110 protein-coding genes and 4 pseudogenes (2 of these 114 running past the window's edge) are annotated in these 115,343 nt (G+C 38.4%); 42 read left to right on the forward strand and 72 right to left on the reverse strand.

The window, feature by feature from the left end; genetic code table 11:
• Positions 1–573, forward strand: the 3' portion of a protein-coding gene (gene gpmA / locus AA0X95_RS26160; RefSeq protein ID WP_413303445.1) for a 2,3-diphosphoglycerate-dependent phosphoglycerate mutase. Its footprint begins 195 nt before the window's first position; only the last 573 of its 768 coding nucleotides appear in the window; its start codon lies off the left edge, out of view; it ends in the stop codon at positions 571–573.
• 31 nt (positions 574–604) lie between these two features.
• On the opposite strand, the gene AA0X95_RS26165 is transcribed toward gpmA, so the two are convergent.
• Positions 605–1,126 (reverse strand): YfiT family bacillithiol transferase, encoded by a 522-nt coding sequence (locus AA0X95_RS26165; RefSeq protein ID WP_413303447.1) that lies wholly within the window; start codon positions 1,124–1,126, stop codon positions 605–607.
• A 163-nt stretch (positions 1,127–1,289) separates the two neighbouring features.
• On the opposite strand from AA0X95_RS26165, the gene AA0X95_RS26170 reads away from it, so the two are divergent.
• Positions 1,290–1,931: an aspartyl-phosphate phosphatase Spo0E family protein gene (locus AA0X95_RS26170; protein ID WP_413303449.1), complete on the forward strand. Its 642-nt coding sequence runs from the start codon at positions 1,290–1,292 to the stop codon at positions 1,929–1,931.
• Positions 1,932–1,997: 66 nt separating this feature from the next.
• On the opposite strand, the gene AA0X95_RS26175 is transcribed toward AA0X95_RS26170, so the two are convergent.
• From AA0X95_RS26175 to AA0X95_RS26200, 6 genes are all read right to left on the reverse strand, one after another.
• Entirely contained in the window at positions 1,998–2,492 is a 495-nt protein-coding gene (locus AA0X95_RS26175; protein ID WP_413303452.1) for an N-acetyltransferase family protein, read from the reverse strand.
• A gap of 67 nt (positions 2,493–2,559) precedes the next feature.
• The gene (locus AA0X95_RS26180; protein WP_413303455.1) at positions 2,560–3,099 is read right to left on the reverse strand and encodes an HD domain-containing protein; all 540 of its coding nucleotides are present in this window, start codon (positions 3,097–3,099) and stop codon (positions 2,560–2,562) included.
• A gap of 15 nt (positions 3,100–3,114) precedes the next feature.
• Positions 3,115–3,426: a DUF3221 domain-containing protein gene (locus AA0X95_RS26185; protein ID WP_413303457.1), complete on the reverse strand. Its 312-nt coding sequence runs from the start codon at positions 3,424–3,426 to the stop codon at positions 3,115–3,117.
• A 110-nt stretch (positions 3,427–3,536) separates the two neighbouring features.
• Entirely contained in the window at positions 3,537–4,022 is a 486-nt protein-coding gene (locus tag AA0X95_RS26190; RefSeq protein WP_413303460.1) for an HIT family protein, read from the reverse strand.
• Between the two features lie 144 nt (positions 4,023–4,166).
• Positions 4,167–4,670 carry a GNAT family N-acetyltransferase gene (locus AA0X95_RS26195; RefSeq protein ID WP_413303462.1) on the reverse strand — a complete coding sequence of 168 codons (504 nt, stop codon included), beginning with the start codon at positions 4,668–4,670 and terminating at the stop codon, positions 4,167–4,169.
• A gap of 30 nt (positions 4,671–4,700) precedes the next feature.
• Positions 4,701–5,699: a glutathione S-transferase family protein gene (locus AA0X95_RS26200; protein ID WP_413303465.1), complete on the reverse strand. Its 999-nt coding sequence runs from the start codon at positions 5,697–5,699 to the stop codon at positions 4,701–4,703.
• Positions 5,700–5,919: 220 nt separating this feature from the next.
• Between AA0X95_RS26200 and AA0X95_RS26205 the strand changes: the two genes are divergently transcribed.
• Positions 5,920–6,783, forward strand: a complete 864-nt coding sequence (locus tag AA0X95_RS26205) for an AraC family transcriptional regulator (RefSeq protein ID WP_413303468.1) — start codon at positions 5,920–5,922, stop codon at positions 6,781–6,783.
• Positions 6,784–6,888: 105 nt separating this feature from the next.
• On the opposite strand, the gene AA0X95_RS26210 is transcribed toward AA0X95_RS26205, so the two are convergent.
• A complete protein-coding gene (locus AA0X95_RS26210; RefSeq protein WP_413303471.1) occupies positions 6,889–12,669 on the reverse strand; it encodes a lamin tail domain-containing protein in 5,781 nt (1,926 codons plus the stop codon).
• 197 nt (positions 12,670–12,866) lie between these two features.
• On the opposite strand from AA0X95_RS26210, the gene AA0X95_RS26215 reads away from it, so the two are divergent.
• Positions 12,867–13,994, forward strand: a complete 1,128-nt coding sequence (locus AA0X95_RS26215; protein WP_413303473.1) for a HupE/UreJ family protein — start codon at positions 12,867–12,869, stop codon at positions 13,992–13,994.
• Positions 13,995–14,055: 61 nt separating this feature from the next.
• Here AA0X95_RS26215 and AA0X95_RS26220 read toward each other — a convergent pair whose 3' ends face one another.
• Positions 14,056–15,363 carry an alkaline phosphatase gene (locus tag AA0X95_RS26220; protein WP_413303475.1) on the reverse strand — a complete coding sequence of 436 codons (1,308 nt, stop codon included), beginning with the start codon at positions 15,361–15,363 and terminating at the stop codon, positions 14,056–14,058.
• Between the two features lie 333 nt (positions 15,364–15,696).
• Between AA0X95_RS26220 and AA0X95_RS26225 the strand changes: the two genes are divergently transcribed.
• Entirely contained in the window at positions 15,697–16,839 is a 1,143-nt protein-coding gene (locus tag AA0X95_RS26225) for a glycosyltransferase family 4 protein (RefSeq protein WP_413303476.1), read from the forward strand.
• A 50-nt stretch (positions 16,840–16,889) separates the two neighbouring features.
• On the forward strand, positions 16,890–17,879 hold the full coding sequence (locus tag AA0X95_RS26230; RefSeq protein ID WP_413303479.1) for a metal-dependent hydrolase: 990 nt from the start codon (positions 16,890–16,892) through the stop codon (positions 17,877–17,879).
• A gap of 72 nt (positions 17,880–17,951) precedes the next feature.
• Here the strand turns inward: AA0X95_RS26230 and AA0X95_RS26235 are convergent, their stop codons facing one another.
• Positions 17,952–19,700, reverse strand: coding sequence for an alkaline phosphatase D family protein (locus AA0X95_RS26235; RefSeq protein WP_413303481.1), 1,749 nt, complete (start codon positions 19,698–19,700; stop codon positions 17,952–17,954).
• Between the two features lie 137 nt (positions 19,701–19,837).
• Complete coding sequence (locus AA0X95_RS26240) at positions 19,838–19,981, reverse strand: hypothetical protein (RefSeq protein WP_413303484.1); 144 nt, start codon at positions 19,979–19,981, stop codon at positions 19,838–19,840.
• Positions 19,982–20,097: 116 nt separating this feature from the next.
• Between AA0X95_RS26240 and AA0X95_RS26245 the strand changes: the two genes are divergently transcribed.
• The 4 genes from AA0X95_RS26245 (at position 20,098) to AA0X95_RS26260 (ending at position 24,497) form a co-directional block, all read left to right on the forward strand.
• The gene (locus AA0X95_RS26245; RefSeq protein WP_413303486.1) at positions 20,098–20,832 is read left to right on the forward strand and encodes an EAL domain-containing protein; all 735 of its coding nucleotides are present in this window, start codon (positions 20,098–20,100) and stop codon (positions 20,830–20,832) included.
• 27 nt (positions 20,833–20,859) lie between these two features.
• Entirely contained in the window at positions 20,860–21,834 is a 975-nt protein-coding gene (locus AA0X95_RS26250) for a GGDEF domain-containing protein (RefSeq protein WP_413303489.1), read from the forward strand.
• A gap of 155 nt (positions 21,835–21,989) precedes the next feature.
• Positions 21,990–23,303, forward strand: a complete 1,314-nt coding sequence (locus tag AA0X95_RS26255) for a UDP-glucose dehydrogenase family protein (RefSeq protein ID WP_413303492.1) — start codon at positions 21,990–21,992, stop codon at positions 23,301–23,303.
• Between the two features lie 51 nt (positions 23,304–23,354).
• The gene (locus AA0X95_RS26260) at positions 23,355–24,497 is read left to right on the forward strand and encodes a glycosyltransferase family 4 protein (protein ID WP_413303495.1); all 1,143 of its coding nucleotides are present in this window, start codon (positions 23,355–23,357) and stop codon (positions 24,495–24,497) included.
• A 38-nt stretch (positions 24,498–24,535) separates the two neighbouring features.
• Here the strand turns inward: AA0X95_RS26260 and AA0X95_RS26265 are convergent, their stop codons facing one another.
• On the reverse strand, positions 24,536–26,188 hold the full coding sequence (locus tag AA0X95_RS26265) for a glycerol-3-phosphate dehydrogenase/oxidase (protein WP_413303497.1): 1,653 nt from the start codon (positions 26,186–26,188) through the stop codon (positions 24,536–24,538).
• Positions 26,189–26,345: 157 nt separating this feature from the next.
• On the opposite strand from AA0X95_RS26265, the gene AA0X95_RS26270 reads away from it, so the two are divergent.
• Positions 26,346–26,816, forward strand: a complete 471-nt coding sequence (locus AA0X95_RS26270) for a divergent PAP2 family protein (protein ID WP_413303500.1) — start codon at positions 26,346–26,348, stop codon at positions 26,814–26,816.
• Positions 26,817–26,959: 143 nt separating this feature from the next.
• On the opposite strand, the gene AA0X95_RS26275 is transcribed toward AA0X95_RS26270, so the two are convergent.
• From AA0X95_RS26275 to AA0X95_RS26310, 8 genes and pseudogenes are all read right to left on the reverse strand, one after another.
• Complete coding sequence (locus tag AA0X95_RS26275; protein ID WP_413303502.1) at positions 26,960–27,658, reverse strand: hypothetical protein; 699 nt, start codon at positions 27,656–27,658, stop codon at positions 26,960–26,962.
• A 56-nt stretch (positions 27,659–27,714) separates the two neighbouring features.
• Positions 27,715–27,903 (reverse strand): hypothetical protein, encoded by a 189-nt coding sequence (locus AA0X95_RS26280; RefSeq protein WP_413303505.1) that lies wholly within the window; start codon positions 27,901–27,903, stop codon positions 27,715–27,717.
• A gap of 60 nt (positions 27,904–27,963) precedes the next feature.
• Positions 27,964–28,524 carry a nucleotidyltransferase family protein gene (locus AA0X95_RS26285; protein WP_413303508.1) on the reverse strand — a complete coding sequence of 187 codons (561 nt, stop codon included), beginning with the start codon at positions 28,522–28,524 and terminating at the stop codon, positions 27,964–27,966.
• 22 nt (positions 28,525–28,546) lie between these two features.
• The gene (locus AA0X95_RS26290; protein WP_413303511.1) at positions 28,547–29,380 is read right to left on the reverse strand and encodes a DUF4362 domain-containing protein; all 834 of its coding nucleotides are present in this window, start codon (positions 29,378–29,380) and stop codon (positions 28,547–28,549) included.
• Positions 29,381–29,398: 18 nt separating this feature from the next.
• A complete protein-coding gene (locus AA0X95_RS26295) occupies positions 29,399–30,034 on the reverse strand; it encodes a hypothetical protein (RefSeq protein WP_413303514.1) in 636 nt (211 codons plus the stop codon).
• Positions 30,027–30,698: a Type 1 glutamine amidotransferase-like domain-containing protein gene (locus tag AA0X95_RS26300; RefSeq protein WP_413303517.1), complete on the reverse strand. Its 672-nt coding sequence runs from the start codon at positions 30,696–30,698 to the stop codon at positions 30,027–30,029. The genes AA0X95_RS26295 and AA0X95_RS26300 overlap by 8 nt, the downstream gene beginning before the upstream one ends.
• Before the next feature lie 843 nt (positions 30,699–31,541).
• On the reverse strand, positions 31,542–32,747 hold the full coding sequence (locus tag AA0X95_RS26305) for an IS256 family transposase (RefSeq protein ID WP_413299614.1): 1,206 nt from the start codon (positions 32,745–32,747) through the stop codon (positions 31,542–31,544).
• A gap of 366 nt (positions 32,748–33,113) precedes the next feature.
• Positions 33,114–35,024: pseudogene (locus AA0X95_RS26310) on the reverse strand (bifunctional 2',3'-cyclic-nucleotide 2'-phosphodiesterase/3'-nucleotidase); the annotation flags it as partial.
• Positions 35,025–35,426: 402 nt separating this feature from the next.
• Here AA0X95_RS26310 and AA0X95_RS26315 point away from each other — a divergent pair.
• Together AA0X95_RS26315 and AA0X95_RS26320 are read left to right on the forward strand one after the other, a co-directional pair.
• Positions 35,427–35,699 (forward strand): CD3324 family protein, encoded by a 273-nt coding sequence (locus AA0X95_RS26315; RefSeq protein ID WP_413303520.1) that lies wholly within the window; start codon positions 35,427–35,429, stop codon positions 35,697–35,699.
• A gap of 104 nt (positions 35,700–35,803) precedes the next feature.
• The gene (locus AA0X95_RS26320) at positions 35,804–36,466 is read left to right on the forward strand and encodes a FusB/FusC family EF-G-binding protein (protein ID WP_413303523.1); all 663 of its coding nucleotides are present in this window, start codon (positions 35,804–35,806) and stop codon (positions 36,464–36,466) included.
• 148 nt (positions 36,467–36,614) lie between these two features.
• Here the strand turns inward: AA0X95_RS26320 and nagB are convergent, their stop codons facing one another.
• From nagB to AA0X95_RS26405, 17 genes are all read right to left on the reverse strand, one after another.
• Positions 36,615–37,376 carry a glucosamine-6-phosphate deaminase gene (gene nagB / locus AA0X95_RS26325; protein WP_413303525.1) on the reverse strand — a complete coding sequence of 254 codons (762 nt, stop codon included), beginning with the start codon at positions 37,374–37,376 and terminating at the stop codon, positions 36,615–36,617.
• Positions 37,373–38,029 carry a bifunctional 2-keto-4-hydroxyglutarate aldolase/2-keto-3-deoxy-6-phosphogluconate aldolase gene (locus AA0X95_RS26330; RefSeq protein WP_413303528.1) on the reverse strand — a complete coding sequence of 219 codons (657 nt, stop codon included), beginning with the start codon at positions 38,027–38,029 and terminating at the stop codon, positions 37,373–37,375. The genes nagB and AA0X95_RS26330 overlap by 4 nt, the downstream gene beginning before the upstream one ends.
• 21 nt (positions 38,030–38,050) lie before the next feature.
• A complete protein-coding gene (locus AA0X95_RS26335; protein ID WP_413303531.1) occupies positions 38,051–38,989 on the reverse strand; it encodes a shikimate dehydrogenase in 939 nt (312 codons plus the stop codon).
• Between the two features lie 16 nt (positions 38,990–39,005).
• Positions 39,006–39,968: a phosphotriesterase gene (locus AA0X95_RS26340; protein WP_413303534.1), complete on the reverse strand. Its 963-nt coding sequence runs from the start codon at positions 39,966–39,968 to the stop codon at positions 39,006–39,008.
• Between the two features lie 39 nt (positions 39,969–40,007).
• A complete protein-coding gene (locus AA0X95_RS26345; protein ID WP_413303537.1) occupies positions 40,008–40,841 on the reverse strand; it encodes an aldo/keto reductase in 834 nt (277 codons plus the stop codon).
• A 112-nt stretch (positions 40,842–40,953) separates the two neighbouring features.
• Positions 40,954–41,940 (reverse strand): ABC transporter permease, encoded by a 987-nt coding sequence (locus tag AA0X95_RS26350; protein WP_413303540.1) that lies wholly within the window; start codon positions 41,938–41,940, stop codon positions 40,954–40,956.
• Between the two features lie 17 nt (positions 41,941–41,957).
• Positions 41,958–43,448 carry a sugar ABC transporter ATP-binding protein gene (locus AA0X95_RS26355; RefSeq protein WP_413303543.1) on the reverse strand — a complete coding sequence of 497 codons (1,491 nt, stop codon included), beginning with the start codon at positions 43,446–43,448 and terminating at the stop codon, positions 41,958–41,960.
• A gap of 59 nt (positions 43,449–43,507) precedes the next feature.
• Positions 43,508–44,527, reverse strand: a complete 1,020-nt coding sequence (locus tag AA0X95_RS26360; RefSeq protein WP_413303546.1) for an ABC transporter substrate-binding protein — start codon at positions 44,525–44,527, stop codon at positions 43,508–43,510.
• Positions 44,528–44,637: 110 nt separating this feature from the next.
• Positions 44,638–45,033 (reverse strand): D-ribose pyranase, encoded by a 396-nt coding sequence (rbsD, locus tag AA0X95_RS26365; protein ID WP_413303548.1) that lies wholly within the window; start codon positions 45,031–45,033, stop codon positions 44,638–44,640.
• Positions 45,034–45,093: 60 nt separating this feature from the next.
• Positions 45,094–45,744 (reverse strand): fructose-6-phosphate aldolase, encoded by a 651-nt coding sequence (gene fsa, locus AA0X95_RS26370; protein WP_413303551.1) that lies wholly within the window; start codon positions 45,742–45,744, stop codon positions 45,094–45,096.
• A complete protein-coding gene (locus tag AA0X95_RS26375) occupies positions 45,728–46,678 on the reverse strand; it encodes a phosphoglycerate dehydrogenase (protein ID WP_413303553.1) in 951 nt (316 codons plus the stop codon). Before AA0X95_RS26375 ends, fsa begins: the two co-directional genes overlap by 17 nt.
• A 77-nt stretch (positions 46,679–46,755) precedes the next feature.
• Positions 46,756–47,334, reverse strand: a complete 579-nt coding sequence (locus AA0X95_RS26380) for a glucose-6-phosphate isomerase family protein (protein WP_413303556.1) — start codon at positions 47,332–47,334, stop codon at positions 46,756–46,758.
• Between the two features lie 61 nt (positions 47,335–47,395).
• Positions 47,396–48,925, reverse strand: a complete 1,530-nt coding sequence (gene xylB, locus AA0X95_RS26385) for a xylulokinase (protein ID WP_413303558.1) — start codon at positions 48,923–48,925, stop codon at positions 47,396–47,398.
• Between the two features lie 24 nt (positions 48,926–48,949).
• Positions 48,950–49,693: a GntR family transcriptional regulator gene (locus AA0X95_RS26390; RefSeq protein ID WP_413303561.1), complete on the reverse strand. Its 744-nt coding sequence runs from the start codon at positions 49,691–49,693 to the stop codon at positions 48,950–48,952.
• Between the two features lie 240 nt (positions 49,694–49,933).
• Positions 49,934–53,119: an SNF2 helicase associated domain-containing protein gene (locus tag AA0X95_RS26395; protein WP_413303563.1), complete on the reverse strand. Its 3,186-nt coding sequence runs from the start codon at positions 53,117–53,119 to the stop codon at positions 49,934–49,936.
• A 109-nt stretch (positions 53,120–53,228) separates the two neighbouring features.
• On the reverse strand, positions 53,229–53,921 hold the full coding sequence (locus AA0X95_RS26400) for a hypothetical protein (RefSeq protein WP_413303564.1): 693 nt from the start codon (positions 53,919–53,921) through the stop codon (positions 53,229–53,231).
• Entirely contained in the window at positions 53,905–54,474 is a 570-nt protein-coding gene (locus tag AA0X95_RS26405) for a sigma-70 family RNA polymerase sigma factor (protein WP_413303567.1), read from the reverse strand. Before AA0X95_RS26405 ends, AA0X95_RS26400 begins: the two co-directional genes overlap by 17 nt.
• A 209-nt stretch (positions 54,475–54,683) precedes the next feature.
• On the opposite strand from AA0X95_RS26405, the gene AA0X95_RS26410 reads away from it, so the two are divergent.
• Both AA0X95_RS26410 and AA0X95_RS26415 read left to right on the forward strand, forming a co-directional pair.
• Positions 54,684–55,010: a hypothetical protein gene (locus AA0X95_RS26410; protein ID WP_413303570.1), complete on the forward strand. Its 327-nt coding sequence runs from the start codon at positions 54,684–54,686 to the stop codon at positions 55,008–55,010.
• A 257-nt stretch (positions 55,011–55,267) separates the two neighbouring features.
• Positions 55,268–55,792: an NUDIX hydrolase gene (locus AA0X95_RS26415; RefSeq protein ID WP_413303572.1), complete on the forward strand. Its 525-nt coding sequence runs from the start codon at positions 55,268–55,270 to the stop codon at positions 55,790–55,792.
• A gap of 44 nt (positions 55,793–55,836) precedes the next feature.
• On the opposite strand, the gene AA0X95_RS26420 is transcribed toward AA0X95_RS26415, so the two are convergent.
• From AA0X95_RS26420 to AA0X95_RS26440, 5 genes are all read right to left on the reverse strand, one after another.
• On the reverse strand, positions 55,837–56,868 hold the full coding sequence (locus AA0X95_RS26420; RefSeq protein ID WP_413303575.1) for a DUF4179 domain-containing protein: 1,032 nt from the start codon (positions 56,866–56,868) through the stop codon (positions 55,837–55,839).
• Positions 56,865–57,419 (reverse strand): RNA polymerase sigma factor, encoded by a 555-nt coding sequence (locus AA0X95_RS26425; protein WP_413303577.1) that lies wholly within the window; start codon positions 57,417–57,419, stop codon positions 56,865–56,867. Before AA0X95_RS26425 ends, AA0X95_RS26420 begins: the two co-directional genes overlap by 4 nt.
• 424 nt (positions 57,420–57,843) lie before the next feature.
• Positions 57,844–58,089, reverse strand: coding sequence for a DUF2164 domain-containing protein (locus AA0X95_RS26430; protein WP_413310273.1), 246 nt, complete (start codon positions 58,087–58,089; stop codon positions 57,844–57,846).
• 97 nt (positions 58,090–58,186) lie between these two features.
• Positions 58,187–59,023, reverse strand: coding sequence for an alpha/beta hydrolase (locus AA0X95_RS26435; RefSeq protein ID WP_413303580.1), 837 nt, complete (start codon positions 59,021–59,023; stop codon positions 58,187–58,189).
• 27 nt (positions 59,024–59,050) lie between these two features.
• Complete coding sequence (locus AA0X95_RS26440) at positions 59,051–60,151, reverse strand: DUF1835 domain-containing protein (protein ID WP_413303583.1); 1,101 nt, start codon at positions 60,149–60,151, stop codon at positions 59,051–59,053.
• Positions 60,152–60,331: 180 nt separating this feature from the next.
• On the opposite strand from AA0X95_RS26440, the gene AA0X95_RS26445 reads away from it, so the two are divergent.
• Positions 60,332–60,916: an HAD hydrolase-like protein gene (locus AA0X95_RS26445; protein WP_413303586.1), complete on the forward strand. Its 585-nt coding sequence runs from the start codon at positions 60,332–60,334 to the stop codon at positions 60,914–60,916.
• Positions 60,917–61,015: 99 nt separating this feature from the next.
• Here the strand turns inward: AA0X95_RS26445 and AA0X95_RS26450 are convergent, their stop codons facing one another.
• A complete protein-coding gene (locus tag AA0X95_RS26450; RefSeq protein ID WP_413303588.1) occupies positions 61,016–61,342 on the reverse strand; it encodes a hypothetical protein in 327 nt (108 codons plus the stop codon).
• Positions 61,343–61,541: 199 nt separating this feature from the next.
• On the opposite strand from AA0X95_RS26450, the gene AA0X95_RS26455 reads away from it, so the two are divergent.
• Positions 61,542–63,734: an EAL domain-containing protein gene (locus AA0X95_RS26455; RefSeq protein ID WP_413303590.1), complete on the forward strand. Its 2,193-nt coding sequence runs from the start codon at positions 61,542–61,544 to the stop codon at positions 63,732–63,734.
• A 230-nt stretch (positions 63,735–63,964) separates the two neighbouring features.
• Here AA0X95_RS26455 and AA0X95_RS26460 read toward each other — a convergent pair.
• The 6 genes and pseudogenes from AA0X95_RS26460 to AA0X95_RS26485 all read right to left on the reverse strand — a co-directional run.
• Positions 63,965–64,072, reverse strand: a pseudogene (locus AA0X95_RS26460) (AsnC family transcriptional regulator); the annotation flags it as partial.
• Between the two features lie 20 nt (positions 64,073–64,092).
• Entirely contained in the window at positions 64,093–64,275 is a 183-nt protein-coding gene (locus AA0X95_RS26465) for a hypothetical protein (RefSeq protein ID WP_413303593.1), read from the reverse strand.
• A gap of 712 nt (positions 64,276–64,987) precedes the next feature.
• Positions 64,988–66,049, reverse strand: coding sequence for an autoinducer 2 ABC transporter substrate-binding protein LsrB (gene lsrB / locus AA0X95_RS26470; RefSeq protein WP_413303596.1), 1,062 nt, complete (start codon positions 66,047–66,049; stop codon positions 64,988–64,990).
• Positions 66,050–66,053: 4 nt separating this feature from the next.
• Entirely contained in the window at positions 66,054–67,076 is a 1,023-nt protein-coding gene (locus tag AA0X95_RS26475) for an ABC transporter permease (protein WP_413303598.1), read from the reverse strand.
• Positions 67,077–67,131: 55 nt separating this feature from the next.
• Positions 67,132–68,088: pseudogene (locus AA0X95_RS26480) on the reverse strand (ABC transporter permease subunit); the annotation flags it as partial.
• Positions 68,085–69,620: a sugar ABC transporter ATP-binding protein gene (locus AA0X95_RS26485; RefSeq protein WP_413303601.1), complete on the reverse strand. Its 1,536-nt coding sequence runs from the start codon at positions 69,618–69,620 to the stop codon at positions 68,085–68,087. The pseudogene AA0X95_RS26480 and the gene AA0X95_RS26485, both read right to left, overlap by 4 nt.
• A gap of 274 nt (positions 69,621–69,894) precedes the next feature.
• On the opposite strand from AA0X95_RS26485, the gene AA0X95_RS26490 reads away from it, so the two are divergent.
• The 4 genes from AA0X95_RS26490 to lsrF are packed head-to-tail and all read left to right on the forward strand — an operon-like array spanning position 69,895 to position 73,607.
• Positions 69,895–70,848, forward strand: coding sequence for a sugar-binding transcriptional regulator (locus AA0X95_RS26490; RefSeq protein ID WP_413303604.1), 954 nt, complete (start codon positions 69,895–69,897; stop codon positions 70,846–70,848).
• Between the two features lie 15 nt (positions 70,849–70,863).
• Positions 70,864–72,429 (forward strand): autoinducer-2 kinase, encoded by a 1,566-nt coding sequence (gene lsrK / locus AA0X95_RS26495; RefSeq protein WP_413303607.1) that lies wholly within the window; start codon positions 70,864–70,866, stop codon positions 72,427–72,429.
• Positions 72,430–72,448: 19 nt separating this feature from the next.
• Entirely contained in the window at positions 72,449–72,808 is a 360-nt protein-coding gene (locus AA0X95_RS26500) for a cupin domain-containing protein (protein ID WP_413303610.1), read from the forward strand.
• Between the two features lie 7 nt (positions 72,809–72,815).
• Positions 72,816–73,607 carry a 3-hydroxy-5-phosphonooxypentane-2,4-dione thiolase gene (lsrF, locus tag AA0X95_RS26505; protein ID WP_413303613.1) on the forward strand — a complete coding sequence of 264 codons (792 nt, stop codon included), beginning with the start codon at positions 72,816–72,818 and terminating at the stop codon, positions 73,605–73,607.
• A gap of 120 nt (positions 73,608–73,727) precedes the next feature.
• On the opposite strand, the gene AA0X95_RS26510 is transcribed toward lsrF, so the two are convergent.
• The 6 genes and pseudogenes from AA0X95_RS26510 to AA0X95_RS26535 form a co-directional block, all read right to left on the reverse strand.
• A complete protein-coding gene (locus AA0X95_RS26510) occupies positions 73,728–73,910 on the reverse strand; it encodes a hypothetical protein (RefSeq protein ID WP_413303615.1) in 183 nt (60 codons plus the stop codon).
• Between the two features lie 73 nt (positions 73,911–73,983).
• Positions 73,984–74,550: pseudogene (locus AA0X95_RS26515) on the reverse strand (cupin domain-containing protein); the annotation flags it as partial.
• Positions 74,551–74,615: 65 nt separating this feature from the next.
• The gene (locus tag AA0X95_RS26520; protein WP_413303617.1) at positions 74,616–75,104 is read right to left on the reverse strand and encodes a DMT family transporter; all 489 of its coding nucleotides are present in this window, start codon (positions 75,102–75,104) and stop codon (positions 74,616–74,618) included.
• A 32-nt stretch (positions 75,105–75,136) separates the two neighbouring features.
• Positions 75,137–75,832, reverse strand: a complete 696-nt coding sequence (locus AA0X95_RS26525) for a Crp/Fnr family transcriptional regulator (protein ID WP_413303620.1) — start codon at positions 75,830–75,832, stop codon at positions 75,137–75,139.
• A 31-nt stretch (positions 75,833–75,863) separates the two neighbouring features.
• Positions 75,864–76,289 carry a DMT family transporter gene (locus AA0X95_RS26530; protein WP_413303623.1) on the reverse strand — a complete coding sequence of 142 codons (426 nt, stop codon included), beginning with the start codon at positions 76,287–76,289 and terminating at the stop codon, positions 75,864–75,866.
• 472 nt (positions 76,290–76,761) lie between these two features.
• Entirely contained in the window at positions 76,762–77,286 is a 525-nt protein-coding gene (locus tag AA0X95_RS26535) for a dihydrofolate reductase family protein (protein ID WP_413303625.1), read from the reverse strand.
• Positions 77,287–77,391: 105 nt separating this feature from the next.
• Between AA0X95_RS26535 and AA0X95_RS26540 the strand changes: the two genes are divergently transcribed.
• The 4 genes from AA0X95_RS26540 (at position 77,392) to AA0X95_RS26555 (ending at position 80,724) form a co-directional block, all read left to right on the forward strand.
• A complete protein-coding gene (locus AA0X95_RS26540) occupies positions 77,392–77,532 on the forward strand; it encodes a hypothetical protein (protein ID WP_413303628.1) in 141 nt (46 codons plus the stop codon).
• A 124-nt stretch (positions 77,533–77,656) separates the two neighbouring features.
• The gene (locus tag AA0X95_RS26545) at positions 77,657–77,806 is read left to right on the forward strand and encodes a hypothetical protein (protein WP_413303631.1); all 150 of its coding nucleotides are present in this window, start codon (positions 77,657–77,659) and stop codon (positions 77,804–77,806) included.
• A gap of 44 nt (positions 77,807–77,850) precedes the next feature.
• A complete protein-coding gene (gene hpaB / locus AA0X95_RS26550; RefSeq protein WP_413303633.1) occupies positions 77,851–79,296 on the forward strand; it encodes a 4-hydroxyphenylacetate 3-monooxygenase, oxygenase component in 1,446 nt (481 codons plus the stop codon).
• A gap of 312 nt (positions 79,297–79,608) precedes the next feature.
• Positions 79,609–80,724 (forward strand): hypothetical protein, encoded by a 1,116-nt coding sequence (locus tag AA0X95_RS26555; RefSeq protein ID WP_413303636.1) that lies wholly within the window; start codon positions 79,609–79,611, stop codon positions 80,722–80,724.
• 82 nt (positions 80,725–80,806) lie between these two features.
• On the opposite strand, the gene AA0X95_RS26560 is transcribed toward AA0X95_RS26555, so the two are convergent.
• The 3 genes from AA0X95_RS26560 to AA0X95_RS26570 form a co-directional block, all read right to left on the reverse strand.
• Entirely contained in the window at positions 80,807–81,820 is a 1,014-nt protein-coding gene (locus tag AA0X95_RS26560; RefSeq protein WP_413303639.1) for a hypothetical protein, read from the reverse strand.
• A 108-nt stretch (positions 81,821–81,928) separates the two neighbouring features.
• Complete coding sequence (locus tag AA0X95_RS26565; protein WP_413303642.1) at positions 81,929–82,297, reverse strand: Gp49 family protein; 369 nt, start codon at positions 82,295–82,297, stop codon at positions 81,929–81,931.
• Positions 82,298–82,444: 147 nt separating this feature from the next.
• Positions 82,445–83,053: a sterol desaturase family protein gene (locus AA0X95_RS26570; RefSeq protein WP_413303645.1), complete on the reverse strand. Its 609-nt coding sequence runs from the start codon at positions 83,051–83,053 to the stop codon at positions 82,445–82,447.
• 153 nt (positions 83,054–83,206) lie between these two features.
• Here AA0X95_RS26570 and AA0X95_RS26575 point away from each other — a divergent pair, with 153 nt between their 5' ends.
• On the forward strand, positions 83,207–84,112 hold the full coding sequence (locus AA0X95_RS26575) for a DMT family transporter (protein ID WP_413303648.1): 906 nt from the start codon (positions 83,207–83,209) through the stop codon (positions 84,110–84,112).
• A 276-nt stretch (positions 84,113–84,388) separates the two neighbouring features.
• Here AA0X95_RS26575 and AA0X95_RS26580 read toward each other — a convergent pair whose 3' ends face one another.
• On the reverse strand, positions 84,389–85,411 hold the full coding sequence (locus AA0X95_RS26580) for an acyltransferase (RefSeq protein ID WP_413303650.1): 1,023 nt from the start codon (positions 85,409–85,411) through the stop codon (positions 84,389–84,391).
• A gap of 144 nt (positions 85,412–85,555) precedes the next feature.
• Here AA0X95_RS26580 and AA0X95_RS26585 point away from each other — a divergent pair, with 144 nt between their 5' ends.
• Positions 85,556–86,131: a YitT family protein gene (locus AA0X95_RS26585; RefSeq protein ID WP_413303653.1), complete on the forward strand. Its 576-nt coding sequence runs from the start codon at positions 85,556–85,558 to the stop codon at positions 86,129–86,131.
• Between the two features lie 156 nt (positions 86,132–86,287).
• Positions 86,288–87,040 carry a hypothetical protein gene (locus AA0X95_RS26590; RefSeq protein ID WP_413303656.1) on the forward strand — a complete coding sequence of 251 codons (753 nt, stop codon included), beginning with the start codon at positions 86,288–86,290 and terminating at the stop codon, positions 87,038–87,040.
• Between the two features lie 68 nt (positions 87,041–87,108).
• On the opposite strand, the gene AA0X95_RS26595 is transcribed toward AA0X95_RS26590, so the two are convergent.
• Positions 87,109–87,393: a hypothetical protein gene (locus tag AA0X95_RS26595; protein WP_413303658.1), complete on the reverse strand. Its 285-nt coding sequence runs from the start codon at positions 87,391–87,393 to the stop codon at positions 87,109–87,111.
• Between the two features lie 196 nt (positions 87,394–87,589).
• Between AA0X95_RS26595 and AA0X95_RS26600 the strand changes: the two genes are divergently transcribed.
• Positions 87,590–88,273: a DUF421 domain-containing protein gene (locus AA0X95_RS26600; RefSeq protein WP_413303661.1), complete on the forward strand. Its 684-nt coding sequence runs from the start codon at positions 87,590–87,592 to the stop codon at positions 88,271–88,273.
• Between the two features lie 101 nt (positions 88,274–88,374).
• On the forward strand, positions 88,375–89,289 hold the full coding sequence (locus tag AA0X95_RS26605; protein ID WP_413303663.1) for a phosphotransferase: 915 nt from the start codon (positions 88,375–88,377) through the stop codon (positions 89,287–89,289).
• Between the two features lie 99 nt (positions 89,290–89,388).
• Here AA0X95_RS26605 and AA0X95_RS26610 read toward each other — a convergent pair whose 3' ends face one another.
• The 3 genes from AA0X95_RS26610 to AA0X95_RS26620 form a co-directional block, all read right to left on the reverse strand.
• Positions 89,389–90,000: a DUF2812 domain-containing protein gene (locus AA0X95_RS26610; protein WP_413303666.1), complete on the reverse strand. Its 612-nt coding sequence runs from the start codon at positions 89,998–90,000 to the stop codon at positions 89,389–89,391.
• Entirely contained in the window at positions 89,987–90,325 is a 339-nt protein-coding gene (locus AA0X95_RS26615; protein WP_413303669.1) for a PadR family transcriptional regulator, read from the reverse strand. The genes AA0X95_RS26610 and AA0X95_RS26615 overlap by 14 nt, the downstream gene beginning before the upstream one ends.
• 266 nt (positions 90,326–90,591) lie before the next feature.
• Positions 90,592–93,639 (reverse strand): efflux RND transporter permease subunit, encoded by a 3,048-nt coding sequence (locus AA0X95_RS26620; protein WP_413303672.1) that lies wholly within the window; start codon positions 93,637–93,639, stop codon positions 90,592–90,594.
• Positions 93,640–94,009: 370 nt separating this feature from the next.
• On the opposite strand from AA0X95_RS26620, the gene AA0X95_RS26625 reads away from it, so the two are divergent.
• From AA0X95_RS26625 to AA0X95_RS26645, 5 genes are all read left to right on the forward strand, one after another.
• A complete protein-coding gene (locus tag AA0X95_RS26625; RefSeq protein ID WP_413303674.1) occupies positions 94,010–95,092 on the forward strand; it encodes a nitric oxide synthase oxygenase in 1,083 nt (360 codons plus the stop codon).
• 725 nt (positions 95,093–95,817) lie between these two features.
• The gene (locus tag AA0X95_RS26630; protein WP_413303677.1) at positions 95,818–96,528 is read left to right on the forward strand and encodes an SDR family NAD(P)-dependent oxidoreductase; all 711 of its coding nucleotides are present in this window, start codon (positions 95,818–95,820) and stop codon (positions 96,526–96,528) included.
• Positions 96,529–96,539: 11 nt separating this feature from the next.
• Positions 96,540–96,917 (forward strand): MerR family transcriptional regulator, encoded by a 378-nt coding sequence (locus AA0X95_RS26635; protein WP_413303680.1) that lies wholly within the window; start codon positions 96,540–96,542, stop codon positions 96,915–96,917.
• 158 nt (positions 96,918–97,075) lie between these two features.
• Positions 97,076–98,056 carry an aldo/keto reductase gene (locus AA0X95_RS26640; RefSeq protein WP_413303683.1) on the forward strand — a complete coding sequence of 327 codons (981 nt, stop codon included), beginning with the start codon at positions 97,076–97,078 and terminating at the stop codon, positions 98,054–98,056.
• 190 nt (positions 98,057–98,246) lie between these two features.
• Positions 98,247–98,606 (forward strand): hypothetical protein, encoded by a 360-nt coding sequence (locus AA0X95_RS26645; RefSeq protein ID WP_413303686.1) that lies wholly within the window; start codon positions 98,247–98,249, stop codon positions 98,604–98,606.
• An 83-nt stretch (positions 98,607–98,689) separates the two neighbouring features.
• On the opposite strand, the gene AA0X95_RS26650 is transcribed toward AA0X95_RS26645, so the two are convergent.
• Positions 98,690–99,649 (reverse strand): helix-turn-helix transcriptional regulator, encoded by a 960-nt coding sequence (locus tag AA0X95_RS26650; RefSeq protein WP_413303689.1) that lies wholly within the window; start codon positions 99,647–99,649, stop codon positions 98,690–98,692.
• 109 nt (positions 99,650–99,758) lie between these two features.
• Here AA0X95_RS26650 and AA0X95_RS26655 point away from each other — a divergent pair, with 109 nt between their 5' ends.
• Positions 99,759–100,238, forward strand: coding sequence for a GyrI-like domain-containing protein (locus AA0X95_RS26655; RefSeq protein ID WP_413303691.1), 480 nt, complete (start codon positions 99,759–99,761; stop codon positions 100,236–100,238).
• A gap of 14 nt (positions 100,239–100,252) precedes the next feature.
• The gene (locus tag AA0X95_RS26660) at positions 100,253–100,720 is read left to right on the forward strand and encodes a phage tail protein (protein ID WP_413303693.1); all 468 of its coding nucleotides are present in this window, start codon (positions 100,253–100,255) and stop codon (positions 100,718–100,720) included.
• Between the two features lie 484 nt (positions 100,721–101,204).
• On the opposite strand, the gene AA0X95_RS26665 is transcribed toward AA0X95_RS26660, so the two are convergent.
• The 6 genes from AA0X95_RS26665 to AA0X95_RS26690 all read right to left on the reverse strand — a co-directional run bounded on the left by AA0X95_RS26665 (position 101,205) and on the right by AA0X95_RS26690 (position 107,931).
• On the reverse strand, positions 101,205–102,674 hold the full coding sequence (locus AA0X95_RS26665) for a glutamate decarboxylase (RefSeq protein ID WP_413303695.1): 1,470 nt from the start codon (positions 102,672–102,674) through the stop codon (positions 101,205–101,207).
• Positions 102,675–102,770: 96 nt separating this feature from the next.
• Positions 102,771–104,105 (reverse strand): branched-chain amino acid transport system II carrier protein, encoded by a 1,335-nt coding sequence (brnQ, locus tag AA0X95_RS26670; protein WP_413303698.1) that lies wholly within the window; start codon positions 104,103–104,105, stop codon positions 102,771–102,773.
• 711 nt (positions 104,106–104,816) lie between these two features.
• Positions 104,817–105,188 (reverse strand): hypothetical protein, encoded by a 372-nt coding sequence (locus AA0X95_RS26675; RefSeq protein ID WP_413303701.1) that lies wholly within the window; start codon positions 105,186–105,188, stop codon positions 104,817–104,819.
• 24 nt (positions 105,189–105,212) lie between these two features.
• Positions 105,213–105,728, reverse strand: a complete 516-nt coding sequence (locus tag AA0X95_RS26680; RefSeq protein ID WP_413303704.1) for an acyl-CoA thioesterase — start codon at positions 105,726–105,728, stop codon at positions 105,213–105,215.
• A gap of 212 nt (positions 105,729–105,940) precedes the next feature.
• The gene (locus AA0X95_RS26685) at positions 105,941–106,843 is read right to left on the reverse strand and encodes a LysR family transcriptional regulator (protein ID WP_413303706.1); all 903 of its coding nucleotides are present in this window, start codon (positions 106,841–106,843) and stop codon (positions 105,941–105,943) included.
• A gap of 218 nt (positions 106,844–107,061) precedes the next feature.
• Positions 107,062–107,931 (reverse strand): LysR family transcriptional regulator, encoded by an 870-nt coding sequence (locus AA0X95_RS26690; RefSeq protein ID WP_413303710.1) that lies wholly within the window; start codon positions 107,929–107,931, stop codon positions 107,062–107,064.
• 122 nt (positions 107,932–108,053) lie between these two features.
• Here AA0X95_RS26690 and AA0X95_RS26695 point away from each other — a divergent pair, with 122 nt between their 5' ends.
• A complete protein-coding gene (locus tag AA0X95_RS26695; RefSeq protein ID WP_413303713.1) occupies positions 108,054–109,316 on the forward strand; it encodes a benzoate/H(+) symporter BenE family transporter in 1,263 nt (420 codons plus the stop codon).
• A gap of 170 nt (positions 109,317–109,486) precedes the next feature.
• Here the strand turns inward: AA0X95_RS26695 and AA0X95_RS26700 are convergent, their stop codons facing one another.
• Positions 109,487–109,975: a GNAT family N-acetyltransferase gene (locus tag AA0X95_RS26700; protein WP_413303715.1), complete on the reverse strand. Its 489-nt coding sequence runs from the start codon at positions 109,973–109,975 to the stop codon at positions 109,487–109,489.
• A gap of 231 nt (positions 109,976–110,206) precedes the next feature.
• Between AA0X95_RS26700 and AA0X95_RS26705 the strand changes: the two genes are divergently transcribed.
• From AA0X95_RS26705 to AA0X95_RS26720, 4 genes are all read left to right on the forward strand, one after another.
• Positions 110,207–110,644, forward strand: coding sequence for a LytTR family DNA-binding domain-containing protein (locus tag AA0X95_RS26705; protein WP_413303718.1), 438 nt, complete (start codon positions 110,207–110,209; stop codon positions 110,642–110,644).
• 13 nt (positions 110,645–110,657) lie between these two features.
• Positions 110,658–111,092 (forward strand): DUF3021 family protein, encoded by a 435-nt coding sequence (locus AA0X95_RS26710; protein ID WP_413303720.1) that lies wholly within the window; start codon positions 110,658–110,660, stop codon positions 111,090–111,092.
• A 164-nt stretch (positions 111,093–111,256) separates the two neighbouring features.
• Positions 111,257–112,561 (forward strand): alpha/beta hydrolase family protein, encoded by a 1,305-nt coding sequence (locus AA0X95_RS26715; RefSeq protein ID WP_413303723.1) that lies wholly within the window; start codon positions 111,257–111,259, stop codon positions 112,559–112,561.
• Between the two features lie 169 nt (positions 112,562–112,730).
• Positions 112,731–113,507 carry a sulfite exporter TauE/SafE family protein gene (locus tag AA0X95_RS26720; protein ID WP_413303725.1) on the forward strand — a complete coding sequence of 259 codons (777 nt, stop codon included), beginning with the start codon at positions 112,731–112,733 and terminating at the stop codon, positions 113,505–113,507.
• Positions 113,508–113,516: 9 nt separating this feature from the next.
• Here AA0X95_RS26720 and AA0X95_RS26725 read toward each other — a convergent pair whose 3' ends face one another.
• Positions 113,517–115,343 carry the 3' portion of a histidine kinase dimerization/phospho-acceptor domain-containing protein gene (locus AA0X95_RS26725; RefSeq protein ID WP_413303727.1) on the reverse strand. Its footprint extends 252 nt past the window's final position, so only the last 1,827 of its 2,079 coding nucleotides appear in the window; its start codon lies off the right edge, out of view; the stop codon is at positions 113,517–113,519.

The following is a 115,343-nucleotide window of genomic DNA, read 5'->3' on the forward strand; positions in this document are numbered from 1 at the left end:
TGGATTCTGCTTCATGAGATGGATCTTATGTGGATTCCTGTATATAAATCCTGGAGATTAAACGAAAGACATTATGGCGCTTTGCAAGGGATGAATAAAGATGAAGTTATCGCGCATTATGGGGAAACACAAGTCAATGAATGGAGACGTTCAGCCAGCATCCGACCTCCATTCATATCACCAGAGGGTCATGCTATAGATCAAAAAGAACCTAAATTTGCGCAAATTAATCCAGACAAAATTCCTCTCGCAGAAAGTCTTCTAGATACAGAAAAACGAACCTTAGTGTATTGGAATAATAAAATTGTTCCAAACTTGCAAAACAATGAACGGGTCATTATTTCTGCACATGGGAATACATTAAGGGCACTAGTAAAATATCTCGACAACATTCCCGATGATGGGGTCGTGAGTCTCAATATTCCTAATAGCATTCCTCTTGTCTACGAGTTAGACGATGATTTACATCCAATCAGGCATTACTATCTTGACCAGTATGGCGAGGTCCCCGAAGGTACAATCCCACGTCATATGGATTTGAATAATCCTGAAACACACGATTGGATTGGCTAGTTCTATACCATAGCAACCCAGTCTAATAATTTTACCAACCTTTTCTATTTCGTAACGAAGTAATATGTGCAAGATGATGTTGCCCATGCCAAGCGTAAATGCCAATATTTTTCCCCACAGACACTTCTCCTGATTCTGGATGAATGAATGTTTTTTCAAGTTCACTAGTGGTTAAGGTGCGAAGGAGGGTCACCCAGCGTTTATGCAGAGCATCGAGCAATGATAATGAAATAATAACTGGCAATGCAGAATCGGGAAGCTCTGCCCATCTCTCTTGCTCATAAGGTTTGATAATCGGTTTGTCCTCTGTGAGAGCTAATTTAAAGCGTGCATATGCATTCAAATGACTGTCCGCCACATGATGTACTACCTGACGAACAGTCCACCCTTCCAATCGATAAGGTGTATCTAGCTGATCATCGTTTAAATCAAACACTGCATCGCGCAGTAACACTGGCAACTTTTCAATATCATTAATCCAATTTTCTATGATGCTCTTCGTTATTTGACCTTCAAATTGAAATTTTCCAATTGGATAGTTTGCCTCCATCAAATCCCCCCTAATCTTCGAATTCTTCCTAAGTACTCATATTCGCCTTGTAAGGATATCATACCATCTTTCTATGTGGTTGCATGTTCTTTATGTGAAATTTAATGTATAATATAGGAAATTAATTTCACGATAAGATGACGGCTCATTTAAAGGAAGATAGAACATGATGAAAGATATAATTGAATTTAAAAGACAACAGCTATATCAAACAATTGGTCTTGTAGGGCTAACTTCTGATGAGACCCTCAAAGTTAGTCAGGAACTGGAAAGCTTGATGAACTTTCACTCTAAAGTCAATCGTCCATATACACTCAAGAGGACAAATCAGGCGATGGTCCACAACAATTTCATTTATAATATATTAGATGTTTCCTCAAAGGAAAAACTTGAGCTCCCTTTCGGCATCAGCGAAAATATCCTTGCTACCAACGATTGGTTTCGGATTGATTTTGCCAACACCTTATTAGAAGCCCTTTCTGAACGTCATGGTGCTGAAGTATTGGAAGCCATAGGTGAGGCAGTTCCCGTTCACTGTATTTTTCCAGATACCGTTCAGAGCTTTGAGCAATCGTTGCTGCACTTAAATCACATTTTTCATCTTAACCATAAAAGTTCTTCCTATATCGGTGAGTACCTGCCTTTTATGGATATAAAGAATGAGATTCAATTGTTCTGTCACACACCAGATTACTCTTCCTCCTTTAATTACGGAATAATTAAAGGGTTAGCAAAAAAATTCAACCAACCCTTAAAAATGAAAGTAATAGATAATGGAATGGGCGGACAATTTAAGATTATTGGTTGATATGAAAAATCCCTCTTGATTAGAGGGGTTTTTTCTAATATTCACCACAGTTGACAAGTCTTTTACTTAGCAATTCTTATAATAAAAGATCGTTGCAGCTAATTCACCATTGGCTGATTTCGCATAGTTCGGAATTCGTCCCGCTTGAGTATAACCTAACGAACTATAGAGTTTATTAGACGGATCTCCTTCTCTTGTATCAAGAACAATTAATGTTCTCTCCATTTGTCTTGCAGTTTCCTCAGCCTTTTCCATCAGTAAACGACCGATTCCGTTACGACGGTATTCTGGGTGTGTCATTAATTTCGCTATTTCTGCCCTATGGCTTCCATTCTGTTTCGTCGATAGGTGTAACTGAATACTTCCCACAATATGATTGTTTAATTTAGCCACAAATAAAATAACATCTGGGCTAAGAACGGTTTTCCAATAGTTTGCTGCATCTTGTTTCCACATAGGTGGCAAAAAGCCTATTGAGGCTCCTTCATCTACTACCTTTACTAAAAGCTCTGAAAGCTCATCAAGATGTTCTTCAATCAACGTTAGTTCTTCTATTTTCACTTCGGTTCACCTCTTTATGAAGTTCATATAATAAGCTAGACGAGATTAGGTTAATAAGGTTTCTTTTCTATTTCTTAAATAACCGTTCTACCTCGATTTTTAATTCATCAAGCAATTGAAAACTAGACTTTTGGCCAAGGCTTTCTATTACATGGGTATAGTACCACTTTTGTTGCTCTTTCCCCCGTTTAAATCTACCCCAAACCTGATCACCGAATTGTTCAATATCGCCAGCAATTGATCTGATATTATGCAGTTTATCCGCACAAGCTACGACCCGTATTTCTTCGGGAGCGGATGCTAGGTACTCAATCGTATGCTTCTTTCGGTCCTCCCAAGAAAGAGATTTATCAGGCTCTGAACATCCCTCTACTATTTGAGCAATATTCCTGCCAAACAATTGCTCGATATCTTGTAAGGATAGAATGGTATCCTCAACGGTATCGTGTAATATTCCAGCTGCCACCATTTCTTCACTGTAGCCCGCCTTCATTAAAATCATCCCTACTGCTACTGGGTGAGTGATATAAGGAATGTCCGTCCCTTTCCTATACTGTTTCTCGTGGGCCTTAGCAGCTGTTTTTAACGCTTTTTCAATAACATCCACACGTTTTCCTTCTCTCTATTCATTTTTTGGTGCTGTAAACTCAATATTTTGTGCATCTGCTTGTGCTGGTGAGGATTCTCTGATTCCACCTTTAATCCAAACGACGATCTCTTGTCCTTTCACATATTTAGAAATATCTCCATTTTCATGTAATGTGACCCAGACTAGCCCTTCCTTTTTGTCTTCCATTAATATCCGCTTATTATCGTAATCCACTTCTGTAATGACACCCTTTAGATCAACCTTTCCTTTTACCGCATGGTCCCCATTACAACCTAATAAACCCACACTTACAAGCAGCAACCACAGCAAGAGTAATTTTTTCATAGTGGAATTCCTCCCTATTTATAATTACTAGTATTCTGTTTTAGACCAAAAATCTCCTGTTGTTTCTAATCAGGCCGCCAATCTATGCGATTAGCGGCCTCTGTTTACATCTATTTATTCAATTCTTCTGTAAGCAGTTTAATAGCTTCCATTACGCTTTTTACATTTTCTTCATCATTCATGTTATTTCTAGCATGGAGCAGGACGGGGCGAACCGACTCTACGGAGCGACCAAACTCATACATCCATTCATAGCGGGGGACCATCCAGGTGTGGAAATGGTGGGTAGTATCTTCATTATAAAAATAGTAAACATATTCGATACCTAATACTTCTCGTTGTGCTCTTCTAATCTTTGTAAGTAGATTTATGTAATCAAGCTTTTCTTCTTCCGTTAATTCATCAAAACATTTGATATGGCGCTTAGATGCTAGTATGATTAGCCCTTTGATCGGATAGGCGACATCCTGATGTGCATGGAAATGTTCCGTTTCCACGACGACTCCCCCATCAGGCTCAATCATTCCGCTTGTTAATGCACAACTTAAGCATTCAACCTCTACTGTATTCCCGTTCGATAATGTTATTTTTCTCATAAACGTTCCCCTTTCTCCCCATTCAATTGGCTTCCTATAAAAATATGCCGTTAGTCATCATATACCAAAAGTCAATTTTAGTAAAATATTAGAAAAAAACCCTAAAAATTCAAATAGGGTTAGGTTTCTTCTATAATAAAAAAATCAATCGAACATTAGCCGATAAGCCTTCACAATAATTCCGTCTCCTGCAGGTTCAAAGTCGAATTGCGGCAAACGCTCAAAACCGAGTCTTTCATACAGTCTCTGAGCACTTTCCATAAATTCTCCGGTATGTAACCCAATAGATGCATACCCTTTCTCCTTAGTCCTACGAATACATTCTGCAATTAACGCAGTTGCCACACCTTTTCCTCTTGCTTCCGGTGTAACAGCGAGCATACGAATTTCAGGATAGTCTTGCGCATCTATATACCCGTTGTATGCATCCGTTTTAGCTGGGAACAGAGCCACACTGCCTAAGATTTCCCCATCTAATTCAGCTACGATTCTTTCTACTCCTGGGTTCATATCAGCTTCTAAAGAAATCGATTGCTTAAGCGCTTCCCAATGTCTTTCAGGAATATACTGTGCATGTTCTTTGTAGGAGTTAACTCTTTGTTCTCGAATGAATACACCTTCATCCTGTTTCGCATCACGTATCTTCATTGGTCCACCTGCTTCCATCTTGTTTAACCTTCAGTTAATGAGGAATTTTTCCGTTTTATTACTTAATAATTCACGACCGTGCACCGAGTGGAGACCTGAAAGATCTGGACCCTTCGGAAGGATATTTTGCCCTTTCTGATCATTGCTGGCAATATGGTGTGATAAATGATAATGCCTTTTTATTGCATCAAAATCAGTCGTATCTCCGAATCCAGGTGTTTGATAGAGGTCTTTTAAATAACCCCAAAGATTAGGAAAATCAACAATACGATTCCGATTAGCTTTAAAAGCCGAATAATAAGCTACATCAAATCGGACTAACGTAGCATATAGCCGTACATCAGCATCCGTAATAAAATCTCCAAATAAAAAACGTTTGAATGCAAGTTGCTGCTCCAATTCATCTAATCTACGAAATAAGATGTCATACGCTTCTTCATAAGCTTCTTGTGACTGAGCGAAACCGCACTTATACACCCCATTGTTTACCTCATGAAAGATTACATCATTCAATGCATCAATTTCATTCCGTAAATGCTTTGGGTATAAATTTGGAGCATTTTCCTTGTGAAATGGCTCCCACACAGTTTCTAGATAGTTTGTAAGTTTAAAATAATCATTGTTGACGACTCTTTGATCCATAATATCTATCATCACTGGAACTGTTGGCCGTCCTGTGTAATCAGGGTCTGTCTTAAGGTACAATTCACTCATATAGCGCACACCCAATACTGGGTCCACACCGTCTGGATCTAATGAGAACTCCCAGTCTACATGGGGGAGTTTAGGTCGTATTGGGCTTGCCGTTCCAAGACTAATAACCTCTTCTAAACCTAGTATTCTTCGAACAATTACTGACCGGTGTGCCCAAGGACAAACGGCAGACCATAATAGCCGGTACCTTCCTGCCTCAACTGGAAGCTCGCCATCCTTCATCCCAAATGGAGTCGTAAAGCTATTCTTTTGGCGTTTAAACGCACCATCTGAGGAGATCTCCTGAATCGTCTCTTTTTTTTCGTTAAGTGACATTTTATTAACCCCTCCATATTGAGCATATAAGTTACACTCATTTTAACTATTATATGGTTGGAAACGGAAGCAATAACATGAAATGTTTGATTAGTTTTTTATAGACAAGGAAGCTGATTAATAGAAAAATAAAAATAGAATAAACCTGCTATATGAAAGCAGAAATTGACAGGATTTAATATTCTTCGGTTGTTAGCATGTAATTAAAGGAGTGAGCTTTATGGGATGGGTTGAATCGTTGCAGAGAGCTATTGACTTTATGGAGGGGCACCTGCTTGATGAGATTTCAATTGAGGAGATAGCAAAGCAGGCGCATGTATCTGAATTTCACTTTCAACGAACGTTTACGATTTTAACAGATGTTTCTGTAGGCGAATATCTTCGTCGAAGACGTTTAACGCTCGCTGCTCAGGAATTATCTACTACAGACAGCAAAATCATTGATATCGCCCTGAAATTTGGTTATGACACTCCGGAGGCTTTTTCAAAAGCATTTCGCAGACAGCATGGACTGACGCCGAGCCAAGCACGAAATCATTCGGGAAAGCTGAAATCATATAACCGCCTGGCCATCCAGGTAACATTGAAAGGAGCAGAACCGATGAATTACAAGATTATCGAGAGAGACGGTTTTAAAGTAATTGGAGTCAAGAGAGAGTTTTCATGTATTAATGATGAGAATTTAAAGGAAATACCTAAAATGTGGGAGGATGTTCATGCAGATGGAACCAACGATCGTCTTGTTCAACTGAACAATGGCCAGATTAAAGGTGTCCTTGGTGTTTGTGTGGATAAACGGGAAGGTTTAGCGCCGGAAAAAATGGATTACTGGATTGCTACGGAATATGAGGGTGATATTCCTAACGGTTTTTTACAGCTAGATATCCCAGCTGCAAAGTGGGGAGTATTTGAAGTTCATGGGCCGATGCCAGATGCGATGCAAAATGCATGGAAACAGATCTTCTCAGAGTGGTTCCCCTCCAGTCAATACGAGCATTCGGGTACACCTGAATTAGAGGTATATTTTGATGGGGATCCTTGGGGACCTGGTTATTACTCTGAAATTTGGATTCCGTTAAAATAGTACAGATTGCAACAAATGATGTAATAAAAACGGCAGCTTATGGCTGCCGTTTTTATTATTGATCACACGCTTCCCCTCTCAACTTGTCTCAATCAGAATGTCAGTTTATACATTCTGATTTCCAACAAATCTTCTTCTTACAAACCAAGCAATGGCTCCAAAGGTAATGAGTAAAGCACCAATTAACAATAAATTATAAGTATTAGTTGAAGTCTTTGGTAAATGACTGCTATTTGTTTCTGATTTATGATTCGAATCGGTTCCTTCTCCGCTATTCCCCTGTCCACTCTGATCGCTTCCATGACCATCATCTGGATCTGAAGGATCTGAAGGATCAGGATTCTCATCTGTTCCTTTAGTGAATGACCAAATATCTGAGACAGCTTTTCCAGTATAGTCATCCTCAGCAACAGCATACCAAGAGTAGGGCTGATTCTCCGCCAAACCTTTCCAGTCAGCTTGAGCGATTGATCCACTTGGAACATTTTCAGCCTTTCCAATTTCGGAATCCGTATAAATATTTACCGTAAAGTAATCGGTAGCAACCCGTTTTTGCTGCGGCTGCAAGTCCACATTTATGTCCCGCTCATCCTTGTCAGGAAATTCACTTGGATCATAGTAATTATAATCATCCAAATAAGGTGAATAGGTATTGATAATAATTTTATTATTCTTTTGATCAAAATGAAGCATCTTCATATATCCTTGTCCGCCTTCAGGTCCACCTTGATAATCTCCAAGCATCTGGTAGACTTGGCGGTCAGGTACACCGTCCCCATTATCATCAATTGGATCTATAAGTGTCTCTGAATCGTGATAATGACCACTAAGTACGGCAATCACATTTTTATTTGGTTCAACAAGCTGACTATAAATTCTATTCGCTAATGGACTGCGGTTTCCGGAAACAAGGAGATATTCATGAAAGTTCAGTATTGCTTTTCGATGTGGAAACTGCTTTAATACATCACTCATCCATTGAATATCCTCATCTTGAACTCCCCAGCCCATGTATAACATAATATAGTCATTTCCATTGGCCGAGATTAAGTCATAGTGACCTCGGTTGTTTTTATAGGAACCGCCATAGTATGGCTTATCCTTGAATCGGTCCTCACCAAACCACTGATAAAAATGGGTATAATCACTCGTCTTATGATCGACGTCATGGTTTCCTGCTAAGACACCATATGGAATATGATTATCATCCAACACTTTCATGAAGGTATCGGCATCCTGCCATTGGTATTCCTGGTCAGCCTCATCCACGATATCTCCCGTATGGAATACATATTTTATTTTCATCTCATCCTGCTTTTCAGCAATCCATTTCGTCATTCGATCATAAATCCATGGATAGCTTTCCGCATAGTATTGAGTATCAGACATCCACACAAACGTATAATCATATTGATCTGGAGAAGTTGGAATTTCATCCTGAATCATGACATTAATTTTGTGATCTTTTACAAAATCACGAACTGCTACATTTCCTCTTAATTCAAAGTCATCCTGACCTGCAATCGTATATTGAATCATCGACCAGTCATTTTTATTATGGTTCCAAGCATACATGGACACTTTTCTGCCCGGTAAAGACTTTCCTTTCCAATCCAATTCCACTAAATCGGTTTCATCGACAGTATCATCAACTATTACTTCAAAACGTTGATATGGAAACTGAGTGTTGGAATCCGTGACTAGGTATTGCTGATCCGCTTTCGAGACAAGCGAGATATCTTCACTACTAAAGGATTGTTCACCCTCAGGAACCATTGTTTTTGGCGGTTCCGTATCGGCTGCATTCTTAAATGCTTTTACATTATTTGTTTTGCTGGCATCATATTGGAAACCTTTAAAGAATGTAACGTTCAAATCATCATTAGTAGGATCCGTAACTTTTACCTTTAAGGTTGGATCCCCATTTACGGCTTCCTGTGTCCCATCCGCTGGTGAAACAAGCTCAGGTTTATTAGGATTTTCATTTGGAACAGTGAAATGAATCATTTTCTCTTCCTTGTTACCAACTTTATCAAATGCCGCGATAAAAAGAGTATGCTCACCAGGTGTCAGCTTTGATGAAGTTGTATCGTATGGAACAGTGATATCATTCTCATCTAACTTGACTTGAAGAGTCTGAACACCAGCGATTTCATCCGTTGCCTCCGCAGTGATTTTAAATGCCCCTTTGTATTCCTTTCCTTCTTCAAGGTTTGTTGTGATAACGGGTGCTGTATTGTCAACTAATACTGAAGCACTTACCTCTTCATCCATATCTTGAACCTTGATCACATGCTCTCCATCAGAAACCTTTCTTGTATCCCATTTGTATGTGATGGAAGGAGCATTCCCTTGTGTTAACGTGAACGTGAAATCTTCAAATGGACGATAGGTGCCATCATCACCCATATCGTAGGTTTTATTTGGATCGCTTTTCGCTGGATCTCTTAAAATCGTTCCATCCGACAATACTAATCTAGCATTACGAATATTAAAGTCATCACGGTTTTCTTCTGATTCCTCTAATTGGAATGGTGAAGCCTTATTTCCAGCCCGGACCGTAATCACATTTTCACCAAGATTGAGTCGATCGGCATCAATCGGTACCGTAATTGTATCCCAATTATTGATAGTGTCATCAAAGATACGAAGGATATCATCTCCCATAGTGACTCCATTTTGGAAGAAGGTGTTTACTCCGCTTACTTCAAAAGCAAAATAGGCCTCATGTTCTGCTGACTGGTACGTGTTTTCCTTCTGTTCAGATCCATCAATAAATAATTTCAGCTTATCAGGTGAATCTACCTTTGATGTACCTTTGAGAATTTTTTCTTTTGAAAGAATATCGCCATTCTTCACATTTAATCGCAAATCAGAGTCGTCATATTCACTATTAATGGTGATTTTGTACGTATCACTTGTTACTTCGTTTACACCATCTGAAGCCACAAAGTAATATTCCACATATGTCTTTCCAATAATTTCAGGAGAGTAAATCGTATAGTGATACATCGTATCATTAAAATCTTCCGATAAAAGTGCCTTAGTGAATTCAGATTGCGTATTCGTGCGGTAGAATAAGGCAACTGATTTGACGCCTACATCATCTGAAGCATCAGCCACGATATTAATGTTATCTTTTTGATCCACTTCTGTAACACCTGTCATGTTTTCAATGACAGGTTTAGTAGCGTCGTCCTGCAAATGAACTGGTTGAACAGGTACTTGAGAAGATTCGATTGTTCCTGGTGTAGCGTCCTTTACACCCATTTTTGTTAGTTTAGTTGATCCATCAAGCGGATATTTGTAGACGATTCCTTTATTTGGCTGAGTATCATCTACATTGGCTTCATCATAGTAGTAAGAGACTGCTAATTCTTTTTTTGTATTGGTTGCTACTACTAATCCCCTAGTTGATGAATTGGCCATTCCCGCACTGTAAATTTTAACAATGTCTTTGTTTTCCACTAGGCTTGAGCCGTAGTTGGCATTGAAATCAGCCACTGTTTTATTCGTATTTTGATCATTAATAATCCAAAATACGAGCGTTTTCTTTGAAGGAATCACCACATCATCTGGTACGGAAGGCCAAATAACGTCCGTTGTAGGATCCGTCCCGTATCTGTATTGAAGTTTGTAATCTTTGAAGTTTACATCCTTATCTGTATTGTTATAGACTTCAATAAATTCATATCCATCTGCCGAACCCACATTAGTAGAATCAGGTACTACTTCTGTCACTAGGAAGGCTGGAATTTTGTTGAAATCAACGGTTGATTTCTTCACTTTAATGATTACTTCATCCGTTTTTGAACTATTTGTACCATCAGAAGCCTCGATATAGTACGTAAGATCAGATTCCACATTTGCACCCGGAATTTCTACAGAATACTTAGAAGGATTATCTTCCTTTGCATTCATAGCTAACGACGTATAGCTTTCATCGCCCTCTTTTTTATAGTATAGAGTAACAAAGGGTATTGCCAGATCATCTGTTACCGTTGCTTCTACTTTCACTGTAGTAAAAGCATCGCTTTCTGTGACAGGTGTATGGCTAATCACTGGTGCTTCTTCATCCTTTGGCTGCTCATCAAGATTCACTGGTTTTGTCGGAACCTGAACAGGGTCTGTTGTACCTGGTGTTGGTGCTGCTAAAGCTCGAAACTTATCCATTACGGTACCAGAGGCAGGAAACTTATATTCAATCCCATTACCAGTGTTATCGTTGTCCGTGCCAAGATAGTTGGCAGAAACAATCTCTTTACTCGCCATATCAGTGATAACAAGTGCGCGGTTTCCAGAGTTCGCAAACCCAGGGAATACATCCTTAAATTCCATCACTTGATCGCTCGTTAAATTCAGACCATAGTTGCTATTAAAATCTGCTAATGTCTTGTCACCATTATTAAACCATAAGACTACTGACTTCTGTGTCTCTATTGTTGTATTTGGTACTTGAAATGGTAAATCTGCTTTACTTCCATCCGTATAACGGTAAATAAAAGAATACTTGTCTAGAGAAAGCGGTTGATTGGTATTGTTGTAGAGTTCAATAAACTCGTAGTAATCCGTTCCCCCACCTTTTGAATTTGGTGATAGCTCCGTGATTAGTAGCGGAATATCGCTATATGTATCCTCCTTCACTTTTACAATAATCGTATATTCTTCAGTTTTAGTACTATTTGTACCATCCGATGCTTCAATATAATATGTAATATTTGCTTTTACATTTGTACCTGGAAGTTCAACCGTATACTTTGCTGCATCCGCTGAGCTAGGATTCATCTCTAGGGATGTAAACTGAGCATCGCCCTCATTCATATAATAAACGGTCGCTTTTTGAACAGCTTTGTTATCGGTAATGGTTGCTTCAATGGTTACTGGTGAAAAAGCACTGCTTTCTGTTACAGGTGTATGGTTAATCACAGGGGCTGTCGTATCTTCTGGAACAACGTCAACAGTAACGGGTTTTTCAGGAACTTGGGCAGTCTCAATCGACCCTGGTGTTGGAGCGGCCAAAACTCGATATTTTTCCATCTCCGTCCCTGTTAATGGATATTTGTATTCAATCCCTGCGCCATTGTTATCATTTTCTGTACCTAAAAAACTAGCAGAGATGATTTCCGTTCCTGCCTGATTTTTAATAACGAGGGCACGGTTACCACCATTTGCAAAACCAGGGAATACATCTTTAAACTCCACTACCTGGTTAGCGGTTAAGTTAAGACCATAATTGGAATTAAAATCTACTAATGTTTTGCCGCCATTATTAAACCAATAAACAATCGTTTGTTGCGGTGCGATGGTAACATCAGGCACTTGGAACGGCTTTTCTACACCCGTGTCAGTATATTTGTAAACAAAAGAATAATTAGCCAATGAAACGGGTTGATTACTATTATTATAGAGTTCAATAAACTCATAATAGTCTGTCCCCGTTCCCTTTGAATTAGGAGATAATTCGGTAATTAAAAGGTGAGGATAACTATTGAAATCCTCTTCAGATAAAGTAATTGGCTGAGCAGCCTCTTTGCCCGTTGATTGATTTTCAACTGTAGTTGTTGATGTTTTCTCGTTTTCCGAACTAGGTTGTACGTTGATTTTGTTTGCGTCAGGTTGTGTGGAATCTGTTGACGTCTCATTTGATTGTGGCGCTTGATCAACTGGCGTTTCTTGGCTTACAGGCATATTTTCGCTTTTTGATGTTTGATCTGTTTCAATCAACTCACTTTGACTTTTGTCAATTGAAGGATCTTCAACTGTTATTTCTTCTGCATAAGTCCTATGGGACGGCGCTGCAAAGCTTAAATTTGATAGTATGATGGAAAACATGCATACTAACACACCTAGCGACCGTGCTTTTTTTAAAACTTTTCTCCTACTCATGTGGTACCTCTTTTCCCTTTTATTCGATAACACCTCCATTCTACCTAGACATTGTTAAGTGGTTTTAAAAACAATATAAATTTTTCGTATATTTTGTAAATTAAAAATTTATATTTTTTTACATTAACTTTATAGTCCTTTAACGATTGTTCAATAAAATAAGACGTATTGGATTATTAAAAAAGGGGATCTGCGCTATGTTTTTTAAAAGTAAACGTTTGTTCATAACATGCTTGTTAGTATTCATGATTGTTTCCATTATTCAACCTCATACGGCTAATGCACATTCAGGTTCAGTTGGGTATTCTGAAGTAACCATAGAAGGCAATAAGGTTACATATGATTTATTTTTGCTTGCAGATCTTCTTGGGGGATTACTAGATTTAGATAAAGATCAAGATGGCTATATGAATGAAGATGAAATCCAACAGTCAAAACAAGTAATTGAGCAATATATTTTCCAAAATCTCTCTGTGATAAATAATGGATTCAAGGGCCAAGTCATCATGAAAGATATAAAACCAACTACACGAGCCAATTTACCCATGTTTCGTATCGAACTAGAGTATGTTTTTGAAGAACCCGTTGAAGAGTATGAGATTGCGTACTCAATCTTTTATACGAAGAACATCGATATAAACCACCAAAATTTTCTTACCGTTCATATCGGCGATCAAGTAGTGGAAAAGATTTTTACGAAGAATAAGAATATTTTTCAAGGAAATGCTAAATTGAAAAAATTTTACTCAGGTAACAAATATTTGGAAGAAGGCAAGTCAAAAGATAAAATGCTAGGTTTTTGGGATTATGTTGTAATGGGAATGAAACATATTTGGTCAGGTATTGATCATATGCTCTTTATCTTCGGTCTTCTCCTTACAAGGGGAACATACCGTGATTATTTGAAGACATTAACGGCATTTACTGTCGGGCACTGTATCACCTTAGCCCTAGCTGCAACCGGGACCTTACTTATCCCAAGCAGCATTATCGAACCTTTAATCGCTCTTAGTATCGTTTATGTAGCAGTGGAAAATATCTTTTCTAAAAATTTTAAATGGCGCTGGGTGATTACCTTTTTGTTTGGACTCATTCATGGTTTTGGCTTTGCTGAATTGTTAATCGGGAAATTAGAAACCAATATTTTCCTCCCACTATTTTCCTTCAACCTTGGTGTTGAAATAGGACAAATTGTTGTTCTGATGATTATGTTACCTTTCATCTGGTATCTTCAAAAAATTCGCTGGCAAATGAAAGTTGTATACAGTCTTTCTAGTATTATAAGTGTCATTGGTTTGTACTGGTTTATGGACCGCGTATTATAACCGTTGTATAATTAAAAAACCTCATTTCCGGTTAAATCGGAAATGAGGTTTTCTTGTTTATTTAATCGATGATTTCAAAAAGAATTTTGGCAATATCACTATTCTCTATTCTTCCACTAAACAGATGTCTGTTTAGTCCATATGCATAAATAGGTACATCCTCGCCGGTATGTCCTTTGGTTGTCCAGCCAGTACTGGAATAGTGATTGATGATGTCGATGAGCGTTTGACGTGTATCTTCTACTCCCATTTCTAACGTAGATTGTATCGTTTTCAAGTCATCATCGTTAAGAGTAAAGTGGATATAATCCATTAACGTTGTTATATCTTTGGTTTCATGCAATCGTGTAGCAATAACAAAGGGTGTAGCGGTAATCGACTTAATTACACTTGGATTCCATTTATAGTTACCGTTACGATCGATACTCATCCCACCGGTTGAGTGATCGGCTGTGGCAATTACAATCGTATCGTCTCGATTTAATGCGAAATGAACGGCCGTTCTAAATGTTGCTTCAAAGTCCTTCACCTCACTCATTGCCCCTACAATATCATTGTCATGACCGGCCCAGTCTATTTGACTTCCTTCTACCAAAAGAAAAAAACCATTTGGATTTTGCTTAAGGCGCTCCAAGGCAGCTTTCGTCATTTGAGACAATGATGGAACATTTGGATCGCGATCAATCATTTTCGGCAGTTCAATAGGAGCGAATAAACCTAGCAGTCGTTCATTTTTATTTGTAGTAAGCTCTTGTAAGTTTGTCACATAACCAAATTGATGCAAAACAAACTCTTCTATTAAATTTCGATCCTTTCGATGGAAATAAGAAGTTCCTCCCCCGAGCATCACATCTATTTTTTGTTTTCCTTCTATTCGTTCATCCAAATAATCATCGGCAATTTGGTCATATTGATCTCTAGATTCAACATGTGCAGCAAATGCTGCCAATGTTGCATGATTGATTTGGCTAGTTCCTACCAGCCCAGTAGATTTGCCACGAAATTTAGCATATTCTAACACGGTTGGAACGGTTTGTTTATCGATGTTTAGACCAAGTGCGCCGTTATAGGTTTTATAACCAGTCGATAACGCCGTTCCTGCAGCGGCTGAGTCGGTAATATTACATTGTGTATCTAGGGAATAGGTTGATTGGGATCCGACAAAGTATCGATCAAAAATAGTTGGCTTCATTAAGCCCTTTTGGGATTCATGGTTGAAATAACGAAGACCAGTGGTATATGAAAAACCCATCCCATCCCCAATTAGTAAAATCACATTTTTTACTTTTTTCGTACTGTTATAATTCAGAATGGGATTAAGTGCAATCAAACTGCTGTAATCATTTTGCTGAATGGTGGAATGTAACAAAGTTAACAACACCTTTCTTTTAATGGCTAAGCATTTCATCCTTACGAAACGCACGAGGGTACTAATTACATTTCATTTATAACATAAAAGAAAGGGAAAAAATTAGGCTGCACAATAGTTTTACAAAAAATCTAAAAATTCTTAACGATGATATTATTTTTTTAATATACAGAATCTTTACAAATAATTAACGGTATCTCAAGAAGAATTACCTTCATTCTCTTATACAATAAAAAGAACAAAAATATTAAGGAGGGATTGGATGAGGGTGACGGTTGAGGGTTTAGAGTATACCTATTATGGTGTTTCTTTAATACTAAGGGGGAGAATGCTATGAGAATCGCTATTTTTACCGATACCTTCCATCCAGACATCAATGGTGTGGCACGAACGCTTAAGCATTTTACTAACTATTTGGATAAGCAAAACATTTCTTATAAAGTGTTTGCACCTGATTCTCATTCAAACGAATATATTTCTTCCAATATTCATCGTTTTAAAAGCTGCTCTTTTTTCTTATATCCTGAGTGTCGTTTGGCCTTCCCCAATCTTTTTCGCATCAAGTCAGAATTAGAACATTTCTCTCCGGATATCATCCACGTCGCAACTCCTTTTAACATGGGACTTTGCGGTGTTTATCTTGGCAAAAAATTAAACATTCCAATAGTTGGCTCCTATCACACAGACTTTGATTATTATTTGAAATTTTATGACCTTCAATTTTTTTCAAAAATCCTTTGGAAATACATGAATTGGTTCCATAAACCTTTTAAAAAATTATTTGTCCCTTCTACCGAAACGTTAACTCAACTTAAGAGTCATGGTTTTAATCATTTAGAAATTTGGCCAGGCGGAGTGGACTGCGAGCTTTTTCATCCATATTACGATAAAACGACTATTTATCAACAATGGAATATTCCTAAAAAATACCTCCTTACCTATGTAGGCAGGCTTGCACCAGAAAAAGATGTAAAAACACTCCTTGCTGTTGCGAAATCACTTCCAGCTGATATCAATAAGAACGTTCAATGGGTCCTCATAGGAGACGGTCCACTGAGGGAAGAACTTCAAAATCAAGCTCCTGAGAACATGACCTTCACAGGGTATTTAACAGGAGAAAAATTAGCTGAAATCTATTCCGCATCAGACGTCTTTGTTTTTCCGTCTCCTACTGAAACATTTGGAAATGTTGTCATTGAAGCACTTGCAAGTGGGACACCCGCTATTACCGCCAATTCCGGAGGCGTAAAGAATATTATCCAAGCAGGAGTTACAGGGTATTTTTGTGAAACAGGTAATGTTACAGAGTTTGTAAATGCCATAATTAAGCTATTAGAAAATGATAGTTTACGCAATCAATTTGGGATTGAAGCTAGGAACTATGCTTTAACACAAAGCTGGGATCACACCTTCTCAAAATTACTTTGGCATTATTCTGACGTAATTAAGGAACCGAAGGTACAAAAATATGCTTGATAACTTTTTCATTTTACGACAATCCATCAACTGGTTTAAGGAGTGATCGATTGGATACTTTTTCACATATTGTCATTGGCCTAGGGTTAGGTGCTCTTGCTCAAATAGACCCTGCAGTCTCAGATAATCATGCGCTATCTCAAGCAATTATTTTAGGTACTGTTATTGGTTCAAATGCGCCTGATTTCGATTATATTTATAGATTTAGAGGGAAGGGCAGCTATATACGAAATCACCGTGGTATGTCTCATTCATTTCCCGCTCTTCCAACATGGAGTATCGTTGTTTCTGGCATGATTTTTCTATTCTTCCCTGGAGTAAATTTTCATCATTTATTTTTATGGACCTTTTTAGCTGTGTTTGCACATGTCTTTTTGGATCTATTCAATGTACACGGAACACAAATCTTACTGCCTTTTTCTCGAAAATGGATTTCCTTTGATGCAATTCCTTTAATTGATCCGTATATTTTGTTGCTTCATATTCTAGGCTTTAGTTTATTTCCACTTTTTCATTCCGGAGTAACCTTTCTTACCATTTATCTTTTCTTGCTTATTTACCTTGCTATTAGATCAGTTTCTTCAGTTTTAACGAAAAGACACCTACAGTACCACTTTCAGAATAGCGTTCGGATAAAACTAATCCCACGTTTGGCATTGTTTAAATGGGATATTGTCATCGAGACAAACGAAGATTTCTTATTTGGAGTTTATTCTGAAGATCGCCTGTCTATTGAACACACCCTTTCCAAAAAAATTGACTTTCCGGAATTGGTTAAAAACAGTATTAATGACCCATCGGTTTCAAATTTTCTTGCTGGTACTCATTTTGCGTATCCATTTGTTAATGTGTGCAAAAGCGGTTATTTCATCTATTGGAAGGACATCCGCTTTCGCACGAATAAATTTTTTCCATGTGGGGCTATTCTTTTTATTTCTTCAGATTTCAAAACCAAGAAGAGTTATGTGGGCAAAATACACTCATTAAAACAATACAAAAAAGTGCTAAGAAACTTAAAGAACACGCATACTTCTTTTTAAAACCAATATGGGTGTCAGGCACCACTCGTGGACATCCGTCTTCGAGTGGTGGACACCCCAACTAATTTTATGTTACGGATGAAGAACTTTAGTTCCTTTTTTCTTTAATTGTTTTTCATGCGCACGTCTATGAGCGCGATTACGATCCTCTTCAACCTCAGCAGAAAGCTCGACACCCATGGGAACCTGCGTGACAGATACCTGTTTGAGTCCCTGCTCATCCTTTTCAAAAACAAAGGTTGCTTTAGTTGAAATATCAGCTCCTGGTACTGATACATATGGAACGACACGATAATCTGCCTGCCAGCGCTCTGGTGTAACACGGCAGCGAACATAGCCACGGTAATCATTAAAGAATTTAATATGTGGATTTAAGCCTAATATTTTGTCGGTATCCGCCCGCTTATTTGCCCCATTCCCACCTGAAGTGATGGAAGTACCAACGAATTCTGCTCCAAAAATTCTTGAATTGAGGTCATTAAAATCTTCAAGTAAGTTTGAAGTCCAGCTGGCATGAACATCTCCTGTTAAGACAATCATATTATTCATCCGACTCTCTTTTGCATAATCCAGTACACGCTGGCGTGCTACAGGATACCCATCCCATGCATCCATGCTGAATTTTGGTGAAGCCGCTGTACCATAATTTCGCTGTGCAAAGAAAATCTGCTGAGCAAGCACGTTCCATTCCGAGTTTGAGTTATCAAGCAAGTTAAGCAACCACTGTTCTTGTTCAATTCCCATCAAGGTACGTTTCGGATCAAGCGATTCTGCTGTCTGCGGTGAGCTGATATCTCCGTTTGCTTGATCATCACGGTACTGACGTGTATCTAACACGAAGAAGGAAGCTAGATTACCGTATTCAAAATGGCGATAGATTTTCATATCTGCCCCCTGCGGCAGTGACGTCTTCCGAAGGGGCATATGCTCATAATAGGCTTGATACGCTGCTGCTCTTCGCAATACAAATTCCTCAACGGACTGCTCTTTTTCTGGAATGACATTGGCATAATTATTTTCCACCTCATGGTCATCCCATGTAACAATCCATGGAAAAGCCGCGTGGGCCGATTTTAAATGTTCATCGGAACGGTATTGGGCATATCGGTTTCGGTAATCTTCAAGCGTTTTAATTTCTGGGCAGATGTGGGTACGAACATTTCCAGTTGATGCTATATATTCATTAGGTCCGTATTCATATATGTAATCCCCAAGGTGGAAGACAAGATCAAGCTCTTCTTTAGCTAGGTGCTGATATGCCGTAAAGTAACCGTGTTCATATTGCTGACAGGAAGCAAAAGCAAATGTAAGATTTGAAACACTTACTCCCGCACTCGGAAGTGTTTTCGTTTTTCCAGTTGGACTTGTTTCATTTCCACAGTGAAAACGGTAAAAGTATACCTGGTTTGACTTTAAACCGCTAACCTCTACATGGATAGAATGACCAAGTTCAGGGCTGGCTAATTCTGTTCCTCGCTGAACAATATTACGAAAATATGGATCTATCGCCATCTCCCATTTTACTGGTACACTGTGTGGAGGCATCCCCCCACCGTTTAAGTGATCTGGCGCCAGCCTTGTCCATAACACGACACCGTCTGAAAGTGGGTCGCCGGAAGCAACACCAAGGGTAAACGGATATTCACTAAAACTCGGGTCCGCTTTAACCTCAAACCCTACCATGGACTGGGCAAGGGCCAATCCAAGTGAAATACCAGCTATTTTACTGGCCCCTTGTAAAAAGCTACGGCGGTCAATATTCGTTTGCAGTCTGTCTGTATTAAATTTCTTCATCCATTCATTTAAAGGTATATCATTCATACGTGTTCCATCCCCTCTTAGAATTACATGATTAATACAACGTTCATTATAAAGGGGAATTATTAATTTAATGTAAAGAACTGTAAAGCAAAAGCTTTTTAGGATGCTCCTAATCAGGTAATTAGACTTAATAAATATCATGTTACCTTGGATTTTTGTGGTTTCTCTTCAGTTTCCATAGCATGCAACACTACCAGTGACCTATTTTTCTTTATTATTTCTTCATAAAAATTCAACAATGCTTTAACTATACTGACAATTACATAAACATAATCAACCAACTATTCAATCCCCTAAATATCTCGACATTTTTTAACACTGTCTTTACAAACTATTAATACTTACATAGTAAAATAGTAGTGTGAGTCTAAAACTATAAATCAGGATGGGAGTTATCATGAAAACAACTTTGGCATTACAAATCCCCACCTTTGAGTTATCAGAATCTCTTAATTTTTCCCATGTATTTCAGCCTATATTTTCTCTAAATGCTCATACCCTTTATGGATATGAAAGTTTGATAAGAGGTGAAAAGAATAATAACCCTCTTATTCTTTTTGCAATGGCTGAAAAACAAAAAAAATTATTCAACCTGGATATGGCTTCAGTTATAAAAAGTATTTTATCTTTTCATAAATATGAACTATCGAAAAATTTGAACATGCATCTAACAGTTAATATTTTCCCCTCTACTGTATTGGAACCATCTTTTCTTTGGTTAATTGAAGACCTAATGAAAAAAGTAAATATTTCACCCAATCAAATTTTTTTTGAATTGAATGAAACCGAGACTGTACAGGATTTAGTAAAACTTCTACAAAGGGTGCAGTACTTAAAAGATTTAGGTTTTAGAATTGCCCTTGATGATCTGGGGAAAGGACAATCCTCACTAAGAGTGGCGCTTGAGCTTGAACCGGATATGGTAAAACTCGATCAGTACTTCTGTATCGATTTGGAGAGATCTGAAAAGAAACAACTTTTTTTAGAATGGATTACCTCATATTTCAGAGAAGCGGGAACTCTCGTTACACTTGAAGGAATTGAAACGGAGTCACAGCTACTCATTGCAAAGCAAGCAGGTGTTCATTTTGGTCAAGGATATCATTTAGGAAGACCCGGCCTTTATTTGTAAATTAATTCATGATATGGAGGCGGCTTTATGCAGCTAACGATCGGAGATATTGCTGATACATGTCTAAAAGTAACGCCCTCTACAAAGTGTGAGGAGGTCTATAAAACTTTCAAGGAAAGCCCATCATTAGAAGGGATTGTTGTTTGCTTAAATGACCGGCCGATTGGGCTGGTAATGAAAACACATTTCTATCAAGCACTGTCCACCAAGTATGGTTTTAATCTTTTTATGAATCGTACAATTGATTTAGTCATGAACAAAGAGTCACTAATGGTGGATTCTTCCGTTCCAATTACTGATGTGAGTGCACGTGCAATGAACCGCAGCCTTGAACATCTATATGATTATGTAATTGTTACGTCACAAGGCCGTATACGTGGTACTGTAAGTATAAAGAATTTATTAATCAAATTGACTGAGGTACAAGTAAACATTGCTCGTAATTCCAATCCGCTTACTGGACTTCCAGGAAACACCGTCATAAATGAGACATTACAGGAAGCTTTATTAATTGAAAAATTCAGTGTTTTATATATTGATATCGACTCTTTTAAAGTATTTAATGATTCATACGGATTTAGAAAGGGCGATGAAGTGATTCGGGAGACAGCCAATATCATTGTTGAAACTGTTCGTTCCTATACAGGCTCATCCTCATTTGTTGGCCATATTGGCGGTGACGATTTTATTGCAGTTATTCACGATTTTAACTATAAAGAAATTTGCCAATCAATCATTTCACGTTTTGATCAAATGTCACGGAGATTTTATAACGAGAAAGAATTAATGAGAGGATATGTCGAAGCAATCAGCAGAATGGGAAAGCTCGAACATTCACCCTTGATCAGTGTCTCTATTGCTGTAGTCTCCAATAAATCAGTTACATTTCAAACCGTTGAACAATTGAGCAAGGAGGCTGCTAATGTAAAGAAAAAATGTAAAGAGATAAAATATAGTGTTTTTTTATCTTTGGAGGATTACGACCGAGAATTTGTTTCTTAGTAATGAATGTGAAAGCGTTCTTTTGCGTGCGCAATCAATATTCAGCTATCCATTATAAAACTATACATACTCTTTACACTCTTTTAACACCAGGTTAAGAAAGGCTTTTCAATTCCCTAATACAATAGAGTAAACTAACTTATTGGAGGGATTGGATGAAGATTACCGTTGCTGGAGCAGGATATGTAGGGCTCGTTACTTGCGCTTGTTTAGCTGAATTAGGACATTATGTAACGTGCATAGACATTCAAAAAGAGAAAATCGAAATGCTTCAAAACGGCCGCTCTCCGATTTATGAGCCTGGGCTTGAGCCCCTTTTACAAAAGCACCTTCAAAACGGGACATTACAGTTTACAACAGATTCACATCAAGCCTATTCCAATCCAGAAATTATTTATATTGCCGTTGGGACACCTGAAAAAGAGGACGGAACGGTGGACCTGAAATATATTCATGTCATTACCCACACCATCGCTCACTACATTAAGAACGATGTATTGATCTGCACAAAAAGCACAGTTCCAGTTGGGACAAATGACTTAATAAAAGAAATTATCTACAGTAGAATACCTTCTAATATTAAAGCAGAAGTGGTCGCAACTCCTGAGTTTCTTCGTGAAGGCTCTGCTGTCTTTGATTTCTTCCATGGAGACCGTATCGTGATTGGCACCGACAATCCTGAAGCTGCATCGATTATGGAACAAATATACCTGCCATTAAAGATACCAATAATTACTACGGATATAAGGAGTGCGGAAATGATTAAGTACGCCTCCAATGCCTTTTTAGCTACGAAGATTAGCTTTATTAATGAAATTGCAAACATTTGTGAAAAAGTAGGCGCCAATATTGAAGAAGTAGCTTATGGAATCGGACAAGATAAACGGATCGGTCCAAATTTTCTTAAGGCAGGGATTGGATTTGGCGGCTCTTGTTTTCCGAAGGATACAAAAGCCCTTGTGCAGCTTGCGGGTGATGTTGAGCATTCATTTGAATTGCTAGAGTCTGTCATCAAGGTAAATAATCACCAGCAGTCTCTTCCTATTTTAAAAGCGAAGCAGAAAATTGGTTCGTTACACAATAAAAAAGTGGCCTTGCTCGGGTTATCATTTAAACCTGATACAGATGATGTTCGCGAATCAGCCTCTATTAAGATTGCAAAAGAGCTGATCCAGGAAGGAGCTATCGTTAGAGCTTATGATCCTATTGCCATCCCAAATGCAAAGAAAGTTCTAGGAGATACGATTGAATATGCTTATGATATTCGCTTCGCCCTACATGAAGCCGAGCTGGCAATCATTGCAACAGACTGGGAGCATATCAAACACGTCCCATTAGATATCTTTCATACCTTCATGGAAGACCCTATTATTATCGATGGAAGGAATTGTTACCCACTTCGAGAGATTCAAAAATATCCGGTCACTTATATGTCCATTGGTAGAGCTAATGTTCACAAAAGTGGATGAAAGAGATGTTCACCTGTTTGTCAGTTAAAAACTCGGCTAGGAGGAATGGGTATGAAAATTGCTATTTTCACAGACACCTTTTTTCCAGACATGAACGGAGTTGCCCGAACACTTAAAAGATTCACCAATTATCTTGATGACTATAATTTAACCTATAAAATTTTTGCACCGGAGAACTCTACGAGCCAATATGGCGGCAATCAAATTCATCGTCTAAAGAGTCTCCCGTTTTTCTTGTACCCTGAGTGTCGGCTGGCTATTCCCAGCCTTTTCGACCTTAGTTCTAAATTACAAGACTTTTCTCCTGATGTCATCCATGTGGCAACCCCTTTTTCCATTGGGCTATGCGGAGTTTATTTAGCAAAAAAATATAAAATACCATTAGTTGGATCGTACCATACCAACTTTGATGAGTATTTAAAATACTATAACCTCTCCTTCCTCACAAAAATCCTATGGAAATACATGCATTGGTTTCACAGTCCATGTCAGAAACTATTTGTTCCCTCAGTTGATACGTACCAGCAACTTAAGCAACAGGGTTTTAGAAATCTAGAACTTTGGCCTAGAGGTGTAGATTGCCAACTTTTCCACCCAAATCATGAACAAGAGAAAGTCCAAAAGCTTTACTGTCCTTCAGAGAAGTTCCTGCTCACTTTTGTGGGCAGATTAGCTCCGGAAAAGGATATCCAAACCCTCCTGACTGTAGCAAGAAATATGCCGGGAGCCATAAATGAAAAACTGCAATGGTTAATTATTGGCGACGGCCCATTACGCGATGAATTAGAAGCCCAGGCACCAAATAACATGACTTTTACTGGATACTTGGATGGACAAAGCCTAGCCGAGATTTACTCAGCATCGGACCTATTTGTTTTCCCCTCTCCTACCGAAACATTTGGGAATGTTGTCCTAGAGGCTCTTGCTAGTGGGACTCCCGTCATTGGAGCGAATGCTGGCGGTGTAAAAAACATCATTAAATCGGGCCAAACGGGGTATTTATGCACACCAGGAAATGTCGAAGAGTTTACATCTGCTACTCTACGGCTCTTAAATAATGCGGCACTAAGAAAGCAAATGGCCATTGCTGGAAGGATGTATGCACTCACACAAAGATGGGATGAGATTTTCAAGAATCTCATTTGTCATTACACGGATGTGATAGATGCTAGCGGCGAGCAGAAATATGCGTAAACAAGTTTATTGAAAAAGCCAGGCAGACGCCAGGCTTTTTACATGGTTGGATTCACTGCATCATTTAACTCTCTATCTAGTTCTTCCTGGTAATTTGCCTTTTCTTCTCCTGTCCATTCGAGATACTCCGCCATCATGTCCATTACAGCTTGTTTCCACTTTTGTACCCATTGAATATTAAAATATAATGCACTCGTCCGACGGATAAAAAAGTCCACAGGTGTGACCGTCATTTCCTCATCCATGCTATAAAATAGCTGCACATAAACATCCAATGGCAAACCTTGTTTGTTTTTGGTATCGTAATCCGTGGCTATATCAAATATTCGATGGATATTGGAGCCATATCGCTGTATTAGCTGTAAGTACTGTTCCTTCGTAAATCCTCTCACATATGCTTCATCTATATTTTTTTCAATAAAAGCTTGGAACTTATTTGAACCTCCAAAATCACCGCCGGAGATTGGCATATGCTTCGTTTGGCATGGACTAAGACGAATCCCCCATTCCCCTTCCAATTGCTTTGCTACCAAATCAACCACTGTTTCCGCCATTTTTCGGTAACCGGTCAGCTTTCCACCAGCAATCGTGATTAATCCAGAATCAGATACCCAGATTTCATCCTTACGGGAAATTTCAGAAGGATCTTTGCCATCTTCATAAATTAACGGCCTCACCCCTGCCCAGCTAGACTCAATATCCTCTTCCTTAATCTGAACAGTTGGAAACATGTAATGAATAGTCTCAATAAGATAGATTCGATCTTCAGATGTAATTTTTGGATGAGTCGGCTCCTTATCGAAAAATGTATCCGTAGTACCAACATACGTTTTTCCATCCCGAGGAATAGCAAACACCATTCTGCCATCATGCGTATCAAAATAAACAGCCTGTTTCAGAGGAAACTTGGACTGATCAATGACTAAATGTACCCCTTTTGTCAGCCTCAGTTTTTTCCCAGACAAGGAATGATCTCTGTCACGAAAGGTATCGACCCAAGGGCCGGTGGCGTTAATGATTTTCTTTGCATAAATATCATACGCATTTCCATTTACCTGATTAATTACCCGCACACCTACTACTTTTCCAACCTGGAAAAGCAGCTCGTTTGCTTTTGTGTAATTGACTGCCTTCGCACCTTTAGCCACCGCCTCCTTCAACACTTCAATCGTCAAACGGGCATCATCGGTGCGGTATTCTACGTATAGCCCACCGCCCTTTAAACCATCTCGTTTAATAAGGGGCTCTTTTTCAACAGTTTGTTCAGGCAACAGCATTGATCTTCGTTCCGCTTTTTTTACACCAGCTAAAAAATCGTAGACTCGAAGACCAATTGAGGTACTAAATCGGCCAAATGTTCCACCTTTGTGAATCGGCAAAAGCATCCACTCTGGAGTGGTCACGTGCGGGCCATTTTCGTATACAATGGCGCGTTCCTTCCCCACTTCAGCAACCATTTTTACCTCAAATTGCTTTAAATAACGCAATCCGCCATGGACGAGTTTAGTTGAACGGCTGGATGTTCCAGCAGCAAAATCCTGCATTTCCACCAAAGCTGTATTTAACCCTCTAGTTACGGCATCGAGTGCAATCCCACATCCTGTAATACCTCCACCTATAACGAGGACATCAAATGCTGCTGAAGCCATTTCCTCTAACACTGTATTTCTATTTAAACTTGAGAATTTCAATGGAATACCTCCTATTTAAGGAAAAAGAGCTAATTATGATTTACCCTATTTAAATGTATTCATCCCTCACACCAAAATCTCCAACATATTACTTTGATTTCTTTTTCTGATAAGATAATAATAAGCATAAAAGAAGCCAAAATTCAGGAGGATCCACATGTTCTTATCCTTTCCCATTTGCGCTGCCCTTTTAGGGATGTTGATTGCTCAATTCGTAAAAATCCCGATACACTTTTTAACCTCAAGAGAACTAAAATGGAGTTTAATGTTTAGTACGGGCGGAATGCCTAGTTCCCATACAGCCACCATTATTTCTTTGACTACAGCGATTGGAATTACTTCAGGGGTTCAGTCAAATGAATTTGCTATCGCGGTGATCGTCTCTCTTATTGTGATGCACGATGCGATGGGAGTTCGAAGACATGCAGGTTACCATGCAGAAGTGTTAAATACCTTGTTGGCTGATTTCAATGTTCTTATCGAAACCTTAAAGCATCCAAGTTTAAAGAAAACAGAATCGCGCGAAAAGCTAAAGGAATTGCTCGGCCACCAGCCAGCGGAGGTGTTTTTTGGAGCGATTACTGGAGTTATTGTGGGGTATTTGACTTATTTGGTTTATCCTTTTTAGGATGTTTTTTTGAGGTGTGTTGAAAACAGCGGAATTAGTTGTTTTACTGTTTGAGGACTTTTACAGAAGTTAATTTATGGGGGTGCTTAGTTTTCCTTGCACCCCCCTTTTGTTGATTCCAATTGGTTGCGGTCGTGTAGAAGTTATTTTGTATTCTCTAATATATTCCGTATCTTATCCGTATAAATTTTAGCTAAACTCTTTTTCGTGTACTCAAAATTTTTCATACTAGCTTCTTTAGGAATGTTCATGGACACTAATCGGATATCAAGCTTTTCAATGATAAACCTCTCGTCCTCATCCTTCGGTGTCCCGCCCACCTCAGCTAAATCAATCCTTGTCCCGTCATTTAGTTCAATAATATAAAAGAAGTCACCCTTGGAGTGTCCGAACACTGAAGAGCGCCCCTTCCCATACACCCCAGTCTGGATTTTCACAATATCTTTGTAGCTATATTCCTTTCCTTGAGGAGTTAAAAAGGAATAATTGACGATTTTATCAGCTTTAACTACAGTGACCGGGGTTATGAATGTATATAGCAAAACAATAGTAAATGCTGCGACAGCAGTCAAAATGATTTTTCTATACTGCCTAAAAAATTTACCATATCGCCAAGCGTCCCTAAATTCTTTATTAAAAAGGTAAAAGTACCCCACAAAAAGATAAACCTCAAAGATAAAAATCAACCCTGAATAAGGTGATCTGAATATCCAGATGATGTATTCTTTTGGTACAAACAACGCTTCCTGCATGAATGCGATTAATACAAATATTCCGATGGACAATAGGATGATGGCAATAAATCCTAGAACTCGTAGAATGAAGGCTAGTATCTTTTTCATTTCAATAGCTCCTGTACAGATTTTTTCGTTGAAGCATCGATAAAAGGAGAGTAACATTACTCTCCTTCGTTTACGACGATTTGGTACCCCTCTTGTTGCGGACCGTCCTCATATACATCCCTTGTCACTATGTAATAAGTTTCTCCATCATTATCGGTAATAACCAACTCACTTGGACTTTTGTCGACTGCTGCAGCATCTAAGCTGTAATACGGTAAACCTAATGTTGACGTATCAAATGGCATATTGATCCCTCTTTTCTATTTTTTATACAGCTTACCTTCTTTTTAAAATAGAGGCAAGGTCTAACTAAGCTCTATTGTAAAAACTTTTATCCTGTCCCATGTAGCTTGCCAATTCTTTTTTGCTACACGTTCATCATACATTTTCATTCGCTCATTATTCTCAGTAAAAAATGGGGTTGGTCTTACCCCGAAATGGATCACATCGCTAATTCCCCAAGGAGCAGTTAAGATGACATTGTCCGTTTCATCTAATTTAACAGCCAAAGCGGTTGCGGTTTCCGGAAATTTCGATATCGCATCCACAGAAGAAAAGTAAGGGGACATCTTATTTCTAATATGCATTCTAGCTTCATTTTTCACAGACCATGGAATGTCTGGCAAAAGCGAAACCAGTTTTCCTTCGAGCTTTTTTTCATCTAACTTATCAATAGAATAAATGACATCAATATCTGGAATAGGTGTCCTTTGACTAAATCCATGAAGGGTATCCCATATTTTTGAACGAACAAAACCAGCACAAACCCACCAATCAGGTAGATTCAGTGAATTCACTGTTTTTAATATTTCCATCATCCATGAATCACTTTGTATAATCGAAATAACTCCTTGCTCATCTATCATTTTTTAGTTGAACCACCTTTTGTTATTCATTGGATCCTTTAACCTCTAGGAGCGATTGATAGACAGGATTTTGTTTGAGGATGGCTTTAATATCAGAAACCAGTTCCGACATTTGTTTTCCATCCTTACTCTTATCGCATTCGGACCAGGCAAAATGTCGCTGTGCATCATTTATCCAAACATTTAGCTCATAACTAACAAATGACTTCATATTGCATTTAGTCGATAGCTTTTTTTCCTCAAGATAGTTTGAAAGAATCATAAGTTTATAGATTTGGTTCATTTCATCCTTTGAAAACTGGAAATCACTGACGCCAACCGCTTCCCCATTTTGCAGGTCCTTGATCAACTCTTGGTCTTTAGTGTTGATTTTATTTTTCAACCCAACACCATACTTTAACTCAAATTCAAATGTGTCCTGTTGGTCGACATCATGGGAAATGGTCAATAGTTCCTCTCCAAAGTCAGGACATTCTTCCACCATATATTTCGTGCTAGTATTAGATTCTAGCGTTTGAATACTTTTGCAGCTGTAAGTAATTACTTCTCCGCCTCCGTACTTGTCTTCTGTAGTATCTCTTTTAATCGTGAATTTGGAGCCATCATACGTTAAATCATAATAAATCGGGTCACCTTCTATTGTATAGCGGATGAGTCGAACCTTATCCTTCTTCCCACTGTTCATATTTTTAACAAACCGATCCAACCTTTCAATATGCTCAAGACTCCCATGTGTTTCTACTATTTCATTAGCCGTTGGTTTATGTTTAGTAGAAGCAGGGGCTTCTCCTTGGCAACCTGATAATATGACAATAATGAATATGGTTAATCCCAGCCAAAAGGCTTTGTTACTCATGCTTCAAAACCCCTCTTTTCACGAAATAGGACTCTCTACTCCCATTGCTGCGTAAAACTGTAGAAGGCGTTTGCTAGAAAGAGCTTTCTTTAATAGTTCTTCATTATAACCATAGGTTTGCATCGCCTTGTTGATGGCATCAATTCTTTCTTGTCTTTGTCTTCTATAGTTAGATTCTAACTGTATTTCCAGTGGGACCGTGCGGATAGTGTATGGTCCAAATGATACATTTTTATATAAGTCCCAAATGTATTTTCCGCCTTCCCAAATGCCGTCTCCTGATTGCGAATCGGGAATTCCTGCTGAATTGGAAATGTTCACGACCTCAACATCCACGCCTTCAATTTTCCAACGTCCTTTTGTCCAAGTAAAACCGGACGGGAAGGTTTGGGTAAAGGTTGGCTCTTCAACGGAGGATAGCCTATTCTCATCATATCTGTCACCAACTTTAGAGCGGAGGGAATACGATTGTAACATTTCAGCAAATTGGCGGACACTCTCTTGGTCTTTTACATAGATATCAATGTCCCCCGGGGTTATTTCACATCCTTGAAGCACGGAGCCAACTGATCCAACCAAAATCCACTCTATGGATCTTTCTTTTTGAAAAAAGATCTCACAGATTGTTGATAATGCCTTTTCCCAATTACTCATTTTCTCTACTCCTTTTCATTTCTAGCAATTTATCATTCCGGATTTCATTTATCTTTCCAAAAAATTCGATAGAATCCCCTTGGATAACAATGCCATTACCGTCGTAACAAGTGTAAATAGTGTTTTGGTTGGTTAATGAATACTCTGATAGTTCCTCTAGACGAGGCTGCTGCACATCCCAATGTGGCATGAACTCAAAGTCTATTAGATCCAACGCATCTAAAGTTTGCAAATCAACAATATTTTCGTCTATGTAGTCTGCAATCTTAATCGTTTTCGACATCATGATACTTCCGGCACTCAAGCCTATGAGCAGTTTGCCTTTTTCCACCATGGCTTGGATCGTCGGAATCAGGTTTCTTTCCTGGAGATTTTTTAAAAAATAGAAGGTGTTTCCTCCTGATAAAAAGAGGCCATCACAGGTTTTCAGTTCTTCTATCAATGTTTCATCATATTCTTGATCGGCATCAAAATATAAAATATCGCTAACCCCTAAGGATTGGAAATATTCCTTAACATAGTTGAAGTATTTTCTTTGTGGGTCTGATCGGGAGGGAATGTATCCAAGTTTAAAAGAGCCTTCCCCTATCATCACTTTGATTCTATTTTCTAATTGTGGATGGTTATCTTCTGGAATATTGCTCAAAAGAACGAGATTACGCATAATTAGTACCCCTTTTTCTGAATCTATCCAATTTTACCTCAAGTTCGACATATGAGTGGCGAATCCCTGCCTGAGTGAAGGACAAAACTCTTCACCGCCACTTGCTTTTTGTCCTTCATCCAATCTATGAAAGACAAAACTCGGCTCTGCCTCTTACTTTTTGTCCTTCATCCAATCTATGAAGGACAAAAAACGGCTCTGCACCTTGCTTTTTGTCCTTCATCCAATCTATGAAGGACAGAACCTGGCTCTCCTTCTTGCTTTTTGTCCTTCATCCAAGCTATGAAGGACAAATCCTGGCTCTCCTTCTTGCTTTTTGTCCTTCATCCAAGCTATGAAGGACAAATCCTGGCTCTCCTTCTTGCTTTTTGTCCTTCATCCAAGCTATGAAGGACAGAACCTGGCTCTCCTTCTTGCTTTTTGTCCTTCATCCAAGCTATGAAGGACAAATCCTGGCTCTCCTTCTTGCTTTTTGTCCTTCATCCAAGCTATGAAGGACAGAACCTGGCTCCGCTCCTTGTTTTTTGTTCTTCATCCAAGCTATGAAAGACAAATCATGGCTCTGCTCCTTGTTATTTGTCCTTCATACAAGCTATGAAGGACAAAACCTGGCTCCGCTCGGGAATGTAAATTATTTTGTGTAAATGGTTAAATCCTATATGATTTGACTATATTGAAACTAAAGTGTTCTTACCTACTAGGGGGATAGGGCAATGCTGGGGAGCAACCCGAGCACCTAGTAGGGTTCTGTACAAAAGGAGAGAGGATTTTTCCTCTCTTTTTCCTTTTGGGAGAACGAAAGCGATAAACCCTTAGGGCAGAGCCCTAACTTAACTACGTCAATTATTTCCCAAGCCGGCCCTCAAACATGATATCAAACTGCTGTCTACATTCTAACCATCCAGGAATAGGATTAGACCATTTATCTGTAACTCCAACAGTCGCAAGGTAAACAATTTTCCTTAATGCATTATCCGTTGGATAAGCAGTTTTTGTTTTTGTGACTTTCCTTAGTTGTCTATGGAATGCTTCAATAGTGTTGGTTGTGTAAATTAACTTTCTAATCTCTACTGGGTAAGAAAAGAAAGTCGTGAGTTCTAGCCAGTTGGTCTCCCATGATTTAATAACAGAAGGATATTTCTTTCCCCACTTTTCTTTAAACTCATCAAATTCCAATTCTGCTTGTTCAATTGTATATGCTTTATATACCTTTTTTAAATCGTCCATAAGTTCCTTACGGAATTTGTGAGGAACACACTTTACATTATTTCGTAATTGATGAATGATACAAGACTGAATATCTGTTTTCGGAAACGTGGCATTAATTGCCTCTGAAAATCCAGAAAGCCCGTCTTTACAGGCAATTAGGATATCTTGTACACCACGACTCTTCAAATCTTGGCAAACGTTCAACCAAAAACTAGCACTCTCATCTTCGCCGATCCAAATACCAAGAATGTCCTTAATACCATCTGTATTTACGCCTAAAACTGTATAAGCTGCCTTACTAACAATCCTATTTTCATGCTTAACTTTAAAGTGTATTGCATCCAAAAACACAATAGGATACACAGGGTCTAGTAGACGGGACTGCCATTCATAGACAAGAGGCAACACTTTGTCTGTAACCTTACTTACTAAACTAGAAGAGACGTTAATACCATAAATATCCTTCATGTGGTCCTCAATATCCCGTGTGGACATACCTTTAGAATAAAGGGCAATTATTTGATCCTCTAATCCATTAATAGAGGTCTCATATTTCTTTATAATCTGCGGTTCATATTCACCTTTACGATCTCTAGGGATATTTAACTTGGTTTCACCTAACTTAGATTTAATGGTCTTTTTACTATAGCCATTCCGGCTATTTCCCGTATTGATACCTTTAGAATCATGTTTGGAGTACCCAAGGTGCTCCTCAATCTCAGCCTCGAAAACCTGTTGGAGAGTCTCCTTGAAAAGGTCCCTAATCATGGCATGAATATCGTCCACTGTTTCACATTGACCTGCCAATTCTCTAATTGTCATATCCCTATAATTTTGCATAAATGATCATCTCCTTAATTGGTAAGTATAACCATTTACACAAAACTATAGACGTTCTCCTCCGCTCCTTGCTTTTTGTCCTTCATCCAAGCTATGAAGAACAAATCATGGCTCTCCTTCTTGTTTTTTGTCCTTCATCCAAGCTATGAAGGACAAATCCTGGCTCTCCTTCTTGTTTTTTGTCCTTCATCCAAGCTATGAAGGACAAAACCTAGCTCTCCTTCTTGCTTTTTGTCCTTCATCCAAGCTATGAAGGACAAAACCTAGCTCTCCTTCTTGCTTTTTCCTTCATTGCCCCCCCAAACAAAAAAGCTGCCCAATCTTCTTGGGACAGCTTTTCCTACGAGGCCAACAGGCCCCCACTTATTCAGTTAAATCAATAGAATACTTCGCAAATCCACCATACGATGGTCCGATGTACTTAATCGTCGGGAACTGGCCAAGATATTTTTGTGCATTTGGTGAAGAATCAAACACCGGAACCACTGTACCTTTGAACTTAGCAAAGGACCAGTTTTGGTCTGCCGTTGGATTAATCGTTTTCTTTTCTTGAATATAGTTCGTGATAATTTGACGATTCTCATCAGGTGACTTTAGCACAATCTCCCCCTGACTCGCTCCAGGGAAGGTCGCGCTGGATGCCCGGTAATTATTCGTTGCAACAATAAACTTCTGGTCTGCTGCAACAGGCTTCCCTTGATAGGTTAGATTAACAACTCTGCCCGTACCCGGATTAATGACATTCCCATTAGGGTCATATTTTGCCGGCTTCGTCACATCAATTTGATATTGCACTCCATCAATTACATCAAAATTAAAGGATTGGAAATTAGGATTAATCAATGGCTGGTCACCAGTATTAGATGGGTCAATCTGATTAAATTGACCTGAACTCATTTCCAACCATTCTTTGAGTTGTGCTCCCGTTACTAATTTCGCTTGAAGCGTATTCGGATACAAATACAAATCAGCGACATTTTTTATAGCCAAAGTACCCGCAGGAATATCTGTGTAATATTGTGGACCGTTACGGCCACCTGCTTTAAACGGCGCTGCTGCAGAAAGAATAGGGATCCCTGCATACTTACTGTACGCTGGATCTTTTAGTTTCTCTGCCAAATATTCTGTTTGTGCATTATTCACGATTTGTACAGAAGGATCATCTTGGACCAGCGCAAAATAACTATAAATCGGAGCGGTTGTTTCTCCAACAGGCTGATTCACATACTTAATCGTACCCTCATGTTCAGGTAAAATAGCCTTCATTAACTCCTCGTCTGTTTCAACAATCGATTTACCCGTTGCATCCACAATCGGTCTCACACTAGCTTTACTGTCAACCACGTTCCACTTGCCCCGACTCTTCTCCAGTTGGAGGTCAATCACCCCAAGATGACTGCCGAAAGCCCCTGGCATCACAACCGGTTTCCCATTGATCGTTCCTTTTTCTAGATTCACATTTTGAAGATCTTTATAAAGTGGGCCGGGGAAAACATTATGCTGATGTCCGGTAAAAATTGCATCAATGTCCTTGATGTCGGTTAAATAGTAAGCTGCATTCTCCATACCTGCCTGATACGGCTCACCGCTTATCCCCGTATGAGCAAGGGCGACAATAACGTCTGCTCCCTTCTTTTTCATCATTGGAACATATTTTTTTGCAGTCTCAACAATGGATTTTACCTCGACTTTTCCTTCTAAATTAGCTTTATCCCATTCCATAATCTGTGGTGGAACAAATCCAATTACTCCTACCTTAATTGTTTGCTTTTTCCCTTGTGCATCTACAAGCGTTTTATTAAAAATAACATATGGTTCAAAATAGGGTTCATTTGTGCCTGCTTTCACCACATTGGCATTTACAAGAGGCATTTTGGCATCATTTAGTGTTTCATTGAGGTAGTCCAAACCGTAATTAAATTCGTGGTTGCCCACTGTAGTAGCATCGTAGCCTAAAAGGTTAAACAAGCGGTAAACTGGATGCACCTCACCCTTTTTTAACCCCTTTACCTTTGCCACATAATCTCCTAATGGATTTCCTTGAATCTCGTCCCCATTATCAAACAGCATCGAATTTTTCACTTCATTGCGTGCTTGTTTGATCAAGGTAGCAGTTTTCACCAAACCGACTTTGTCGTCTTGCTTTGTCTGATAATAATCATAATTAGCTAAAAAAACATGAAGATCGGTCGTTCCGAGTAAGCGCAACTGAACAGTACTTTCTGGCTTTTGCGCAAAAGCACGATTTGGCAGCAACTGTCCAATGATGATAAGCATTGAAACTAGAAAGATGTTAATTGTTTTAACCAATCCATTACCTCCCTTTTGAAAAATTTCATACAAACGAAGATAGTTTTAGCAGCATTGGATTGGAATATGCTGATACTCTTAAAAAAATCCATCCATCAAAATCTATTCCATTCGAGTAAACGGTGAATTATAATATTAAGATAGTCACTTACAAAATAAGGTAAGAATAAACCTTACATTTCAGGAGGTGATGAGTCTTGGGAAATCTAACTAGATTACCAGGGACTCCAACAACTCATGCAAAGCCAAGTATTGGAAAGGCGATACTTTGCATGGGGCGGACACTTATTTAACAAATCGCCCAGGTAAGCTTTTTAATACGCGGCTTTGCACCTTATTTTTCTAAAACAAATAAGGAGCTGGCAAAGTATGAAATATGTAAACGCAAGCAACATCTTACCTGAAAAGCTGATTGCAGAAATTCAAAGGTACGTTCAAGGGGAGACCCTTTATATTCCGAAACCGGAAAAAACCTACCGAAAATGGGGAAGTTGTTCTGGGGCAAGAAAGTCAATTGATGAACGAAATGCCTTAATCAAACATGCTTTTTCTAACGGAAAAAGCATTCCTGAGTTAGCGGATGAGCATTTCTTATCTATCGAAACGATTAAAAAAATAGTTTACTCGAATAAAAAACACTGATGGTCCATCAGTGTTTTCTTATGTATAGTTTGTTTCTAAGTCATCTTCTACATTTTATTTGTGAGATGCTTTCTATAAAATAAAGTTGAACGAGGTGACGAACAATGAAAGATAAATTCATAAGGAATGAACAATATAATTTTATCAAACGGCAAGTAGATTTAATTAAAGATAGTTACAGAAAGAATTCTGATCCGAGCGTGATTAAGGCCGTTAGGGAACTGGCAAACGCTCAAATTCTTGAGCTCTTTCCACAAGCTTCAAAGGAACAGATGGAAAAGCTCGATCTTTCGAGCATGAAAACGGATGCTGAATTTGACCAGTATGCTCAAGAGCTGGCAAACTACTTAATTCCGTTCCCGAATCTGACCGAGCAGCAAGTCAAAAAGATGTTTCCAAAAGCGAAGAAATTAAAGGTACCCAATTTATTGGCAATTGATTTCGAGAAAATTACCTATCTAAGCTGGACGGATATCAGCACCAACAAAAAGTTTATTATCTATGAGCACGATGAGAAATTACTTGGGATTGACTGTAAATACTCTATTTTAAATAAAGATAATATCTGCTCGTTCTGTAATCGCTTTGGGCAAGTGGCCTTTATTTCCACAATCACTAAAGCTAAAAAGTCGAATAATCCAGACTACTACAAAGCCATTGGAAACTATATCTGCCTGGACAGTTCTGAATGTAATAAAAAGATCACATGCGTTGACTATTTAACTTCGTTTTTAGAAGAGTCGCTAAAGAAACATGCTTTAGAATAAAGAACCTTGCTAGTGTAAAATTGGCAAGGTTCTTTTTTTGTTTGCGTAAAGCGGCCGCTGTATCGTCCGTATTAGAATAATAACTGTCAATCCGAGAGTATTGTGCTCTTATGCGAGAGTAAAGCAAAATCCCACATCCAGGACTTTTTTAAATATATTCAACCTCATAAAATGGTTTATTAAAATCTAATTCCGTTGCAGCCTTTTGATCTAAGAAAATCGTACAGTTAGGATGTAACTGTAAAAGAGAGGCAGGACACCCCGTTGAAATTGGACCTTCTAATGCTTGTTTCATTATCATTGCTTTCTCTTCCCCAAGGGCCATGAATAAAATCCAATTTGCGCGGAGGATACTCGCTACTCCCATTGTAATTGCATAGGTAGGTACCTCATTTATGGAAGAAAATGCAGGCGAATTCACCCTTCTTGTTTCTTCAGTTAAACGAACAATATGCGTATGGGGTGAAAGCTTTTTACTAGGTTCATTAAAACCAATATGACCGTTTAAACCTACCCCTAAAACCTGTACATCTAATTGACCAGCTTGATTCAGAATTTGATTATACCGGATACACTCTTGCTCCGGAGAGACGGCTTCCCCATCTGGGATAAAGATGTGTTCTTCTTTTAAATTCACATGATCAAACAAATGTATTCTCATAAAAGAATAAAAGGATGACTGATGACTTTTCGGTAATTCCAAATACTCATCAAGATTGAATGTCCTAACATCCGTAAAATCGACTCCGCCAGATTGATAGAGAGATACAAGAGAACGATAAATTCCAACTGGTGTATTTCCAGTTGCCAAACCTATTTTTGCTTCATTGTTCTCTCCAATAAATTTTGCAAGCAATTCTGCACAATAATCATTAAGTGTTTTTATAGATTGAGAAATAATTAATTTCATAAAATTTGTGATACCTTATATTTTTCTATTTTTGCACAAAGTTCACGGGAACGATTTATAATTTCAGAAAAATCTTCTTTTTGTGAACGCTTGATTAATGAGCTTCCTAAGCCCACAGCACATGCTCCCGCCTTTAACCATTGTTCTACATTATCGATTGTTACACCGCCAGTAGGCATGAGTTGAGCATGTGGAAGTGGGCCTTTTATTGCTTTAATAATGTTCATATCATAAACATCACCAGGGAATAACTTCAAAATATCTACTCCCTCTTCTAACGCATGAACTGACTCCTTTAGAGTCATAACTCCAGGCATATAGGGAATTCTGTAACGATTACATATTCTTGCTGTTTCTTCATTTAAGTAGGGACTGACAATAAATTGTGCACCCGATAACATCGCTATTCTAGCAGTTTCAGAATCAAGGACACTACCTGCACCTACCACTACATTGCTAGCTTTATATTTAGCTGTTAAGGTTTCAATTACATGTGTTGCTTGTGGTACAGTAAAGGTCACTTCTATAATAGATATTCCGCCTTCAATACAGGCTTCTGAAATATCAATTGCCTCTTGTGCTGTCTCTGCTCGAATTACCGCAATTGCCTTTTTCTCGGTTATTTCTTTTAGAACAGTTTCTTTCGTAGTCATCCCTTAAACCTCCCAAACAAATTAATTCCGGAGTGAATTTGCAATTTGTACTAATCTGCTGAATTTTTCTTCATCCAAACTTACTTGGAATACTTCCGCGATTACCTGTGACCATCCATGGATAAAATAAATCCACCCATCTTCGACATGCAAGTTTTTATTATTTCTTTGCTCATTCGCCTGATGCATGAAGAGGAGATCTCCTCGATAATTCAGTTCCCATACATAACTATCTTTAGGAAATTCACAATGGTCCGATAGTGGTGATCCAGGTCGGTCTTTTCCTAATCCTGTAGCATTCACAACTAATGAATGATCTACCAATTTTGCTAGAATCTGATCATTATCCTCAGCAGTTTCAGCTAAAAGATATTCAATGTTGGCATTCGGATTAATTTTATTTATTATTACTCTCATCGAATCAAGTCTAGGCTGGCTCCTATTACTTACATAAATTTTGCTAGGGACATTAGCTTTATTTTCAGGATTTAATAGATATGCGGCTATTGCAATAGCACTTCCACCAGCACCCATAATGAACACTTCTCCTTGGTGCTCCTTCCAAAAGTGTACAGGAATGAATGCTTCTAATGACAAGCCACTAGTAATTGGGTCCTTTGCAAATCCTCTATATTTTCCATCTTTTTTAGAAATACAAGATAATTCGTGAAAATTTACAGCATAAGGATCTAGGTAGTCAAAATACTCAGATGCAGCCTCATAAATGTCTATTTTATGTGTAGTCACTAGCGCACCAAGCGATAATTTATCTTCTTTTAGGAACCTCGTCACTTGTTGATATACCTCTTTATCTGCATGAATAGGAATATCAATTCCTTTAATAACGGCATCAAGTCCTAGTTCCTCTGCCCATAAAGGAAAAAGTTTCATTATAGAAGATTGTTGTGTGGTAACACCAATAAAATAGAATGTAGGTTTTTGCGCTTTTTCCAATTTCATTCCTCCACCATCTTTTCTAGAGATTTCTTACTAAAAGAGCTTGTTTAGGGTTTTCGACCGTCAAAATATGTAATATGGCTTCAGGACAGCCTCGTTCTTTTAAATAAGGTATAAATTTATTTAGTAAGTAACTTAAGTTTATTGATCCACCGTAGGCCCCTAAACGCTCACGTGTTGTATCTAAACTCAATAGTATTTGTCGTTCATATCCTGCTTCAATCATGTTTTCAATTAGATCAGCTTCTACCGAATCGTCGTGATATTTAAATCGACCGATGGTATCATACTCAACAAAAACTCCAGCAGATAAAATTTCTTTATGTAATTCATAATCATGATGGGTACGATCAAGATGGCAAAAAATTAGAGAATCTAATGGCACAGAATGTTCTTTAAAAAAGTGAATAACCTTTAAAGGATCTGCTCCTTTTTCCATATGAATCATGATTGGCAATCCTGTTTGACACTGGGCTTCAGCTGCAGCACTGAACATTTTTTCATTCCGGGTCTCAATCCCTTTTGGGCTGACAGCCGTTTTAATCATCCCTGTTTTCGCTGTTAATTGGATGTTAGGTACCTCTTTATCAGTCGCAATAAACATTCCATTTTTTGCTTCTGATATGAAAATTTCAGCTAATTTTGTTTCATTAAATTTGAAAATCCAATGGCTCTCATCATAAAAACTAAGGCTATGAAACCCGGTTGATGCGACAATATCAACTCCTGTTTCCTTGGATAATCGAACTAAGTTCTGCTCCATTCTCCCACATCCAATTGGCTGTGCATCAACGAGAAGGGTTCCTCCATTTTTCTTGTATTCATTAACCTCAGCAAAAGAACGCTCGTAATCGTCGATTAATAGAGCCTTATTAAGTAAAGCTGGCGTTCCATTAGCTAAAAATAGATGCTCATGACATTGAGAAAAGCCAATCTCACATACATCTTTTTGATTTAAAACAGTTTGCACATAAGCACTCAAAAAAACACTCTCCCTTTTTATGACACCTTGGTCAAGTGATTAAAAATTAATATGATCTGGATCAGGACCCACCCGTTTGTTTTCATTAAGAGCATCAAGTTTTTCTATATCATTTTTCTCCATTACAAAATCAAATACATCTGCATTGCTAATAATCCGTTCTTTCTTTATTGACTTTGGAATGGTAACAACTCCATGCTCTAAATCCCAACGAATGAGAACTTGCGCTGTTGTCTTTCCATATTTTTCCGCAATATCAGATACTACATGATGATTCAACAATTGTCCTTGCATTAATGGACTCCATGCTTCTAATTGAATGCCATGGTCTTTACAAAATTTTCTTAATTCCGGCTGAGACAGCTTTGGATGAAATTCCACTTGGTTTACCATCGGCATAATTTCTGTATTTTCCATGATATCTTTAAGGTGATGTACCTGGAAATTACTAACCCCAATGGCGCGGACATATCCGTCTTTATAGAGTTTTTCTAGTGCTTTCCATGTTTCTAAATACTTTTCTTTTACTGGCCAATGTATTAAATAAAGGTCAAGATAATCTAAATTTAAACTCTTTAGGCTTTGATTAAAGGCTAATAAAGTTGGTTCGTAGCCCTGATCAGTATTCCATACTTTGGAAGTAACGAATAACTCATCTCTGTTTACCCCCGATTGCTTAATGCCTTGCCCAACACCTTTTTCATTTTGATATACTGCTGCGGTATCAATGCTTCTATATCCTGCTTCAATTGCCCATTGAACTGAATCGACTACATCCTGACCCTCGTTTACTTGGAATACACCAAGACCTAGCCATGGCATCTTGACTCCATTATTTAATACTGTTGTATCACCTAAACTCTTCACTATCATTTCGCACTTCCTCTCCTAGCAGATCTTCTTCAGCCATAGATAATTATTAGGGGCTAATTGAACTTTAAATCCATCACTTTAGAAACCTTCGCCCTAAAAACATCGCTTTTCTTTAGCTGCGTTTTTTCTGTATTTGATCAAAGAATACAACGATAATCAATAATGCTCCAATTGCAATTTGCAGCCAAAACGGCTCAATTCTAAGCAGATTTCCAGCATTACGAAGAGTAGACATAATTAACGATCCAATAATGGTACCTATCACACTCCCCTGTGCCCCGAATAAACTTGCTCCTCCAATTACAGAAGAGGCAATGGCATCAAGTTCATAGGATGTACCTGCTGTTGGAACACCACTTGCTAAGCGGGAGGTCATTAATAAACCTGCAAGTGATGAAAGAACTCCAGAGATCATATAGGCACCATAAGTGGTTATTCTAACGCTTACTCCCGATAGGCGCGCAGCCTCATCGCTGCTTCCAATAGAAAATAAGTTCCTACCGAACACTGTATACCGAAGAATAACCATAAAAATAACCGATACAATAAATAGGATAAATATTAAATATGGAATGCCCAAAATGTCCGAGTTTGCGATTTTTGTAAAATTCCTTGGGATTCCAGAAATAATTTTCCCATCGCTAACCAAAAGAGTTGCCCCTCTAACAATAGTCATCGTACCCAAGGTTGCGATAAAAGGTGTAATTTTCATATCGTAAATAATGAAACCGTTTAATAATCCAATCAATAAGCCCATTGCCAAAACAATAACAAAGGTCAAAAAAATAGGGACACCAGAAACAAGTAATACTGCAGATGCAATACATGAAATCCCTAACGTTGAACCTACTGATAAATCTATTCCTTTGGTAATAATTACGTATGTCTGACCGATTGCAACTATGGCAATAATTGCAGTTTGCCGACCAAGATTTGACATATTATTGAATGTGAAAAATCTTGGTTCCATAATGGATATAACAAGCCACATTAAAATTAGTATCAAAGGTAAGGATACTGAAAAAAATAATTTATAATTGATTTTAAACTTTTTTATGCTAACAGGTTTTTGTTCTACAACCACAGATTTCTCTGCCATGGTTTACCCCTCCACTCTTAAGCATATGCTGCTGTCATAATTTCTTTTTCGACAAATCCCTCAGACCGCTTAAACTCTCCAGTTAAGACACCTTCACTCATGACAAGGATTCGATCACAAACTTCAAGTAGCTCTGGCAGATAGGATGAGCAATAAAATACACATTTCCCTTCATCTGCAAATTGTCTCGAAACCCTAAAGATATCTCGTCGTGCTCCAACATCTATTCCTGCAGTAGGTTCATCGAGAAGCAGGACCTTAATGTCTGTTCCTTTCCATTTTGCAACTACAATTTTCTGCTGATTTCCTCCACTTAAATCATCAATATCCTGATCGAGGGAACTATATTTCACTTTAAAATCCCTTATAATATCTAAAGCTCTATTTTTTTCAATTTTGGAATGGGTAAAACCGAAGGAAGACGCCTTTTTATAGGATGATATATTTACATTTTTATAAATAGAAATTCTCGGTAAATATCCCTCTGTTTTACGGTCTTCTGCTACGAAGCCAATCCCCTTTTTGATAGAATCACGAGGGGTTTTAGGATTAAATTCTTTCCCTTCAACCATAAGGCCTCCTGATTTTGGTGGAATCGCTCCGTAAATACCTTTTAATAATTCAGTTTTTCCTGCCCCCACCAGACCAAATAATCCTACAACTTCACCTTGCTTGAGATTAATAGAAATGTTTTTATAGAAAGGCTCATTCGAGACATTCTTTAGTTGAATTAAGTCGCCTTTTATCTCTGCTGGATAGTATGAATCACCTTCGCTTTGCATCTTGCCTGCAATTGCATCGATGAGGATATCGTTATTTACATCTGCAATTGGTTTTGTCCATATTTTATTTCCGTCACGAAGCACGGTAATTCGATCACAAATTTGGAAAATCTCTTCTAAGCGGTGTGATATGTAAATAATAGAAACACCTTTAGATACTAATTCTTTCAATATTGTAAACAGCTTTTGAACATCATCCTCTGCTAAAAGAGCAGTTGGTTCATCTAGAATTAATAGATTTGCGTTTTTGGATAACGCCTTGGCAATTGCTATGATTTCTTGATCCGCCATTTTAAGGTTACCCACCTTTTCATGTGGACTTAACTCACCGATACCTGCTTTTACTAAAGCATCTTTTGTTTGTTTTATTGCTTTCTTTTTATTAACAAATACTCCAAAATTCTTTGGCAACTTTCCCATCAAAATATTTTCCATTATGGAAACCTCAGGTGCCAGTTTTAAATCCTGATATACAACTGCTATCCCAAGATCCTCTAGTTCTTTGACAGGTATAGAATGAAACACTCTGTCTTTAACAATAATTTCTCCTTCTTCAGGTGAATATGCACCGGTTAAAATTTTTATTAATGTACTTTTTCCCGCTCCATTTTCACCAAGTAGTGCATGAATTTCACCAGGCATAATTTCAAAGTCAATTCCCTTGAGAGCAGTTGTCCCCTTAAATTTTTTAACTATTTTTTTCATTTCGACTAGAGGCTTAGTCAAGCGAATCCCCCCTTTTATTCGTGCGCACCCTAAGATTCTAGGGTGCGCTTAATCATGCTTTATCGTTTTTCTGGGTATAATAATTTTTGAACGTCTTCATTCTCGAAGTTATCCATAGATACTGCTGTCACGCCCGTATCAATATCTTTTTCAACTTTTTTCCCTTCAAGTTTTGCCACTACATTCATTACACCTTTATACCCCATACCAAATGGATCCTGAACAATTAGATAGTCAATGGCACCTGATTTTAAAGAATTGATTTGCTCTTCGTCAGCATCATATGAAACTACCGCAATAGAATCCTGTAATTTCTCTTCTGATACTGCACGTCCTACACCGATACCAGTGTGGTTATTATCAGCGAAGAATCCAACAATATCTGGGTTACTAGTAATAATGTCTTGTGCTGTACCTAGGGCTTTTGTAATATCATTATCAACATAACGAGTGTCAAGAACTTTAATATCTGGAGCTATTTTCTTCAAACGGTCAATAAATCCCTTGTCTCGATCAGTTAATACCTGCACCCCCGCCATCGCACTTACTACAGCTACTTTCCCTTTTAATTCTTTTCCAGCCTTCTTCAATTCTTCAACTAATTTATCAGCAGCCAATGCGCCACCTTTAAGGTTATCTGTTGCTAAGAAACTAACGTACTGGTCTGTTTTGACACGGTTATCAACTAATACAACTGGAATATCTTGACCCATAGCATTTTCAATTGCCGGTACAGTTGCATCCGAGCTTGTTGAAGCAATTACAATACCATCTGGTTGACTCGTAATGACATTTTCTAAAATTGCAACCTGCTTATCGATATCAGCCTCTGATGGAGGTCCATCAGTAGTGATTTTAACTTTATTACCTAGCTCTTTTCCCGCAGCTTTCGCACCTTGTAGTACTGTTTGCCAAAATCCTGAATCAGTTGCTTTAATAATGACAGCTATATCAAGAGGCTCATTACTTTTCCCTTTTTCTTTTGAACCATCGCTGCTTGATGATTGGCTACAAGCTACTAATCCACCCATTAGTGAAACGGCTAAAATCATTGAACCTACTTTTTTCCCAATCTTCATTAAATACCCCTCCAGATTATTTATTGTTTTTTATTTTTGTAGTTTTATTACATAGAGGTGATTATTCCATTTATAAAGTAATCATCTCTAAATCCCCAATGTTTTCTAACCTAATAAGTAACTCCTGCAATTAAGATGACACTAGAATAAGAAACGGCTTCACCCGTTCGAACGATTCCACGCGAAGAACTCGTTTTTTGTTTAAATTCAATATGAGGTATAAAATAAAACGGAATTTCTTTGAACAGTTCCTCGTAAAATGCTAATTGGTCAGGGCTCTTTTCCTTTATTTCTTCCGCAAGAATAATCCCTTCAATCTCAAGCTCATCATTTATGGCAATGAGCATATCCTTCATGGGAATCATTCCTTTGGTTAAACATAGGTCAATCCGAGGTAAAGAAGGATCTAAAGGCAGTCCTGCATCTGAAACGGTAATAATATCAGCATGTCCTGTTGCAGCAATCAATTCTGAAAGCGGGTGATTCAGAATCCCATATTTTTTCATAGAAAACCTCCTAAAAATAAGCTGCTACTTGGTAGGAAACCCTTTAAAAACTACTATTCACTAATTTTGGTGTTGGTAGACTTTCCAATCCTCCAAAAATTGAACCAGTCCACTATCTGTCATTGGATGGTTAAACATTTGCATAAATACCTTGAAGGGCATTGTTGCTGCACTTGCCCCCTGTTCTGCCACTGATACGATATCTTGATTACTGCGAAGGCTAGCCCCAATTACGTTTGTTTGTAGACCCTGAATCGAAAAAATCCGAACAATATCATTAATTAACTGAAGCCCTGGCCACCCAATATCGTTAATTCTGCCAACATAGGGACTTACATAACTTGCACCCGCTTTTGCAGCTAGCATGGCTTGTGCGACGGAATAGACAAGGGTTATATTCGTTTGTATTCCTTGACTGGATAATACTTTGGATGCTTTAAGCGACTCCGGTCCCATCGGTAGCTTAATTACTGGCTGTTTTAATATTGCTACTACCTCTAAGGCTTCTTCGACCATGGCTGCTGAATTTTCACTTACAACTTGATACCAAACCTTCCCATCTACTAGTTCATTGATTTCTGCCAGGCGCTGTTTGTAAGGCACACCTTGCTTTGAGAGAATGGAAGGATTAGTTGTAACCCCATCTAAAATGGACAAAGTCATCGCGTGTTTAATCTCTGATAAATCTGCTGTATCAATGTATAGTTCCAAGTATTTCACTCCTATTTCGATAGAATGCCAATACTTTATCGGTTGTTTGAGTTGTCATACGCTGAGTTGCTTCTTTACTAGCTGAGGCATTATGTGGTGTTAGAATAATATTGTCTAATTCTGTTAATGGTGAATTCTTGAGAGGTTCTTCCTCAAATACATCTATTGCAGCCCCGGCGATTTGCTTTTCTTTTAAAGCTGTATAAAGTGCTTGTTCGTCAATGATTCCGCCTCTTGCTGTGTTGATAATAAATGTATTTGGTTTCATCTTTGCAAGGCATTCTTTATTAATTAAATGCTTTGTTTCCTTATTCAAAGGTAAATGAATACAAATGACATCACTCTGTTCAATAATTTCTTCTAAACTGCAGTACTTGACATCAAATTGATTGGCAAAACTGTTATCTTGATAAAGATCGTAGGCTAGAATTTTCATATTAAAACCAAATGCACGTCTAGCAATAGATTTTCCGATCGCACCAAGTCCTAAAATTCCAATCGATTTATTATAGATTTCATAACCCGTACGCTTTTTCCATTGACCTTGACGAATTTCTCTGTCACTAATATGGATTTGCCTTGCTAGGGAAAGTAAGAGACCAAAGGTATAATCTGCTACTGCCTCTGTATTAACTCCAGGTGTATTTTCTACCTTAATTCCTTTTTCCTTTGCAATTTCTAAATCAATATTGTCAAGGCCCACTCCATACTTTACGATTAGTTCCAAATGTTCGGCAGCTTCTAGTACCTTTCTTGTCACCTGATCAGTACCCACAATGACTGCATGGACATCTTTGATTTTCTCAACCAATACGTTTTCTCGAAACGGCCCTGCTTCTCTAATAATTTCAAACTGATTGGGATTGAACTTCTTTAAGATTTGATCCAAATCAAACAGTCCATAAGACCTTGGAGTAATCAGTATTTTTTTCACGATTGCCCTCCACTTTTTAAATTTATAAGGTTTGATAACTATTTAAGCTTGGCGTATAGCTCTATAAAACTTCAAATCTATGAAAGCTGGTAACGAGGATTATCTAGCGTTTTAACCGTTCCTTCTTCATTAACAATTACTTTCTTAAAACCTACCTCTTCTATTTCACCATAATTATGACCCGCATCCCCAGGGTACGCTGCAAAGAATACGAATGGCTCATTTCCTGTATTCACGGTGCGATGGGCCCAATTTGGCGGTACGTAAGAAATAGTTCCAGGTTTCATATCCAATTCTTCATAATCACCATCTTGTGTTTGCATAACAAGTTTTCCTATACCTTTAAAACAGAAATAGATTTCTGCTCTGTTCAAAATTTCATGGTAATGGCCTTTTGTCATAAAATATTCTTCACCGACTTTTCCTGGATATAAAACAGTAATGCAATGCTGAATGTGCTCAATATTCTCTGGAACTTCTACATTAAATACTTCATAAACAAGGGGATTTTCGGCCAACAATGCTTGTGCAGCTTCTTGATCCTGATACATATCAGCCATATCAGAAAGATTTCTTGTAATAACTTTTCCTTTAGGCTCTAAAACGGATTGAGAATCAATGTACATTGTGTTAAATGGTTTAAAATATTTTGTCATTTCGGCTTTTCTCTCCAATCAATATTGTTTAGTTGATTTAATATTGGAATATTCAAAAAATTCAAGATCTAGCTAATTGTTCATAAACAGGAACAAGCTGCTCATAGGCTTGATTAAAAGTTGTGTACAAGTTCTGATAGACTACCTTGTTTTCTTGTATTGGCTTAATTGTCTCTTTTTTATGGACCCATTTTTTTGACTCTTCAAAATCCTTTAGAATCCCCACTCCAACTGCACCAGCAATCGCAGCGCCCATTGAAGTAGCTTCATCCAGTAAATGTGGGACCATAATTTCCACACCATAAATATCTGCAAAGATTTGCTTCCACAAATCACTTTTGGCAGCTCCGCCTAAAACCCACATTTTATCAATATTAACTCCTGCTTTAATAAAAGAATCCATAATGACCTTGAGGTTAAACGTTACACCTTCCATAACGGCTCTTGTCATGTCTGCGCGATTGTGCGTGATATGTAGACCGACAAAAGTCCCTCTTGCATCTGGATTCCACCTTGGAGAGCGTTCCCCCATTAAATAAGGAAGGTAAAGCAATCGATTCGAACCTGGAGGCGATGATGCAACAGTTTCATTCATGAAATCATAGACATTACCTCCTTGTTGATTCGCCAATTGCTTCTCATTCGAATAAAGCTGATCCCGTACCCATTGATAAGAAGCTCCCGCAGATTGCATGGTTCCATTCGGGGAATATTTTGTAGGGTCGAGATGAACCCATGTATACGTTTTCATTTCTGGGTCAAAAATAGGTTCATCTGTTGCTAAAGCAATCCAAGATGAGGAACCAATATAATTAAATGCATCACCGTTGGAAACCACTCCAACACCTGCTGCAGCGCAGCAGCCATCTCCCCCGCCAATGACTACGGGTGTATTCGGTATGAGTCCCGATTCTTGAGCAGCTTTCTGCGTTACCCCTCCGACAATATGTGTAGAAGGAAAAACGTTCGGCAAAATACTCTCATCTAATTCCCATGCTTGAAGAATTTTAGATGACCATTCTTTTTTTCTAATATCAAACAAATTCATTCCTGAAGCATCAGAGTAGTCGGTGGCAAATTCACCGGTTAACATATGTACAAGAAAGTCTTTTGCATGAAGAATTTTGTAGGCTTCCTGAAAAATCTTGGGCTGGTTATTTTTAACCCAAACCAGTTTCGCCCCTGAATAGGAAGAGCTAATTCGGTGACCCGTAATCTGGTAAACATCCTCCATGCCCAAAGCATCTCTTAATTTATCCGCCTCAGCCTCCGCCCTCATATCTGCCCAAATAATGGCATCTCGTAAAGGATTCCCATCTCGATCAACAAGGACACACCCCATCATTTGTCCACTGAATGTAACACAAGCAATCGAATGAGCGTCGATCTTACTGTTTTGAATTAATAGTTTCGTTGTTTCACAGACCGCTTTCCACCAGTCATTTGGATTTTGCTCCGCCCAACCTACCAATGGAAAATTTGTATTATACCCACTGAATGTACTCCCAACAATTGAACCATCTTCGGAAAACAAAGTAGCTTTATTTCCAGTAGTACCAATGTCATGCGCAAGTATATATCGGCTCGACACATGAATTCCCCCCTATCTTATTAATCATTGAATGGATAAGTTAACGGTGAAATTCGTTAAATCTCCTCTGTAACGGGCTAATGAAAATTCAAAAACTCGGTTATCATCTAAAAATCCAGTTGTTTTTATAAACATCACAGCTGAAACCTTCTCCAACTCTAACCATTTCGAATCTTCCTCAGAAGCAACCATTGCTTCCATTACCCTCTTTGCTCTTTGTATTTTCAAGTTATACTTAGTTTGGAGTGTTTCATACAATGATACATTCGTTAAATCTTCATTAATCAAACCCGGGGCTAACGCTTTTGGAATATAAGTTGAAACAACCACAACGGGATTGTCCTTTATATATCGTAATCTCTTCATAAAAATAAAAGTTGAATAGTCTGTTCCGAATACGCTTTCTAATTCGGGCGTTGTTGAGACTTCTTTTAATTCTATAACCTTTGTAGAATAGGGAAGTCCTTTTGATTTCATTTCGTTTTGAAAACTAGTTAAATTTTCAAGGAACTCCTGACTAATTTTAGGTTTTGCTACAAAGGTCCCTAATCCTTTTTTACGACTTAGGACTCCTTCATTAACTAATTCGTTAATCGCCTGTCTGACTGTTGGTCTACTAATTTCAAACTTCTCTCCTAAATCTCTTTCAGAAGGAATCATCTCTTCTGGTTTTAAATTCCCCTTTTCAATTTCCTTCTTAATTAGTTCTTTTAACTGATAATAAAGCGGTAATGGACTTTCTTTATTAATTGCGTTACTTAGTACCAAAAAAATCACCTCATAAACTTTCGAAACTTGTTAACCTAACAGGTCAGCATGATGTTAGGTTGTCTTTACCAGTTGTCTTAAAAATAATATAACTAATGTCCAAATGAATGTCAATCTTATTTTCTGAATATTTTATAAAGTTAATAAGTAATGATGTTAAATTTGGAAAACTAAAAAGAACCCCCTTTGACTTTTAAATCAAGGGGATCCTTTTAAAGAATTCAACATCTCTTCCTATTTTTAGATCATCAAAATCTCCCTAATATCCTCTTCGGTTAGAGTTGCTATCACTTTTTCATCCGAATCAATCACTTCATCGATTAAATCTCTCTTCTTATCCTGCAACTCATTCATTTTTTCCTCGATAGTGCCACGAGCCACGAGCTTGATAACCTGAACGACATTTTTCTGGCCCATCCGATGGGCGCGGTCCGCTGCTTGCTCCTCGACAGCTGGATTCCACCATGTGTCATAAAGAATGACGGTATCGGCACTCATCAGATTAAGGCCTGTTCCCCCAGCTTTCAAGGAGATTAAGAATAAATCCCGCTCCCCGCGATTAAATCGGTCGCAGATTTCTACTCGTTCCTCTGCCGGCGTTTGACCATCTAGGTAAAAGAATGGCAGTCCCTTCGCTTGTAATCTTCTGCCGATCAATTCAAGCATTTTAGTAAACTGAGAAAAGATGAGCACCCTCCTACCTGAAAACTTCGACTCATCCACAATCCGCATCAGCTGATCCAGCTTGGCCGAACCACCTTTATAGCCATCCACAAACAATCCAGGGTGACAACAAAGCTGTCGCAACCGCGTTAAGCCAGCCAATATTTTAATCCGATTTTTCCGAATCGTATCCCTATCGAGATGCTTCAACGTATCGTGCCTTAATTTCGCTAGATAAGCAGCATACAGCCTCTTTTGTTCAGGATACAACTCCACAGATTCACGCGACTCCATTTTTTCAGGAAGCTCTGCGAGTACATCCTCCTTCAAACGGCGAAGGAGAAATGGACGAATTCTCCTTGCAATGTTTTTTCTTGAAAGCTTACTATATTCCTTTAATCCTAAGAACAGCTCCGGAAAGACCACATGAAAAATCGACCACAGCTCTTCGAGTGAGTTTTCAACCGGGGTACCCGTTAGTGCAAAGCGATGACGTGAATGCAGTTTTTTCGCCGCTCGGGCTGTTTGTGTTAATGGATTTTTAAAGGCTTGTGCCTCATCAAAAAACAATGCATAGAAGTTCTGTTTCTCTAACCAGCTAATCTCTCGACGCAATAGGGGGTAGGAGATAATCATCACATCAACATCCTCAATCCTATTTAGCAGCTCAGACCTCTCAGCTTTATCTCCGTCCACCACTATTGCCACCAACTCGGGAGCAAATTTCCGAATCTCACTCAGCCAGTTATAGGTTAACGATGCAGGGCAAACAATCAGAACCGGCTCCTTGCTCTTACGAATCTCAGGCAGCTCGGACACAATATACGCCAAGCTTTGAATGGTTTTTCCAAGCCCCATATCATCTGCTAAAATCCCACCGAAGCCATAGTGTGCCAGTGTTTTCATCCATTTGTATCCAAGCTTTTGATACTCTTTCAGAATGTGTGCTAAACTAGTTGGCACCTCAAAATCAAGCTGTCCCGGGTTCATGAGATGGTCTAGGAACTGGCTGAAGGATTCTTCCAGCTTAAACGCATCACTCACCTCCACCACATCAAGAAGCTGTAGACTTTGCTCGACCGGTACCTCCAATCCTGCAGCCAAGTCTTTATCCTTCATTTGAGGGGACTGAATAAATCGTTGTATTTCATTCATTTCTCTCGATTCTAATGAAAAAAGTGAGCCATTTGGCAAACGGTAATATTTCCGTTTTTCCTCCAACGCGGCTAATACCTCACGAATTTGGTGTTCTGATATACCATCCATTTCAAATTTAAATTCCAGCCAGTTTGTCCGTTCTTTTTTGACCTTCACCCTTATTTGCGGATGGGTAGTCCCTCTGAAAATCCGATTTCTAACAGCTGTCGTTGCATAAATTCGCACCAGCTTTTGCAGTTTTGGAAGCATATGAACAAGAAACTCATACTCCAGCTCCTCATTATGCAAAAAGTAACCCCCGTCCGTCGTGGCGAACTCGCTATCCCTCAAAAGCTGTAGAATCTCATCTTCCTTCTCTACCTCTCTTATTATCAGGCTGTCAGCTGGCAGCTCTCTTTTTTCCAGGGGGTTAATCATCATGTGATCATAATGAAACTCAAGGCCGGCAAGCAGTCGATTACTTACGCGGTCCAAGTAGAGCTTAGCCACCAATGGGGTACTCATGACCTGTTTCCTGATCGATTCCGCGATCGTCACTTGTCCTAGCTTTTTTAATCCTGGTGCGACTTTTTCTAGGAAAAACGAGATCTTGCCTTCCGGAATCGGAATTTGATCCTTTCCTGTATTAGACAGCATTTGTTTTAGCTCGGTGAGACGCTTGCAGTCTTGCGCCTCTAACTGCTTGATTTTCCCTTCATACAAAACAGACCGATACGCATCTAAGACCAGCACCTGCTCAAAGCCATTAACATGCAATTGATACCCATTCCCTTTTGTTTCTGTAAACTGAAACTGCAATGGCGGCAATTCATCAGAGATGTGAATTCCTTTAAAAGTCTGCCCGTCATACACAAGCTTTACCTGAGGGACCTTTACAAGTAACGGTTGCAGTTGTTCCCAAGAGGAAGCGGGGATTGGCAAAATTTTATGTTCAACGGTGTCAGGCACCTTTTTCATATATATCTTTTCATCACGCTGTACTTGAATGAGCAGTTGAAGGACGTCATCGGTTTCCTTTGTAAAACAATGCTTACTTGGGTCATACGTAAAGTGCCCTGAAAGAGCGACTGGCCTGCCTATACCTACTGGTTCTAAAAAGGCACGAATATCCGTCACGTTTGTTGAATCGACAGCCATTTCAATACCAAAAAGGTGGTTCCCTTTACCAAGATCCACTGGGCGGCAGATAAGCTCCACCTCAAGAACCTTCCTCGTTTCGAAATGGTTCTGGTGGCCACTAGAGCGGACAGGACGATCCGAGAAAAGGGTGAATAAGCCTTCAGTTAAACCCGGATTGCTAGATATGTTTGGGATAGTTCCATGTTGTTGATGCTCGTAAATTGCCAATAAAACAGCCGCAATATGCTGGCAATCCTTATTAAATGACGCAAGCTTCGGGCAACTGCATTCCGTCCTCAACTCCCCATCTGCACCCGTTTCAATCACCACATGAAAAGCTTCATCAGCTGTAACCGTCGCTTGGCAACGTTCAGGTTCATAGTGCTCAAAGATCACTCTGTCCGTTCGGTAAAAATACTCCCCTCGTTTGAAGGAGACAGTGCCGCACATTTCTTTGATGAGTTTATTGTTTATCAGTTTGTTCACGTGCTTTCCCCCTCCTCATGAGGATCAGATTCAATAGTAAGATTGTAACACAAACAAACAAGAGAAGGGGACAGTCCCCTGCTGCGCTAAAGCGCCGGGGGACTGTCCCTCACTCTTCTCTGTAATCTCTTAAATTAAAATAGCCAACATAGCTTACTGGTCTAAATTCTACTGCTTTATATACGGGTATCATCATCTGGTCAAACTGAAATAATTTATCCACATACTCATAATGATCCGAAAGTCCTTGGTAGGTTTCAGGGGTTAAATCCCTGAAATATTCATTCTTCAGCACATAAGCCGTTTCTAATTCCTTTAGGCTATTTTTAATTATTCCTTGATACGGGGAAAGCTCCGAAGGGATCACCATACTTTTGAGTCCTAAGATAATCTCCTCCCCTTGCTTCATACTTTCCACTCGATTCAACTCGATTTCTTCTTTGGATTTTCCCTCCGCTATCGCTGTTAAAAAGGCGGTTTCGGATTTTTTTTGTTTGCTAACAAGCCTAATAATATCATTTTGAAAATGGATTAACGCCACCTGCTGCTGCCGAACGGTCGAAATACTGGCTTGCTTGTTTTTGGGTACTTGAATAAAACTTTGTATTAGAAGGAAAAGGCATCCCACCGCTAGGACTAGACTAGCTGCATATTTAAACCTCTGGATGTGTTGGGATGTTCGGGAAGATTTTTTAGATTGCTTTATTATTTTCTTTTTAATGGTCTTTGAAAGCTCTAGATCCTTAAAATAGGTATCGTCGAGACATTCCTTTAATGAACGAAGCTCATCTTCCATCATCATCCCTCGTTTCTTTTTGAACCTTCTTTTGTAAAAGCTCTTTTGCCCTTCTTAAGCGTGTCCGGACTGTGTTTTCACTTAGTTGTAAAAGAGAGGAGATTTCATCTACCCGATAATTTTCATAATAAAAGAGAATAATCACTTCCCTGTACTTTACAGGCAAGTTAAGCACAGCTGCAGCTAATTCCTTTTTTTGCGATCTTTCTAAAACCTGATCTAACACGCTATCCCTTACAGTGGTTTGCTTAGGCGCAAAATCTAAATAAAGCAAATTCCTAAAGGACCAGCTCTTCAAATAATCCTTACAAAGGTTGATGGTTATGGAATAAACCCATGTTTTCAATGAGGATTCTCCCCGAAAATGATCCCAGTTCTTATAACATTTCAAGAATGCTTCCTGTGTGAGATCCTCTGCTATTTTTTGATCCTTAACATATGTAAACGCAAGCTTTAGTACCTTGCTTCCTATTGTTTCCACTAGTTCCTCCAGCATGGCATCTTTATTAATACTCGATACATCAATGGGAGCTGGCTGCTTCGGTTTATTTATCTTCATTGGGTCCCCCCGTTTCTATACTTTCTCTCCTGATTTATTAGACGATACTTTGTCGGTATTTTATTCATTTATTTTTTTAAAAAATCGTAAATTATAATTTTCGAGTTTAATGAAATCGGACTTTTTGTCCATATATATTTCCCTCACCTAATGAATAAAATGACTATGACCCTTATTAATCTACTATCTATGAAAGTAGGTATCTGGCAATGAAGCACAAAATACATCGATGTAATTGCAGAAAGGTTTGGTCCATTCAAAACCGAAAGACCAAGACCATAGCGAGTTCCATACTTCTAGATGGCCATTGGGAAGCTGAATTGAAGCCCGAAAGAAAATGCAACCCCAAAGGCTTTGTTACTACAAATAATAGTCAGGCTATTATTTTTAATCCTCCCCACGAACTTATGGAACAATATGAAAAAGTCGCCCAATTGATTTATGACAAAAAGAATGTAGATTTTAATATCGACCACGGTGAATATTTATATTTTACTGAAGATGGCAGCTGCTATATTCTAAGAAAAATAGACTAAGTGAAACTGCTAATGGCTCCTCTCTTGAAGGGTGAAACATGATTACTGGCGTATGAATATGTTTTACTGTCGTATGAGCATGTTTTACTGGCGGATAGACTCTATTTACTGTCTGATAAGCCCTCATTACTGTCATTAGGCTTATTTTGAAACACAAAATGAATTTAATCAAACGTTTGATGAGTTTTTCAAGCAGGTTCGTTCTTATCCATAAAGAATATAAGAGGATATCATGTTTCTTTAAGGTGGTTCAAAATATGGGAATGTCTGAGTATTATCAAAAACTACGTGAGAAAGTAGGAAATGAGTTAATTTTTATGCCAAGTGTTGCTGGAATCGTTCGGAATAAGGCAGGAGGCGTTTTGTTACAGAACAAAGGAAATGGAGAAAAATGGAGTCTTCCCGCAGGGGCCATTGAGCTTGGAGAAGCACCTGCTGAAGCAGTCGTCCGTGAAGTATGGGAAGAGACTGGTCTATTTGTTGTACCTCAGAAGCTGCTGGGGGTATTTGGTGGAAAGGATTTCCGTTATCAATATCCCAACGGCCATCAGGTTGAGTATAACATCTTTATGTTTGAGTGTGAGATTCAGCGTGGGGAGCTAAATCCAATCGATACTGAGACAGCTGAACTCCGTTATTTCCAACCAGAGCACATGCCGGAACTTGCCCTGCCTTACCCAAAGCATTTATTTACCCAGACAAAGCCAGGAGAGCTGTATTTTCAGTGGGATGAACAGTGGTTAAGTAGCCTTACTCTGAGAGATCTAAAAAGCCCCCTCTAATTAGAAGGGGGCTCTGCTAGAACAAAGGATAATTTTCCTTTGTTCTAGAACGGAAAATCCTTCCCTCTTTTATCGCGGACAATAACCTCATACGGCTGGTTTCCTACCTTTGCATTCAAGTCTTCACTATCAAGGAACGCCTTAATCTCGTCACGAATTTTTCCAACCGTCTTTTCCGTCCCTTCATCTGAAGCAGTCATACTAGTTTTAATTATGATTTTCATCTTTTCCGGCTTATACGAATAACCATATCCGGAAACTTTATACTCCTTCTTCAGTGCTAGCCCTTCGTGGATACTCCTCAAATAATCCATCCACAAACCCTCACGCTTGTTGTTCTCTACATCTACCACATCCATCACTACTTCTTTATCCGAACCGTTCGCTTTTGCAAGCTCAAATGTGGCCTTTTGGATTTCATCAACGCGCTTTTCTGTTAACGGAATACTTACCTCTATTTTCGGGTTATACGGGTTAACGGTCATAATATCATAACCTGAGCTCCTTAGTCCTTCTTCCAATTTCAATCCAAGCTGCCTCATTTGTTTTTCTTCTTCGGTCTCTTCCACAATTTCTGGAGTGAAAGAAGACACTTTGATTTCATACGAATCATACCCTTTACTTTTCAGGATGTCCTCTACGATCCCTGTGATTTTTCCTCTCTCCCGGTCCGCATCCTTTTCAGACCCCTCCACTCGAATCTCAAACAATACCTTTTTTCCAGGGGTCATTCCCAAAGCGAGATTCTTGTATCCTTCCTTCTCCAAAGCATCATGGATTAGTTCAAAAACTGGTTTTGTTTGGAACACCTGCCCCAAATAAGGAATCTTTGAAGCCATTTCCGCTATCGATGGACTGAGGAAGGCCGAGCCAGTTAGGATACAAAGACCCACGACTGCAGCTGCAGCAAACTGGAATTTTCTATTTCTCCTCTTTTTCACTACTGGGGAATCTTGAATATCTTTCACTTTCGATTCCTCCTTAATATTCCTAGCATAATCGTACAGAGATGAAGGAACCTGAATTTTTTCCATATCTTCCTCAATTTCTTTCTTTAAAAACTCATCCATCTTCATTGTGGATTCACCCCTATCATCTGTTTTTCTAGCAATCTTTTTTTCAATGCGTTCCGTGCCCGCCGCAGTTGTGATTTAACCGTGGAACTATTGATTCCAAGTAAATCAGACACTTCCTGAATCGTTAATTCTTGATAATAATAAAGTAGAAGGACATTCCGGTAATCCCTGTTCTCAAGGGACCATATGCCCCTTCTTATTTCATTTTCCGTTTCCTCTTTTAACACACTATCCACCACACCCTGCTCATCACGCAGAAATTCTAATTCAAGTACCGATTCTCTCAATCTACCGTTTTTTCTTAATACATCAATGGAGCGGTGTGACACTAGTTTATAAAACCATGTACTGAAAAAACGAATTTCCTTCCCGCTCATAATGTTTCTGTACGCTTCAATCATTGAGTTTTGGACGACCTCTTCCGCCTGTTCCTTCGATTGAAGAATCGAATAACTGGAACGATATCCTTTTTCAATCAACGGATGAATGAGTTCAGCAAACGCTGAGTCCTCTCCATTGCGAATCCGCTCGATCAGCTTTTTCTGATCCATGATAGAAGCACCTCCTTCTTTGTTTCATTGGTTGTACCTTTTAGGCGACGGTAAACCCATTTAGGTTGCATATTATGTAAAAAAAAAAGGATCAGTTGGTACCCATATAATGGGGGTGAACTTCCTCCATACGTTTAAGAATCTATAGATCTGCCCCAACTAGAGAACAATAGAAGTCAGTGTCATGGCTTTCTGATTAAGTATAGGGAGAATTCTACACAGTTTTTGAAGAATTCTACACAAAATCAAATGAATTCTACATAAAATCAATGGAATTCTACACAAAAAAGGAATAATTCTACATAAAATTAAAGGAATTCTACAAATTCAAGAAGGGATTCTACAAAATATGGAAAATACTTCCGATAAATTAAAAAATAACAAATAAAAAAGCAGGGCTACACGCCTCGCTTTTTTAAACATATTATCTCTTTATTGGTCGCTCCAACGTTAAAATCTCATCTTCAAGTGATGCATACCGCTCTTCCACCACACGTTTTACATCTAAAACGGCCGCATTATAAAAATGTGGCGCAAGTGTCTCCTTCACAAAATCTAAAACTCTTTCTGCTGCAAATTCAGATAGTTCTTCGTCTCTCTCATCAGAAAAGAAAGATTGAATGTCAGAGATCATTACCTGTTGCTGCTCTTTTGTTAGTTTAAAAAACATCATAGCCCACTCCTTACAATTTCAATACTGTCACTATACCTGTGAAAGTTTGAAAATTATAGGCTATATTTTTCCGATAATTTGTGTCAACAAATGGTCAACCTTTTACGACCTGCTCATCTAACCAATGTATCATATCCTCAAAAAATTGTTCCCGCTCTAAATCATCAAACGGCCGGTGCCTCATATGAGGGTATTCAAATTTCTGTTTGTTTGAAGAAGAAACGGTATCAAAGAATTGGTGAAGCTTCGCAGGTGGCGTTAGTTCATCTGCCAGCCCATACTGTAGTAAAAAAGGCAGTTTAATAGATTTTGCCTCATTCGCTATCCTAGCCACTGTTCGCATTAGACCACGTCCCAACCCAGGTGTGACGACATCATGGCGTAACTCATCCGCAACTAGTCTATCAAGTTCCTCAGGATCCTTAGTTAATATTTGCGGGTTACCGGTTTTTACAATACTATAATCCGGTTTAAGTTTCCCCATTAACGTAATAAGGATTCTTTCTGTAGGTGTAACCTCATACGAAATAGCAGGAGAAATGGCAATGAGCCCTGCCAGTCCTTCACTATGATCCAACGTATAATCAAGAACAATTACTCCACCAATGCTATGCCCCACAATAAAGAGTGGCAGTTCAGGCAACTCCATGGCTACCAACTTTCGAAACGCAAGTAAATCATTTCTATATTCATCCCAGTCTCGAATGAATCCCCTTTTACCTGAGCTTTTACCATGTCCACGTAAATCAAAGGCATATACCAAATAATCCTCATTTACCAAACTCTTGCTAAGGTTTTGCAATCCTCCACTATGGTCCCCATGACCATGTACCAAAATAACAACTGCTTTTGGAGCTGTTGCCTTCGGATACAGTGTTTGATAATATAATTCCACTCCGTTCACACCCTTGAAATTCCCCTCTTTTTTCATTCCCGTCCCCCGCCTTTATATATGTTTTCAATCTGGTATTTTCACACTATAATGCCGCATCGATCTTGGTATTCCTTTTAGCTCCAGGGCTCCGCTATAGATTAAATGCCTAATTCGATACTCTAGATAAGAATCACCCACTATTTCTTCCATTTTATGAATGGTTTCTCCAATTACTCTCCCTGTCCGGATAAAATCTTTTGCTTCTTGCTTTTTATGCAAATTGCTGATTGTTTCTAAAATAATTTCATCAAAATAATCACTGGGCACGCTGGTCACTTTTCCATTTTTCCATAGACGTAAAATCTCGTTGGATTGCGTAAGTAATTCCCATTCTTTTAGTAATTGGACCCGTTCCTCCTGGGTTAAGGAAATGGCCGATTGGCTTTTTTCAAAAAGAACTCTTAAGTGATCAGGATGCAGCATATTAGAGTAAGGTTTCTCATCATTCGAGTGAATCCATTGCTTATAAAGCTCGGTCGTATTAGCAACATGGATTTCATTCTCTTTGTTCCTTAATATATGCAAAAGAAATCGGAGTCCAGTTTGTTCATTCCCATTATTAGCCGTCCAAATGTATATAGGTACATCCTCCGGAATGTCCTCTATTTCTAGTACTGTCTTAGTAAAATGATTTTCTAGCTCGTAGTCATCCTGTTCTAGATTTATATTCTCATTTAACCAATTATGCCGATCATCTTGTCCAACTTTCTCATCGAGCTTCCATAACGGCCCAATTGAAAATAAATCCTTGAAGGCAATGACCGTTTTTGGCTGGTCTAATCCTACCTTTAAAGCACCCGCAGTCGAGTCAGAAGATACAAGATGTACCGGACCATTTTTCTTTATAGGAGTAGAAGTTTTTCTATGTATTCGTATGAGTTCATTTATTTTACCTACCATGAAGTTGACATTATCCTGCCTTATAAAATAACCTCTACCTTCTAGTGGACTATGTTCTTCATGATTAAATTCCTCGAACCCTTCCGTAATTTCATAGGTTTCCCATCCACCTTGTTTAGACAATTGGGAAACAGTTAAATAGTTATCTCCTCGTATTTCATAAACAAAGACTACATTCGGTTCTGTGAAAAAATAGATGTATGGATAATTATTTCTAGTTTTCATGGCAATCCACCTCTTTTTTAATTAAACGTTTGATTAGTTTTTTCAACCCTTATATACCAATGGTTCCAACCATTTAATCAAACGTTTGATTAGTTTTCTAGCTCACTCAATCATTCCTTTTTCTTTCATTCTATGTTACTGTCTTTAAAAAACAAAACATTTTTAAAAAGAGGGATATTTATGAACATACTTTGGGATTTCGACGGGACTCTTTTTGATACCTATCCGGCCCTTGTGGAGGGATTCATCGGCTTAAGTAAACAGAATCTAGACCGCACGGAAGTCTTGAGATGGCTAAAAAAAGATTCCAAAACGGCTTTTAAACACTATGGTATCGATGAGAGCCAACGAGAGGAATACACACGATTACATAACTATTATTCAAAAAATGAGAGCCAACCGTTTGAGCAATTAGAGGCGGTTCTAGCTTCTGTAGAAAGTAATATTATAGTTACTCATCGTGATATGGAATCAACCATTTTTCTCCTTGAAAAATACAATTTAAAAAAGTATTTTAAGGACGTTGTTTCAGTGGAAGAGCAAGGTTTCACTAGAAAACCACATAGTGCTTCATATGAATATGTACTGAAAAATCACCATATTGATTTGGTAGTGGGTGACCGTGAGTTGGATTTGATTCCGGCTAGGAAGCTAAATATTAAAACAGTTGCCTTTCAAAACCGCGACATTGAAGCCGATTTCCATATTGATAGCTATTCTGAATTCATTCCAGTGGTTCTTAACCAGCTAAAAAGACCCCTTTGATCAGTTAGATCGAGGGGGCGAATTTTTTTAATCAAACGTTTGATTAGTTCCCCAAACCCTTACATACCAAGGACTTCATCGATTAAATCAAACGTTTGATTAGTTTTTATGGCTATGTAATTCCAATTCACATTGTGAATAATAACGGACAGTTTTGCCTGTCTTTGTTGCATATTCAATTTCATTTCTGGTGCTGCTTCCGATATAGCCATCAACATCAATAATAAAAATCTCATCCGCCAGATCAATTTTCTTAAGATGAATTTTTGCAAATAGCTCTTCTTGTTCCTTTGTTATTTCTATACCTTCACTTTGTTCAAAGAAACCAAGGCTAATGACGGCATTCCCTTGCAACGTCAGATATACATTTGCTTTTTCAAACTGCTCCTTAAACTTAGTAGAACCGCACAACGTAATGACCTTCACAAAACTCCTACCTACTTTCCCGTGTCTTTTTTCACCAAAATCATAACACTTCTTCAATCCATTCGTCAGTTCATTGATTCAGAAGAATAATGTTTCTGTTTTCATGATTTAATATTAATTCCTTATCTGGTTAAAATATCAATATTTATACTCTATCAGCAAACTAAAATTAGTTGCATATATAAAAGGGGATTTCTTGATGGGTTTTAAGGGAAGAATAATTGCTATTTTATTCATTGGATTTTGTAGGTTAATTTTTATTTTTTTGGATTTAACACAACATGATGTAATCAGTCCTTTTGAAATATGTTTTACAATTCTATTATTTATACCCATGTACTTCTTTGGACTGCAGTACGATAAGGCAAGATATTACTCCAAGGAAGTCAAAGATATCTTCGAAAACGGACACATTATGCTATGGAAGTGGGAGAGGAAAACGAATTCAGCTAGAGTATCCACTGGTTGCGAACAAATATATGGATATAGCAGCAAAGAATTTAATAATGATGGGCTCTTGTGGATAAAAGTGGTTTATGAGAAGGATAAAACAATAGCTGAAGGATTTCAAAAAGAAACACTAAAAGGCAGAGTGTATTCTTCTCAATATAGGATTGTTCATAAAAGCGGGAAAGTTAAATGGGTACAAAATATGGCTAACCCCGTTTTCGATAAGAATGGAAAATTCATTAAGATAAACGGTGTAACGATTGATATCACAAAGCAAAAAGAAAAAGATATGAACTATAGAAAACTAATTGATACTTCCCCTGTTGCGAATATCATTATTAAAGATGAAGTGATTTTATATGTGAATAATGAAGCGATGAGATTAATAGGTGCTAACAAATTAAATGACGTGATTGGTAAAAAAATACAAACCTTTCTATCAGATGAACAAAAGAACCTATCCAATCATAGATTAAAACAGCTATTTTCTGGGGAGGTAGATAAACTTCCCTTTTATGAATATAAAGTACAAAAGTTGAACGGAATGATTATTGATGTTGAATCTTCAGCAATTAAAACTAGTTACAATGACGAGGAAGCTATATTGGTAGTAGGTAAAGACATTACAGAAGAAAAAAAGGCTCAAAATGAATTAAAGAAAGTATTAAAAGAGTTACAAGATATGGCTTTTTATGATTCTTTAACTGGTCTGTTAAATCGAAATTCTCTAAATAAATATATAGAAGCGCAATTAAAAGTACTAAATCCAAATATAGATACTCTTTCTATTTTATTTATAGACTTTGATCGTTTTAAAAATATTAATGATACATTAGGTCATAAATATGGTGACATAATGTTACAGAAAGCTGCTGAAATTTTAATTGAATGTGTAAATAACAAAGAACAGGTATTTAGATACGGTGGCGATGAGTTTGTCATTGTTTTGAACCAGACAACATCAAAAGCAGAAATTATTTCACAAAAGATCATCGATAGGTTTTCAGATACCCTCCTTATAAATGGTGTTGAAGTATTCACCACTCCCAGTATCGGTATAAGTTTATATCCTAGTGATGGAAAAAATGCTGAAGAATTAATGAAAGCAGCGGACATCGCGATGTATTTTGCAAAAGAGAGTGGAAAAAATACCTACAAATTTTTCAATCGTGCAATTGGAGAAAGAACAAATAAAAGTATTGTTATTGAAAGGGAATTAAGAAAAGCACTTAAAGATAATCAATTAATCCTCTATCTCCAACCTAAGATTCATCTATTTACCAACCAAATCATTGGTTATGAATCATTAATTCGTTGGGATCATCCAGAGCTAGGAATGGTTTCTCCAAGCGAATTTATTCCTATTGCTGAAGAAACTGGTATGATTGTAAAATTAGGTGAATGGGTTTTACAACAAGCTTGTCAAAAGGCACTAGAACTAAGCAAGTTCAAAGACAAAGAAATACCAATTGCTATAAACATTTCGGTAAAACAATTTGCCGATTCTAATTTCGTAAAAAACTCAAAAGAAATTATAGAAAAAACAAGATGTAAACCATCTTTATTAGAATTTGAAATTACCGAAACCGTCATGCAAGATATGTTTTCTAGTATTAAGATTGTCAAAGAACTAAAAGCAATGGGCCTAAAAATTTCTATGGATGATTTCGGTACGGGATATTCAAATCTAAGCATATTAAGTGAAATGGATATTGATATTTTAAAAATAGATCGCTCGTTTGTGAAAAGAATGAATGAAAATAGTAAATCACTATCACTTGTCAAAACCATTATTAACATGGGACATAGTCTCGGTTTTGAAATTGTTGCAGAGGGAATTGAAACCTTGGAACAATTAGAGTTACTAAAAAACTTAAATTGTGATATTGGACAAGGATTTTACTTTAGTCCGGCTGTAACAATCGAAGAAATAATAAAATAAGTGAATAAGTAAGTTTACGACCATATACCTCTATTTCAATTATTACTAAAGTCAATAGTCAAAAAGCTACCAATATTCGAAGTTCTTATGAGGATGTTCCAATAACAACGTCAGGTATGGAAATAGTTATAAAGTATAAACAATAGTATTTCAATAAAAATGGAGCTTTGAATAATCTCAATGCTCCATTTTTTTCTCTGTGTCAAATAAGATATTGGCCTATATTACGTGGCTGCCGGTGCTGTTAGGCCTACGATTTTCCCCAGTTCTATCATCGTTTTTCTTCCGTTCAACTGCAGTTCCATTAGAATCTTTTTATCTACCTCATCCCTATCCATGTCTCCTCTTTTGTAATAAACTACTCTTTAAACTTCATAGGGTTTTCAATTCGTATCGAAAGAACCTCTCCACAATTCAAACAAAAAGTATAAATCTTATTAGAACCCATTGAAAATTTCTTATTTAATGGTTTAATGGGCATAAAATCAGTACCTTCCGCTATTTCCACACTATTACACTTTGGACATTTATTCTCTCTCATCCGATTCAACTCCTTCTGGTTTCTATAAAAATAGACGTTTTATTCCCTATATAGTTTCGACAATTAAAAAACGCTCCCTAAACAGGCAGCGTCATCTCCATTTTTCCACTTTCTTTTGTTTCAACATTTGAAATCCATAAATAATGAAAGAATAGCTAATAAATGTTAAAAATATGTGCAAGGGCTTGAATTTAATTAATTTAAACAGCTTTAGCTTCTGATAGAATTTGCATAATACGAAGGAAAAGAGTGAATCCATTAATATGTTAGCCAAAAAATATCGTTTTATATTTCCAAAGGTAAAGTGGAAAATCCACAACGTTCCTACAAAAAAAGGGCCAAAAATAAAACTAGAATCATTCATTAGTCTTGCTTTCCACCCACCCGCACTATTCCACCATTTTAATGGACCTGCCAACAAACACATCACGCATACAAGGAGCGAAGCGAAAATAGAAACAGGCAAATAATGCTTAAGAGACCTCTTTGGGAGAAATATAATGGAAATCCACGGTAAAGTAAGCTGAAGAATCCTAATAATCGTAGGCATGAAACTCATTTCCCCCTTTTCAGCTTACTTTTCCCTTTTGGGATGGAAATCATTCTATATCTTTACTAACTGACCAATAAATTATCTTATAAAATCTTTCAGCCTTCCCCCTACAATGTTAAAAAAGAAAAACTGCCAATACAGGCAGTCTTTCCGCACAATTTAGAAATCGTAGTTATCAATGTTCTCCTTCGTAAACACGACTCGCTCTGGTAATAAGATGATGCCGCTGCGATCATCTGTGTAGTCATAGCCTTGAATCGTATTCGGTTCGATCTTAACGTGACCTACATTTGGTACGTCAAACTCTTCGCCCACTTTTAGGTCCTTCCCTTTGACAGTCATAAGGTAGGCTACATAGGCTGCAAGAGCCCCCTGCTTTTTAACATCCCAAAGTCCGAATTGCTTAACTGTATCACGCTTAACGAAATCTCTCATAACATTTGGAGTAGAAAAGCCAGTGATGGCAATCTTACCGGCTACATTAAGGTTCTCTGCTGCTTGAGCCATCGCTGGTAAAGCTGTAGCATCCGGGCAGATAACAGCATCAATATCAGGGTAGGTCTTAATAATATTTTGACCGACTGTTAAAGATTTTTGGGCATCATTTTCACCAAATTGAGTCGTAACAATCTCCCAGCCTGGATGTTCCGCTTTAATCTTGGCTTTAGCTGCTTCAACCCATTGGTTTTGATCTGTTACAGTTGGACTAGAGTAGAAGAAAGCGACCTTTGCTTTGTCTGGAATTTGTTTAGCTGTCATTTCAATTAACAAACCGCCTAATTGTTCAGGGGTACCTTGGTTAATATAAAAAGAACGATGTTTTGGATTCACATCTGAATCCCAAGTAAGGATTTTAACGCCACGTTTCTTCGCACGATCTAATGCTTGGTTTAAACCGTCAACAGATGTAGAAGAAATCATTAGTGCTTTATATCCTTGGTTAACAAAGTTATTAATATATTTTACCTGACCCGCAACGGATGCTTCGCTTGGTCCATCATACGTTAAGTCAACTCCAAGCTCTTTTGCCATTTCCTTAGCGCCTTCCCCTCCAGAGGTGAAAAATCCAACCCCGGTCAATTTAGGGATAAAAGCTAATTTTACATCTTTCTTGCTAGAGCTTTCCCCGCCTGACGTCTTTTCCCCGCTGCTACATGCAGCTAGCACGAGGAATGCTGATAATACTACCGTGAACAGCTTAACAAGTCCAGTTTTCTTCATTAATCTACACTCCCTTTTGTGGCCCTTTTACAATGGCCTTTTTATTATTAAATTTTTTAATAAATAATTGGAGATTGCTCCAATTGGTTAAACGGAGTAGTACTGCCACGATTAATAAAAATCCAATAACTACACTTGTCTCCTCATTTGTCATACTCATCATTTGTAGTCCATACTGCATCATACCAATAACAATACTTGCTATACCGGTGCCGATTACCGTACCCTTACCACCCGAGATACTAGTTCCACCCAGGACTACGGCGGTAATAACAGGTAAAACCGCTTCTGCTCCGAGGTCTGATCGAGCAGAACTGAAGTAGGAGGTTAAGATTACTCCACTGATACCACCCCCTAAACCGGCTATGATGTAAGACCAAATTAAGATGGATTTTGTTCGAATTCCACTATACCTTGCTGACTTAATGTTGATTCCGATAAGAAAAACCTGTCTGCCAAAGCGCGTGAGGTTGAGGATCACTGCAAAAAGGATCATAAAGAAGAGGAAGAACAAAATAGGATTAGGCAACCCAAATGTTTGACCATTTGCCAACTGGACAAATGCATCTGGAAACCCGCTGATGCCTTCGTATCCCGATGCTTCACTTCCACCAGAAATGACTAAGGCAATCCCTGAAAAAAGAAACATACTTCCTAAAGTAACAACCAATGGCTGCACATTACTATTAGCGACAATCACACCATTCAATGCACCAGCACATCCACTAATCACTAAAGCAATCAATACGGCCAGCCAAACGTTTACTCCATTCATCCAAAGAACACCAATCGAAATAGAGGTTAAACCAATAGTTGAGCCAATGGAGACATCGATTCCACCCGTTATAATAACGTAGGTCATCGGAATAGCGGCTAGTCCGATGTAAACATAGTCATTCATACTAAAAACGAGATTAGTAAAGATCAAGAAGTCCGGATTCATCACACCAAAGAAAATCATTTCAAGGAATAAGAAAATAACAAGTGCACTTTCCCACCTAAAGAGTGGCCTGATCTGTTTTTTCATCGTTGTGAATCCCTCCTTTTCCTTCAATTGACTTCTGTTTAAGCTTCTTTCCTCTATTAAACTGACTATTAATTAAATAACTTTGGAATCTAGAGTCACTTATGACGATAAGAAGGAGTAAAAAGCCAGAAATGGCGTTGTTCCAGTAAGCAGGTATTTTTAAGTAAATTAACGAGCTGTTAATAGCTGTTAAAAAGATGGCACCGAGTCCTGCACCAAATACTTTCCCTAATCCACCGTTTAGACTCACTCCACCCAATACGGCAGCAGCAATGACCTGCAACTCAATTCCACTACCTGTTTGATTTGGTACAAACCCAATGTTCATAACAAAAATCATTCCTGCTATTGAAGCTGACATTCCCGAGAGGACAAAGGCCAGAATTCGTATTTTTGAAACAGAAATTCCAATCAGGCGGGCACCATCTGCATTATCCCCTACGGCATAAAAATAACGGCCCATTTTCATCAGCTTTAGAACAAGAAACGCAGCAATAAGGATAATCATCCCGATCCAAATTGGCAGAGGAAGACCGATGAAATCAGTTCCTGATAACTTTTTAAAATAGTTTGGAATATCCTCAATCCATTTTCCACCTGTTAAGATAATCATTAGACCTCTTAAAATACCTAGGGTACCTAAAGTCATAATGATGGCTGGAATTTTTAGGAGTGCCACTCCGACCCCATTGAACAGTCCTGCAACCAATCCGACAAGGAGAACCACAAGTGCTGCGACCCATCCGGAAACACCGTTCGTTAAGAGAAGACCGCAAACGGCTGCCGATATTCCCATGATTGATCCGACGGATACATCTATTTCAGCCGTTAACAGGACAAATGACTGTCCCACAGCCAGTATAAGTAAAATAATGCTGCTACTTACAAGCAGAAGCAGACTGTTACCTGTAACAAACTTACTATTAATGGAGCCAACAATACAGATAAAGGCAAGGATGAGAATAACAATCGATACTTCTCTTTCTTTTAAAAGCTTTGATAGGAGATTCATAGAGCCTTCAACTCCTTTTTAATCCCAAATGCAGCTGAGGTTATAGAATCGATAGTCAAGTTCTCTTTTGAAATCGAAGAAGTCATTCTACCTTCATGCATAACGAGGACACGGTCACTCAATTGAACGATTTCTTCCGTATCAGATGAAATCAAGATGACTGCTAACCCCTTTTCTTTCAGTTCATCAATCATTTTATAGATATCCCCGCGTGCACCGGCATCGATTCCCCGTGTGGGTTCATCTAAAATGATGACCTTTGGCCCTGTTTCAAGATATTTTGAAAGAACCACCTTCTGTTGGTTCCCGCCAGATAGATTACCGATCAATTGATTTTGTCCGGTTGTAACCACCTTTAGGCTATCAATTGCTTTTGTTGAGATGTCTTTTTCTTGTTTAAATGGGAGGAATAAGTGTTTGAATCTATGCAGGATTGTTGATGTGATGTTCATTTTTAAAGAGGCAATGGAGAAAATACCGTGTTGATGTCGATCTTCAGGGACATAAACCAGCCCCCGATTAATCCTTTCTCGTAAAGAGAAACCTTTTATATTCTCTTGAAGTAAGAAAACCTCACCAGAATCCCAAGGTTCTAAACCAAAAATAGAGGAGGCAAGCTCCGTACGGCCCGCACCGACGACTCCGGCAATTCCTAAGATTTCACCAGGATAAAGCTCAAAGGTGACATCTTGAAAACGATGACCGGATAAGTCCCTAACAGACAGAACAGGAATGTGTGATTTACTTGAGGGGGCGTTAAAATTCTTTACTTTAGCAGTTTTATCTTTACTAGACTCATCTACATGACTAACAGAGATTTTATTACTTTGTTCAGGCATTAATCCTTCTAACAATTTCTCATAGGTGAAATCCTTTACTGCCCCCTTGGCTGAGATTACCCCATCCCTTAGAACAGCGACAGAATTAGCCAGTTCAAATATTTCTGTCAGGCGATGGGTAATATAGAACACTCCTAACCCATCAGTAGTCAGCTTTTTAATAGTAGAGAAGAGTGAATTGATTTCACTAAAAGTTAAGGTGGATGTCGGCTCATCCAAGATAAGAATCTTTGCATTCCTTATGAGCCCTCTTAAGAGCTCTACCAGCTGCTGCTCAGCGATGGATAAGCTAAACCCTTTACGGTTTACATCCAAATTCCAGCCTAACACGGAGAGATAATGCTTTATTCTTTTCTCACACTCAGCCTTATTCTCATGAAAACCGATGGTCACGTTTTCCCTAATTGTCATATTTGGAAAAATAAGAGGTTCCTGCGGCACTAAATAAATACCTTGCTTATGAGCATCCGCCGGTTGATGAAACGAAACCGCTTCACCCTCAACAACAATCTCTCCCTCATCAGGACGATATAATCCTGTTATGATTTTCATTAAGGTAGATTTACCAGCTCCATTTCCACCAACGATGGCAAAAACTTCTCCCTTATTAAGAGTGAGATCCACTCCTTTTAACACAGGGTTCCCTGCAAATTGTTTATAGATTTGCCGAATATGAATCAGCTGGTCTTGCATTTGGTTCACCTGCCCTGCTAGTTTATAAACTATTATTCATGAACATTTTCTAGTAGAATTAACTTTTGTTTAAACTCGAGGGAAATTTTTGAATTTTTATATAAAGCGCTTACAAGCAAAATATTAAATGACAATCTACCCATAGTCAATACGTTTAAAACAAATTATCTAAATATTTTGAAATGATTGACTTTTTGTTTTTCGAGTCCTATACTCGGTATTAGAGTTAAACATTTGTTTACCATATGATTATTTGTTGAAAGGTTGAGGAACATTGTCGAACAATGATGCATTTACTGAAAATCTCCTAGTTAAAGTTGCTTGGTATTATTACAAGGATAATTTAACCCAAACAGAAATCTCCGAGATACTAAATTTATCAAGGAACAAAGTTGTTCGTTTACTTGACCGAGCTCGTGCGGAAAATATTGTTCAATTCCATATCAAAGGTCATGGGGTCAATTGTTTAGAAATCGAATACAAGCTCATCAATGTATTTAACCTTCCTCGTGCATTTGTCATTCCTACACCTAAAGATGAACTCAGCCGTTCCCTATCAAAGGCGGCAGCACAGTATATTGAAAATAATATTAATAATAATGAACTGTTAGGGTTCGGCTGGGGCGAGGCAGTTTCGCGAACAATTGAATCGCTTACTATTGATCCTTCCATCGAAGTATCCATGGTCACACTTACAGGTGGAGTTAATTACTATTTCCATAAACGTGATTATTCACTAGAGGGAGGCGTGGATAAATTTAAAGGAGGTATTCATGTCATTCCCGCTCCGTTCTTAGCCTCCACAGAAGAAATGGCTAAAAACATGCTTTCTGAACCATCTGTTAGAAATATTCTTGATTTGGCGAGCCTGTCCAATCATGTAGTTGTAGGAATTGGCGGCATATCCTCGGCTTCAACGATTATTAAGGAAGAAAAGATGACCCTTAATGAATTGATATATATTAAGAATCAAAATGCAGTGGGCGATATTTTAGGTCAATTCTACGATGCTGAGGGGAATATTCTTGATTTACCGCACCATCATCGCTTAATCGGTACTCACCTCAACACCTTAAAAAAACTGAACAATGTGATTGGTGTGGCCGGAAGTCCTCAAAAGGTAGATGCTATTTTTGGTGCTTTAAAAGGAGGTTATATAGACACACTTATTACCGACGAAGAAACTGCTGTTGCTTTAATAAAAAAAGCGGAAGTGCACGTTAAATAAAGGAGGTTTCTTTGAATGGAGTACATCCTAGTCTTTGATGCTGGGACTGGCAGTGTTCGTGCCGTGCTCTTTGACAGAGCCGGCAGGCAGATTGCCGTATCCCAAGTGGAATGGACTCATATTGAAGACCCACAATACCCTGGTTCGATGGACTTTGATGTAATCAAGAATTGGGAGATCATCCAGACCTGTGTGAAACAAGTACTCAATCAGACTAGTGTGGCCCCTCAAGATATCAAGGCCATTAGTGCGACTAGCATGCGTGAAGGATTTGTCCTTTATGACGAGAATGGCAGAGAAATCTGGGCATGTGCCAACGTGGATGCCCGGGCCGAAAAGGAAGCCCGGGAGCTTAAAAACATTGATTCCGAACTCGAAAAAAGGCTGTATGATTTAAGCGGCCAAACCTTTGCACTGGGTGCTCTCCCCCGACTCCTTTGGATCAAAAACAACCAGCCTGAAGTCTATGAAAAAATTGCCTACTTAACTATGATCAACGATTGGATCCTCTACAAACTCACTAACAAACTTCAAGTCGACCCATCTAATGGCTGTACCACAGGAATTTTCGATATCAAAAATCGTTCATGGACACCAGCAATTTCTGAGGCCTGTGAGCTTAAAAGTAACATCTTTCCTCCCGTTAACGAAGCAGGTCAATTACTAGGAACAATCCCTGAGTCTATTGCTACTTATACAGGTCTTGCAACAGGAACCCCTGTCTTCAGTGGTGGTGGTGATGCACAGCTAGCATCCGTTGGTGTTGGCGCCATTAACGATGCCCAAACCTTTATTTGCGGGGGTAGCTTTTGGCAGCAGGAAATTAACATCAAGGATTTAAAGGTTGACCCACACAACCGTATTCGTGTCAATTGTCATGCTGTTCCTGATTTATGGCAAATTGAGACTATCGCCTTCTTCCCCGGCCTTGTCATGCGATGGTTTAGAGATGCCTTTTGTGAAATAGAAAAACTGGAAGCAGAGCACACAGGACGGGATGCCTATGAAATTCTTGAAGCAAAGGCAAAAGATGTCCCTATTGGCTCAAATGGTATCATTCCAATTTTTTCTGATGTCATGGATTATATCTCTTGGCGACATGCAGCACCATCCTTCCTCAACCTCAGCCTTGATCCCAACAAAACTGGTAAAAAAGAAATGTTTAAATCCATTCAAGAAAATGCCGCTCTAGTTACCTATGGCAATTTAAAAATTGTAGAAGAAGTGACGGGACAATTCCCTAAAGAAGCAATTTTTGCTGGCGGTGCCTCAAAAGGGACACTATGGAGCCAGACCTTGGCGGATGTCCTAGGAATTCCTGTTAAGGTTCCCGTTGAAAAAGAAGCTGCAGCACTAGGTACAGCCATTATGGCAGGACTCGGTGCTGGTTTATACCCCAACTTAGAATCTGCCATTACCGAGATAGTGAAATGGGAAAGAGTTCATTCTCCTAATCTAGAAAACCACCAAAAGTATCAAGTCATTTATGAACATTGGCGTAAAGTTTATGCCGAAATGCTTAAATTAGCCGATTCCGGCATGACAAACCATATGTGGATTGCACCTGGAGTAACCATTTAATTGAAAGGGGGTGAAACGAATGTATCACACAAGTGAGGAAAACAATGAATATCGTTATGGCACCCATGGCCCCAAATACTTATCTAAAGGACCCAATGTGGATATTGGAGTGGTTCTTTTAAAACCTGGCGATGATCATGATAACCACTATCATACAACCTGTGAGGAAATCTTCTATATCCTTGAAGGTGAAATTGATATTTATATAAACGGTGAACCTGTTCATGTAAAGCCAGGTGACATGCTTCAGGTACGACCTATGGAAGCACACTACTTAAAAAATACAAATAATGTTGATTTTAAAGCCGTATTTATTAAGTCTCCACATATCAGTGAAAGAGATTCCGTTATCGTTGATAACCCAAAAATGAAGGAGTGAATGGTAGATGAATTGGGGATTTAAAAATAGAATGAATCAAATTTTACCAGGCGGGAAAGCCGTTATGTTGGCAATTGACCACGGTTATTTTCTCGGGCCCGTCCACGGCCTTGAAAAGCCTGGAGAAACCGTCAAGGACCTTTTGCCACATACCGACTCTTTGTTTGTCACACGGGGGACATTGGATGCGTGCATTCCTGCAGATATAAGTAAGCCTGTCCTTTTACGAGTTTCTGGAGGACCGAGTGTGTTGAATGATCTAGCCAACGAGCACATTGTTACCCCGGTAAAAGAAGCCATTAGACATAATGTGGTTGGTGTCGGCGTATCTATTTTTGTCGGTTCTGCTTACGAGACTCAAACGGTGACGAACTTAGCAAATGTCGTTACTGAATCACACGAGTATGGGTTACCTGTTCTAGCCATTACTGCTGTTGGTAAAGAACTAGAAAAACGCGATGCTAGATTCCTAGGCCTTGCTTCTCGTATTGGTGCTGAAATGGGAGCAGACATTGTTAAAACCTATTACTGTGAAGACTTTGAAAAAGTAACAAGCACGTGCCCCGTTCCAATCGTTATTGCCGGAGGTCCTAAACTAGAAACAATTAAAGATGCACTGGATTTAACTTATAACGCGATGAACCAGGGCGCTGCTGGTGTGGATATGGGGCGTAATATTTGGCAGTCCGAATACCCTGAAGCAATGATTCGTGCCATTAATGGGATTGTTCACAAAGGATTAAATGTGAAGGAATCACTGGATTTGTATTCACAGCTAACACAATCTAAGGTATTTTAAGGCACTCCTCAAAAGAAAAAGCGGCTTACCAAGTAGTAAGCCGTTCTCTATTTGAAGTACCAATTGCTAACACTATTTGTTATTTGAAATATTTATATCGAATATGATTTTACTTTACTACTACATATTTTTGCTTTGCACAAGAAGTTTGGATTTCCCTGTACGTTCCCATTCTTCTACTGTTTCATATGCTTTTTCAGGAGAATACCCTTTCCCTACAAGAACTCCCATTAGAATAAATTCTTGAAGAATATGAGTAGCATTTATTCCTCTTTTAACATCCTCTAATCCTTCTTTTACCAAAAATTCCGTGCTGTATCCATTCTTCAGGAGTCCTTCCAAAAACATCTGTATGTCCATTGCCGTGACTGTTGCCTTCTTCCGCAGCGATTGCATCTGCTTTGGTACCATGAACAGTACCAAATGGATGGTTAGGAGGAGCATATATTGAATAAAGTTTTAGCGGAGTATTACCTGTATTGGTTAGATTATGCCATGTTCCAGCGGGTATCATTATGGCGGAATCATCGGAGACATTTCTTTCAAAGTTTAAATTCTCTTTACTCTTGCCCATTTGAACAATCCCCTGGCCTTGTTCAATCCGTAAGAATTGATCAATATTTGGATGGATTTCCAAACCGATATCTTCGCCAACATTTAGACTCATCAAAGTAACTTGTAAATGTGTCCCTGTCCATAAAGCCGTACGATAGGTATTGTTTTGCTTCGATGCTTCATTAATGTTAACGACAAATGGCTTTGGTCCATAATCTGTTAAAAGAACCCTTCCATCACCGTTGGAAGAGCGAAATGAATTAAATCTGTTAGCGTGCACAACCCCATTAGGATAAGCTGCATAAACATACTGTCTTCCATAGTTATACATTGGTACATTAGCATAATAAGGATATTGATAAGGATACATATAGGGAACATTGTACATTTTTCTCAATCCCTTCACAGTTTATAAAATTATCCTATGCTCTTGTGAAGGGAAGGTACTTGGATTCAAACTTCATTCGTTAACTCTAACATTTTTTTAGCATGTCCTTGGCTTTCCCGTCTACCGCCAAATTTAAATACAACGACACCGCCAACGATCACCAGTACACCAATTAACTGCTTAAAAGTAAATGGAACTTTTTCTAACCCTAGTAACCCGAGTGAGTCCCACACCAAAGCAAATGCAAGCTGTGAAGCAAATACAATTGAGATGGCATAGCTTGGTCCCAGGTGCTTCATCCCCTGAACGATAAAGGTGACCACTCCTATCCCAAGTAAGCCACTGAACCAATACCAAAGCTTCATATTTTGTAGATGAAATAATTCTTTTCCTTCAAACATTAACCCAAAAATCATAGAAGCCAGGAATCCTAGCCCTAATACTAATGTGGTCGTGGCCCAGGAGCCTGCTCGTTCGTTTACCTTACTGTTGAATATATTTTGTACGCTGAGTAACGCCCCAGCGATCAATGAGAATAATAGACCTAGAATCATACTCCTACTCCCCTACTAGTTCAATTTTAAATCTATTCGTAAATATTATCTCCTGCCAACATCCGTAATCGTTCCCTGTCCTTCACAAGGATAAGACCTTTATTCCGCTCAATCAATCCGTCTTCACACAATTGAGCAATCACGCGATTTAAATGACGATAACTGGTCCCAATTAAATTCGCCGTATCTTTTATATTAATCCTTATCTGGCTTTTATTAAGTGAAACGGATTCGTCTAAAGAGACCGACATGAGATAACTGGCCAATCGAACTTCGACGGGATACATGATAGTCAGACTCATCGATTTCGATTTCACATGGAATTTTTTCGTGATGATTTCCAATAAAAATTGCAGAAATGGTGAATGGTCTTTTGCATATTTTTTCAACCAGCGATGATGAATACCGATCATACTAACCGACGAAACAGCCTCCACTGTATTAACAAAATCAATCCCCTGTACGTATTCAAGATCCCCTATTACTTCAAGCGGTGTCTTGAACGATAAGATGAGGGTTTTCCCTTCAGCAGAGTTGGTATAGATTTTAACCTTTCCCTTTACAAGGACGTACAAATACTCAGAAGGTTCTCCTTGTGAACAGATAAGTTCCCCTTCTTCAAAGCTGTATAGGGACAAATACGGAAGCAATTGTTGATTAAATATAGATTCCATCTGGTATTCCTCTATAAATGATTGTAATTGCGCACGATCTTTTATCTCTTTCATTTGCTAAGACCCACCTTCCACCTGCGTACGATTAAAACCTAAGAATCAATACCCCGGCAATCATCATTCCGATACCAATAAATTGCGGTAGCTTCATTTTTTGCTTCGTTAGGCCGAACCATCCGTTACTGTCTATTATAAAGGTCAGACATAACTGAGCAATCAGGATCACAGCAACTGTAAAGGTAACACCTATATGCTGAATAGCCGTTACGTTACTAAAAACGACAACCGCCCCGAAGGTACCGCCGACTAAATATAACGGTTTTACCTGTTTAAATCCTTGCCATTTTCCTTCACGAGTGAACATTAGTATAAGCAGGGACACAATAAAGCCAGTAAACTGAGTGATGGTTGCAGCTTGCCATGTACCTATATCATTACTAATCCGTGTATTCGCTACTCCCTGCAGGGTAATAAACGCCCCGGCTAAAAATGCAAAAAAGATACCTTTCATCGAGTTCACTCTCCCTAGTTGATTTAACTTAATTAAAATGCATTTTGAGCTGTCTAGGGAAGGACATATGTCCTAATTGTAAAAAAAGGTATTTATTTTAGTTAAAGAAATTTTTTTTTTGAAAAAGAAGGAAGTTTATGTGACTCATTTGGGTTCCAGTTGGTGGGTTCGGTCACATAGAGGCGGTTTACGTTACCCAATTGATCTCTGGATGTAGGATTGAGGATCGTAGAAACAGTCTACGTGACCGAATCAACCTCTGAATGGGGATTTTGGGCTCGTAGAAGGTGCTAACAGGTGTAAAATTACACTACGACAAAGTAATCGCAAAGTTTATCAGTGAATTTTTAGCCTTTATCAGCGAATTTAGAGTTTTTATCAGCGAATCTCAAAGTTTATCAGCGAATTTCCGACTTTTATCAGCGAATCCGAAAATCCACCAAAAAAGACCTTCTCAAAAAAATGAAAAGGCCTAATGTTTCACCTTATAATGCATCTGCGCAAATTGGTTAAACCGCCTTACCTCAAGCAAAGTTAACGATAATTCCGGATTGGGAGCTTTAAATAATGGAACGCCTGAACCAAGGATGTGAGGCGAAAAAGTTATAATGATTTCATCTATCAACTTTTCTTTCATAAACGCATCAAGCAATTCAGCGCCGCCAACCATCCATATTTTCGCGCCATCCTGTTGCTTTAACCTTTTGGCAAACTCAATAACATCTTCATTTACATATTCAACGTCACCACTCGAACCCTGCTCAGATCTCGAGAACACATAACACTTCCGATCTGAATGAGGAAACGTATCAGTTACGCTTACCACATAATCGTATGTTTTCTTCCCCATAATGATGGTATCAATCGATTCATACATTTCAGAAAAACCGTTATCCCCCTCGCCCTCGGTTTCATATAGCCATTCCAAATTGTCCCCTTCTTTTGCAATAAACCCATCTACGCTTGCGGCTATAAATAAAACAATCTCTCTTGCCAAAAACTCGTCTCCCCTTTCATACGCCATTCCTAGGCATTTAGTATAAACAAAAACGTATAGTTCTACTATTAATAGAAACCCTAATAATCGAGGTGAACCTACAATATGATGAAAAAAGAAAATCAACCCAACCAAATCAAATATAGCATTTGGGATACCAAAACAGAGGAAAATCTCGACCAAATGAAAGAGGAATTGGCTGAGTTCATGGAACAATCCACAAAACCACAGCTCCCAAATGACTAAACAAGCAGCCATTAGAGGTTGCTTGTTTTGTTTGTTGTAACAAATGATTAATATGTTTCTAACAATTACGTCATAGTTCTTTAATAATTTGTGGGTATAGTATGAAATAGTGGGGATGGCGCGTGTGGCTATCATGGTATATGGCGAAGGCGGAGCCAGTACTGATTTAGAAAAGAAAACATTCCCTTATTTCGAAAAACGTACCCTTACTTTTCCCAATTTAAAACAAGGCTTATCCTATTGGAACAGACCAACAGGTTATCCAATAAAATAGAACTAGCTGACATGTACGATTTTTCAAAAATTGGGAGTGTGCATATGGGAATCATTACGGGGAATCATTTTTTAGACCGATTAAATAACATGAAAACTGAAATTTGGTATGACGGTGAAAAAATTAAGGGAATGCTTTCTGAACATCCTGCCTTTAAAGGCATCCTGCAAACAAAAGCATCGCTTTATGATTTGCAGAATGATAGAGAGTTGATCAAGAAGATGACTTACCTATCACCAGAAACAAATAGCTTAATAGGCCTTTCCTTCTTGCAGCCGAAAACTAAGGAGGATCTAAAGAAAAGAAGAGAAATGATTGACATCTGGGCAAGGCACACGCATGGTTTGATGGGCAGAAGTCCAGATTATATGAACACAATCGTGATGAGCTTCGCCTCCTCTTCGGCTGCCCTCTTAAAGGGGAAAGAAAACTGCTTCCCCGAAAATATACAAGCAATCTATGAAAAAGCAAAAGAAAAAGACCTTTGCTTTACACATACATTCATTACTCCTCAAACTAATCGTTCCCAATACAATTTTGACTGTTCTACAGAACCAATTTCCGCAAAAGTAATTGATCGAAATGAAAAAGGAATCATCATTAAAGGTGCTCGGCTCCTTGCTACACAGGGTGGATTAACGGATGAAGTACTAGTCTATACCGCTCCAAAGAAATTCATGGACCCGGACGAAGCATTTGCCTGTTCCATCTCTTCTGATACGGAAGGTCTAAAGTTTATCTGTAGAGAATCATTTGTAGGCGGAGACTCTCCCTTTAACCACCCCTTAAGCTCCCGTTATGAGGAGATGGACTCCATCGTGGTGTTTGATAACGTATTAGTCCCTTGGGACCGAGTTTTCTTTTATGACAATGTTGAAGCTACAACTGACTTCATGCTCCATAGCTCTTTCCATCATTTTGCCACGCACCAAGTACTAACTAGACAAATTGTAAAAACAGAATTTGTCTTAGGCATTGCGGAACTTTTGGTAGAGACGATTAATGTTAAGGAATACCAGCATATTCAAGAAAAGTTATCTGAAATCATCATCGGACTTGAAACCATGAAGGCTTTATTGGAGAAGTCTGAACAGGATGCAAAACTAGATGAATGGGGATACATGCGCCCTAGCCTTCTTCCCCTGCAAGTGGCCACTAACGTCTTTCCGCGAATTTATCCCCGTTTCAGCGAGATTATTCAATTAATTGGGGCAAGTGGAATGGTATCATTACCGACTGAAAAAGCATTTAAGTCTGGTATTCGTACGGATCTTGACCAGTATCTTCAAGGGGCAAGTAAGACGGCTGAAGATAGGGTAAAAATATTCCGTTTAGCTTGGGATTTGACTATGAGTTCATTCGGAACAAGACAAACTCACTATGAAAGATACTTTTTTGGCGATCCGATACGGCTGTCTAGTACTTTGTACCAAACTTATCCGAAAAATGAGCATGTTAGAAACGTATGTGATTTTTTAGACTTACACTAAAAGAGCTGTAATTAAATTATGTTCACTTGGTTTTCGTTTGAAGAGAAACTTCAATAAAGAGAGCGACCGGATACTCATAGCGGGGAAGTGCGGGAGAGTAACCGAATAACATAGATAATTGTTGGTAAGATTATAATAAGGAGATTAAGCCGAAGGGAAGCAGTATCTATGCCGCATCAGAAGTTTCAGTCAGCCAACATAAAACCTCGCTATTCAAAAGGGAAAATATCAGTATTCGGGACCAACTCGGTATATCCCCGTCCTCCTTGGATTGTAGCCTGGTGGTCGGCTGCTTTTCCGGGGTTTGGGCACATGTTTATAGGAAAGTATCTACATGGTTTTATTCTAATCATCTGGGAGCTTGTGGTAAATAACCTGTCCAATCTAAACCTAGGGATTGCCTTATCCTTTCATGGCAGGTTTGAAGAGGCAAAGGCTATATTAAACCAGGACTGGGCTCTGCTTTATGTGGCTGTATATGTATATAGCATCTGGGACAGTTATCGCTGTGCGGTTGAAATCAAGAAAAGTCACATTCTTGCCGAAATTGAAGATGCACCTGTCACACCTTCAGATGTTACTTTTTTTGATGTTGTCATCCTTGACAAAAAGAATCCCTTGGTGGGTTCGCTTTGGGCATTTTTCACTCCTGGCTTGGGGCAATTATATGGTGGCAGTACTGTTGTTGGCACATTTATTTTGGCTTGGTGGATATTTGTTTGCTATAAGGCAATTGCTGTTCGCACCTGGCTCTATTCGTTCCTTGGGGATTTTGACAGAGCAGTTGCAATTGTGGACTGGCAGTGGTTTCTTTTCTTGCCTTCTATGTACGCTTTCGCAATCTATCAGGCATATGTATCAGTAACAGAAAATAATACACTATTCGATATTGAGCAAATACGATATTTGAGAGTGAGGGAGGAAAAATTGACTCAAATCAGCACAACGGAAGACAATTCAACAAAAATAATCGCCACATTTGACCATTCACCCTTTGTTGAAATGGTTATTCATGATATTGAGAAGTTGGGAGTGCCGTCCCAAAATATCGTTGCATTGCCTTTGGAAAACCTTGACTCTCAAACAAATATTATTGATTCTATTCATCGGGTCGATGGCAGAAGTATTTTGGACGGCGCCATGATGGGCGGAACGTTCTTTGCAGTTTTGGGAGCTATTTATGGATTCGTATTGCACTGGGGGCCAATAATTTGGGGGTTGATTGGCTTAGTAGGTGGTTTCTTCTTGGGATTGACTATTGAATTAGTGATTAATAAAAAGAAATTAAAAGTTTTTTCAGGCCGTAAAAGTGAGGTTATTATAGAGGTAACATGTAGTGCCTCTCTTCAAAAACAACTCATCAATATTTTTAAATCAAGGAGAGCGCTGGGTTTCGTAATTATCCCTCAACGCCAAACGTTTGATTAGTTCAATGGTCCTAATGTATCATGGCTTCCAAAAAATTTAATCAAACGTTTGATTAGTTTTTTACAAAAAAACAGTTCCTCCACTAAGAGGAACATCCACTTCCACAGCTAGAACAGCTGGAGCCACCGGAACAACTTGAGCAGCTGGAACCACCGCCGTCATGATGGCCCCCTCCACCGTGACCGTCGCCATGACCACCGTCCTTATGACCCGTCCCATGCGAAGCCGTCCCGCAGAAAATCGCCGTTGAGCAGCCGCTTGTATAATTCACTGCTTTCGCATACGTATACTCACTCGCATATTTCCAATAATCATCAAAGTAAAAACTAGAGAAAAATACCATCGCAAGCCCCAAATTCGTCATTTCTCCATAATGCCGCTGCTTCGTAAATTGACCCTTTGAATTCACTTGATACGTTTCTTCCGCATGTATGACTTGCTGCTTCATTTGCATAACAAGATACTCAACCGTCCCCCTGTTATCCTCATTCACCTTAAAGTACCTATTAATCAACCATTCATTGCTTTCTTCCCTAAACTCTTGTAAAACCTTCTTATCTAACGGGTATCTAAAAAAGCTGCCCCAGGACTTCCAGCTATACTCGGTAATCGTAAACAAATGAGAAAATACCCAATCAAAAAACGCTCGTTCCTGCGGAGCAGGCGTTAGACTTGTATTAGGCGTGTGATGCAGCATTTTTCCAACAAATCGATCTGAGAAAGTTTGATATTTTTGCGTAAAAAGCAGCATCGTATGCCAGACTTCATCCACTTCTGCACTAAACATAGGCGTTTCTTTTAACATATTTGAAAGCAAAAAATACCGTTTTAATTCAAATAGACGCCATTCCAATTCATCTTCGGTCCGTTTCGGATGCTCCTGAAGAAAACGATACTTCACCTGTTCAATATAATCTGCATTAAAAGCAGCATCTAATTTTTCAAGCAATGGTGTCACTGGAACATCGGGCAGCACACCCAACTGCTCAGGTATATTTTCTTTTGCTAACTTAGGTCGTCCCTTTGTCGCTGATACCACTACTCCAGTAACGATTCCCGCCAGCACAAGAGCCCCCATCACAACTCCAATTACCAAATGAATCACCATCCTTCCCCATGATAGTGTAGTACGTATTAAAATTGGAAAAAGTTTCATATAAGATAAAAAATGACGACCCCCTTATTGAAGGGTCGTCTCACATACTTATACTAGAAATGCTCCTAATGCGATCATGGCCTTCTTTAATGCTTGCTCATAGGCCTTATCCTTACCAATGATGTTACGAAAATCAGCAACATCTCGAACCGTCGAACGCCCTTCTATTTCGTATCCATTATTAAATATTAATAGACAAATTGTGGATTTATCGCTCATTCTATGAAACTTCTTCTCTACGATCATTTCCTCTAATTTTGCCCGTTTTTCATCCTTAATCGTTTGGTTTCGAGAATAGGGGATCACTACATGGTCATACATATGCTTATTCTTGCACGTGACTAGAAGAATCTTTTCCCCTTTATGTTCTACTTGATTGATCTCCCCACATTTCGGACAAATACTATCGATGAACATACGAATCGCTCTCCCTTTACTTGAATGGTTTGTAGGATGAATTTTTCTAAGGCTGTGTTACTTTATATATTTCATATCCATAAAAAAATACCTTCAACGAATCGAAGGTATCTCAAATTTAATCTGATTTTAATTTTCCTTGTAAAACTATCTCATCTCCAAATTCTTAGCCGTCTTGCTCGTTTCAACCTCTTTTTCCTCTCTAAACGTACCAAATAAGTAATCTGCAAAAGGAGTACTCACACCGTACCAGTAATTTTCATTTTTATAGTGATGTAGAATATGAACCTTCTTCACCCATCTACCAAACTTCGTTTTTGGCTTCAATGGCCGGTGGGCTACATAATGCTTCCATTCATAGGTTAACAACATGGTCATCAACCCTATTCCAAACGTGACCGTTCCTGTAAAATCACCCGTGATGAAAAGGAAAATCGTACAAATAACAAGGAAGTTTGGCAGGCTGTACCATAACGGCAGAAACAAAAGTTTTAAATCATCGGGATAGATATGGTGATCGTAATGAATTCTCTTGAGAAATTTCAAAAAGTGCGGATTCTTAGGGGTTTTTATATGAAACAAAAAGCGGTGTGTCAAATATTCACTGAAGGCAAAGGTCAATAGGCCAAGTAAGAAATAAAAAACAAATGCAGTTTCTACTCCCACACTAAACACATAAATCAAGCCAGATAGAACCAACAAGAACATGGTTAAAATGTCAAAATGCAAAAAGAAATCTCGATATACCTTCTTCATCACACACTCCCCTTTTACCTACACATCACTAATAATTTTATAATATTCCGAAAAAATTATCATTATTATTTATTAAATCCTATCTCCGAAAAAAATAGTTTGAACAATGGCTCAATTTGTGATTCGATTAAGAATAATTAGGAGGGGTTCTACATGAACGGAAAAATGAGACTAATCATCACCATGCTCATTTTTGGAAGCATCGGGGTATTTGTCAAAAAGATTGATCATCTAACTTCAAGCGAAATTGCCTTTTTAAGAGGAGTCATCGGGAGTCTCTTCCTACTTATTGCCAGTTTCCTATTCAAGCATAAACCATCGCTTCAAGCGTTAAAACAAAATGCCCTTCTACTCCTGTTATCAGGGGCGGCTATTGGACTGAATTGGATCTTCCTATTTGAATCCTATCGCTATACGACTGTATCCAATGCGACCATCAGCTACTATTTCGCGCCAATCTTTGTCATGATTTTAGCTCCATGGATTTTGAAAGAAAAGCTGACAAGTATCAAGGTTGCTTGCATCGTAACAGCGATGATTGGGCTATTTTTAGTGGTTTATACGGGGGCGGGTGGTACCAGCGGCTCGCAGAATCATGCGGTTGGTATTTTCTATGGGCTACTGGCGGCAGCGTTATATGCCAGCGTTATTTTAATGAATAAATTTATAAAAAACCTATCCGGTTTTGAACTCACATTAGTTCAATTACTGGCTGGAGCAGTGGTCCTGTTTCCCTATATCTTGTGGCAGGGAGACCTTAATTTTTCTAGTTTAGATTCAACGTCGCTCATTTTTATCCTGATCCTAGGGATTGTGCATACCGGCTTAGCCTATTTCTTATACTTTACGTCTCTTCAGGAATTAAAGGGGCAGACTATTGCCGTTCTCAGCTATATTGATCCGATTTCTGCCTTCATTATCGCAGCGATTTTCTTAAGCGAAAGCATGACATGGGTGCAAATGCTTGGTGGTGTCCTAATTCTTGGCTCTACTTTTGTAAGTGAAAGACTAGAGGTAAAATTTGCGAAAAATAGTCAGAGTCCTACTACCTCACCATAAATCTACTATTGCAAAAAGGCTGCGGGACGTGTCCAGCAGCCTTTTGCATTTGGGAAAATAATCCACAATTTGTAGAGTTCCTCTTCGATTTTGTAGAAAAACTTGAGATTTTGTAGAATTCCTTTGATTTTATGTAGAATAACTTGAAGTTTTGTAGAATTCCTTTGATTCTATGTAGAATCCCTCCAATTTTGTGTAGAATTCCATTAAATTCGTGTAGAATTCTTTCGATTTTGTGGAGAATTTTTTTAAAAATAAATAATCCCGCCCCCCCATTCACCTCCAAAAAGGCTGGCGGGGCTTTATTTTTTGCAGAAAATAATAAATTATATACGATAACGTAAAAACAAGAGTTGCATCCAGCAGGTTCCATATTAAATGATGTGAAAAATGCCCCAAACCGAAAGAATTAAACAAAATATCTACCATATCAATCAACAAAACATGGACAGCATAGATCCCCAAAGCATTACCGCCGATTTTTGTGACCCATACTCCCTTTCCGAGCTGCGGATTATTGCAGGTAAAGAAAAACAAAACTACTGTAAGCAAAATAGTCGATAAAAAGTATTCTCCATGCTTGGCAGATAACACCTTTGTCAAAAAATATCCTTCTGCAGCCTGTAGGATTAAGAAGAAACCGATCAAAGATAAGTACGTCCCTTTTTCAAATTTAAAAGACTGTACGAAAGGCAACCTATCGGCAAACCAGAATCCTAAGGTAGTATAAAATAAACCAATGAAAAGGGCATCGCGAGTCACTAGAGATACTTCATAGAAGATAGAATACGACTGCCCAAAAAGACCGGCTATATTTAAACAAAGGCTAAGGATTAATAGGAGCGTTATTTTTTTCAACCTAAAAAATAGGTAGACAACAGAAATGCTCCATGCCAGAGAAATCACAAACCATAATTGATAACCACTTGTTCCATGCCCATAATAAAAGAGATTTAAAGGGGTTAATACCTCCAAATACTTAGATAACTCGTGCTTAACATTCCCTCCACTTAACGAAATCCGTAACACATCATAACCGATATAAAATAAAAGCCAGCAAACATATATTTTTAGTATTTTTATTACATATCTTTTAAAATAGCCTGCGAATTGGGATGTATTTATCACTTTAATTCCGAACAAGTACCCTGAAGCAACAAAGAAAAAGGGTACAGCAAACCTAGAAAAATTATCGAGTAAAAAGAATCCAAGCTTGTCGTCGCTAGGAAATGTATGGATGATGACAACTGCCACTATCGCAAAAAATTTAATGAAGTCAATCGCATAGTTTCTTTCCATTTTTCTGCCCTCTATTCCTGTTACTTTCTTTCTGCCACCCTTTATTATTTCCGATATGAAAAGCATTATGTTTATTTAGGCATTTGTACATACTTCTTATTTTCAAGGATGCGACATATTTATAGAGTAAAAAGACAGGACAAGGTGATTGTTATTCTTCAGAAATTAATGGCTACTATTATTGGCAGTTTGTTAGTAGGAATTGGGGTAAATGGATTTCTCGTTCCTAATTATTTAATTGATGGAGGAATCCTTGGAATCGCATTAATACTTCATTACTTCTTTGATTTTCAGACAGGCATTACAATGGTAGCTTTAAGCCTCCCAATCTGTATTCTCGCCTCACTCAATGAAAGAGGATATTTTTTAAGCAGTTTACAAGGACTGTTACTCTCTTCTTTGTTTATCGATCTACTCGCTCCCCTTCGACACCAATTCTCTGTTTCCCACCTTGCAGGTGCATTAATAGGGGGCGTGATTATCGGAACGGGAGTGGGTTTAATGCTCCGATATGAGACGAGCACTGGAGGAACCGACTTACTCGCGAAAATCATTTCAGGAACCTTTTCCATGAACATCGCACTTGTCATTATCGTTATTGATGGACTCATTGTTTTAGCAGGTTTTACTGTACTTTCAATGGACAGCTTCTTCTACTCATGCCTGGCCATTACTACAGTGGGCCTAACCACTTCTTTTTTTGCCGGTCATCAACCGTAACTTCAAGGCTCTCTCCTTTTTGTAAAAGGCATATAGGTATATGTCTAATCCTGGGACAATCGTGGTACATAGTATGAAATTGTGTTCGTTATAAATGTGAAAATGAGGATGCTTTTTAAAAAATTCAACTAACATGGGTAAGGAGAATGTTTCGAAATGACAGAAGAGCAAAGACAGTACCGCGAAGATTTGATGGATTGGTGTCATAACATGTATGCGAATTGGAATCTTATGAAACCGAGGTTCTCTCAAATCTTCGACATGGAAAGCCTAGAGCAGTGGGAAGGTTCCTGCCTTCAATTAGCAGAGAAGTTACAGGCAGATTCCATATCGGACTACAGTGAATATCAAACTGCGTTACGTTTATATGAACAGTGGGAAATGCTGCTAAGTGAAACAGATGCACGCCAAGAGATGGAAGCTTATTTTGATCATCCTATGGAGTTGGACCAACGTGAAGATCTTTACGAATCAGGTCCTATTCAAGAGATGATGGAAGTTGAGCCTGAAACCCATATGGACTTTGAGGAACCTGACTCCCATGAGATGATGGAGGTTGAATCTGAGGAGTCACACTCCCATGATAACACGATGGAAGCAAGTGCTTTCCCAGAGGAGATGGAATTCGAATCCAATCATGATATGGATTTTGAGGAACCACACCGCTACCGTGATGAACTGTTAAATTGGTGTATGAACCTTTATGCAAATTGGGAAAATATGAAACCACGGTTTTCAAAACTCTTTGATCTCGAAAGCTTGGAAGAATGGGAAGATTCCTGCCGTCAATTAACAGTAAAACTACAAGCAGATAATAAAGCGGACCTCGATGACTATCAAAGTGCCATTGGGCTTTTTGAACATTGGGAACAGCTATTAAAAGAATCGTATGCCTATCAAGAAGCTTGACATTCTCAAATGGGTGAACGGTAGGTTTGGGATTGCATAAGCAATCCCATTATTATTATCTATAAAAATTACTCATGGTTAGTTTTTCCTCTGAAGGCCATAATGGTTGTTTTTAATGAAGCATAGGCACCAACGGCGGCAGAGCCATAAAACCAACCCATAAAAATACCTGCAAATAAGTGATGCCGATGACTTATAAATATGGAGATACTTAATCCTAATAGTTGAGCTACCGTTGGAATGAATTTTCTCGGCACCTTCAGAAATAGTTTTATTAGTTGAGTAAGCAACATAACTAAAGGAACTGCAATGACAGCATCCCAAAAATTCGTATGTATAGTTGGAAAATCCATTATTTCACACCTTCAAAAATTTTTATGCATCTTAACAATATTCTATCCATTCATTAGCAAACTATAATTTTTTGATCAGTTAAATATATTCTCTTACCGACTTTCTTCCGCTTACAAAGGGCATAACAGAATAAATCGCTTGAGAAAGAACATAATAACACAAACTAACAGTCGTCCGTTGCAAGGGAGAAAAGTGATGTCAGGATCTTTAGAAATAATCTTTAGAACCTTTACAGCCTTTATTATTTTATGGATATTTGTACATATGCTCGGCAAACAGATCATTTTTCAAAAAACATACCATCTGTTTATCGCTACGATTACAATGGGGACCATTGCAGGGAATTTAGCCTTTAATAATCATATTAAGTTCCTCTACTTTATCCTTTCATTTGTTATTATGGGCTTAGTTATTTTCACATTGAACATCCTATCTGTGAAAAACCACCGCTTAAGGGCATGGATTTCAGGAGAACCTACTACCTTAATTCACGAAGGCAAAATCATGGAGGAATCGTTAAAGAAGATTGGGTATTCATTAGATATGCTTAAACAGGGGTTACGCGGAAAAGAGATCTTCAACATTGAGGAAGTCGAATGGGCAATACTTGAGGTAAGCGGCTCCCTGTCTGTATTAAAAAAAGCCGAGTACCAACATATCACACGAAAGGATTTAAATATAGCCACAGCAACACATAGGGTTCCAGTGGAACTAGTCATTAACGGCAACATACTGTACGAAAACCTGACCAACTCCCCTTATAAGGAAGATTGGTTACACGCTGAACTCCAAAAAAGGAACATTCAGATAGCTGATATCTTATATGCTGTAGTCGGGACGCAAGGGAACTTGTACATAGATTTATATCAGGATCATTAAAGCAACAGTCTTGAGAGGATTGTTTCGTTTCGTATGGGTCCACAAAAGTGCCGCTACGGTATAATAATGAAAGGCTACATACTATACTGGAGTTGATATAAATGAGCCAGCCATGGTCTCCAGAGCGAGTCATTTCAGAACAAGAAGCCGGACGGATGATTGAAAAACAATTCTCGCGGCTGAAACCCGCAAGCCTGAAGGTATTAGGCGAGGGTTTTGATAATACCGTGTTTCTCGTGAACAATCAATACGTGTTTCGCTTTCCTCGAAGAGAAATCGCAGCTAACTTGATTCAAACCGAGAACCGACTTCTTCCTGTGATTGAACCATTGCTGACCATCCCCATTCCAAACCCTAAATATCAAGGGATACCAGAGGGAGATTATCCGTGGCCATTTGGCGGCTACGAAATCCTACCTGGAAAAACACCTGCCAGGCTGACAAAAGAACAGCGGATGCAGTCAGTTGAACCATTAGCCCAATTTTTGCGAACACTTCATAATTTTCCTGTAACCGAGGCGCAAAAGCTGCAGGTTCCATATGACCAGCTTGAAAGAATTAATATTATAAAAAGAATGCCCATGCTTGCCTCCAATATTGAAAAAGCAAAGCTAAAGGAACTAATTGACCAAAAGGCTGTGGATTTGTTGCAATCCTTTCTCTCAACCATTGAAAAGCCATTGGAGAATGACACGAAGACACTCGTTCATGGTGATCTACATATCCGCAATATGCTTGTGGGTGAGAACGGCAGGATTTCAGCAGTGATTGATTGGGGCGATACCCATATTGGACATCCTGCAGTAGATTTATCAATTGCTTATAGTTTTCTACCTATAGAAGGCAGGGAGCAATTTTTCAACTTATATGGTGACGTTCCACCCGAAGTAAAAAAGGTGGCGAGGTTTAAAGCCATTTACTCAATCCTAGTGCTTCTTTTATATGGGGAAGATTTGCAGGATACAGACTTGGTGGAAGAATGCCGTTCGACGGTGCTTTTGGCATTAGAAGACTGAATAGATAAAACAGGGCAGCCAACGTCCTAATGGCTGCCCTGCATCTCGTAAATAGTTGATTACTTCTTACAAATTAAAGGGAACGTCCTTCACATTCGCTTACTTTTTCACCTTATGATAGTGCCGATTAGCTCTAATAGCGAAGAAAAGAAAGAAAACCATCATCAAGGGTAAAATTGACCATGTAATCCCTCTCATAAAAGCAAAAGGTGTTTCAAAGAGAAATGCTCCCCAAAAATCAGTACCTGTTTTTTCCCATAACCCTGGTGTATAATACAGCAATTTAGGATTAAGGAAACTGTCTAAATCAATTGAACCCGTCGTGATTAACACCGTGAAAATTGGCAAATATAATGTAGCCAACGATAAATACAGCTCAGATAATCTTTTATATCTTCCTGCCTTAGAATCAACATCTGAAAAGATATCTTCACTTGCATCTTCTCTAGCCTTTTTAAAATACTGAACTCCGGAACTTTTGGTTCCAGCAAGATGCTTCCAACCACAATCTTCAAATAATGCTTCGTAATCGGCGAAATCTGTTCGTTTTTTAAAGGTCCGATAATCGATTTTAATATTCACTTTCTCCGTTCTCACTGAACGAAAGCGATAACCCATTGACCTTCCTACGAGTTCATACCCTTCAGCTGCCATATCATTTAGCCATTTCTCTTCTTTTTCAAAATCTAAAAAAAACTTAAACTTTCTCATTGTATCCCCCCTCATTCTTTAAAATCCCTTCGGTAACCTTCATCATGTGCTGCATTCTTACTAAATCAAGGCGCAACATTTCTTTTCCCAAGTCTGTAATCAAGTACACTTTCCGTCTACCGTCTTGGCTATCCACCGGGTGAATAAATTTTAACTTTAGTAAATTTTCAATTGCTCCATAAAGTGTTCCTGCAGCCATCTTTACTTGACCGTCACTAAGTTCTTCCACCTTTTGCAAAATCAGATAACCATGGGCCGGCTCCATCAAAGATAAAAGAATATAATAAACGGTTTCAGTTAATGGCAAATGTTTATTCCTCTTCATAACTCTCTCCTGTGTCTGTTATTCAGTTCCTCTTTATACAGTCAAACTATATAATTTCATTTTATACAGTTAGACTGTATAAATCAATACACAAACACACATTTTTCAACCTGTGCCCACCCAACGAGTTCTCCAACTTTTAATCAAACGTTTGATTAGTTTTTCCCAACCCTTATGTACCAAGGGTTTCAGCAATTTAATTACATGGAAATGGTCATAAAACACAAAAAAACAGCAAACCAGGATTTGCTGTTTTTTTGTGTTATTTAAATCGTGAACCCGTCAAGATTTTCTGCGGTCCTTTTCTTTAAACCATCTCGTCTCTGTTTCTTTGCCTTTCGGAAATGGAACAGTTCGTAGAACGTTGGGATGACAATCAGTGTCAGTAAAGTAGACACAATCAGGCCAAAAATAACCACGACTGCCAGCCCTTTGGAAACTAGATTCATGCTCATTGCTGATTCGTGTCCAAATAACAGCGGAACCATGGCAAATACCGTGGCAAGTGCCGTCATTAAGATAGGACGAAGACGGACGCTTCCTGCTTCCATAATAGCTTCCCGAATAGTCATGGTTTCTTCGTTATGGCGGATTCGGTCCACTAAGACGATCGCGTTCGTCACAACGATACCCACAAGCATCAGCATGCCAATTCCCGACGAGATATCAATGCTTGATTTAGATACGACTAGTCCTAATAATGAACCGATCGCAGCAAGCGGAAGGGAAAGCAAGATGGCAAAGCTTGCACGGAATGATTTCAGGGTGACCAAAAGAATCATGAATACAATTCCGATCGAGAACACGGCTAGTTTTGCGAGTTCCATCAAATCATCAGATGACTGCATGGAAGACCCTGTGATTTCAGCGCTTGTCCCCTCCCCAAAAGCATTGTCTTTTTCCCAGGTCAGTAATTGTTTCTTAATTTCTCCTGCCACGTCGACCATTTTCTTCGGATCGACCGTTGCGCTCACCTGAAGATAGTGATGTCCGTCCTTGGAATAAAGGGTACCCGGTTGTTGGATCTGTTCTACCTTTGCCACTTTTGATAACAATACCGGACCGTCTTGTGACATGATTTCTACGTTTTCCAAGTCTCTCGATGTACTGATTTCCTTTAAGGCACCGAGTTTCACCGTAGTGGTACGTCCTTCGATTTTCATGGTTCCGATGACAGCCGGCTGCAGCATCGCTTGAAGTGACCCGGAAATCTCCTCAGCGTTAGCGATTTTAGAATCCACCGTAATTTTCACCGTTGGTTTTTTGATATCATCATTGGTTGCCACTTTTTGAACACCTTTGATGGTGTTTAATTTTTTTGTGATGATTTCGGATGCTTTTTTAATATCCGAATCGTTTTTACCTAACACATCCACGGAGACAGTGGTTTTGTTTTCACCCATTAGCCCCGCTGTATTCGCTGTTAACTCTGCCTTAGGGAACTGATCTTTGGCTTTCCGCAATTCTTGTACGATTTTAGCGGAATCGGCCCCTTCCTTCAAAAACACCATGAACTGGACTTGATTGGCGTCCTGAAGTTCCCCAAACTGCGCCGCATCCGCATTGTTGCCGACCTGAACAATGTTATTTTTCACACCTTTTTGATTGGAAAGAAGGGTTTCCATCTTGGAAAGACCATTTTGTATGTCATCAAATTTCGCCCCGTTTTCGTACTTTAATAGAACGGAAAGATAGGCACTATCCTTCTGGTCTACCGAGCCCTTCGGAATCATGGCGAACAATCCGACCGCTCCAATAACTACAACAACCGATAGGACAATTGGAAGCCATTTATGGTTCAAAGACCAACGAAGTATGGAAGGATAAAAGGTTCCTGGTTTGTGTTCTTTTGTTTTGACATTTTTCATCAATCGTCCACTGAGTGCAGGCACTACCGTTAATGCCACAAGAAGTGAAGACAACAGCGAACAGGTAATGGTAATCGCAAACGGCGCGATTAAATCTTTTAAACTACCAGAAGCAAGTAGCATCGGAAGAAACACCGCTACCGTCGTAAGAGTAGATGACGTAATGGCAGCCGCTACTTCTCTTACCGCTTCCACGATAAAGGTCGGTGTCAGTTCATTTCCTTGTTTTCTTCGGAAGATGTTTTCCACCACGACGATACTATCGTCCACGAGTCGTCCAACGGAAACGGCAATCCCGCCTAGTGTCAGAATGTTTAGCGTAACTCCAAAGAAGGATAATAAAATCATGGTAATACAAAGAGAAAGCGGAATGCTGACAATCGTAATTAAAGTCATGCGGAAACTTTTCAGGAACAGCCAGATAATCAAAGTGGCAAATAAGGCTCCTGTCAGCACTTCTCTTGTCATCGAATTAATAGAATCGAGAACCGTATCGGCTAAGTTAATAAATATGGTTGCAGTTAACGTACCTTTATAGTCATCGTTAATTTTCTTTGCTAACTCTGCCACTTGCTTACCGAGGGTGACAGCATTGCTCGTAGAATCTTTCTGTACTACGATTTCAATAAAATTCTTTCCATTCATATGCGTAATACTGGTAGTATTCTTCTCCATCGCCACGTCAGCAACATCTTTCAATTTGGTGCTGCTGTTTAATTGAAGGTTCTGAATGTCTTCAAGACTTTCTAATTTCCCTGTCACGATGATGCTGGTTTCTTGATTATTAAGGGTTTGTTCGCCTACAGCAACGGATGCATTTTTTCCTCGCAGGATTGTATACAGCTTTTCAAGAGGAAATTGGGCAGCGGCAAGTTTGGCCGTGTCCAATTTGATCGAAACCTGCTGATTTTTTCCGCCGTAGGTCATGACGTTTCCGACCCCTTTAACATCTTTAAAAAGAGGAAGGATGTCATTGTCGACGAGGTTCAGCTCTTTATTTCCGATTTCTTTATCGAATGTTAGTCCTAAGTAGACAACTGGAATCTGCGATGTATTGAGGAGTACAACGTACGGTTTCATGACTCCATTTGGAAGATTGACCATCGAGATGTTTTCTTGAATCTGCTGCTTTGCTTCCTTCAAATTCGTGTCAGATTCAAACGTCACCGTCATCTGAGAAAAGTTATTGCCTGTTTCAGCCACTACATTTCGTTTCCCTTTGATGCCCGTTAAGGCCTTTTCGATTGGCTGTGTGACCTGTTCGTCCATACTGACGGCGTCCAAACCGTTACCTACTACCGAAATCGTAACATATGGCTGGTCTGCAGCCGGCATGAGTTCCATGGGGATACTAGTATAATTAAAAATTCCGAAGATAATGGAGGCAATGACGGAAAAAACGAGAGCCGCTCTATTCCTCAATGCCCATTTAGTGAACCATGTCATAATTAACCTCCCAAAATACTAATTTATAAAACTAGGAAAATTATACCATTACGAACGAACTATTTCATCACAATTTGGAAGATTCATAAACTTTTATATATATTTTTCCAATTAAACGTTTGATTAGTTTTTTTAACCCTTCCGTACCAAGGGCTCCTGCGTTTTAATTAAACGTTTGATTAGTTTTTCGAATACACCCCTCTTGTATAGACAACTTTTAATCAAACGTTTAATTAGTTTCTCCACCCCTTACGTATCAAGGGCTCCAAGGTTTTTAATCAAACGTTTAATTAGTTTTCACGCTACGCTCACACTTACAAAAACGACATTGTGATATGATAAGGAAATCATCACCCTAGGAGGATTCACCTTGAACAACGATTTACTTAAGGAAGCAACGGAATTTATTTGTACTTTTTACAAAGAAGTAAATAAAACTGCCCAGGAGCAAGAAAATCGGCTATATGAGATCACTCAACAGATCCAAAATCATGGGTTCTATGAACATACATTAGAAGAATTGGAATATGGAGCAAAAGTAGCTTGGCGCAATAGCAACCGTTGCATCGGCAGATTATTTTGGAATCATTTAAACGTCATTGATCAAAGACATTTACATACAGAAGAAGAAATACGTGATGCCTTATTTGAGCACATGGAATATGCGACGAATAGCGGGCGTATCCGACCAACGATTACGATTTTCCCACAGGCAACCCCAAATAAAAAGATTCGCATTTGGAATCACCAACTAGTTCGTTACGCAGGATATAAGACCGAACAAGGCGTAATTGGAGACCCGGGTTCCATAGCTTTTACAGAGATTTGTCTGAACCTAGGGTGGGAACCGAAGTATGGCAAATTTGATGTTCTACCATTAGTCATTCAAGTGAACAATCACACTCCGCACCTATTTGAAATACCAAAACACCTAATACTCGAAGTTCCTATACGTCATCCGCAATACGAGTGGTTCGAAGACTTACAATTAAAATGGTATGCCGTTCCTATGATTTCTGATATGTGCCTTGAAATCGGCGGCATCACTTATACCGCTGCTCCCTTTAACGGATGGTACATGGGCACAGAAATCGGTGCACGAAACTTAGCGGATGAATTCCAGTATAACCTACTGCCTCAAATTGGTTCGTTAATGGGACTAGATATTAAAAGTAACATCACATTGTGGAAGGACCGGGCACTATTAGAGCTGAATACTGCTGTCTTACATTCCTTTAAGGAGGATGGGGTTAGCATCGTCGACCATCATACCGCTGCACAGCAGTTTAAGCTATTCGAAGAAAAGGAAATGGAAAACGGTCGGTCAGTTACTGGGGATTGGACTTGGCTAATCCCACCATTAGCACCTGCTGCCACCCATATTTTCCATAATCATTATCATAATGAAATTGTAAAACCTAACTATTTTTATCAACTCAAACCGTATGAATGATTAATAAAAGCAACCTTAAACAGCCTTAATGATTGGCTAACTTAAGGTTGCTTATTTTTTCGGCGCTAAATCGAATTCTTTTTATACAATCACCAATTAATCCTATGTGCATAACTTGCCTATTAAGCCCAATACGCCTAAGAAAAGAGGTCCAAGGTATGGTTTCAAATATAGAATATACATGCATCAACTCCAGAATTGATTTTAGGCTCTGAATTCTAATATTCACTCCTGCTTCGATCATGGCATATACCCTATTGTCTTGATGAAAATCAATGGGAACAAACCATTGCATCAGTCCAGCCTACAACGTATATAGGTCCCTACAAGGACTGCCACAAAGGAAAAGAAATCCCAACTCACCATCAACAGTACCACCACCAGGTTCCTACTATTCTTCCATACCAGCCAAGTCCTCATGTTACTCCTTATCAACGATATTGGGGTTACTAGATTACAGAAACAAGTTTCTAGCCATTATGTTTCTTCACAAGCTTCATTTAGGATAAGCATATTCAAGTTGAACACACAAATACTGACCATTCAAAACTAACGAATAAATTACCGGCATGGCAAGATAATAATATTGATTTATAAACGAAAATATTTAATATTATGGAAAAATCAGTTTCGTATAATAATAAAAAAAACCTTGACCTCAACTTAGGTTTAGGCCGTATCCTTTTAATTGTATCTTGTTTATATAAAATTTGGAGGAACTCAATATGACAAAATTTGCTTTTGTAACAGGTGCTAATAAAGGTATTGGATATGAAATTGTGCGTAAATTAGCTGAAAAAAATTATCATGTATTTTTAGGAGCACGCAATGCTGAACTTGGACAAAAAGCCGTGCAATCCTTGGGGATGTCAAATGTTTCGTTTGTTCCAGTTGATATTTCAGACACACAATCCATTCAAAACTCCAAAAATAAAATCCTTGAAGTAACGGACCATTTAGATTTATTGATTAATAACGCTGGAATTGCACTTGATTTTGGTGTTTTACCCAGTGAATTAAAACTAGAAACACTACGGCAAGAATTTGATGTTAATTTTTTTGGAACATTCCTAATGATTCAAGCCTTCTCACCTTTAGTGAAAAAATCTCAGGGTGGGAAGATTGTTAACGTAACGACAGATATGGCTTCACAAACAATGTTCGCGAATGGCGAAATTCCTCAACTCAATATATTGGGCTATAATTCATCAAAAACGGCTGTTAATTCATTAACATTAGCATTTGGTACAGAATTTGGTACGGATGGACCTGAAATTTTAGGTGTTACACCTGGTTTTACAACTACGGATCTTAATAATAATGCTCCAGGTGGTAAAACAACTGCTGAAGGTGCACAAATCATTGTTAAATATGCTTTAAGCGATACAAACTATAATGGTAAAATCCTTGATAAAAACGGGATTATTCCTTGGTAATCTAAAATACTATGAACTATACTATTGGACAAGTTGCAAAAATGAATCATTTATCTATTTCTCAATTACGTTACTATGATAATCAAGGACTGTTACCTTTTCTCAAAAGAACTGAAAATGGAAATCGAGTTTTTGACGAGGATGCACTTAAATTTCTAGAAATGATCTTATGTTTAAAAAATACTGGAATGCCAATAAAAGAGATTAAACAATTTATTGAAAGGTCAATGAATGGGAGTGATACCATCCCACAACGACTAAAAATGATGAAACAACACGAAATCACTGTTTTACAACAAATTCGTGATACTGAAGAAAATCTAAAAAAAATTCAACAAAAAATTGCAAGATTAGAACATGAAATGATAAAAAATCATTATGAAAATTAACTAATTTGAGATTCTGGCGGAATAGCATGTTCCTTCAAAGCAGATTTTAGTAAGGTCGGAATTCGCTAAAGAACTTGGACCAAAAAATATTACAGTAAGGTGATATTTAAAAAGATTAACTATTTTATACCTTAATTTAAGCAGAGAGGATGTTTAATATGAAGAAAAGAACGCTTGGAAAATCTGATTTAGAGGTTTCATCTCTTGGTTTAGGCTGTATGGGCATGTCTGATTTCTACAGCGGACGAAATGATGATCAATCAGTAAAAACCATTCATCGTGCCATCGAACTGGGCATCAATTTCCTTGATACAGCGGATATGTACGGCCCTGGCCAAAATGAAAAATTAGTTGGTCAAGCTATTAAAAATCGACGTGATCAAGTTATTGTTGCAACAAAGTTTGGAGTTGTAAGAGGAGAAAATGGATCATTTTTAGGAGTTAATGGCCATCCAGACTATGTAAAACAAGCTTGTGATGCAAGTTTAGCCCGTTTAGGTGTAGATTATATTGATCTTTATTATCAGCATAGAGTAGATCCTAATGTTCCAATTGAAGAAACAATTGGTGCGATGTCTGAATTAGTTCAAGAGGGAAAAGTACGCTACCTTGGCATGTCTGAGGTAGCTCCTCAAACGATCCGCCGTGCTCATACGGTACATGAAATAACAGCCATTCAGACGGAATATTCACTATGGAGCCGAGATGTCGAAGACGAAATTTTACCTGTTATCCGTGAGCTTGGAATTGGATTTGTTGCCTACAGTCCTTTAGGAAGAGGCTTTTTAACAGGGCAAATTCAAACATTTGAAGACTTATCAGAAAATGATTATCGTCGCTTTTCTCCTCGTTTTCAAGGAGAAAACTTTACAAAAAATTTAGATCTTGTGAATAAAATTAAAGAATTAGCAAGAGAAAAAGATTGTCAGCCTTCACAGCTGGCACTTGCTTGGATTCTGTCTCAAGGTGATGATATTATCCCGATTCCAGGAACAAAACGAATTCAATATCTAGAAGAAAATATTGGAGCCCTTAAAATTCAATTATCCAAAGAAGACCTTCGCCGCATTAATGAAGTAGCTCCAAAAGGTGTGGCAGCAGGAGAACGTTATCCGGATATGAGCAGCGTTAATTTGTAATGAAGTTTCTCATTTAAAATAATCCAATAATTAAAAATAACCTTAGGGCGATCCTTGCTATCCTAAGGTTATTTTTATGTTTATAAAGATTTAAAAGGATATTTGTCATCATTCATGACGCTAAGTTATGACACCTTCTGTTCCACAGAAAAAAAGATCTTTACTACAAAGGCTCTGTTAAACTTGTCTGTTGATTTCCGCTCCAGGCGGCTTCGCTTTCCGCGGGCGTGCCGGGGAGCCTCCTCGTCGCTTCGCTCCTGCGCCTCAAATAGTTACTACTGAAGAAGAAATTGAGGGCTATGCTATCGTAAAGCTTCTCTTAAAAGAAACAATTGCAGAAGAACGTGTCGGTTACCGCGATAACCTTAGCTACTTTAATATATTAGTAGATAATAGTATTCGAAGATGGGTTTGTAGACTTGGATTTAATCAATCTCAGAAATATATTCAGTTTAACGATGAAGGTAAGACTTACGTAAATATTGATAAGGTTTCTGACATTACCCTCCATAGAGAGAAATTAATTGAAGTAGCTAAAAGATTTATTTAGAAAGCTAGGTGGCTCTCACCTAGTTTTTTGTTTGCCCCCTAGCTGTATTACCCCAAAACTTATTGGGGTTTTAACAGCCCTGCTTATGGGCAAAATAAGCCTAATCTCTCTTGTAAACCTTCTAAAAGTTCTACAGGCACTTCCCTGACCTTGATATCCCCACCTAGAAAAAGCAGCCAATTTGTTATTTCGGTTAATTCTTCGGGATTAGTAACATTGATAAAAGTCTTAAGAATGGCTGTGGTTTGGTATGGATTCGTATAGGAAATTGAAATTTTTAAAGGGTGGTATTTTTTGAACTGGGCAATCGCTCTTGGACCAAGTTCAAGGACAAGGTTAATCTCTTCTTCCTGCTTACTTAGTTTTTCTAAAATCTTTCTCTTACTCAATCTATTTTTCGTAGAATATTGTTTGACATCGGTGAGATTATCCACAGGGACAATTAGCCTCTTTTCATCCATTAAGTCAAAGCCGTCAATCATCCAAATGCCTTTTTCATGATAAAGGTGCAAGAGATAAATGGGATAAGACTTTAAAACCTCTTCTTGGATGGTGATCAATAAGTAGCTATCCAAAAGAAGGATTTGGATGAGTTTTTCTAACGTAGGATGGGGCAGGTCTGACAGTTCAAGTAGGTCGGGATTATTGGGGTTGGTCCCTTCAAAAAGCAAGATTTGATTTAAATGAACAAGGTCCTCCTGCTGATTTTCTGAGATGAGGCCTAGTAATTTTTCAGCTAAAGACTGACGACTCTTTAGATATGGGAGTTGCTGATTTCTTGTGGCCATAAAGGCGATAAATAGAGCTTTAATCTCATTATCGGTAAAGCGGACAGTGGGCAAGACAGAGTTGTTCATGACAAAATAACCCCCATCCCTTCCAACCTCAGCGACAAGTGGCATCCCCATGCTTTCAATTTCTCTGATATCTCGAATAGCTGTCGAACGAGAGATGTTAAATTCTCGCATGATTTCAGAAATGGTAAAGTTGGCGCGGTTGTTGATATACCGCATGATGGTATTAATTCGTTCAACTTTTTTCATCGGGATCTCCTAAACAGTATCACTTTTTGACATGATTAAAGACTATTATAAACTTATCAAGTGAAAAGACAAATCATTTGGTATATTAAAAAAAGAGGATGGTTTGAATATGGCAAATTATACATTAGAAGAAAAAGATAGTTTTACCGTTTTAGGGATTGGAACTGAGCTTAAGAGCCATTACACAGACTATGCTGGCATAAACAGGGAAAAGGCAGACTTTTGGTCGGCCGTCAAAGAAGATGGTACGCTTGATAAGTTAAAAGCCTTAGCCACAAATGATTACATTTTTGTCGTGAATGAAGCGGTGAATAACAAGATGATGCATTATGCTGGCGTTATGACAGATGCATCAATACCAGAAGCAACTAGAATGATCCAGTTTCCAAAGGGAGAATACCTGGTTGTAAAAGGAGAAGCAGCGACAGCTGAAGAGTTGAGTAATCTGGTTACTGGCATTGCCTTTGGTCAAGTCCTGCCGGAAGCAAAGAATTTTGCCTATGTTGGCGGGCCAAATACATCTGTTATAATGGGGCAACGAAACGGTTTAGTATTTGGTGAAATGTGGATTCCTGTTGTTAGGAAATAAAAGGAGCGATGGAATTGTCCTATATCGTTGATTTTAAAAATGTGTCTACGGTTGGTTTAGAGTCTTCACCTGTAGCAGAATCGCTTGCTGGTCTACGTGCTAATGAAGCCCGATACTTTATGAACAAATACAAGCATGAATTTACAGTTACACCAGCTAGCGAAAGTCAGGAGACCCTTGATTATGTGAATCGAATTTTGAAAGAGGAACGTGATATTGAGTTTGCGGCCAAACCGTTAGAAACATCGCGTTTTCAAGTGGAAAATATCAATTGGACCTACGTCTTTTATGAGGATGGTCTTTCAGTCAACGTCTTGTATACGGTTGATGGTCCTAAGCCGAAGCGGGCGGTTGGTTTTAAGCTTTCTGAGGGGATGGAAATACCTAAGGAGTTAGAAGCGAAGTTTAAGTTTGCTAGGCAGAAGTCAAAACTAGCTGGAACCATTCGGGGCTCGTTTTTTGTCATTAAAGGAGAATATTAAAGTAAAAACAATACAGCACCTCTCCAGCAAATTTGAGGGTGCTGTTTTTTGCAAAGAAATCCTTTATGACACGGTTCACAGTGGCGTATCTAAATGAGGTTCTCTTGGATTGGAAAAATGCTTAATCAAACCCCTCCCTCGTCTCACTTGTAAAATAAGCGGAGATTTTCCGCTTAAATGCGGAATGGTGCTCTTTTCGAAGGAAAATAAGCGGAGATTTTCCGCTTATGCAAAGAAAAATCCCCCATTTTCGCATTTTTCGAGTCAATAGGCGGAATTTCTCCGTCTATTTTAGCTTTTTTTACTAATAATTTTTAAATAAGCGGAATTTCTCCGTCTATTTAGCAGATCGGGTACCGAAAGAATATACTTATTGGTCGACTTATACTCCATAAAAAATCCCCCCAATTAATTTCTTAATGGAGGGATACTTAATTTCACCTGTGGGTTGCTTAACCTAATGGCTATGGGGTCTGGCCCCCACTTAGTGATGAAACCCATTATCACATTTCGTATCATGTGGCATAGGCCCGTCCAGGGAATCCAGAAAGGCGACGGCCTGTTTGAGGTGCATCAAAAACATATGGGCGAGATCCATGGAAAATCCATTCCGAACCACTACGCGCATAATAGTCACCTCTTCCATATCTGGCGGCAATGGATAGGCAGGCACTTGCCAGCCAAATACACGCAATTGTCGAGACAAATCATAAAGATTCCAGTTTACTGTGTAACCATCTTTCAGACGCCAAGCGAAAACCGGAATATCCGAACCATCGGACAAAAGTTCGAACGGTTCCATCTCCTTAATCGCCTTACTAAGAAATTGAGCGACTTTCTGAGAAGCCCTTTGCACATCATGATACCCACTTTTTCCTAAACGTAGGTAATTGTAATATTGCAGGAGTACTTGCGCGCCAGGACGAGAGAAATTCAGGGCAAAAGTCGGCATGTTCCCGCCAAGGTAGGACACGCGGAAGATGAGGTCCTCAGGAAGATCTTCAGCTTCCCGCCAAATAATCCAACCCAAACCAGGATACACTAGTCCATATTTATGTCCAGATACATTGATAGACTTCACCCTCGGTAATTGAAAATCCCAGACCAAGTCTGGTTGAAGAAACGGTGCTATAAATCCTCCCGAAGCTGCATCCACATGCATAGGAATATCGAGGCCCGTCCTCTCCTGTAAATCGTCCAACGCTTTCGCAATGGCGGCAACAGGTTCGTAAAGCCCGGTATAGGTCTCACCGAGAATCGGTACCACACCAATTGTATTTTCATCCACGACAGCGAGGACCCCCTGAGGATCCAAATGGGGATGCTCTGGGCTAATCTTTACATAACGAGGTTCAACCTCCCAATAGTTCGCGAATTTTTCCCAAACCACTTGAACAGCGGAACTAAACACGATATTAGGTCGATTAACCGGCTTCCCTTCTCTTTTTCGTGCATTTTGCCAACGTCTCTTTAACGCAAGCCCCCCGAGCATACATGCCTCTGAAGAACCAGTTGTTGAAACGCCCATCGTCGTAAGGGGTTTGGGCGCATGCCAGAGGTTAGCTAAAATGCGGACACACCGTTCTTCAATTGCGGCTGTCTGCGGATATTCGTCCTTGTCAATCATGTTCTTGTCGAAGGATTTGGCATATAAGTCTTTTGCGGCAGGCTCCATCCATGTGCTAACGAATGTTGCTAGATTCAAGCGGGCATTGCCATCAAGAGCAATTTCATCATGAACGATTTGGTACGCTGTTTCGGGTAACATGCCGTCATCAGGCATTTGAAAGCGCGGAACAGCTAATTCTCCTTCGCGGGCAAACAGAGGATTCACAGAAAATTCGTGAGGCAGCTCCCTTTGCACATGACGCGGTAGACATTGTTGCTTATCTGGCATGCCCCCTTTTCCTTCGTATGCATCGTTTTGAACTTCTTCTTTTCTACCCTGTGGCATACAAGTCCTCCTTTATTTATTGTTTAACCATCCTATTATTCACAAAAAAACAGATGGTAAACCAAGGGGACGATTCTAATAAAAGGTAATTCGTAATTATGCTGCTTTCTTAACAGTCGGTTCCTCATTAACCATTAATTTTTCAAAAATGCTTCCAATTATTAAACCAAGAAAACCAGGAATCACCCAGCCGAATCCCTCATTTTGCAAAGGAACATTTGATAATAAATCTGAATATAAACCATTTAAAAATGTCGAATTGATGATTTCAATTAAGCTAAATAGACCGACAAGGCCGATTGTCATGAGATATACGGGGCGATTATTAAAAGGTAATCTCTCATGTAATAGACCTAAAATGATTAATGTAATTGCCATTGGATACACTAAGCCGAGCACTGGGACAGATACTTTTAATATTTGAGAGAGACCAAGATTTGCTACAAAACCACTGATCACACATAAAAAAATTGCACATTTTATATAGGATAATTTCGGGAAAATATTTGAAAAATATTGAGCACATGATGTGATTAATCCTATACAAACACATAAACATGCTAGTGTAAAAATTAATCCTAAAACAATTGTTCCACTCTTTCCGAACAATTGCTGTAATACAGTACTTAAAACAATCCCTCCATTATCAACTTTTCCTGGTATGGAGGCGGAAGCTCCTAAGTATCCAATAATAAAATAACAAATAGATAAAAGCAGGCCGCAAATAAGTCCAAATATCGCTAAATATTTTACTTGTAATGATTGCTTGGTTATTTTTTTACTCTTAAAAATATTGGTAAATATAATTCCGTAAATTAACGCACCAATGGAATCCATAGTTTGATATCCATCTAAAAACCCTTGAGAGATGGGATTCTCTTTATAAGATAATGTAGCTTCCCTAAAGCTAGATAAATCAGTAAATAAAGCCTTGATAAAAACGATCATGATTAAAACTAATAAAGAAGGTGTTAAAATCTTTCCAAATCTGTCTACTAATTTAGATGGCGATTTTGCAAACCAAAATACAATACTAAAAAATACAGTTGTATAAACCAAAAGTGCGATCGGTGAAGACTCGATTGCATTGGGTAAAAAGGGTTTTACTCCCATTTCATAGGCAAGACTGCCGGCACGCGGAATGGCAAGTCCAGGTCCTATTGACAAATAAATTGCCATGGGGAATAGTAAAGCAAAAATAGGATGAACTCTATTAGTTAATGCATCGAATGTTCCTGATTTTGCAATCGCTATAAAAGCTAATACTGTAAGACCCACATCAGAAATAATAAACCCAATAACTGCTTGCCATACGTTTTCTCCAGCAGCCTGTCCCAAATAGGCTGGAAAAATTAAATTTCCTGCACCGAATAACATTGAAAATAACATTAAGCCAATTAACAGGATTTCTTTACTGGTTAATTTATTCAAACAATTCACCTCAATTGATTATTGTTATATGAAAATACTTATTTTATCAAATATCCGCTATATTGAGTATTGAATATGAAAAAATACTATTTTGTATCACAAAATTAGAAAGAGTCTCCTTGGCATACATTATTTTCTCCTTCGAAATTAATCAACATAAAAAGGTGATACAGAAATTTGTATCACCTCAATTTGTAGCTACTATAAAACAGCCTCTATTTATAATAAGGTTCACTGTAACGCATCTAAATTAGGTTCTCTTGGATTTTTTTGAAATAATAAAATCAAAGCACCCTTTTTTAAAAAACCCGTCTCGCGATGATTTTCATCTCACTTCCTTGAATTAAGAAGTCTTGTCCAATTGAGTAACCAGCGATAGTAAAATAAGCGGAGATTTTCCGTCTATTTATCAGCTCAAATAGTCCTAAGCTGCAATGTTCTTGAAGGTAAGAACAAGCAGCCATAAAGACTGCTTAAAGGAAATCTTATTTTTTTATCCGTGATGAATCTATCATTACAACTATTTAATCTGATTGTGCCATGCAAATTTTGCACTTATTTATGATACGGTTCACCTTAACAAATCAATCGGCGTTTTTTTATCCTTTTCATTTTCTTTAAAAAGAAAATAGGATGAATCGAAGAAATAAGAGCCACCCTATTTGGATGACTCCACTTCTTCTAGATATATATATAAGCAATCGTCATGTATTAACGGACTATAGTTGGACCAACTAATGCTCTTGGGTTTTCCCCTAATGCCAATTTGCTAATATTTCCATAGCTAACCTGTTTATACGCTTTTAGTAACTGTTTTAAATCAGAGAATTTATTGTCTGATTTAATTTGTTCAATTTCCCTATGATAGACAGACAATACATATTCATCTTGAGACTTTGGATGAGATTCACTTGTATCTTCATCCATTAATAAAGAGCCCATATATTGATAACCATATTGAAATTGACGAGTCAGTTTAATTATTCTAATAAATTTTTGATAAATAGATGGTTTTTTTGCATTTAAATTTTCGATAGCTGTTAGTGCATTTTTCAATTCGTTGTAACTTGATGCGATTACCATACCATTTCTCCCCTTTGATTTATATTAATCCCATGGTTTATCTAATGTAAGTTTGGACACGAGTTCTTTATTTTGTTCTCTTTTTAGTTTACGAATTTTTTCACGTTCTTTTCCGGTTTCATAAAGAAATTTTTCTTCCTCTGTTTCTGGAATGACGGCTGGCACTTCTATAGGTCTTTTATTTTCATCCAGTGGAACAAAAGTCAAAAAAGCAGTAGCTGCGATTCTTCGATGTCCAGTTTCAAGATCTTCAGCAATCACTTTACAGAAAATCTCCATCGACCTTTTTCCGGTATAGCTGACAAATGATTCAATACAGACCGAATCACTTACTCGGATTGGTTCAAGGAAATTTACGGAGTCTGTCGATGCCGTAACACATTCCTTTACCCGTGAATGTCTGCGAGCGGAAAGCACTGAACAAGCATCCATCTTCTTCATTAGAACTCCACCAAACAATGTATGATAATTGTTCAAATCGTTAATAAGTACTTGGTCGGTTTGAACAACACGCGTTTCTTTAACCTTTTTTGCTTCCAATTATGATCACACCCTATATATAAAATGCTTTTGAAGCGTTAGCCACTTCTGCATTAAAGTTTTAGCAAGACAATTATAATATGACCACAGTGGAAAGATACAATGCCGATAGGATATGGTATTCATAACAAAACCGTATGGAAGCGCTTCTAGATAGGTACAACAAAAAAGCCTCCCCTAACCTGGGGAAGCTTTCAAATAATGAATTCAATTTATAAATCATAATATCGATTAGCTGTCGATAGCTTTATTTTTGCAAATCGGATAAATTCATCGACAACTTGTGATAAGTTAGAATCCTTTTTCCAGATTAAAGCTAGATTCCATTCAATTGCAGGATTGGTTACATTTATTGCTTTAAAATCATTTTTCAGTTCCAAACATGTACTCTCAGGAAGTAACGTTATGCCTATATCATTAGCAACCAGTTCCTGAATAAATTCCAATTGTGATGTTTCAGAAATAATGATTGGTTGAAATCCAGCTTCTCTGCAAGCAGAGATGATAAGATTTCTTAACTCAAACTCCCGGTTGAACATAATAAAGCTTTCATTTTTAAGCTCATGTAATGGCACTTCCTGTTTCTCGGCAAGACGATGAGATGAGGGTACAACTAGTTTTAATTTCTCTTTCACAAACATATACCTGTCGAAAAGATCATTTTCTTCAGAAAGAACGACTACCCCAAAATCAAGTAAATCATTGACAATCTTCTCCTCAATCCGCTTAGATCCATCCTCCTCCAATTGAAATGTTACCTCTGGATATTCTTGATGGAACGAGGCAATAAGTTGTGAAAAAAAGAACGAATTGGTAATCGTAGGGAGTCCGATACGGACATTTTTCTTTTTTAACATGAGCATATTATCAAGTTCTGAATTCAATAGCTTCAACTGTTTTTCAATTTGTAATGCATGTTTTTTTAGTATACGTCCTGCATCTGTTTCTATCATCTTTTTTCTTGTACGAATGAATAGGGGTGTACCAAGTTCATCCTCCAGTGATTTGATAATTCTACTGAGGGCAGGCTGCGTAATGAACAGATTTTGAGCTGCAGAAGTAAAATTCCCAGTACGTGTAACTTCGATAAAACATTCCAATTGTTTAAATTCCAATTAAATCAAACACCTTATATACATTTTTAAGATAATTTAGTTTACCATACTTTTGAATTTAACAACTAACTGTAAGTATAGACACGCTCTTGAAAACCTGAACAATTTAGCACTTCCATACAATTATCATTTTCTGCAAAAAAACCTTATTTACTTATGGTACGGTTCTCCATAACGAATCTATATGAGGTTATAAAACCATGAATATATTTTGGTGTCTAAAAAAGTTTTAAAAATTCTTTTGCTGCTTTTGATAAGTAACTATTCTTCCTCCAAATTACTTTGGGTTCAGATATTAAGGTCTGATCCTTTAGCTGAATGACTCTCAATCCTCCCATTGAATGGAGGGATAATAACGAGAGCGGTAAGATCGTTGCACCAAACCCCGATGAAACGAGACCAAGTAACATAATTAAATCCTGACATTCGCATAATATATTTGGTTCTAAATCTAACCGTTGAAATTCATTGACAATTTGTCCATATGCACCTAAACCATAGTTTGGTCGCAGAAGAATCAATGGCAAATCGATGATTTCCTCTAACCTGCATTGTTCTGATCCACTCCACGTCCATTTTTCAGGCAAAACAAGCACATATGGATCACTTTCCAATGTCATTTGAGAGATACTCTTTTCTGTTATTGGACTATTTGTTATCGCAATCTCAATCTGACGTTTAGATAACATTTTTATAAGATGAATCGTTTCACCTTCCCATACTTTGAATGTAAGACCAGGATTTTTCTCACGAATATCTACCACCTTAGAAAGAATTAAAGATGCACAATAAAGATTGGATCCAACAGATAAAATCCCACTGGCGCCTTTCCTCAATTCTTGAACTTCAACCATTGTTTCATCAAGTTTATTTAAAAGTTCTTTTGCTCGAAGAAGTAATCTTTCCCCCTCCAAGGTTAAATTAAGACTTTTGTTATCTCGATCAAATAAAACGACGCCTAGCTCTTCTTCCATTTGTTTGAGTTGTTTGCTCAAAGGGGGTTGAGCAATATTTAATTTCTTTGCAGCGGTCGTGATCTTACCTTCTTCTGCTATAGTGACAAAATATTTTAACTGTCGAATATCCAAGATGAAACCTCCATCATACCCAAAAGATATAGTAAAAAGATAAAACAGATATTTTAAGTATTGATAAATTGAGTATACACTAAGATGTAGTGTAATTCATAAGTTGAAGGAGTGTGACTTTGTTGTTCAAAAAAAATACCATACAATTTCCAAAGCTTTTATCGGTTGGGAATATATCGAATGGATTTGTGGCCTGGCTTTTTGGTTCAGCAGGACCATTATTAATTGTTTTACAAGCTGCTGCAAAAGGTCATTTGTCTGGTAGCATAACCAGCTCATGGATTTTCGCCATTTATGGAATGGGGGGACTCCTAACTCTCATCGTCTCCTTATATTATGGGCAACCCATAGGCTATGCTTTTTCAATACCTGGAGCCATTCTTGTCGGCTCAAGCTTAACCCATTATTCTTTCAACCAAGTGGTTGGTGCCTATATTATAACCGGGATCCTTATTTTTCTTTTAGGATTATCTGGCTTTGTTACAAAATTGATGAAGGTTTTGCCTATGCCGGTTATGATGGGGATGGTGTCAGGCGTCTTACTCCCTTTCGGAACTGAAATGATCGGCTCGGTTGTAAAAAATCCTTTACTCAACGGAATCCCGTTACTTGTCTTTCTTGCTCTTTCTTTTTTCTTACGATTTTCAAAAAAGTTTCCGCCTATATTAGGGGCGATCATTGCAGCAATTCTTTGTCTTAAATTTTTGCCGAACGTTTCTGTACAGCCTCTCCATATAACAATGGGCATTCCCCATTTTATCATCCCATCATTTAGTTTTTCCGTTGTAGGGGAACTTGTCATTCCATTACTCTTAACGGTTATTGCCATTCAAAATGCCCAAGGGATTGCTATGTTAGAGACACATGGCTATCGTCCACCGATCAATGCCATGACCAATTGGAGCGGAATCGGTACCATTATAAATGCTTTTTTTGGAGGCCACCCAGCCTGTATTGCAGGTCCCATGACGGGCTTACTTGTTAATAAAGAATCAGGCAAACTTGAACATAGGTATGTCGCTGCCATTGTATTAGGAGTATTATCCTGTCTATTAGCTCTATTTTCTCCAATGGCTTCGCAAATTCCACATGTCATTCCTGCCTCATTAATTCAATTACTAGGTGGCGTCGCCATGATTAGTGTACTGGTTGACTCACTGAAAATGAGTTTCTCTGGTCCATTCAAATCAGGCGCCCTCTTTTCCTTTATAATCACTATCTCTGGGATCTCTATTCTCCATATTGGAGCGCCATTCTGGGGTCTGGTTGGGGGTACCTTGGCCACCGTATTCTTGGATAAACAAGATTTTTATAAATCCGAATCAAGTGACCAAAACAATGAAACTAACTTGAGTGAAGCTCTTTGCAAGGACAAAATTTCCTAACACCGTTTCTTTAGACGTCGGATACATCTCATGACAAAATAAATGACACCTAGACATAGTGCAGTCTAGGTGTCATTTATTTCTTTGTATAGAATAAAAACCTCATATACTTATGATACGATTCACTCCGATTAATCCGTAAATAACATATTACCTATATATGATACTATTCACCCGGTGCCAAGCCCCTTATGAATACTAAACATAGATTGATCGCTTCCGAACCTCTTCATTGTTTTTTCGAATTTCATCCCCACCCTTTTTAAAAGCCTGCAGGCGCGTTCATTAAGCGTTGGGGTTTCAGCAACGATCGTTGTTAACTCCAAAGAATGAAAGCCATATTCGATTACCTTTTCGATGACTTCTTTCGCATACCCCTTTCCCCAGAAAGTCGGTAAAAATTGATAGCCAATCTCTGTGTTGATTCTGTCATGACCTGTATCTAAGCACACTAAACCAATAAATTCATTCGTCTCAATCAGTCTAACGGTCCAATAATGATTGGACTCCAACATCATTTGAAATCTAAAACTAAACGATATCTCATCAACTGTTCCATCCAGGTACTTGCGTACATCTTCGTCTATATACAACATCAATATCGATTCATAGTCCTCTTCAGAAACAGCCAGTAACGCGCATCGCTCTGTCATTAACATTTTGGTCTCACCATCCACCTTTATTAATATACCTCATAATTCTATGTAGTTACAGATATTATATACATAGTTTATCTATGTAGCAAGTGTAATTTTATTTAAAGGTTGAGTACTGCAAAAAGGATTGTATAAGGTTGTGTTATAATGGAGTAGTCTGAAGGATGTAAAATGTATCCAAATCAAATTGTGCTAGTAGAAGCACGAACAATTTGAATTTTCGTGGGTGATAATATGAAAATCTCAATTGAAGAAATAACCAAAGAACTGGCAGAAGAAATCCTCATTAGGTGCCATGAGGTAGATGACGAAGTATATGATATCGTAAACAAGCTGAAGTCCGAAGACCTTATTTTACTCGGTTATCAAAATGATAAAGTTCACCGTATTAAGCTGAGTGAAATCTATTATTTCGAAGCCGTTGACGGAAAGGTTTTTAGCTACTGCAAGGACCACGTTTTTGAGGTCAAACAAAAGCTGTATGAATTAGAGGAACTATGCAACGGTAGGAACTGTTTCCGTGCATCCAAATCGACGATTCTGAACATAGCTAAAATCTCTTCTATCCATCCATCCATTAGCGGCCGACTCGAAGCAGTGCTTGATAACGGGGAGCGCGCTGTTGTATCAAGGCAATATGTGCCTGTCCTTAAAAAGATGCTTGGATTATAACGGAGGGATACATATGAAGCTGTCCGAATTTGTAAAAAAGATCATCAAGGATTTCTTACTTATCTTCGCACTCATCATTATTATCATTACTGTATTGCGACAAATGTATTACCCTGATGAAGCCTTCGATTTGCAGTCGATTTATATCATTATGGCCTTTGCCTTTTTAAGTGCATTAATAGGATTTATTTTGTACTCTCCTAATGACTTAAGCGAAAAAAATATGCGTATTAGATTGTTCCTTCATTTTTTCACGTTGGAGATTCTATTGATTGCCCTTAGCAGTGTTTTTGGGATTGTGGAAAGTCCATCAGATGGAATTATTTTGGCCGTGCAAATTGCCGTCATCTATTTTATCGTTCGTTTCCTGTCCTGGAAAAAGGATCAAAAAGATGCCCAAAAAATTAATGAAAAACTAAAGGCTTGGAAGAAAGACGTTCCTCAATAATCACATCTGCCATACATAATTAGGCGGTAAGCGAAAAAGCTTACCGCTTTTTTTGCATCTTATTGGCCTGTGGATACAACTTACTGTTTTTCTATATACTTCCTTTCGTTATTTTTTTATGATGAGTTCATCAAGAAACATTTGAAAGAAAAGGGGTAACCACTATGGGAACTATATTTTTATTAATTGCATTGGTGTTTGAAATTTCATTTGCTGTCTATTCGATCATAACGAAACAAAACCATAAAAAACTTAAGAATGGGATTAGGATTGGACTATTTGTCGCCTTTGTCATTCTCACACTTACATCAGTGATTGTGTGGAGCTTACGCTGGGTCTTACTCGCTATCCTACTTTTCCTTTTAGCCGTAAAGGGAACGGTTTCTCTCATCCGTAAAAATACAACTCCTAAAAAATACAAAACTTCTAAAGTGGTATTGAAAACTATTTTTATGGTTGTGGCAACGGTCATTGCCTTTGTACCAGCTATTGTTTTTCCGCAGCATCCGTCACCAAAAGTAACAGGTAAATATGGAGTCGGAACGGCTACTTACACATACGTAGATAAGAATCGTGTGGAGGAATTTACCGACAAGGGTGACAACAGATTTGTTAATGTGGAATTTTGGTATCCTAAAAATGCCGATGGAAAATACCCTCTATTGGTATTCTCGCATGGGGCATCTGGCATTAAAGTAAGTAATGCTTCTACCTATACAGAGCTTGCAAGCCGCGGGTACGTAGTGGTTTCAATTGACCATCCTTACCACTCCTTTTATACGAAGTCAGATGATGGAACAGTAGCTACAATTAATTCGGACTATAACCGTGAAATCACCAATCTCAACACGGAAGGCGTATATACAAATGAAGAACTCAATGAGCTTATCCAAAAATGGATGAAGTTGCGAACGGACGATATGAATTTTGTAATTGATACGATCCTTGAAAAAGCAAAAAGTGATAAGAACCCTGTTTACCAACGGATAAATACAGACAAAATTGGTGTGTTCGGGCACTCCATGGGCGGTGCTGCAAGTGTGTGGCTAGGCAGAGAACGGGATGATATAGATGCTGTCGTTAATATTGATGCTCCATTCTTTAGTGAGCTGGTTTATAAAAAAGAAAACGATAGTTTTATAGCTAATAGCAAAGCTTACACAACCCCGATTTTTAACATATATTCTGATGATGTTTGGGGGCAGCTTGATAGCACGCCGATTTATGTAGCAAACCAACTCAATAATAAACAATTTAAAGATGCCTTTACGACTCATTTCAAAGGGGCTAAACATTTAAGCTTTACCGATTTACCGCTTTTCTCACCTATTCTCGCTAATATGCTTCAAGGCGGAAAAGCTGACATTGATCCATATTACTGTATTGAAACGGAAAATGACCTTATTCTTAAATTTTTCGACGATGAATTAAAACGTATTGGCCATTTCAATCCTAAAGAGACATATTGATTTTTTAGCATCCGAAACCTCGTTTACTTGTTTAAAAACGGATGTGGCCAGTCACTCCAAATTGAGTTTATTTGATCAGATGAAAGTGTTAGAATTTTTAATAAGAGCTTTTTGGGGAGTACCTATTTTTGATTCAATCTATCCGATTGGGTTAAGTGAGGTCTGATACATGTTCACATCCTTATTTCTTTTTTGTATTGTGTTATGTTCCAATTTGATTATTGGTGTTTTATTAGGTATTTCCGGCATTTCCGGATTTCTTCTACCGTTAATTTATGTAGGCTTTCTAGGTCTGCCCGTGCATGATTCCCTTGCACTAAGTTTCATATCCTTTGCCGTCTCGGGGATCATTGGCGCCTATGCCTATTGGAAATCAAAAAACATGGATTTAAAACTAGCCCTTTTTTTGAGCATTGGCAGCCTTCCAGGTGCGTTTTTGGGCGTTCAAATCAATGTGCTAATATCTGATTTTCTGGCAAGGCTTCTCCTCTATCTCTTTGTTTTGCTAGCTGGACTATCTATTCTGCTTAAGAAAAACAATGAAAATATGAAAAGTAATCGCTCATCTGTATTGAATCATTCTGTCATCGTTATGCTGCTTGGATTTATTACAGCAGTCATTTGCGCATTAACAGGAGCAGGCGGTCCTATTTTATTAGTACCATTACTTGTTAGCTTTGGAATCAATATTCGGATGGCGGTGGGGGTCAGTCTTTTAAATTCAGTAGTGATTGCCATCCCATCTATATTCGGATACTTCGCCCATGCCAATATGAGTGCCACCTCAACGTTAATTATCGCTAGTTTAATTGGTACCATTATAGGAATTATCACGGGTGCACGCCTTGCCAATAAGGTTCCGATTCACCTTTTAAAAATATTGATTGCCATAATAACAATCCTATCTTCAGTTTATATGCTGGTAATGCTAAAAGTGGGGGCCTGACCCCCCCACTCATTTATGGCTATTTTTAGGCATAACAATCATCGACTTAAATAGATCCCCATCAATTTGAATAGTAAACTTCCCATTTTGCGCCTCAATCAGACTTTTGGCAATGGATAGTCCCAACCCGCTGCCTTGACTGGATCTTGATTCATCGCCTCTTGAAAAGCGCTCCATTAGTTCATCTGCTGAAATATTCAACTCATATGCAGAAATGTTCTTGAAGGTAAGAAGGGTTTCGTTCCCTAAATCTTCAATATCAATATAGATCCTTGAACCTTTAAGAGCATATTTAAAGATATTGGACAATATGTTCTCAATTGATCGCCACAGTAATTTTCCATCAGCCGAAATATAAATCTTTTCCTCAGGTTGATTGAACTTAAATTGTAAATCAAGTTCTTCAATCTTTTCGCTAACTTCTCCTAGCCCCTGGGTGATTAACGACCCAATATCGATTCGTTCCAACTCAACCGGAATGGTTCCGCTGGAAGCTTTTGCAGCTTCGAATAAATCATCTGTCAGGATTTTTAGTCTTTTAGATTTTTGATCCAAAACCCCGATATATTCTCCTATCTTTGATGGGTCCTTCTCTCTCTTCAATAAATCCACATATGTGATAATGGATGTTAAGGGTGTCCGTATGTCATGGGATACATTGGTGATCAGCTCTGACTTTAACCGTTCACTTTTTAGCTCGCTATCCACTGCTTTTTTCAACCCGTCGGTGATGCTGTTAATATCATTAGCAAGTCTAGCAAACTCTCCCTTTTCATCGACCTCGATACTGTGAGTAAGATCTCCCTCTTTTATTCTTCTTACCCCATCTCTAATAGCAATAAATGAACGAACCTTCTTTAAGGTAAACCACGCAGCAATCCCTATAGTGATTGGGAACATAAAGAACGTTAAAGCAATCAATAGTGGATAACCAATAACTATGAGTACTGTCTTTACTCCAACACTTCCGCTATCATAGACATCTCTTACTAATTGAATAAACCAATAAACGATTTGATAGATTAACGTATGCTTGAAGAACGTTCTATTCTTCATATGCTTCACTAGTGAAAGAACTAGCACGAACACGGTTGCAGAAAACGGGATTGTGATTGGAACTACCCATTTGGAAATGTAAGGATCGACCACTTCAGCCAACAAGGCAATCCAGAGTCCTATAAGTCCCATACTAAGCCAGAGGTTCAAATCTACATACATTTTATCGATTACATTCAGATGCAGCTCTTCATGCTTAAAAGCCTTTCTACCGCTCACAACTACCATATAGATAAAGGTAAGAATAAATCCTGCAAGAAATACGAGTAAACGATAAAAACTTTGTTTGGCCTGTGCTTTATTTTCCTTCCACTCATTAATTTGAGAATCTAAAAACTTGTCCGTAAAAGCAATATATACTGTATGGCTTTTCATGTCCATTTCATTTATTTGCTCAAAAGTCCAATCCATATATTTATTCTTTTCTATTTCCTTCGGATAAAATTCCCTTTTATACCCCTCAAACACCATGTATGATGGATACGTTTTTAATTGATCTTTTTCCAACTTCGTACTACTCGTAAATACATTGACACCATCACTGGCATAATATAAAGGATTTTTAACATCATTGATATTTTGCATTAGCAAATGGAATTCTCTTAATTCATTCCTTATCAGCCTATCCTTTGCCTGAGCTATTTCTTCTGCATATTTTGTTTTAAATTTTTCATAATTTTCCTTTTCACTTAAATTTGGGTTAAAACTTTTTGACCCCATATAATCCGAATATAACTCTTGTACTTCGTTCCTTAAATCTTCCTCGCTAATGGTCCCGCC

This window comes from Neobacillus phoenicis (assembly GCF_047302305.1).
Classification (GTDB): Bacteria; Bacillota; Bacilli; order Bacillales; family Cytobacillaceae; genus Neobacillus.

What these genes read in the sequence shown, in the direction of transcription:
- AA0X95_RS26170 (WP_413303449.1), top strand. Translation starts at nt 1,290, where the DNA reads ATGATGAAAGATATAATTGAATTTAAAAGACAACAGCTATATCAAACA.
- AA0X95_RS26185 (WP_413303457.1), bottom strand. Translation starts at nt 3,426, where the DNA reads ATGAAAAAATTACTCTTGCTGTGGTTGCTGCTTGTAAGTGTGGGTTTA.
- AA0X95_RS26190 (WP_413303460.1), bottom strand. Translation starts at nt 4,022, where the DNA reads ATGAGAAAAATAACATTATCGAACGGGAATACAGTAGAGGTTGAATGC.
- AA0X95_RS26195 (WP_413303462.1), bottom strand. Translation starts at nt 4,670, where the DNA reads ATGAAGATACGTGATGCGAAACAGGATGAAGGTGTATTCATTCGAGAA.
- AA0X95_RS26200 (WP_413303465.1), bottom strand. Translation starts at nt 5,699, where the DNA reads ATGTCACTTAACGAAAAAAAAGAGACGATTCAGGAGATCTCCTCAGAT.
- AA0X95_RS26205 (WP_413303468.1), top strand. Translation starts at nt 5,920, where the DNA reads ATGGGATGGGTTGAATCGTTGCAGAGAGCTATTGACTTTATGGAGGGG.
- AA0X95_RS26210 (WP_413303471.1), bottom strand. Translation starts at nt 12,669, where the DNA reads ATGAGTAGGAGAAAAGTTTTAAAAAAAGCACGGTCGCTAGGTGTGTTA.
- AA0X95_RS26215 (WP_413303473.1), top strand. Translation starts at nt 12,867, where the DNA reads ATGTTTTTTAAAAGTAAACGTTTGTTCATAACATGCTTGTTAGTATTC.
- AA0X95_RS26225 (WP_413303476.1), top strand. Translation starts at nt 15,697, where the DNA reads ATGAGAATCGCTATTTTTACCGATACCTTCCATCCAGACATCAATGGT.
- AA0X95_RS26235 (WP_413303481.1), bottom strand. Translation starts at nt 19,700, where the DNA reads ATGAATGATATACCTTTAAATGAATGGATGAAGAAATTTAATACAGAC.
- AA0X95_RS26245 (WP_413303486.1), top strand. Translation starts at nt 20,098, where the DNA reads ATGAAAACAACTTTGGCATTACAAATCCCCACCTTTGAGTTATCAGAA.
- AA0X95_RS26250 (WP_413303489.1), top strand. Translation starts at nt 20,860, where the DNA reads ATGCAGCTAACGATCGGAGATATTGCTGATACATGTCTAAAAGTAACG.
- AA0X95_RS26255 (WP_413303492.1), top strand. Translation starts at nt 21,990, where the DNA reads ATGAAGATTACCGTTGCTGGAGCAGGATATGTAGGGCTCGTTACTTGC.
- AA0X95_RS26260 (WP_413303495.1), top strand. Translation starts at nt 23,355, where the DNA reads ATGAAAATTGCTATTTTCACAGACACCTTTTTTCCAGACATGAACGGA.
- AA0X95_RS26270 (WP_413303500.1), top strand. Translation starts at nt 26,346, where the DNA reads ATGTTCTTATCCTTTCCCATTTGCGCTGCCCTTTTAGGGATGTTGATT.
- AA0X95_RS26275 (WP_413303502.1), bottom strand. Translation starts at nt 27,658, where the DNA reads ATGAAAAAGATACTAGCCTTCATTCTACGAGTTCTAGGATTTATTGCC.
- AA0X95_RS26280 (WP_413303505.1), bottom strand. Translation starts at nt 27,903, where the DNA reads ATGCCATTTGATACGTCAACATTAGGTTTACCGTATTACAGCTTAGAT.
- AA0X95_RS26285 (WP_413303508.1), bottom strand. Translation starts at nt 28,524, where the DNA reads ATGATAGATGAGCAAGGAGTTATTTCGATTATACAAAGTGATTCATGG.
- AA0X95_RS26290 (WP_413303511.1), bottom strand. Translation starts at nt 29,380, where the DNA reads ATGAGTAACAAAGCCTTTTGGCTGGGATTAACCATATTCATTATTGTC.
- AA0X95_RS26295 (WP_413303514.1), bottom strand. Translation starts at nt 30,034, where the DNA reads ATGAGTAATTGGGAAAAGGCATTATCAACAATCTGTGAGATCTTTTTT.
- AA0X95_RS26300 (WP_413303517.1), bottom strand. Translation starts at nt 30,698, where the DNA reads ATGCGTAATCTCGTTCTTTTGAGCAATATTCCAGAAGATAACCATCCA.
- AA0X95_RS26305 (WP_413299614.1), bottom strand. Translation starts at nt 32,747, where the DNA reads ATGCAAAATTATAGGGATATGACAATTAGAGAATTGGCAGGTCAATGT.
- AA0X95_RS26315 (WP_413303520.1), top strand. Translation starts at nt 35,427, where the DNA reads ATGAAATATGTAAACGCAAGCAACATCTTACCTGAAAAGCTGATTGCA.
- AA0X95_RS26320 (WP_413303523.1), top strand. Translation starts at nt 35,804, where the DNA reads ATGAAAGATAAATTCATAAGGAATGAACAATATAATTTTATCAAACGG.
- nagB (WP_413303525.1), bottom strand. Translation starts at nt 37,376, where the DNA reads ATGAAATTAATTATTTCTCAATCTATAAAAACACTTAATGATTATTGT.
- AA0X95_RS26330 (WP_413303528.1), bottom strand. Translation starts at nt 38,029, where the DNA reads ATGACTACGAAAGAAACTGTTCTAAAAGAAATAACCGAGAAAAAGGCA.
- AA0X95_RS26335 (WP_413303531.1), bottom strand. Translation starts at nt 38,989, where the DNA reads ATGAAATTGGAAAAAGCGCAAAAACCTACATTCTATTTTATTGGTGTT.
- AA0X95_RS26345 (WP_413303537.1), bottom strand. Translation starts at nt 40,841, where the DNA reads ATGATAGTGAAGAGTTTAGGTGATACAACAGTATTAAATAATGGAGTC.
- AA0X95_RS26350 (WP_413303540.1), bottom strand. Translation starts at nt 41,940, where the DNA reads ATGGCAGAGAAATCTGTGGTTGTAGAACAAAAACCTGTTAGCATAAAA.
- AA0X95_RS26360 (WP_413303546.1), bottom strand. Translation starts at nt 44,527, where the DNA reads ATGAAGATTGGGAAAAAAGTAGGTTCAATGATTTTAGCCGTTTCACTA.
- rbsD (WP_413303548.1), bottom strand. Translation starts at nt 45,033, where the DNA reads ATGAAAAAATATGGGATTCTGAATCACCCGCTTTCAGAATTGATTGCT.
- AA0X95_RS26380 (WP_413303556.1), bottom strand. Translation starts at nt 47,334, where the DNA reads ATGACAAAATATTTTAAACCATTTAACACAATGTACATTGATTCTCAA.
- AA0X95_RS26400 (WP_413303564.1), bottom strand. Translation starts at nt 53,921, where the DNA reads ATGATGATGGAAGATGAGCTTCGTTCATTAAAGGAATGTCTCGACGAT.
- AA0X95_RS26405 (WP_413303567.1), bottom strand. Translation starts at nt 54,474, where the DNA reads ATGAAGATAAATAAACCGAAGCAGCCAGCTCCCATTGATGTATCGAGT.
- AA0X95_RS26410 (WP_413303570.1), top strand. Translation starts at nt 54,684, where the DNA reads ATGAAGCACAAAATACATCGATGTAATTGCAGAAAGGTTTGGTCCATT.
- AA0X95_RS26415 (WP_413303572.1), top strand. Translation starts at nt 55,268, where the DNA reads ATGGGAATGTCTGAGTATTATCAAAAACTACGTGAGAAAGTAGGAAAT.
- AA0X95_RS26420 (WP_413303575.1), bottom strand. Translation starts at nt 56,868, where the DNA reads ATGAAGATGGATGAGTTTTTAAAGAAAGAAATTGAGGAAGATATGGAA.
- AA0X95_RS26425 (WP_413303577.1), bottom strand. Translation starts at nt 57,419, where the DNA reads ATGGATCAGAAAAAGCTGATCGAGCGGATTCGCAATGGAGAGGACTCA.
- AA0X95_RS26430 (WP_413310273.1), bottom strand. Translation starts at nt 58,089, where the DNA reads ATGTTTTTTAAACTAACAAAAGAGCAGCAACAGGTAATGATCTCTGAC.
- AA0X95_RS26435 (WP_413303580.1), bottom strand. Translation starts at nt 59,023, where the DNA reads ATGAAAAAAGAGGGGAATTTCAAGGGTGTGAACGGAGTGGAATTATAT.
- AA0X95_RS26440 (WP_413303583.1), bottom strand. Translation starts at nt 60,151, where the DNA reads ATGAAAACTAGAAATAATTATCCATACATCTATTTTTTCACAGAACCG.
- AA0X95_RS26445 (WP_413303586.1), top strand. Translation starts at nt 60,332, where the DNA reads ATGAACATACTTTGGGATTTCGACGGGACTCTTTTTGATACCTATCCG.
- AA0X95_RS26455 (WP_413303590.1), top strand. Translation starts at nt 61,542, where the DNA reads ATGGGTTTTAAGGGAAGAATAATTGCTATTTTATTCATTGGATTTTGT.
- AA0X95_RS26465 (WP_413303593.1), bottom strand. Translation starts at nt 64,275, where the DNA reads ATGAGAGAGAATAAATGTCCAAAGTGTAATAGTGTGGAAATAGCGGAA.
- lsrB (WP_413303596.1), bottom strand. Translation starts at nt 66,049, where the DNA reads ATGAAGAAAACTGGACTTGTTAAGCTGTTCACGGTAGTATTATCAGCA.
- AA0X95_RS26475 (WP_413303598.1), bottom strand. Translation starts at nt 67,076, where the DNA reads ATGAAAAAACAGATCAGGCCACTCTTTAGGTGGGAAAGTGCACTTGTT.
- AA0X95_RS26485 (WP_413303601.1), bottom strand. Translation starts at nt 69,620, where the DNA reads ATGCAAGACCAGCTGATTCATATTCGGCAAATCTATAAACAATTTGCA.
- lsrK (WP_413303607.1), top strand. Translation starts at nt 70,864, where the DNA reads ATGGAGTACATCCTAGTCTTTGATGCTGGGACTGGCAGTGTTCGTGCC.
- AA0X95_RS26500 (WP_413303610.1), top strand. Translation starts at nt 72,449, where the DNA reads ATGTATCACACAAGTGAGGAAAACAATGAATATCGTTATGGCACCCAT.
- lsrF (WP_413303613.1), top strand. Translation starts at nt 72,816, where the DNA reads ATGAATTGGGGATTTAAAAATAGAATGAATCAAATTTTACCAGGCGGG.
- AA0X95_RS26520 (WP_413303617.1), bottom strand. Translation starts at nt 75,104, where the DNA reads ATGATTCTAGGTCTATTATTCTCATTGATCGCTGGGGCGTTACTCAGC.
- AA0X95_RS26525 (WP_413303620.1), bottom strand. Translation starts at nt 75,832, where the DNA reads ATGAAAGAGATAAAAGATCGTGCGCAATTACAATCATTTATAGAGGAA.
- AA0X95_RS26530 (WP_413303623.1), bottom strand. Translation starts at nt 76,289, where the DNA reads ATGAAAGGTATCTTTTTTGCATTTTTAGCCGGGGCGTTTATTACCCTG.
- AA0X95_RS26540 (WP_413303628.1), top strand. Translation starts at nt 77,392, where the DNA reads ATGATGAAAAAAGAAAATCAACCCAACCAAATCAAATATAGCATTTGG.
- hpaB (WP_413303633.1), top strand. Translation starts at nt 77,851, where the DNA reads ATGGGAATCATTACGGGGAATCATTTTTTAGACCGATTAAATAACATG.
- AA0X95_RS26555 (WP_413303636.1), top strand. Translation starts at nt 79,609, where the DNA reads ATGTTTATAGGAAAGTATCTACATGGTTTTATTCTAATCATCTGGGAG.
- AA0X95_RS26565 (WP_413303642.1), bottom strand. Translation starts at nt 82,297, where the DNA reads ATGTTCATCGATAGTATTTGTCCGAAATGTGGGGAGATCAATCAAGTA.
- AA0X95_RS26570 (WP_413303645.1), bottom strand. Translation starts at nt 83,053, where the DNA reads ATGAAGAAGGTATATCGAGATTTCTTTTTGCATTTTGACATTTTAACC.
- AA0X95_RS26575 (WP_413303648.1), top strand. Translation starts at nt 83,207, where the DNA reads ATGAACGGAAAAATGAGACTAATCATCACCATGCTCATTTTTGGAAGC.
- AA0X95_RS26580 (WP_413303650.1), bottom strand. Translation starts at nt 85,411, where the DNA reads ATGGAAAGAAACTATGCGATTGACTTCATTAAATTTTTTGCGATAGTG.
- AA0X95_RS26590 (WP_413303656.1), top strand. Translation starts at nt 86,288, where the DNA reads ATGACAGAAGAGCAAAGACAGTACCGCGAAGATTTGATGGATTGGTGT.
- AA0X95_RS26595 (WP_413303658.1), bottom strand. Translation starts at nt 87,393, where the DNA reads ATGGATTTTCCAACTATACATACGAATTTTTGGGATGCTGTCATTGCA.
- AA0X95_RS26600 (WP_413303661.1), top strand. Translation starts at nt 87,590, where the DNA reads ATGTCAGGATCTTTAGAAATAATCTTTAGAACCTTTACAGCCTTTATT.
- AA0X95_RS26605 (WP_413303663.1), top strand. Translation starts at nt 88,375, where the DNA reads ATGAGCCAGCCATGGTCTCCAGAGCGAGTCATTTCAGAACAAGAAGCC.
- AA0X95_RS26610 (WP_413303666.1), bottom strand. Translation starts at nt 90,000, where the DNA reads ATGAGAAAGTTTAAGTTTTTTTTAGATTTTGAAAAAGAAGAGAAATGG.
- AA0X95_RS26615 (WP_413303669.1), bottom strand. Translation starts at nt 90,325, where the DNA reads ATGAAGAGGAATAAACATTTGCCATTAACTGAAACCGTTTATTATATT.
- AA0X95_RS26620 (WP_413303672.1), bottom strand. Translation starts at nt 93,639, where the DNA reads ATGACATGGTTCACTAAATGGGCATTGAGGAATAGAGCGGCTCTCGTT.
- AA0X95_RS26630 (WP_413303677.1), top strand. Translation starts at nt 95,818, where the DNA reads ATGACAAAATTTGCTTTTGTAACAGGTGCTAATAAAGGTATTGGATAT.
- AA0X95_RS26635 (WP_413303680.1), top strand. Translation starts at nt 96,540, where the DNA reads ATGAACTATACTATTGGACAAGTTGCAAAAATGAATCATTTATCTATT.
- AA0X95_RS26640 (WP_413303683.1), top strand. Translation starts at nt 97,076, where the DNA reads ATGAAGAAAAGAACGCTTGGAAAATCTGATTTAGAGGTTTCATCTCTT.
- AA0X95_RS26650 (WP_413303689.1), bottom strand. Translation starts at nt 99,649, where the DNA reads ATGAAAAAAGTTGAACGAATTAATACCATCATGCGGTATATCAACAAC.
- AA0X95_RS26655 (WP_413303691.1), top strand. Translation starts at nt 99,759, where the DNA reads ATGGCAAATTATACATTAGAAGAAAAAGATAGTTTTACCGTTTTAGGG.
- AA0X95_RS26665 (WP_413303695.1), bottom strand. Translation starts at nt 102,674, where the DNA reads ATGCCACAGGGTAGAAAAGAAGAAGTTCAAAACGATGCATACGAAGGA.
- AA0X95_RS26675 (WP_413303701.1), bottom strand. Translation starts at nt 105,188, where the DNA reads ATGGTAATCGCATCAAGTTACAACGAATTGAAAAATGCACTAACAGCT.
- AA0X95_RS26700 (WP_413303715.1), bottom strand. Translation starts at nt 109,975, where the DNA reads ATGTTAATGACAGAGCGATGCGCGTTACTGGCTGTTTCTGAAGAGGAC.
- AA0X95_RS26705 (WP_413303718.1), top strand. Translation starts at nt 110,207, where the DNA reads ATGAAAATCTCAATTGAAGAAATAACCAAAGAACTGGCAGAAGAAATC.
- AA0X95_RS26710 (WP_413303720.1), top strand. Translation starts at nt 110,658, where the DNA reads ATGAAGCTGTCCGAATTTGTAAAAAAGATCATCAAGGATTTCTTACTT.
- AA0X95_RS26715 (WP_413303723.1), top strand. Translation starts at nt 111,257, where the DNA reads ATGGGAACTATATTTTTATTAATTGCATTGGTGTTTGAAATTTCATTT.
- AA0X95_RS26720 (WP_413303725.1), top strand. Translation starts at nt 112,731, where the DNA reads ATGTTCACATCCTTATTTCTTTTTTGTATTGTGTTATGTTCCAATTTG.